The sequence below is a fragment of the Erwinia psidii genome (assembly GCF_003846135.1).
GTDB lineage: Bacteria > Pseudomonadota > Gammaproteobacteria > Enterobacterales > Enterobacteriaceae > Erwinia > Erwinia psidii.
Window position 1 is genome coordinate 1 of the sequence record NZ_RHHM01000007.1, and the last position, 115,343, is coordinate 115,343.

The following is a 115,343-nucleotide window of genomic DNA, read 5'->3' on the forward strand; positions in this document are numbered from 1 at the left end:
CTGTACTGTAATACTCATTTATGCAGATCCTGACAGGTAGGTTGATGGTTCTTCAAGTGGGCGCCAGTAAGCCCCGTCACTGAATATCAGCTGTGTTTTATAGGTGGAGCCGTTTGCACAAGACAACGCACGGCATAAACAAATTGTCCACCAGTTATCGGCGGCAGCGGGCAGGGAGTAATAATAAACGGGGACTTTCCAGCCACCGAAACGCATGTAAGGGAAATTGCAGACAGTGCCGTTAACACCCAGTTTTAAAACGTCCAGCGCCCCTATTACATCTGAAGCTGAATAAAGATAAAGCTGATTATTTTGCTCCGTCGGCAACAACTCCAGCTGATGATGTGCCCACTGTGCAGGTAGAAATGGCATCCTGTGTTGCGATTGTGCTGATATCAGAAACTGTGGACATATCCCAGCCCACGTAAGTTGGCACGCCTGTATCTTTGCGTAATAAACCATTTGTCTCCAGAAAAAAACCAACCCCCGAATATGCTGGTATTTTTACATAAAGATATGTATCCCTGTCATACGGTTGACTATAAACAACGTCTAAAATCGCACCATTGCGGGGAGAGTGCCACGTTACAGTTGATGACGTTGAACTCCTGTTCTGAATTGAGATAAGCGCATTCCCATCTATTCCAGCAAGTGTGGTGGGCGTGCTGTATCCCGTCCTGCCGATGACTCGTATATCCATAGTCTGCGCGAGAGTCGGAGGAAAAAAATGCCCTACGTAAATCCATATTTCCGCACCAGTAATATTTGAGATGTATTTCTGTGACGAATTAAACTCATAACGGATCGGAGCATTAAGATAAAGGCCGGGTCACCCCGCCTGCGTTCAGTGATTGCGATGTCCGAGACGCTGCCGCTAAGCGAAGGGTATATCTGATCTGAAGGGGAGTTTGCAGGAGAAACAGACAATCTCAGGCCACAAATCGATTAGTCAGACTGCCCGATATGACAGGAAAACCCAGCTATTCCCGTCGTGGGCAATCAAAAAAACGAATAGATATGCAACACAAAAAAACATCTTAGGAATGATGTTAGGCGGGCTTATTTCAGGCATAAAAAAACCGCCTTGCGGCGGCATCACATTGCTTTATAACTGCTTGTTTTTATATATTTTAATCTGTGGTGCCCGGGGCGGGACTTGAACCCGCACAGCCATAAAGCCGAGGGATTTTAAATCCCTTGTGTCTACCGATTTCACCACCCGGGCATAGGTGTAAAGTGGAGGCGCGTCCCGGAGTCGAACCGAGGTTCACGGATTTGCAATCCGCTGCATGGCCACTCTGCCAACGCGCCTTAGTATTACTGCTTCACCAGTACAGTTCTGATGAAAAAATCTGGAGCGGGAAACGAGACTCGAACTCGCGACCCCGACCTTGGCAAGGTCGTGCTCTACCAACTGAGCTATTCCCGCTTTAAGTCAGCAAACTCATCTGAAGATGCTGATTTTCTTTATCTTCTGGCAAACCAGTTGCTTTCGATGCGTTGCATTCTACTGACCTGAAAAAATGAGTCAACACAATTATCCTCACTTTCCATCTGTTTGCTGCTTTTTGAATCGTATTGATCATCGTTCAAACAGATCGCTGCGGGCCGCACTTAAATACTGAAACATTGACCAGAAAGTCAGCACGGCTGCGATATACAAAGCAATCACGCCAATGCCTTCCACGGCGCTGTCTGGTCGCCATAGCAGAGCAAACAAAGCCAGCATTTGCGAGGTGGTTTTTACCTTGCCAATCCAGGACACCGCCACACTACTGCGTTTTCCAATCTCTGCCATCCATTCACGTAAAGCAGAGATGATGATTTCACGGGCAATCATCGTGGCAGCCGGCAAGGTGATCCACCATGAGTGGAAATACTCAGCAACCAATACCAGTGCTGTCGCTACCATCACTTTGTCTGCGACAGGGTCGAGGAACGCCCCAAAACGAGTGGTCTGTTTCCAGCGGCGAGCCAGATACCCATCGAACCAATCAGTGACCGCGGCAAAAATAAAAATCAACGCACAAACTAGCGGGCCCCATTGAAATGGCAAGTAGAATGCCAGTACAAAGAACGGAATCAAAACAATACGAAACAGGGTAAGTAACGTTGGAATATTAAAATGCATAATTATGCTAACTGTCTGGGCAGAGTAGAATTTGTCCCTATGTTCCTATAATGCAGACGGTGTTGCAATGCTTAGTGTTTCAGCGAATAAAAGATTTTCTCCGCCAGAAATCTGGAGATCCCCGGAACTTTCGCTATCTCCTCAACAGAGGCATTGATAAGCGGTTGCAAACCTCCCATGTATTTAAGCAGCATCTGCCTGCGTTTGGGGCCAATTCCTTCAATCGCTTCGAGCGCACTGGTATTCTTCACTTTAGCCCGTTTATTACGATGCCCCGTTATTGCATGATTGTGAGAGTCATCACGGATATGCTGAATTACGTGCAGGGCTGGGGAATCCGGGGGAAGTGAAATCCCTTCGCCTTCCGGTTCGAAAAACAGAGTTTCCAGTCCGGCTTTCCGGTCCGTCCCTTTTGCCACACCTAACAGCACTGGCCGTTCTTTATCCCAGTTAACATCAAGATCGGCAAACACCTGCTTTGCCTGCCCTAGTTGCCCCTTTCCTCCATCAATCAGGATCACATCAGGGACCTTACTGTCGATCAGCTCCTTACCGTAACGTCGGCACAAAACCTGATGCATCGCCGCATAATCATCACCGGGAGTGATACCGGCAATGTTGTAGCGACGATATTCCGAACGCAGCGGACCGTTATGATCGAATACCACACAGGAAGCGACCGTCTGTTCGCCCATCGTGTGGCTGATATCAAAACATTCCATCCGGTTTATCGCGGGAAGATCCAGCAACTCCGCCAACGCCTGTAATCGCTGATGAATGGTGGACTGCTGCGACAAGCGACTGAGCAAGGCGGTACTGGCATTAGTACGGGCAAGTTTCAGATAACGGGCCCTGTCACCGCGCGGTTTGCTCTGGATAGAGACGCGGCGTCCCACCATTTCGGTGAGCGATTCTGCCAGCAAATCTTTTTCAGGCAGGATGAAATCAAGCAGGATATCACCGGGTAACGTTCGCGCCTGGCTACCCTGTAAATAGAACTGGCCAACGAAAGTCTGTACCACTTCCGACAATTCGGTGCCTCCGGGGACCTTGGGAAAATAACTGCGGCTGCCTAACACTTTGCCCTGGCGGATAAACAGAACGTGCAGGCAGGCTATACCCGCGTCGAAAGCCACGCCGATAACATCCAGATCGTCACCGTTGTTTGAAACAAACTGGCGTTCCGTTACCCTTCTGACGGCCTGAATCTGATCGCGAAGACGTGCTGCTTCTTCAAATTTTAATGACTGGCTGGCTGCTTCCATCCGGCTGACCAACTGCTTCAGGACCTGATCATCTTTACCTGAGAGAAACAGACGAACATATTCGATCTGCTGTGCATACTCTTCTTCACTCACCAACCCTTTTACGCACGGTCCAAGACAGCGGCCAATCTGATATTGCAGACAAGGCCGTGAGCGATTGCGATACACGCTGTTTTCACACTGACGTACCGGGAAAATTTTCTGCAACAAAGACAGGGTTTCCCGAACCGCATAGCCATTTGGAAATGGTCCGAAATAGTCACCCTTCGCATGTTTGGCACCGCGATGACTGGCAAGGCGAGGATGTTTATCAGCGCTGAGAAAAATATAAGGGTAGGATTTATCATCACGCAGCAGGACGTTGTAGCGAGGCTGGTACAGTTTTATGTAATTGTGTTCAAGCAGCAGAGCCTCTGTTTCAGAATGCGTTACCGTGACATCAATCTGACAAATACTTGCCACCAGCGCTTCAGTTTTACGGCTGCTGTGATTGCCACGAAAATAACTCGAAAGGCGCTTTTTAAGGTCTTTTGCTTTGCCTACGTAGATAACCGTGCCGTCGGCATCATACATACGATAAACGCCAGGCTGACTGGTTACAGATTTGAGAAAAGATTTGGCATCAAAAGCTTCATTCACTACTGATTAATGACTCCGCGTTGAACAGGCCATGTCGGATAGCAAGGTGCGTTAGCTCGACATCGCCACTGATATTAAGTTTGCTGAACATTCTGTAACGATAGCTGTTCACCGTTTTTGGGCTCAGATTAAGCTGTTCAGAAATATCCGCCACTTTCTGTCCCTTGGTAATCATCAGCATAATTTGCAATTCGCGTTCTGACAAACTGTCAAACGGTGAATCCGTTTTTTGCGGCTCAATCTGGCTCAGCGCCATCTGTTGTGCAATGTCAGAGGCTATATAACGCTGACCGGCATTAACCTGACGAATAGCGTTAACGACTTCCTGTGGTGCAGCACCTTTACTCAGATAGCCAGCCTGCATCACACGTGCCGGAAGAGGATTTTCAGTATGAATCGTTAACATAATGATTTTAATACCGGGATTGTAACGCACAATCTTGCGGGTTGCTTCGAGGCCGCCAATTCCCGGCATATTCATATCCATCAACACCACATTAACGGGGTTGGACCGGCACCATTTCACCGCCTCTTCGCCGCAGTTTGCTTCACCGACAACCTGAAAACCTTTGATGTCTTCCAGTATACGGCGAATACCTGCACGCACCAGTTCATGGTCATCAACAAGAAGAACGCTTATCAAACAGGTCTCTCCAAAAGGGTAATACCAGCGACGTTGATGATGGTATTTAGACAGGTGATCTTACCTCTTTTCCATCACTGTTAGAACTGAAAAAATTGCCATAATACCGTGATAAACCCCAGTTCAGCGCCCTCAGGATGTGCCATGGGTCGCAGAATGATATGTGATATACTGCCTGCCAAAATATATCTGCATTAACGATCAACGCAAACCAAGGGGAACAAATGAGTGATACTGATTTTTCTACCGGCAATGGAACTCAGGATTTGTCAGAAGAGATTGCCTGCATGAAGGCTCTGGTTACATTTATGCTTAAGGCAATGGGCCAGGCAGACGCAGGCAAGGTTATCATTAATATGGAACATTATATTGCCCAGCTGACCGATCGGCATCAGGCCGACGTTTTCGCCCGCACCATTGGTCAAATAAAGCAGGCCTATCGCCAGTAACTCTCTGTGCGCTGACCGCCCATCAGCCCGACGTTAGCATGACCTTATCATTTTATTGCTGAGTAATGGCAACGTCGGGCTTTCCATACAACAAGGTCATAAAGTCTCTCATGGTGCCGGAGAGTTGACCCGCTACGCTTTACCGTTCTGCGCTCAGCGCCCTCGTCCGTTCCAGGTGGAAGAAACCCCAAAAGTGGGCAATACTTCTTCAGGACTGAAACGGCGCACCCCCCGGAACCGGCTGGCAAGATGAGGTTGATTCGTCGGTATTTTGACCGCAAACAGATTTTCTTCTGACTGAATGATACCCGCCGTTAGCTGTTGATAATCGACAAGATGTTGAGTAAACATCTGTTCCAACATTGGCGTTGCTGCACTGTAAAGGAAGTCAATGCCTGATTGCCCTGCCAGTTGAACACTATGCCAGAGAATGCTCAGCGGTAACTCAGACTCAACATCAAGGCGGGCTGAAAAACGCGACATTTCCCAGGCCGCCCCCTGGGGCTCAACCACAGGGCGAGCTGTCACCTCACCCAGTCCATTCACCGACGGTGCTTCCCATGGCATCAGACGAGCACAACCGCAAATCCCTTTCAGTACATCCCAGGCAATCAGCCAGATAACATCAGAACGGTCAAAACGGTCATATTCTTGCCCGGGAGTACTTAAACGAGGCGGAACAGGCCATCCTTCGCCACGGGCAAAAACGCTGTAGCGATAGCTGCCCAATTCTGCCAGCAGAGAGGATGGCATGTCCTTAAGCTTGGTTTGGATAATTTTCATTATTATTTCTCTCCAGGGGGCATTCCTTTGATTCATTCGGGGTTATCTGCCCTGCCGCAAGGCAAACAACCGCTTGTCAATTTGAAAGCACTAAATCCGGTAGTTGTCACTTACCTAAAACAAACCGATTGCTACCGCATAAAAAACCACCTGCGTCCTGTTAAAAATACTAAAACTTTTGGTTGTACTATTGGGTGAAAATCTGTCGTATGTACTGGAAAAGAGCAGTTCAGCAATGTCTCAGAAAATATTCACCCCCAGCAGGCCATTTGAAAAATTTGGTTTCACGCTGGCTCAAATGCATATTAATCACCAACATGTAAATTTTTTCCAGAAGTCCTGACACCTCGTCAATAAGGTCCGAAAAATAGTGTAATTCAGGATGCCTTTCTGCATAAATAGCATATTGCCAACTGACATTACCTGGCACTACAGATAATACGCTAATGGTCCGGTTTTTCACTATCCCATAACACGAAAATCCATAGCGCACGCCGGACTTTTTACTGCGTATAGCCGGAAATCCTTTCCTGACAGCAGCATAATCCATCCACCATAGCCGTGCCGTAACGGGCACTGTTTGACAGACGGGGCACATGGAACCGATTACTTTTGCCAGGTGTTAACGGTTTTTTGCGAAGCATGGTCGTCAATAACTATTTGTAGCCGCTTAAAAGCTCAGAGGGCAGAAATACAAGCCCCCCTCTTCTGCTCACGAGGACCGTCTCTAACTAACTGAAAAAAAACACTTATCACATCAACTAAAATATATTCACAGTAAAAAGGACATCACGAAAAACAGGCACAGACAGTACTGAAGGTGAGATTTCTTTTTATCAAAAATGGCAGTATAAACTGGGTCCCTGCGATGTAATACAGTGGAAAACTGGGATTTACTTTATATATAATTCAATGCATTAGAGAAAAACTTCGCTGAGGGTATCCATGAAATTTAACATTGGCTTTCCTGTTAATCAGCCATTTAAAAGATGGGGGCCGACTGACCAAACATAAAATATTATTTTTCCTGATGTTAAATTTTTAATTTGTCTTTATATACATTAGTTAACATTAATGAATTAGCAACTGAGTTTTTAATTATCTCCAGGCTGGTCCGGCAGATGAACGTTACCGCAAATACCGCTCCAGACGGCGGTTTTGAGTGATTAGCGCCTGGTGACGGCGGTAATCAGTGAAACCCAGTAGCAGCAGGAGGTCTTGCCGGAAATAATCGCTATCCTTCCAGTGCAGCAGAGGATGATGCATGGCACTGCACATAATAAAACGGACGCCACATCTCACTGGTCAGTAGCATCAGCGACGTTTTACGATGCCCGTCCTGATGGTCTGACAACGCGCCAGCTATCTCTCCAAACGCTTCACATCGTCGAATGATGCAAAGCCCACCATTGTTGCGGCAGGTAAAACCCTCAGAGGCAATCTCAATGTTCACCTGTTTCTCCCCGGCATCCACGCTGTTCATAATGAGTCCGGTAACCGCCTTACCGAAGGAACCGGCCTGACTGTAAATGATGTGATGGCTAATTTGAGGGGCAGGTTCAAAAGGGCAGCGCACAGAAAGATCCGTTGTGGGGTTTACGGCGCTATTTTCAGGACGGGTGTGACGGGGTAAAAAAGAACGCTGACCGGTGATATGAAAGAATTAACAGAACAACTGGCACACAGAGCGGTGGCGCATGATAGCGCTCAAAGATAAAACCGCAAAATGACCCGTCAATGTGACGTGACGGCATACGTCCCCCAAATCGAAGACGCTGAAAAATACAAAGCCACTATTATAAAGCTAATAAAGTAAGCTATCCGATTAACCCACTACCAGAATGACCTGTTCTCAGAGGAGTCTGCTCTCACTGCAATTTTCTCCGCGGGTGATGATATATTCACCAGATTGCAGATTTAAAGTATGGTCAAAAACAGGATTGACAGCAGGATATTAAGCCCGGCCCGCTGGAAAAAATACCCCTTCTTTATTTTAAAAAACGGAGAAAACGCTATGGATTCGGCATTGCTGTCAATGATGCAGTCAAATAAAGCCTGGACAGAAACAATGGTCAATATGGAAGCACGCAGGCTGATAAATCTGGCCAATCAGCTTGCGTCCTTATCATCTGAATGACGGCCTGACGCGCATTAAATTTTGCCAGAAAATAAAAGAGGTTATGGATCAACAGATTGCGCCTACCCGCAAAGCCAAATCAGACGAGGAGTGTATCGCCTGCATCTCGGCGCTACAAGCAGAGCCGGATGCTGCGAATGAAAACAGCATAGCTTTACGCGAAGGTCGAATTTATCAAAGAAAACAACAAGATTGTTGGCTACGTTATCCCTGCCGTCCACATCGTGGCATCCAGGATTTCCGTTATCGGAGGTGCCCGATGACACCTCCAGGAATACTTGCAAGGGCTATTCTTGTTATTAATGGGGTTAATGGACTTTCAAAAGAAATGATTCCCCGTAGATATGGCGAAGAGAATAAGACCGGGGGGATCTTTGCTGATGGTGCGACAGAACTCGCGAAATTCATGGGCTTCACGCCTCAAGCAGGTTTAGCCTTTTATAATGTCATGACCTTAAGCGCCAGCGTTTACAGCATGTTTGGTCTTGCAACAAAACCGGGCGCATGGTGCTTATTCAAATGGTTGCCACGTGACTATTTTCGTAAGGTAGATACGATGAGCCGCCCTAAATTAACGATGAAAATAGTGGGTTATGGTGTGAAAGCAAAAGTCATATTTGATTTCCTGAATATGGAAACAATTTCAGACTAAACACGATTCATTTACCAGTATCTCCATGATTTTCATACCAATACTGGCGGTTGTATAAACGTTATAATCAAAATAGCAATGAATAATGACAGACCACCACCGACTATTTGGGTTCCGAAACAAACAAAAGAAGAAAGATAAAAACAAGCATGCATGCCGATGAAATCCAAATCAGAACCCTGAATTTGGTCGCCAGCTCTTGTATAGCTTCGTCCAGCGTTCCGCCGTAGCTATCAATATTGATTTTTATTTTGCCGGGGTCTTCCTGGCTAAAACCGGATTGCAGTAATCTCTCTTCACTGACGTTCATCTCTTTCATCCCTTAAAGTAATATCTGCAAAGATATGACAGAAATTTTGCAGTAAATCACCCCTAACAACATCACTTAACCAACGCATCCACCTCGATAAACCCCCTTTTATTCGTGGTAAAAACCCGCTTCTCGCGGGCGCTTTGCCGCCCGTACCCTGCGGGATTATCCAGCCAGCAAACCGCGCTACCTGAATAACTCACAGGCTAATAACACACTGCCCCACGGTCAGTTTTCTTCAGAACTCAGAGTATAACGGCGGTATCCGGCAGGCAGATATTCCACCCAATTCCGGTTCTCCCAGCCATCAGGTGTGGCCGATGACGACGAGCAAACTATCAGCGTTCTGTTTCCGCTGTCGATCAGATGCACCACAAAGCAGCTGCGGTGTCCCACTCCCTGCGGGTCGGCACCGGCTTTTCCAGACGACCGAGGATTTCTGTCTGAAGCCCTGCCAGCGACGCGCCGGCCAATCCTCTGCGGCGGTACGATAAAATAATGCCGGCTGGCGCATCGGGCAGTAACTGCGCAACAGAATAACGCTTTCCTGGTAATGCGGTGACCGACAGCAGCATGGTTTTCTGCTCATCGGTCAGCGTGTTGCCCGGCTGGAGAGCATACAGCGGGCCTGCCGGTGCATCAGTACTGAAAGAAAGCAGTGCCGGATGAGAACGGTATTTTGATAATGGCCGTCACCTGGTCCATTATCAGGAGCATATGCCTAAGAGACATTCTCACTAACGGACGCTGGTAATTTACTTCATCTGATACATAATCTGATTAACCAATGTCAGCGACAAATCCCCCCATCTCACCATTAGCTTATTATCCTGATAAGGAAAGCGTGATGTTAGACAGACTGGCGATACTGTTCATTTTACTGGGCATCTGCACCGCAATCATGATTGCAAAAGACCTCATTCAACACCCTCAGCCCATAAAGATTATGAATCTGGTGTGGCCGCTTACGGGATTGTATATGCCCTTTATTGGCTGGCTGGCATGGTGGTATCTGGGCCGTAAAAGCCGGGCTGTTCTCCCCCTGCATCCCCTGCCCAAAAACCGTACCCCTGGCTTTAAACAGCTTTTTTCTTCAACCAGTCATTGTGCGGCAGGTTGTGTACTTGGCGATATTATCGCGGTGCCGATTATTTCACTGACCAAATCGCTTTCTGTTCACGCAACTCTGGCGACACATGCCATTCTCTCCCTCGGATTATCATTAATCTTTGGCATATTATTTCAGTATCTCGCCGTAAGGCAGATGGCAGGAATGACTTTTTTTCGTGCCGTCTGGCAGGCCATTAAAAGCGATATTTTTTCTCTGATGATTTATCAGGCCGGCATGTTTTTATATATGGCACTGGCGTTGCATTTTATTCTTAACAATCAGATTGAGCCGCTGGTAATACATTTCTGGTTTATGATGCAGCTGGCGTTATTGACCGGCTTCGCCTTTGCATGGCCGGCGAATAAATTCCTGTTGCAGCGTGGAATTAAATTCACCTTTCAGCGTTAAATCCTGACGTCATAGATTCACAGATGGAAATAATTTGTCAGATCGCCGTTGTCGTGCAGTCCCCGTGAAAAACCAGCGTAACCAGGCAATCAGTCTACCTGAGACCAGATGTGTCCTCTCCATTCAATATGGCAAGCCCACGATTGTCCGGCCATAATCCGGCACATTACATTCACCGTGGCATGTCCAGCGCTATTTACCTTCAGCATGACGTTCAATTTTCGGCTGGCGTGGCTAATGCGTGTTAAAAATAAGGTTAACCGTAAAGCAGCCTGTGAAATTGCCAGCGGAATAATAAGCAATATAACAGTTACCTTCATTCATACCCGCATTGCGGATTTACCATGCCATTCATCAGATATGTGACAAAAAAAAAGAAAATTTAGTCTTATTTTTGCACAACTGATGCAGATATCGCCCACTCAGTTGAAAAAGCGTTGGCTGTTTAGCCTCTGTTTACACTATCTTATGCCTGCAAATTTTTGTTAAACGAGATTTTAAATAACAGCCTCCAGAGCTGACACAACATCATTTTAAGGACAAGAATCCCGCTATGGTTGACCAATCAAATAAAATTCCGCCTGTTAATGAAGCACCTGGCGAACTACGCCGTAACCTGCACAACCGACATATCCAGCTTATTGCCATAGGCGGTGCCATCGGCACAGGGCTGTTCATGGGGTCGGGTAAAACCATCAGTCTGGCAGGTCCTTCAATCATTTTTGTTTATATGATTATTGGTTTTATGCTGTTTTTTGTCATGCGGGCGATGGGCGAGTTGCTGCTGTCCAATCTTGAATACAAATCATTCAGTGACTTTGCCGCCGACCTGTTAGGTCCCTGGGCAGGCTATTTTACCGGCTGGACGTACTGGTTCTGCTGGGTGGTGACCGGTATTGCCGATGTGGTGGCAATTAGCTCCTATTTCCAGTTATGGTTCCCGGACTTTTCCATCTGGATGAGCGCCTTGCTCTGTATCGTGGTATTCCTGACGCTGAATGTTGCCACGGTTAAACTGTTTGGAGAGATGGAGTTCTGGTTTGCCATCATCAAAATCGTCGCTATTATCACGTTGATCGCAACAGGTATTGTGCTGATTGCCATGCACTACCCCTCAACCGGCGGCGGTGTGGCATCGGTCAGTAATATCTGGAGTCATGGCGGAATGTTTCCAAAAGGCCTGAGTGGTTTTTTTGCCGGATTCCAGATTGCGGTATTCGCCTTTGTCGGGATCGAGCTGGTTGGTACAACGGCAGCGGAAACCCACGATCCCCGAAAAGTTCTGCCGCGTGCCATTAACGCCATTCCACTGCGCATCATTATGTTTTATGTCTTCGCACTGTTGGTGATTATGGCGGTGACGCCGTGGGATCAGGTTGTGGCAGATCGCAGTCCGTTTGTGGAAATGTTTGTGTTGATAGGACTGCCTGCTGCTGCCAGCATCGTCAATTTTGTGGTGCTGACCTCGGCGGCATCTTCAGCCAACAGCGGGATTTTTTCCACCAGCCGAATGTTATATGGCATGGCACAGCAAGGTGTCGCTCATCGCCGTTTCGGCCTGCTTTCCCGTCGCGCTGTACCCACCACCGGCCTGTTTTTCTCCTGTTTTTGCCTGCTGGGCGGCGTCGCACTGATTTATCTCATCCCGAACGTGATGAAAGTGTTTACCCTGGTGACCACCGTTTCTGCAATCCTGTTTATGTTTGTCTGGACAATCATCGTCTGCTCTTATCTGGCCTACCGCAGGAAACATCCACAGTTGCATCAGGCGTCCCAGTATAAAATGCCGCTGGGTAAAGTGATGTGCTGGGTCTGCATCGCCTTCTTTGCCTTCGTGCTGGTCCTGCTCTCGCTTCAGGAGGATACCCGTCAGGCACTGATGGTCACCCCCTTGTGGTTTGTTATGCTGGGCATCGGCTGGTTTCTTCGCCAGCGAAAAGCCAACGGATAACTGCATTAACGGGCCTTGACGGCCCGTTTTTCTTCCGATGATTAATTGCGTACACGGATCCCCTCAATCACCATGCGCTCAACGTTTTCCACTGTCTGTTGAAAGAACGACGGGTCGCTGAGGGTCTGGCCGGTAATCGCTTCAACCTGGCTGGCAAAATCAGCATAGTGCTGGGTGGTGGCCCATAGCATAAAGATCAGATGGTGAGGTTCGACCGCTACCAGCTTTCCCCCGGCAATCCAGGCTTCAATAACGGCCGATTTCTCGTCAACCAGCTCACGAAGCCCACCTTCCAGTTCCCCTTTCAGCAACGGGGCACCTTGCAGCATTTCCATGCAGAACAATCTTGACGCCTGCGGATGATCGCGCGAGACCACAAGCTTAAGACGAATATAGTTGCGAATGGCTTCCAGCGGTTGCTGATCGCTACGTAGCGCCCGCAGAGGTGCCAGCCAGATATCCAGAATATCTTTAAGCACCGCAATATACAGCGCTTCTTTTGACGGAAAGTAATAAAGCAGGTTCGTTTTTGATACATCGGCCCCCTCGGCAACGTTATCAAGACGGGTGCCGTGAAAGCCGTAAAGGGAGAACAGCTCCAGCGCCGCAGTCAGAATGGCCGTTCTTTTCGCGGCAACCGCCTTTGAACGTCGGGTTGGCATTGTTGACGGGATCTTTGATGAATTCACCATGACTCCAGAGTCCATGTGGGACAGGCAATATATTGAACCTTGCGGGGTCGGCCTGTGCACTTTAATTGACCATGATTGCCTGCTTATTGTGCACAATTTTTTACCAAATGGTCCATTTTGGACCCTTTACTCAACAAAATTATAAACACAATAACTTAACAACCTGAATATTAATAACTTTATTCAGTCTGGCACAGGCCTTGCACAGGCAACAGTGAGCGCCGCCTCAAAGGAATAGCAGGATGCATCGCAGCGCGGGAAAGATAACCCTGACTTCCAATAAGGTCCTGATATGAAAATTGGCGTATTTATCCCGATTGGTAACAACGGCTGGCTGATTTCGACTCACGCGCCGCAATACCTGCCCACTTTTGAGCTGAACAAAGCTATTGTCATGAAGGCTGAGCACTATCATTTCGATTTTGCCCTTTCAATGATCAAGTTGCGTGGTTTTGGCGGCAAAACAGAATTCTGGGACCACAATCTGGAATCATTTACCCTGATGGCTGGTCTGGCCGCCGTCACCTCCCGCATTGAAATCTATGCCACAGCGGCCACCCTCACCCTGCCACCGGCCATCGTGGCGCGGATGGCCTCAACGGTGGATTCCATTTCCGGCGGTCGCTTTGGCGTCAATCTGGTGACAGGCTGGCAAAAACCGGAATACGATCAGATGGGTATGTGGCCCGGAGATGACTATTTTTCCCGTCGCTACGACTATCTGACCGAGTACGTTACCGTACTGCGCGATCTGTGGGGCAACGGCAAATCCGATCTGAAGGGTGAGTTCTTCACCATGAATGACTGCCGTCTTAGCCCCCAACCGCAAAAACCGATGAAAGTGATCTGCGCCGGACAGAGTGACGCAGGAATGGCTTTCTCAGCAAAACATGCCGATTACAACTTCTGTTTTGGCAAGGGCGTCAACACCCCAACCGCCTTCGCCCCAACCGCTGCACGCATGAAAAGCGCCGCTGAAAAGGTCGGACGTGACGTAGGTTCCTATGTCCTGTTTATGATCATCGCCGATGAAACGGACGAGGCCGCACGGGCCAAATGGGAGCACTACAAAGCCGGCGCAGATGAAGAAGCGCTGGCCTGGCTCACCACGCAAAGCCAACAGGATACCCGTTCCGGTAGCGACACCAATGTACGACAGATGGCCGATCCCACTTCGGCAGTCAATATCAACATGGGCACACTGGTTGGATCCTACGCCAGTGTGGCCCGGATGCTGGATGAGGTGGCCACGGTTGAAGGCACGCATGGCGTGTTACTGACCTTTGATGACTTCCTGCAGGGAATTGAGAATTTTGGCGAGCGTATCCAGCCACTGATGACATGCCGCATCAATATCATTGAAGCGGCAAAGGAGGTGGCCTGATGAGCAGTAAAACGCCTGTCGTGTGCACCACGGCTTCAGTTAAAAACAGTCTGCAACTGCCGGCACGACCGGAAGCGATCGCTTTTCCCCCCGATCAAACCGCGCTGATTGTGGTGGATATGCAAAACGCCTATGCCAGTATCGGAGGCTATCTTGATCTGGCGGGGTTTGATGTGTCAGCCACCCGGCCGGTGATCGATAAAATCAATATTGCCGTCAGGGCAGCACGGGAGGCGGGCATACAGATTATCTGGTTTCAGAATGGCTGGGACAGCCACTATGTTGAAGCCGGTGGCCCAGGCTCGCCCAACTGGCATAAATCAAACGCGCTGAAAACGATGCGTGCCAGACCAGAACTGCAGGGAAAACTGCTTTCCAAAGGCGGTTGGGATTACCACCTGGTGGACCAGCTACAGCCTGAGCCGGAGGATATTGTGCTACCAAAACCACGCTACAGTGGCTTCTTCAACACGCCGCTGGACAGCATGTTGCGTAGCCGTGGTATTCGCCATCTGATTTTTACCGGTATTGCCACCAACGTCTGCGTTGAATCCACCCTGCGTGATGGCTTTTTCCTCGAATATTTCGGCATCGTGCTGGAAGACGCAACCTACCAGGCCGGCCCACCTTTTGCCCAGCAGGCAGCGATTTTCAACATTGAAACCTTCTTTGGCTGGGTATCGGATGTGAATACTTTTTGCGCCACCCTGAAAAATAAAAGTCCGGCACAATGCCAGACAGCATAAATATTGCTTACTGACAGGAGATAACTCATGCCCAAGACGATCATTACCCCTCCGGGCTCCGGCGTTCCTATCGCGCCTTTCGTGCCCGGTACGCTGGCTGATGGCGTGGTTTATGTCTCCGGCACATTGCCGTTTGATAAAGACAATAACGTGGTACACGTAGGCGATGCCGCCGCACAGACACGTCACGTTTTGGAGACCATCAAACGCGTTATCGAAACCGCCGGTGGCACCATGGATGATGTGACCTTTAATTCGATTTTTATCACTGACTGGAGTCACTACGCCGCCATTAATGCGGTCTACGCCGACTATTTCCCCGGAGAGAAACCGGCCCGCTTTTGCATACAGTGCGGCCTGGTAAAACAGGATGCGCTGGTGGAAATTGCCACTGTCGCCCATATCGGCAAGTAACGGAGACGGGTATGCATATTGAACTGTCGGGTTTACAGCATCCCGGTGCCAGAACACTGGTCCTGTCCGCCGGACTGGGCGGCTCGGGCAATTTCTGGCTGCCCCAGCTGAATGCGTTACGCAGTCAGTATCGCGTGGTGGTGTATGACCATCGCGGAACAGGCGGTAATCCCGACCAGCTGCCGGAAGGCTACAGCATGACGGATATGGCTGCCGAGCTGGCAGCTGCCCTGGCAAGACATGACGTTGAACAGTATGAGGTGATTGGACATGCGCTGGGCGGCATGGTGGCTATGCAGATGGCGCTGGATTATCCACAACGGGTTACCCGGCTGGCTATCGTCAATGGCTGGTTACGTCTTAATCCGCACACCCGCCGCTGTTTTTCAGTCCGTCAGCAGCTGCTGATGAATGTCGGCGTTGAAGCCTGGGTACAGGCCCAACCGCTGTTCCTGTACCCGGCTGACTGGCTGGCGGAGAACCAGGAAAGGATTGAAGCAGAAGATGCCCTGCACACCGCCCACTTTCAGGGCGTGGAGAATCTGCTACACCGTCTTAACGCACTGATGAACTGTGATTTCACCGAAAAGGCAAAGCTCATCACCCAACCAGCGCTGGTGATCTGTTCGCAGGATGATTTACTGGTGCCCTGTACCTGCTCTGAAACCCTCTCTGCGGCCCTGCCCCGGTCAACTTTGCTGAAAATGGCCTGGGGCGGCCATGCAATGAGCGTGACTGACAGTGCTGGCTTTAACCGATTGTTACTCAACTGGCTGAACTCACCAGTGACCACCTCTTAACCTGCTGAACCGGAGCCATTATGGCTGAAGCACTGAATACACAAGCTCTTGAAACCTTGTTTACCGCCGCCCGTACTCACAATGGCTGGCAGGATCGTCCGGTGACTGACGAACAGATCCATGCACTCTACAATCTGGTGAAAATGGGACCAACGTCGGCCAATTGCAGCCCGGCACGTTTCTGTTTTGTGCGCAGTGTTGTGGGCAAAGAAAAACTGCAGCCCACCCTTTCCAGCGGCAATCTGGCGAAAACCCTCGCTGCTCCCGTTACAGCAATTGTGGCGTGGGACCCCGCGTTTTATGACCGGCTACCGGAGCTGTTCCCCCACGCGGATGCAAAAGACTGGTTTACCAGCAGCGCGGCGCTGGCAGAAGAGACCGCATTTCGTAACAGCTCAATGCAGGCGGCTTATCTTATCAGCGCCTGCCGGGCGATGGGACTGGACACCGGCCCGATGTCCGGTTTTGACCGCGCGGCGGTGGATACCGCTTTTTTTGCTGATAACGGATGGAAAAGTAATCTGCTGATAAACATCGGTTATGGCGATCATGACAAGGTATATGACCGTCTGCCGAGGCTGGAATTTACTGCGGCCTGCACACTTGTATAAGGAGAAAATAATGTCGCTGCCACTGCCGAAAGCCGCGGTTGTAAACTGCGTTGAAAAACAGGATTTTCGCCATGCCATGGCGCAACTGGCTGCCGCTGTCAATATCATTACCACCGACGGTCCGGCGGGGCGGGCAGGGTTCACCGCGTCGGCGGTGTGCAGCGTAACCGATACGCCACCCACGTTGTTGGTTTGTCTCAATCGCTCGGCTTCCGTCTGGGAAACGTTCAAAACCAATCAACAGTTGTGTGTCAATACGCTGGCAGCCGGCCATGAATCGCTCTCTGTCCTTTTTGGTGGCAAAACCCCCATGGCAGAGCGATTTATCGCCGCTGAATGGTCAACACTGTTAACCGGTTCTCCGGTACTTACCGGCGCGGTCGCCTCGTTTGACTGCAGCGTCAGCCAGGTAATGAGCGTCGGCAGTCACGATATTCTGGTTTGCGAAGTCCGGGCGCTCGTCAGTAACACTACCCGCCACGGTTTGATCTATTTCGATCGCGGCTATCACCATTTGATGCGGCAGGAAGCCAGATAACACCGCTGGCGGTCACTGCTTTATTTATTCTCCTGGGAGAAAACGATGGCAAATTCCTGGTTCCCACAATGGCGCAAACAGTCTGCAACGGCTCAGGGGCTGGTTGCCCCCGATGAAATGCTACCGCTGGGACAGACACTGATTATGGGGTTGCAACACGCGGTAGCGATGTTTGGTGCCACCGTGCTTATGCCGCTGCTAATGGGTCTGGATCCTAACCTGTCGATATTGATGTCCGGTATCGGCACCCTGCTGTTTTTCCTGATCACCGCAGGGCGGGTTCCCAGCTATCTCGGTTCCAGCGCCGCCTTTGTAGGGGTAGTGATTGCGGTAACCGGCTTTAACGGGCAAGGGCTGAACCCACATCTCGGTCTTGCACTGGGCGGCATTATCGCCTGCGGTCTGGTCTATACCCTGATTGGTTTTGTCGTCATGAAAGCAGGGACCCGCTGGATAGAGAAGCTGATGCCTCCGGTAGTCACCGGTGCCGTCGTGATGGCAATTGGCCTCAATCTTGCGCCAATTGCGGTACACAGCGTTTCCGGCTCGATGTTTGACAGCTGGATGGCAGTCATGACCGTTGTCTGTATCGGGCTGGTGGCCGTCTTCACCCGTGGCATGGTGCAGCGCCTGCTGATTCTCGTCGGTTTGATCGCGGCGTGGGCGATATATGCCCTGCTGACCAATGGTTTGGGTCTTGGCAGACCGGTGGATTTCAGCCAGCTTGCCAACGCCCGCTGGTTTGGCCTGCCGGGGATGACCACCCCAGTCTTCGACAGTCATGCGATGTTTATGATAGCCCCTGTGGCAGTGATTCTGGTGGCGGAAAACCTGGGACATATCAAGGCGGTGGCCGGTATGGCGGGAAAAAACCTTGACACCTGGATCGGACGGGCATTTGTCGGTGACGGCCTGGCGACCATGTTGTCAGGTGGAGTCGGCGGCAGCGGCGTCACCACCTATGCTGAAAATATTGGCGTAATGGCGGTAACAAGGGTCTATTCAACGCTGGTATTTGTCGCCGCCGCGGCCATCGCCATTCTGCTGGGATTCTCACCTAAATTTGGCGCACTGATCCATACCATTCCCGGTCCGGTGATCGGCGGGGCTTCTATTGTGGTATTTGGGCTGATTGCCGTTGCGGGTGCGCGTATCTGGGTCCAGAACAAAGTGGATTTAGGGCAGAACAGCAACCTGATCATGGTCGCCGTCACCCTTGTACTGGGCGCTGGCGACTTTGCGCTGAAAATTGGCAGTTTTACCCTGGGTGGTATCGGCACCGCCACTTTTGGCGCCATTATCCTCAACGCAATACTCAGCCACCGTAGAGTAGCGGCGGTTAATGAGAGCAATATCGCGCAGCAGGACAGTTAATCAATCCCTGCATCTGGCGAAGGTCTTTCCTTCGCTTTTTTCAGCTTGAGTTCGCTGACCAGTACGCCGGTAACGATCAGTGCCGCACCCGCCAGTGCCATGGCGGGTAAGCGTTCCCCGGCCATCCACCCAGCAATTCCCGCCCATACCGGCTCGCCCGCGTAAATTACCGTCGCCCTGGTGGGAGATACGCTACGCTGTGCCCAGTTCATCGTCACCTGGATCACCGCGCTGGCTACCGCCAGGCCGGCAATACTGAACAACAGATACGGTGAAAAAAATGGAACAGACTCTCCATTTGGCACCATCATGCCGAACGACAGCAGCGAAGCAACGCCAAGCTGCACCACTGTCACCCTTTTTACATCCACTTTCCCGGCGCTGACACTAATCAGTATGATCTCTGCCGCAATAGCGAGCGTGCTCAGTAATGTCGCCTTTTCACCCACGTCAAAAGCGAGTTGGCTCCCCGTCGGATCGGCTAACAGCATCAGGCCGGTAAAGGCAAGTGCAACCCCACTCCATGCCATTACTCCCGGAAGACGCCGTAGAAAAAGCCACTGGATCAGTGGCACCAGCGGGACATACATCGCGGTAATAAACGCTGATTTACTGCTGGTAATCGTCTGCATACCATAGGTTTGCAGACCATAGCCACATCCGATAGCGATACCAATAAATATACCCGCTTTGATTTCCGCACGGCTTATTTCACGCAGGGTACGCCATGAGAACGCCGCAAGGATTAATGCTGCCGTGGCAAATCTTGCGCCGACAAAGAAAAAGGGGCCACTTACGGTCATGGCATGGTGTACGGTCAGGAAGGTACAACCCCATACAACGGTGATAAGAATCAGCACCAGTTCCTGTCGCGTAAGAGAAAGTGTGTAGCGGGAGAGAAAGGTCGACATAGCCGTCTCAGAAAGAATTTAGCTGCCAGTTTGCAGAGTGTTAAGACGATGGTCAACCGGGAAACAGGACCGTCGGACCAGGCGGCGGGGCGGAGAGAAAAATGATGCTGTCGGGATTTAATCCCGATAGCCACAAGGACTACGCCCTCCTTTGCGGCTACGGAGCATTTTTTGCCATTCCCTTCACTTATTTTTCTCCGCCGTGGGCCATTTTTGATGCCCGGGACGCCATTTTCGGCTCTGTTCAGCAGACAGAAGTGGCCTCATCTATACTCAACTTTCGGGCGGTGAACAGCTGTTCGCAGCCATTCATCCTGCAGAGCAGGTAAACATCCAAACAGGGAGTGACAAATGGCGAAGATTTTAGTGCTTTATTATTCAATGTATGGACATGTTGAAACCATGGCCGAAGCGGTTGCCGAAGGGGCGCGCAAGGTCAGTGGTGCCAGTGTGACCATCAGACGCGTACCGGAAACGATGGATGCCGCCCGCTTTGCGGAAGTGGGCGGAAAAACGGCGCAAAAGGCAGCAGAAGCCACGCCGGAAGAACTGAAAGAGTACGACGCAATTTTGCTTGGCACCCCTACCCGCTTTGGCAATATGGCAGGTCAGATGCGTACCTTCCTTGACCGCACCGGAGGATTATGGGCATCAGGTGCTCTCTACGGCAAACTCGCCAGCGTTTTTTCTTCCACGGGCACCGGTGGTGGTCAGGAACAGACTATCACGTCAACCTGGACCACGCTGGCCCATCACGGCATGGTCATTGTTCCTGTCGGCTATGGCACAAAAGAGTTGTTTGATATTTCGAAGGTGCGTGGTGGCACTCCTTATGGCGCCACCACCATCGCAGGTGGCGACGGCTCGCGACAACCCAGCGAGGAGGAACTGAATATTGCCCGCTATCAGGGGGAATATGTCGCCGGGCTGGCGGTGCGTCTGAACGGATAATTGCACTGGAGATCATTATGGCAACACAACCGTCAAAAGCCCATCACGTCAAAGAATGGGCCAACCTTCGGGCAACATCTCCCGAGATCGCCGAAGCTATTTTCGAAGTGGCTGACTATGACGAAAGGCTGGCTGAAGAGATCTGGCGGCAACAGGGAAGTGACGAGGTACTGCTGCGCGCCTTCGATAAAACCCACGAGGATGTTCTGACCTGGGACAACAAGCGTGTTGAGCGGAAAAATGTCTGACGTATCAACACAAAATTGGGCGGACATTCCGCCCTTTTTTATGGTTTTCCGTCGGTAAATCATGCTGTTCCCACCCTGCTCCCCACTGGCAAACAGCCCATGGGTTAACTACGCTTAATCCACACTGAACAGCCTGTCCGTCAGGCACACAACGCCAGAAGGAAGCCCTATGTCTTATCAGACAATTAATCCCAACAATAATAAATTGCTTAAAAACTGGCCTGAACACAGTGAGGAGCAGATTGAACAGGCCCTGACTATTGCAGATGACCTTTATCATTCCGACTGGTCAAAAGGCCCAATTCAGTCACGCTTGCAGATCCTGAAAAAAATGGCCGACCTGATTGACAGCCGCGTGGATGAACTGGCAAAAGTTGCCAGTATTGAGATGGGCAAACTTATTGCTCAAAGCCGTGGCGAAGTGAAAACCTGCGCTCAGATTGCTCGCTATTATGCAGAAAACGCCGGGAGTTTTCTGGCTCCTGTCCGCTATCCAAGCGAGCTGGGCGAAGCCTGGATCGAAAATCATCCCATTGGCGTTCTGGTTGCGGTGGAACCCTGGAACTTTCCTTACTATCAGTTAATGCGTGTGTTGGCGCCAAACCTTGCCGTTGGCAATCCGGTCCTGGCGAAACATGCCGCTAATGTGCCACATTGCGCGACCCTGTTTGCCGAACTGGTCAGCGAGGCTGGCGCACCGCAGGGAGCCTGGACTAATCTGTTTATCAGCAATGAGCAGGTTGCAGCCCTGATTGCCGACGATCGGGTACAGGGGGCGGCACTGACCGGTTCAGAACGCGCGGGAAGCGCTGTGGCACAACAGGCGGGAAAATACCTGAAAAAGACCACCATGGAACTGGGGGGTAATGATGTGTTTGTGGTGCTGGACGACTGCGATCTCGACAAAGCCGTCAGCACCGGAGCGGGTGCCCGGTTGAGTAACTGCGGCCAGGTCTGCACCGCTGCAAAAAGGTTTATTGTCCATGAAAAAGTGGCCGATGTTTTTTTTGAAAAATTTATTCAGGCATTTCGGGAAGTGAAAATCGGCGATCCCCTCGATGAAAGCACCACGCTCGGCCCCCTGTCCTCCTCTTCGGCTCGTGATACGCTGGTAAAACAGGTTGATGACGCCGTGGCCAAAGGCGCGAAATTGCATCTTGGCGGTAAGGTGGTGGACGGTGACGGCTGCTTCTATCAGCCCACTATTTTATCCGGTATCACTCGTGATAATCCGGCTTACTTTGCGGAGTTTTTTGGTCCGGTCGCACAGGTTTACGTGGTCAAAAATGATGATGAGGTGATACAGCTCGCCAATGACTCCCATTATGGCCTTGGGGGAGCGATTTTCACGGGCGATATCGCCCGTGGCAAGAAGCTGGCTTATGCAATAGAAACGGGGATGGTGTTTATAAATTCCGCCACTAATACCTCAGCAGAACTGCCCTTCGGCGGCGTCAAACGTTCCGGGTATGGTCGCGAGCTGTCCGATCTGGGCATTAAGGAGTTCGTCAACCAGAAACTGGTTGTTGTCAGCAACAGCTGACACGCATTGATTCTGGCTTTTTATTGCTAACTGAAAAACCACGCCTTGTGGGACGTGGTTTTTCAGTGCGTGCTGGCACTGTCCTGTTTATCTGCGGATTTGGCAGCACCGGCAGAGGTACTTCTTATTTAAGCGTGACAGCGCTCCCACGACCAGCTGAAGCAACGCTGTCCCAGTAAGGCGGCTTTTCACCGCCATTTTTACAATCAGGATGCTTTATCAGCAGCGGGTTGTTGAGATGACGCCTTCTTTACAGGCTTATCGTTATCACCGTTTTTGCTTCTGGTGTCGCTCTCTTTTGCTGCCTTATCCGTCAGGTCCTTCTCTTTGCCAGCAGACGGTTTCGCCGGTTCCGCTTGCTTTGCCGCCGCCCGATCGCTAACCGCATCGCCAGCGCTCTGCTTAACGGCGACAGGGGCAGTTGTAAAAGCAGGTTGCTGAGGCTGTTCAGCCGCCACCGGCGTTCCCTGGAGGGCGTTGTTCAGCACCTGAGTGAACTGGTCCCAAGGGCAGAAACCGTTAACATCCGTTTTGCAGCCACTCATTTCAAGCGTCACCCTTTTAGGAGGGGTATCAAGCGTCAATGGCGTTGCGTTGCGTAACTGATCGCTGGTCTGGTAAACATATTCCACTTTAACCAGTTCCTGGTTGTTTTTCCGGTCGTGCCAACGCTGGAACTGGATCATCCCACCAATTGGCGTTCGTTCATTCTGTTCGGGCAGCGTGTACGGTTTGAAATTCAGTGCAGTCAACAGTGAAGCGATGTTCGAGTCATGACCGACCATGAGAGTTACTTTTGGTGCACTGGCTTTGTCTTCATCCACAAACACACTGCGAATGTAGTCAACCAACGGAGCGGCTACATTGCGCGCCACTTCCGGTGAAGTAAACAGCGTGTCCTGATAGGCGTTTTTGATTGCTGAAAGCTCTTTCCATTGCTCAGCGGTTTTGATCTGCCCCCAGGCTACCTGATCAAGCGGCATACCTTCGTAATACTGCAAAGTGAACGCATCAACCAGCGAGTTACCCACTTTCAGTGGACCAGTAACGCCGGGTTCTTTCCCCTTATCAGCAGAGAATTTATTTTGATTACCGCCGGAAAGATCGCACTGCTTTTTACCGTTACAGGCTTCAGCATTTTTATAGTCGGTTATTTTTTCCAGACGCTGAAAAGCAGGTTTCAGGGCAAGTTGACCCGCAGCGCTGTTCATCGCCGTCAGCGCCTGTTTCGAGAAAGCGTCACTGTCATCGGTGATCACCGGGTTAAACACTGGATCCATCGTGCCCATTTCATCCTGATGGGAAACCGGAATATCGCAGCCGGGAAATGCCCCGGTGATAAAAAATTGCGCGGTAGCAACGGTGCGTTGCAGACTGTTGGCGTATGCATAAACCTCATCACTGCCGGGGCATTGGCCGCCCTTTAATACCCCCTGCTGTACCAGCCATTCACGGGTATAGCGCCCCATGTAGACTTCAAGCACGCCACCTTTTGTTGTCAGTTGTCCACCGGGGACATCCCATTGAGGCCAGGCTTTTTTCGTAGATTGCGCCAGCACGCTACCGTTGTCGGCAAGCGGTGCGCGAAGATTATGGCGGCTCATCATTAAAACCTGTTCAAGCTGGAAATTGTCATCAGCCGCATAAGCTGAAATTCCGCTCACTGCTGAACAGACCGCCAACGCGCAAAGACTAAACTTTTTAATCATGTGTTTTATCCATTGATTCAGAGGGGAAATTACCCGACCAGCGTTAAAAGCAACCGTTGGCCAAAAATTCACGACAACGCGGATGATCTTTGCAACAGCGCAACAGAGAAAAGACCGGGTATCGGCACTCAGGGCCTGTATCACCGGGAACAGCTTATTGCAGTATGCCGGATGTTCAACAGCCCGGAGCCTACACGAAGTACACACGAATTTCGAGTGTTGGCTCAGGACAAAGTGGCAAATGAAACTAACCAGACTTCGGATCATTTATTCTGAGAATATAGCAAAGTATTGTCTTTACAGACCAGATACATCAACAGAGGTGGAAGAAACGCGATCTGTTCCGAACTGAGTCATTGGTGGCGGGGGCCGGTGGGGGAAACAAAACGGGCCAGCTTACGCTGACCCGTTAAATTTGATGGCGGAGGAGGAGAGATTCGAACTCTCGAACGGTTTCCCGTCGCCGGTTTTCAAGACCGGTGCCTTCAGCCACTCGGCCACCCCTCCGCACTTTTGTTTGTTATCCGAAAAGCAGAGAAAATTATCCCTCAACAAGTCTGAACAACCAACGGCGTGCATTATAGAGAACAGACCAGGGGTTGCCAAGAAAAACTTTCCCTATTTTGTTGAAATTATATGCTTTTGTCGATACGGTTTACCCCGCACGCAGGGCAAAATAACAGCAGGTTGCGCACGGAGATGAGTTTAAGTTGTATGATTTACCGGCATTGCTTCAGATACTGCAGAGTTTTCAGGCTCTGACAGAATTATATCAGACAAGCTGTAGACCGGTTCGCATGCGATAAAGTTCAGGAAACAATTCATGATTCAGCGTCGACCGCAGATAATCCACACCGCTGGTGCCACCACTTCCGGGACGATGACCAATAATACGTTCAACCGTAGCAATGTGTTGGAAACGCCAGTTTTTGAAGCCCTGAGAGATATCGACCAGCTTTTCTCCCAGCTGATAGAGCGACCAGTACGTATAGCGCTGCTGATAAATCTGTAGCCATGCCTGCTCCACGCCGTCTTTATTACTCAGAGGAGATGATATATGACGCTCTAACAGGCAGATAACCTCATCATTTAAAGAAGGCTCATCAAGACGGGTTCTCAGAGCATGAAGCGCCCCCAGATTGCCAGAATAGTCTTCCAACGTATTGGGGTTTTTATTGCCAAGCAAAAACTCAATTTCCCTGAATTGATGTGATTGTTTCCCTGAAGCGCTGCCCAGCACATCGCGCATAGCTAAAAAGTCTACCGGACTGAGTGTCGCCAGTACTTCCCAGGCATGAATAAGATGCAACATAATAGTATGGGCACGGTTCAAAGAACTTAAAGTGCGATCAACGTCATCCCTACGTATAAAGGATACCGCTTGCGTTAATTCATGGAGCAGTAGCTTCATCCAAAGTTCAGAAGTTTGATGCTGAATAATGAAAAGCATTTCTTCCGGTACATCGGATAACATTTTTTGACTACTGAGTATCCTGTCAAGCTGAAGATAGTCGCTGTAGTCCATCACGGCATTATCGTACAAAGTCGAATTTTTGGTCTGAGAAAATGGGCACTGCATCATGACATCCTGTAGCTAAGGAAAATAAAAATCATAAAATTACTGCAACTTATTAAGCAGCTGCCTTCGAAAACAGAATACGCGATTACTGACCGACACGGCTGTCGCGCTGAAATTGCCATGATGACTGCAATTTCAATCGTAACGGCGACAACCCCGGCGCTTTACGCGAACTGACCATTTTATCCGGCATTAGCGTGTAAAGCGCTTCAATACCAGCGCAAGTCCTTTATGCAATGTCTGAAGCTCCCCGTTGAGCTGCTCAGACCGTCAGGATCTTTTGCCTGCTTTTAAAGGGCCAGAGCGGTAATATAGCGGTTCACTTTACGTATAAACTCGATGATATCTTCGACTGCATCGCTGATTTCAGCTGATCCACTTACGGCATCAATGTTCGCTGACGTTGAGTGCACCAATCAATTAACGTCTGCTCTTCGGTCTGACACTGATGACCAGCGGCAGAGCAAAATCATAGTGGCCCCCCACCATCATTAATGAATGTGAAACCAATTTGAACGAGTCATTCGCAGGCGCTTTATCAGGGCGGTTAGTAATTACCTTCCTCACTAATACGACCGCCTGCACTTTGCGCAACAACAGATGGCACCGAAAGGGCGTAGTATTTTTTTACCACTGTAAGTGGAGCCACAGCATTATTTACGATGTTACTCATTTTTCGCCCATCATTACCAGGTAACTGCCCGGACGCATACAGCTCTTACAGACACTCACATTGAGTGCTCTGTGTATCGCGCTGCAGAAGAGCATATGTTCCCGCAAAATATCTTTATTAAAAATATTACGCACATTTGGCCAACAATCTGCAAAACCATCCGACATTATTAATGATGATATATCACATAACAGTGCATCAAATCAGACACCAGTGACATATTCCTGTACGCGTGGTAGCAAAATACCCCATGAGAGTCGGTATTATCATTCACTACCATCGCAATCTGCGCGGATATATTATTTGAAAACCATATAATTTCGGGTGTTATTTTTTTAATGCTAACAGATTATTATCAGCCATTTTCCTGTCTCTGTCTGATTAAAAAGAGATGTCTCAAGCACAAGGCTTAATGATGAACTAAAAAAAATAAATCACATGAATATAAAGCAAACCGACTTAAGATATATCTGAATTAGAATTCAGCTTCTGCCATGAAGAAATTAACAATCTAAAACAGATTAAGGTTATTTCTTTCATCAGGTCTTCCTGGTTACTTTCCCACTGCTTTGGAACCGATGGCATTATCCATGAATCAGGAAGTAAGTGAATACCTCAGCGTATTTTTTTTGAATTACGCATGAGGATTTTTTTATTTAATTAAAATAATTCATATAGTTACAGTTAGTTATTTTTTAGGGTGTTTTTGTTAATATCAAGAAAATATTATAATTTCACTCCAAACCGAACGCCAGTTAAAAACATAACCTGAGTATTACTGGTTAAAAATACATCAGCCGCCAAAAGGCGTGCCTGTGTCCTGATTAAGATACCGGCATTAAGCGCAACTGCGGTCAGACAGAAAACCGATGGGGAAAAGTTTTTACTGGAGAGATCCATAAAAATCTTTTTTGGCGAACACTACGGATTATTCAGTACATACAATGACATATTCATTATGAATACCCTGCACGCCCGGTATAATATTCAGGTAAATCATTAACTCACCTCCAGCCGTGCGCTTCAGAGTCAGGAGCCAAACACACCTCGAAAAGTACCCCGTTTTAGCTCCATACACTTTTTAAGTGTTCCGGCGTGATCATTGATCATCCGTCGTGCTTCCGGCGTAAAATTATTCAGGGACTGATGCGGGCGGTTCACGGTCAGCCATCTGCCCGTCAGGTAAACTCAGCGCCATTGTCCATCCTCACTCACTGCTGGCACAACAATATGATCCAGTCGCCAGGCTACCTACTGTGCCGGAATATTCAGGTCCATTCTGGTTCCGGCGCTTTACGATGAAGGTCATCCACAACGTTAACGGAGCGAGAAGGTCGACCAAAAGTCAGCACGTCATGCATAAAACTCATTGCCAGTGCCCGTGTAGCAGTCAGTGTTGAAGGAAGGCATGCCGGCAGGCGCTTGTTTCCCTTTGCGGCGAACATTCAGCATCTGCAGGCGGTAACCTTTATGATCATATACGTGGCCCTGACGGCGCTGTATCTGAAACAGCTTGCTGAAGCAGCAGTACGGGTATCATTCCGCGGCATGCCGAACCGGCCATCGTGCAATATGTCATGACGATAATGGTAAAAAATGTCTCATCTGACATCCCGCAGCATCTTTGAGCATAAGCCAGGTTCGGACCAAGTGCGGCAGGACACAGCACGAAAACCGGACCACCAATTTCTGGTGTCATCGTCCGTTTTATGAAGTATTTTTATGACTGGAATTTATGCTAAGTAAAATACAGGGCAAACAAAACGTAGGGTACAAAAAAAGCCCGCTTGCACGAGCTTATTTTTTCATGACAAACCAATGCGTTATTGATTTGCTAAAAGATGGCGGAGGAGGAGAGATTCGAACTCTCGAACGGTTTCCCGTCGCCGGTTTTCAAGACCGGTGCCTTCAGCCACTCGGCCACCCCTCCGCAATGACGCGCACTATAAACATCCTCCTGTGCAATGTAAAGCGTGTTTTAGTTCGGTTGCCTGGAAAACAGCCTTCTGAGTGATTTTCTGCCGCTATTTTCGCCAATTCTTCGCCGGGAAACAGCAGGTTATCGCGTAAAGATGGGTAAAACACCTTTCCACTCTGCACGTTGATCCTTATGCTCAAGGCCAGTTTAATGACCCTGGGAGGCATTATATGGATCGCACAGTAACAAACCCCCGTCAAAGCGCGTTGATATCCACTCATAAGGTTCTGCGTAATACCTATTTTCTCCTTGGATTAACGTTGGCCTTCTCTGCACTGACTGCAACGCTGAGTACCGCGTTTGCCCTGCCCGCTCCTGGTTTTATCCTGATGCTGGTTGGTTTTTACGGGCTGATGTTTCTGACTTACCGACTGGCTGACAGTCCGGCAGGTATTCTGGCAGCCTTTGCGTTCACCGGCTTCCTTGGCTATTGCCTTGGACCATTGCTGAGCAGCCTGCTTTCTGCCGGAATGGGCGATGTTATTGGACTTGCGCTTGGCGGCACCGCACTGGTGTTTTTCTGCTGTTCGGCCTACGTGCTGACAACCCGCAAGGATATGTCATTTCTCGGCGGTATGATGATGGCAGGCTTCGTGGTGCTTCTGGTTGCCGTGGTCGCCAATTTGTTCCTTCATATTCCCGCACTGCATATGGCTATCAGCGTTATGTTTGTGCTGTTTTCGTCAGGGGCAATCCTTTGGGAAACCAGTAACATCATTCATGGCGGTGAAACCAATTATATACGCGCCACGGTGAGCCTTTACGTCTCTGTTTATAATCTTTTTGTAAGCCTGCTTAGCCTCCTTGGGATGTCGCGTAGCAACTGACACCCCGACTCATCTAAATTAAGCTCCACATACGGAGCTTTTTTGTCTGAAGAAAAACAGCCAGTGTCTCTCCGGCCATAATCTTTGTTAAACTGCGTACCGCTAAAAAGAAAGAGGTAGCACAGTGTATTTTGATGGCAAAGAAATTGAGCGTGACGCACAGGGTTATCTGAAGTCCATTACCGACTGGAATGAGACAATAGCTCCCTTACTGGCCCAAGAGGAAGGTATCGTCCTGAGTGAAGCACACTGGGAAGTGGTATTTTTTGTGCGCGAATTTTATCTGGAGTTCAATACTTCGCCTGCTGTGCGCATGCTGGTTAAGGCAATGGCAAAAAAATATGGCGAGGAAAAAGGAAACAGCCGCTATTTATTCCGACTTTTCCCTAAAGGTCCCGCGAAACAGGCGACTAAAATAGCTGGTCTACCGAAACCGGTTAAATGCCTTTAAGCTCTCTTTCAAACCCTGTTGCGAAAATCAGCTGTTCCTGCCAGCAGCTTATCCGATGGTGAAATTTGCTGGCTGTTCCACTGGCTGGTAAGGCTCCGCCAGCACACGTTCGACTTTAGCACTGCGTGGCCCTCCTGCTTTTAACCAGTTAATCAGCGTTTCCACCGCACGTTCTTCACCAACAGCAAGTACCTCAACACTGCCATCAGCAAGGTTTCTCGCATAACCTTTGAGTTTGAGGGCTTTTGCCTCTGACTGTGTGTGATAACGAAACCCCACTCCCTGCACCAGGCCATAAGCCCAGGCCCGCATACCAATTGTTGCCATTCGAATCTCCCGTTGCACCACAGATTGCAATTTAATCTCTGACACCAGACAATAACGTCTGATTCTCTGACAGTAAGCATAGCAAATATGACGGTTCGTTTAATTCTTGCCAAAGGGCGTGAGAAGTCTTTACTTCGCCGCCATCCCTGGGTTTTCTCCGGTGCCATTGCCCGCATGGAAGGTAAAGCGCAGCAAGGGGAAACTATTCACGTCTGTGACAGCAATGGAAAATGGCTTGCCCATGCGGCATGGTCTCCTGACTCGCAAATTCGTGCCCGCGTCTGGAACTGGCAGCAGGATGAGCCGGTTGATATCACTTTTTTCGTGAAACGGCTTAACATCGCTCAGCAGCTTCGTGACTGGCTGGCTGTGCGGGATAATCTGGACAGCTACCGCCTGATTGCCGGTGAATCCGACGGTATGCCCGGAATTACTATCGATCGCTTCGGTAATTTTCTGGTTTTACAACTGCTTTCAGCCGGTGCTGAATACCAACGAGTATCGTTAATCAGTGCCCTGCAACAATGCTACCCAGAGTGTTCGATTTATGACCGTTCCGATGTGGCCGTCCGTAAGAAAGAGGGACTGGAGTTGGTTCAGGGAGTCGTTGTGGGAGAAACACCCCCTGCACTGTTGCCTGTCACCGAACATGGCATGAAACTGTTAGTGGATATCTGTACCGGGCATAAAACGGGTTATTATCTCGATCAACGTGACAGCCGTTTTGCTACCCGCCGCTACGCCGCGGGTGCTCGTGTGCTGAACTGTTTCTCTTACACTGGTGGTTTTGCTGTTTCGGCCCTGATGGGCAACTGTGCACAGGTAATCAGCGTTGATACTTCACAGTCGGCGCTGGATGTGGCACGACAAAATATTGCACTCAACGGACTGGATTTATCGAAAGCTGAATTTTTACGTGACGACGTATTTAAACTACTGCGCCGCTACCGTGACAGCGGAGAGAAATTTGATCTGATTGTGATGGATCCCCCGAAATTTGTTGAAAATAAAAATCAGCTCACCGGTGCCTGCCGTGGCTATAAAGATATCAATATGCTGGCAATGCAGTTACTGAATCCCGGCGGCATGTTGCTCACTTTCTCATGCTCCGGGCTGATGCCTACGGACCTGTTCCAGAAAATCATTGCGGATGCCGCGCTGGATGCAGGCAGGGATGTGCAATTTATCGAGCAGTTTCGCCAGGCAGCAGATCACCCGGTAATCGCATCCTACCCGGAAGGATTGTACCTTAAAGGATTTGCCTGTCGCGTCGTGTGACTTGAAAATACACCTCCGCATCCCCATCTTGTGAAAGGACAAGTTTTCAGGAGATGACAATGATTGCCAGTAAGTTTGGACTCGGTCAGCAAGTGCGACATACTTTGCTTGGTTTTCTTGGCGTGGTGGTGGATGTTGATCCGGTGTATTCACTGGATCAACAGGACACTGACAGCGCAACGGGCAGTGAATCGCTGCGTGCTGCACCCTGGTATCATGTGGTGATGGAAAATGAAAATGGTGACACGGTGCATACCTATCTGGCCGAAGCACAGCTTTCATGGGAGCAACCGGGCGAACACCCGGAACACTCTTCTATGGACGAGCTTGCCGCCTCCATCCGTCAGCAGCTTCAGGCCCCACGGTTGAGAAACTAGGCCAGACGCTCACCTAATTCATTCACTTTTTTTTGCAGCCCGAGACGAGGGATCTCAAGTTTCGGGCAGCGATCCATCACCACGTTTAATCCGCCCTGACTTGCCAGCTCTGCCGCCTGATGGTTAATCACCCCAAGTTGCAACCACAGTGATTTCGCGCCAATCGCAATCGCCTCCTGAGCCACATCAAAGGCAGCCTCCGCATTGCGAAAAACATCCACCATATCGACAGGGTTGGGTATATCACGCAGGCATGCGTAAACCTGCTGGCCCAGTAATGTCTGACCAGCCAGCTTCGGACTAACCGGTGTTACTTTATATCCCTGCGCCAGCAAGTAGGCCATAACGGCATAACTGGGACGAGTGATTTTTTCGCTGGCACCGACCAACGCAATGTGGCGGGTCGTGGTCAGAATATCGGCGATGATATTATCCTGCATGGACACCCCTCGTATCAGTCTGCTTCTTAATATTCAAATGCTAAATGGCGATACAGGAAACAGCATTGCCGCCAAAGACTTATTCTACAAATTTAGCACAAATAAATATGTAAAAATGTTAATATCCTGCCATACTGAAAGACTTTGATACATTCAGTCGTTCTGCTTTTTGTTTATCTGGAGAAAGAATGAAGTTGCGTCTGGTTATAGCTGGACTTTTCACTTTTCTGGTCACGGTAACCGCTTCGGCCACCACGCTGAAGCTGGCGCCTGAAATTGACCTGTTAGTGCTGGACGGGCGCAAAATATCCGGCTCGTTGTTAAAAGGTGCTGACGGGCTGGAACTTGAACGAGGCCAGCATCAGCTACTTTTTCGCATCGAAAAAAATCTGAAAGCTGGTGCGCACAGCGCCAGTCGCTGGGTTTCAAGCCCCCTGATAGTAACGTTCAATGCTCAGGTTCAGTCCATTACCATTACCCTGCCAGTGTTAACCACACTGCAACAGGGAATGACGTTTAATCAACGTCCTGAATTTCATCTTTACGATGAACACAGCAAACTGATGGAAAGCCAGCAGGACCGTCTTGTTACGGTCAGTGATGAAAACTTTGAGCAGGCCATGGTTGCTTACAATATGGAAGGAAAGATTGCTTCCGTCCCTCGCTTTGCTCAGCCGCCCACGCCCAGCAATTCATTGTATTTTGCCGGTCATCTGAATGAGGGAAGGACGCCACGCGATCGGGTATTACAGCTCTGGTATGATCAGGTAGACTCAGCCACCCGCCAGCGACTGGCAATGTTGCTGAGAGCGTTGCATGACAGTTGATATTTGTACTTATGCCCGTTAATTTTTTTCATCACGCGGTCGTATCCAGCGGATAACCGCGATGCCGTGACAACGCGACACCTCCGGTCGAATTCAGGAAAAGCAAACCTGGGGAACGGGTTCGTGCGATCCTGATATGAAGACACTCCGGCGTGACGCTTTACCGTGGCGACTCATCACCTGACCGCTGATTTTGTAATCCAGTCGCCGCTTTTTTACGATAACTGCAAATTGCTGTTCCCGACTATCCGGCGATTTTTGCGGAAACACTTCGGATAACCGTGGTCTGACAGCTTGTTCACGGCTTACGCAACGCCGGAACCCCCATTCGTTTAAACTCATCCACAAAAACAGAAGGTTCGGCGGGATCGTAAAGCATCCACACCTGTTTTCTGGCGCGGGTAATGGCAACATATGCCAGCCGCCGCTCCTCGGCATCCACAAAATCTTCCGGCTCAGGCAAAAGAACCTGCTCCATCACCGATTCACGAACGGCCGCTGGAAAACCATCATCTCCTGCTTTTAATCCCAATAACATTACATAGTCGGCCTGCTGTCCTTTACTGGCATGGATGGTTGTACAGTCAATCTTCAGCTTAGGCCAGCGCGTTCGGGCTTTTTCCAGTAACAGCGGACGCAGGTGATGATAACGGCAGAGCAGCAGGACCCGCTCATCGGGCGTCGCATAACCGCTGATTTTGTCGAGTAACGCTTCCATCTGATCCTCCGGCAACAGAGAGACCGATTTTTTATTGCCTTTACTTAAGCTGTTCAACGGTTTCTTAAGCTGATGTGGATTTCGTTGAATAAAGCTATTGGCAATTTCACCGATGCGATCGTTGAAACGGTAAGTTGTATCCAGCACATCGCAATCCCCTTCACCAAAGTGGTGATGGAACGCCGTGGTCAGGGCCATTTCTGCGCCGCTAAAACGATATATAGCCTGCCAGTCGTCACCTACTGCGAACAAAGATGTTTGCTTATTCTGCTTTCTTAAAGCGGCCAGTAACGCAGCACGCTGTGGTGATATATCCTGAAATTCGTCCACAAGAATGTGTTTCCAGGGTGTGATAAAGCGCCCCTTTTCCAGGATATTAATGGCCTGATGAATTAATCCTGAGAAGTCGACGGCCCCCTCCTCTTTCAGGGCATTTTTCCAGGCTTTCATTAATGGAGCCATCAGCTTCACCCGTTTGGCAAATAAATCCCGTATCGCCTCCGGTGCCGACTCAATCATAGCCGCCTGTGAGCCACCATGCATACGCATCAGGCCCAGCCAGCGTTCAAGACGGCTGGCCAACCGCTTCGCCAGCTGATCATCCTGCCAGTAATCATTTTCGTTCAGCTCCCATGCCAGTTCATCTTTTAGCCATTGCCGCCAACCATTCGCATGCGATTTTTTCTCACTGCACTGCTGACGCCATACATTTATCAGCAGTTGATGTCGGCGCGTACTGTCCGATTCCAACTCGCTGATGACAGGTGATTTTGTGCCAGCCTGCTGAATAATGTGCAAAGCAAGCGAATGAAAAGTCCTCGCCTGAATTCCATCAGTTTTAAGCCGGGTTACAATACGATCGTTCATCTCTTCAGCGGCCTGACGGCCAAAGGCCAGTAACAGGATTTGTTCCGGCATTGCCTGTTGACGCATCAACAACCAACCCGCACGCGCCACCAGCACAGAGGTTTTGCCGCTACCAGCTCCTGCAAGTACCAGTAAAGTGTCTTCACCATTAACCACCGCTTTTGCCTGCGAGGGATTAAGTGGCGATGTTTCGACAGTATTGAAGAAGTCAGCATAATCCTGCAGCATTTTCGCCGACCACTGCGCATTGCATTTCTGCCGGCGCTCATCAAGGTTTTCCAGCCACTGCTGAAGAAAGAGATAAGCTTCACGACAGTTAGCAAACTCTTCCATCCGTGCAGGGGGCAACGGCAGCGAAGATAACGCGAGCTGAATAGCCTGACGCCAGCCAGCCATTTCACTGCGCTTCAGCCACTTATCCAGCTGCTCTAATTGTCGGAATTTTGCTATCTGTTCATTCAGAACCTGAGCAGATACGATACTCATCTCGTCGCTCCAGCTCTGCCATGATTGGTTCAGATAATGAAAAAAACGTTGCGTTTCCTGCCATTCCGTACCATGAAGCCGAACGACTTTTTCATCAGGGAGGGTAAACTCCAGCTCTCCCCAAACAAGACCACGTTTGCACCTGATAGCAAGAAGCTGATTAAAAGGAATAAGATACTCATGTTTTTCACCACTGACCTCCACGCCAGCAGATAACAACCTCACACGGTTATAGGGATGTTGTGCAAGATGCTTACCAAGCGACGTAGCTTTGAGTTCCATGATCTTCCCGGGAGAGTGGTTATCTTGTTGGCAGTAGTTTAACTGGCGAGACTTTACCGCTCCAGCCTTAAAAAACGATATAATCAAGGTATTGAACTATCCTGTACATCGGGTCTGAAGGAACAAAACCAATGCGTGCTGTCTTAAATATTTTGAACTTCGTTCTGGGCGGCTTTCTCACCACCGCTTCCTGGCTGATTGCAACACTTATCAGCATTATTTTCATCTTCACTCTGCCGTTAACCCGTTCCTGCTGGGAAATTACCAGGTTATCCCTGCTACCCTATGGCAACGAGGCAGTGCATGTCGACGAACTCACCCCCGAGAAGAGAAACCTGTTAATGAACTCTGGTGGGACATTACTGAATATTTTGTGGTTTATTTTTTTCGGCTGGTGGCTTTGTCTGATGCATATCATGACCGGAATAACTCAGTGCATTACCCTGATTGGCATTCCAACTGGCATCGCTAACTTCAAGATAGCGGTCATTGCGCTATGGCCGGTCGGCCGTCGTGTTGTCAGCATTGAAGTCGCCAGGGCCGCGCGCGAAGCCAACGCACGCCGTCGGTTTAATTGAGTCTGCAATGCCCTTAACGCTGACACTCTATCTGAGACGCTATATCTGTAACAGCACACTGCTGTACAACCTGCGTATTCTGATTGCGCTTGCAGGAACCACAGGACTGCCCTGGTGGCTGGACCAAATCACCTGGACTATTCCATTAACGCTGGGTGTGGTGGCAGCGGCACTTACCGATTTGGATGACCGCCTGACCGGCAGACTGCGTAATCTACTGATAACGCTAGTCTGTTTCTGCGTGGCATCAGTCTCGGTTGAATTGCTTTCGCCCTATCCGTGGCTGTTTGTCATCGGTTTAGCGCTTTCAACCTGGGGTTTCATTCTGCTGGGCGCACTGGGGCAACGGTATGCCACCATCGCTTTTGGTGCTCTGCTTATCGCTATCTATACCTTGCTGGGAGTCGGGCTTTTTCCCCAATGGTATCTGCAACCTTCACTGCTACTAATCGGTGCCATCTGGTACAACCTGTTAACACTGACAGGCCACCTGATTTTTCCTATTCGACCATTGCAGGAAAATATTGCCCGAAGCTTTGAAGGTCTGGCAGTTTATCTGGAAGCAAAAGCAAGTCTCTTTGATCCCGATGCAATCGAAGAAAAGAATGACCGCTCGCTGATTGATGTGGCAATGGCCAACAGTCAACTGGTTGCCACGCTGAATGAAACCAAAATATCCATCCAGTCACGATTGCGCGGTGACCGGGGACAGCGAGGAACGCGTCGCACGCTGCACTACTATTTTGTTGCTCAGGATATTCACGAGCGCGCCAGCTCGTCTCATGTTCAGTATCACTTTTTACGCCAGGAGTATCGTTACAGCGACATTCTGTTCCGTTTTCAGCGTCTGCTATCCCTGCAGGGCAAAGCCTGCCAGCAACTGGCCCACTGTATTTTAATGCGTGAAATATACCAGCATGATGACTGCTTTGACCGCGCATTTGTGCATCTCAACGCTGCCCTGGAGCGCCTGAGAGCATCCAGACCGTCCAGCCGTGATATGCAGGCAATGACTTATCTGCTGCATAATCTGAAAGCTATCGATGCGCAGCTGGCAACCATCGAGTCAGAGCAGGATCCCGAGCAGGACCCTGCCAGCCACGATCAGAGCCTGTCGAATGAGGATCTGAACGGATGGACAGATATCCGGTTACGCATTAGCCGTCATCTCACACCACATTCGGCTCTGTTTCGCCATGCAGTACGTCTCTCTTTGCTACTTTGCAGCGGATATTCTTTTATTAAACTGACAGGAATGGAGCATGGCTACTGGATCCTGTTAACCAGCCTGTTTGTCTGCCAGCCGAATTATAATGCCACTAAACGCCGACTCGCTTTACGAATTGTTGGAACGGTAGGAGGTATTATCGTCGGCCTTCCACTGTTGTTACTGGTCCCTTCGGTTGAAGGCCAGTTAGTTCTGATCGTACTCAGTGGAGTACTGTTTTTTGCTTTTCGTCAGTCACGTTATGCTAATGCCACCCTGTTTATCACTCTGTTGGTACTGTGTTGTTTTAGTCTGCTGGGTGAAGGCTTTGACATTGCCCTGCCACGCATTATTGACACATTAATCGGTTGCGGTATTGCCTGGCTGGCCGTGGCTTTTATCTGGCCAGACTGGCGTTTTCGCAGACTTTCATCGGTAACAGAGCGTACAATGGAGACTAATTGTCGCTATCTGGATGCGATTCTCGTGCAGTATCATCAGGGCAAAGATAACCGACTGGATTACCGTATCGCGCGCCGGGATGCCCACAATAGCGATGCCGAACTGGCCTCTGTCGTGTCGAATATCTCTGCTGAAAAAAATACCAGCGCGACACTTCGGGAAAATGCTTTCCATCTGCTGTGCCTTAATCACTCTTTTTTAAGTTATATCTCGGCTCTGGGAGCGCACCGGGAGAAAATCACCAGTCAGCCAATGCTGCAACTCATGGATGACACTGTCTGCTATGTCGGTGACATTTTGCTGTCAGGTGTGGAGGATGAAGCGAAAGCGCAGCGACTTCTGAACAACCTGTCGCTGCGAATTGAAGCGATGCACGTCACCCCGGAAACAAAAGAACCTCTTGTACTGCAACAGGTTGGCTTATTGATTGCGTTACTCCCCGAAATTGCACAGTCAAAGAAGCAGATTATGAGCGGGTAGATGTTGGTTTCTCAGCAAAACGCTTCAGGCGTAAAGTCTCGCTGTACCAGTGCCGAAGTTCTGCTTTAAGCGCCGGTGGTAATGCCTCATGATGCTGCCCCAGAATCGCCCCTTCCAGAGCAAACAATACATTAATCCCTAAATTCTGATTAAGCGCATGCAATTTCAACCAACACCGCCGCGATCCCTGCTCTTTGAGCATTTTTACAGTACTTATGCCAACGTGACGTAGCAGCACTTCAAGGCGCATCGTCAGGTTAGGAAGATCTTTGAGTCGACGGTTGTGTCGGTTCCATGCACGCTGTTGTATCGCCCCTTGCAGGCAAAGCTTTGACAACGCTAATAATTGCTGTGGTTCGTCCCACAAAGGCTCATCCACCTGATAGTATTCAAGCGAGACGGGTATTCCGTGCTTGTTAATCGTTAAGGATTTCATCTTCCTTTTTATAATGTATGGTCTGGCCTTGTCACAGGCCCTCAGGTAGAGCTCTCCATTAGCAACTAATGCAAAAACAACACAATCCACTGAGAGGCTGTAACCACCAAACTGACTTCGGCAGGTTATATCCCCTAACTGAGCAAGTTTGTCTTTTGTAGTGGCGATCCTGTTTTTAGTGTCTTCCATAATATTTTTCCTTAACTGTTTCATTTACACATATTTCCTGAAAAGGAAAGTATGCAATAGCGGTTACAGGTTCAATTACTAATTGCTGTTGCGGTCTCTTACATTGCGATTTTGCGAGACGTTTTGAAAAAATAAGATTGATCTTTGCTTATGACAAATATACTGTACATCCATACAGCATCCATGAGAACAATGTCATTATGCAGACACATTTCATTCAATCTCAGCTCATTAACAACAGCTTTCGCGCGGCACCCTCCTGTTCAGCTCAGCCTTCGACCAACGCAACAGGTTTGATAAGCGAACTTATATATAGTGAGAACCAGTTAGATATGACCCAGCTACTGCTGGTGCCTCTGCTGCAACAACGGGGAGCAGAGTCACGTTGGCAACTCTGGCTTACCCCACGGCAAAGACTCAGCCGCACCTGGCTGATACAGTCTGGCTTACCTCTTGATAAAGTAATGCAGGTTCAATCTTCAGGGACGATTAACACCGTGGAGGCGATGATTACAGCGTTACAGACAGGTAACTACAGTGTGGTTTTAGGCTGGTTACCCAGTGATGTTTCCGTACGCGACCGTCGCAGACTCCAGAAAGCAGCCTCACATGGGCAGGCACTTGGACTAATTATGCGACCAGATACAGAGAATTTTGCTCAATCCAGACCTCTTAATGGATTAAAAATTCAGTCTGGATTGTATCATTAAGTAAAAATAAGAACATTCTCATAACGGTTTTCAGGTCCGCTGAGGATAACTTCATGATTATATTATGACTCGATGTGACAATGAGTTAGCTGTGTTTTTGCCGGATCGATTTCATACAGAACCTGCCGATAAATGTGTAGAAATGTGTCAGTAGCTCTGTTTTTTTACAGACGTGTGTCACATCATACTTGTAACTTTGCTTGTACGTTGTAGACTTTACGTCGCCAGGGTGCTCTATAATCTTCCTTTCTTGGATGAGACATAATCGAGCGTCTTAATACCCGGCGAAGGATTAATCAAAGAGCTAATTAAAGCTCATTGCCTATTTGGATGATAACGAGGCGCAAAAATGAAAAAGACAGCTATCGCAATTGCAGTGGCACTGGCTGGCTTCGCTACAGTAGCGCAGGCCGCCCCTAAAGATAACACTTGGTATACTGGTGCAAAACTGGGCTGGTCTCAGTATCACGACACTGGCTACTATGGTAACAGTTATACCAACAACGACGGCCCAACGCATGAAAGCCAACTCGGCGCAGGTGCATTTGGTGGCTATCAGGCTAACCAGTACCTCGGCTTCGAACTGGGCTATGACTGGTTAGGCCGTATGCCTTACAAAGGCAACAATGTCAATGGCGCTTTCAAAGCACAGGGCATTCAGCTGGCTGCTAAACTGAGCTACCCAATCATGGATGACCTGGACGTGTATACTCGTTTAGGCGGTATGGTATGGCGCGCTGATTCTACTCAGAACAACAACGGCATCCGCATTTCTGACCACGACACCGGCGTTTCTCCGCTGGCAGCCGTTGGTGTTGAGTACGCGCTGACCAAAAACTGGGCGACCCGTCTGGATTACCAGTGGGTTAACAACATCGGTGATGCAAACACCGTTGGTACCCGTCCAGACAATGGCATGCTGAGCCTTGGTGTATCCTACCGTTTCGGTCAGGATGATGTTGTTGCTCCGGCACCAGCTCCGGCTCCGGCTCCGGCTCCAGTTGTTGAAACCAAGCGTTTCACCCTGCGTTCCGACGTTCTGTTCAACTTCAATAAAGCTACGTTGAAGCCAGAAGGCCAGCAGGCTCTGGATCAGCTGTATACCCAGCTGAGCTCTCTGGATCCTAAAGATGGTTCTGTAATCGTTCTGGGCTATTCCGATCGCATCGGTTCAGAGCAATACAACCAGAAGCTGTCTGAGAAACGTGCTCAGTCTGTTGTTGACTATCTCGTTTCTAAAGGTATCCCTTCTAACAAAATCTCTGCACGTGGCATGGGCAAATCTAACCCAGTTACTGGAAACACCTGTGACAGCGTGAAAGGCCGTAAAGCCCTGATCGATTGCCTGGCTCCAGATCGTCGTGTAGAAATTCAGGTTAAAGGTATCAAAGACGTAGTAACACAGCCTCAGGGCTAATTACGTTGATACATAATAGCCCGCATGTTAAGGAATTTTATTCTTACAGCGGGCCGTTAAAAATACAGGCGCAGAGAATGTTTATCGCTTATCCAGTGAATAAACCTTTGTGCCTGTAGATTATTTGTCTTATCAGTAAATGTAATACCGTTTCATTTCCTCTGACTGCCATAGGTTATTCCTCATCCAGTCAGATATCGTATTGAGTCGGCCTTCTCAGCCAGCTATCTTTCCTGGTCTGGCTTCCCTAATATCGCTTTCAAATCCTGTTTCAAAGAATTCATCTGACTGGCGTACTTTTCTTTGTGTTCAGCATCTTCTATCAGCTGAACAATGGTTTCAGACAATGTGCTGTCCCGGCGCTGTGCCAGAGCCGCCAGTCGCTGCCACACCAGATACTCCAGATCGATAGACTTTTTTCGTGTGTGCTGATGTTCAGCATTAAAGTGGCGCTTACGTCTGGCACGAATGGTTTGTTTCATGCGATTTTGCAGGGCTGGATTTATATGACGTGCAATCCATCGCAGCACCTCGACGGGACGATTCTCCATGGCCAGTAATTCATCCACTGCCACCTGAGCAGCGCTAAACTCCAGGTAGCGCGTAATCATTTCACCCTCCCGGTGTTTTTTAACCAGATATTTCCATTTCCACCCACTTTCAAGATTTTCCAGCTGCTGATATTTCATCGGAATCTCATGTTATTAACTGACCTACCCAGAATAACAGCTTTTCTGACGCTGCCGCATTGAAAACCATCCTGCGCATGAAACGACAGGGAGTGCATGTCTGCGATGCTTAACAGAGCAAAATCCAGTATAATATCCGTTTTTACTCAATTCAGAAAAAATACGATAACTTTGACCAACAACCGACTGGAATGGCGCGCCTTACAGCCCGATACTGATGATATTCAGCCCCTTTTCTCGCAGGTACCTGACGACAACTCCAGTTGCTTTGCTTCAGTGCAACCACGTCTGTTCAACGGTCTGAATCTGCTACTGCAAACGACGGCGAAACTTCCACTCATGCTGATCAGATCGGCTGAAAATGCTGAATATTTTTCCCGGATAAAAGAAATCATGGAGGAAATTTCAGCAGAAGATGAGGCAGAACTGTTCGGTGGACACTATCAGATTGACGGTATGTCGGTAACCTGGCGTCCCGTTGCATCCGTACAGGACAATTTCGCCAGCGAGGGAGGCATTCACTATGCTGACTGGATTGAAGCTGAGCAGCTTTTTGGCTGTGTACGTCGGTATGAACAAACACTGACCTTACAACCGGGGTTGCTTCATCAGGCAAATGGCGGAACCCTGATGCTCTCTTTGCGTACTCTGCTGGCGCAACCGTTACTATGGCTAAGGCTTAGGAAAATTCTGCTAACACAACAGTATGACTGGTATTCTCCTGATGAAACCCGACCATTACCTGTCGCTATCCCCCCCATGCCCATGCAATTTCGTCTGGTATTGGCAGGTGAACGTGATGCTCTCGCCGATTTCCAGGAAATGGAGCCTGACCTTTCAATGCAGGCACTCTACTCAGAATTTGAAGAAAGCCTCCAGATCGGTGACGGAGAGGATTTCAGCCTGTGGGTGAAATGGGTACGGTTAGTGGCAATAAAGGAAGGAATATCTGCTATTGCCGATGACACATGGCCAGTGCTGATCTGCGAAGGAGCCAGATATACAGGCGATCAGGATATCTTGCCACTTTGTCCTGTATGGCTAAGTCACCAGCTACAGGAAGCGCTGATGTACAGCCCTGATGACAGCCTGAATGGCGAGCATATGCAAAATGCCCTGGAAACCCGCGAGTGGCGGGAAGGTTTCCTTGCTGATCGAGTACGTGACGAAATATTACTGGACCAGGTTCTTATCGAGACAGAAGGTGAAATGATTGGGCAAATCAATGCGCTTTCAGTTATTGAATTCCCCGGACATCCCCGCGCCTTCGGTGAACCCTCCCGTCTCAGCTGCGTAGTACATGTTGGTGATGGTGAATTTACCGATGTTGAGCGTAAAGCCGAACTGGGCGGCAATATTCATGCGAAAGGCATGATGATTATGCAGGCCTGGTTAATTGCCGAACTGGAGCTTGAACAGCAGCTTCCTTTTTCCGCTTCGCTGGTCTTTGAGCAATCTTATTCCGAACTGGATGGCGACAGTGCCTCACTGGCCGGGCTTTGCGCTTTAATCAGTGCTCTGGCATCTCAGCCTGTCAGCCAGCAAATTGCTGTGACGGGTTCGGTCGACCAGTTTGGTCGGGTACAGGCTGTAGGCGGCCTTAATGAGAAAATTGAAGGCTTTTTCCATATCTGTAACCAGCGCACTCTTAGCGGAAAGCAGGGTGTGATCATTCCACTCGCCAACGTGCGCCATCTCTCCCTGAATAAGGACGTGGTTAACGCAGTTCGCGAAGAAAAATTCCATATCTGGGCAGTCAGTAGTATTGATGAAGCGTTGCCTTTACTTACCGGTGTCGAGTGGGATAAAGAAAACGCGCCTTGCCTGCTCCGTTCTATTCAGGAGCGTATTGCGCAAATTACTCAGCAGGATCGGCATCAACATGCCTGGCCACTGCGCTGGCTTAACTGGTTCAACCAGAATTAACCTGACTTGTTCAGCTTACACCTGTAAGTTAGAATCCGTGCTTCATTAAATAAGGCTTATTGAAAACATGGTAGATAAACGCGACTCCTATACAAAAGAAGACCTGATTGCATCTGGTCAGGGTAAACTTTTCGGCGCTGAAGGCCCACCACTGCCAGCCGGAAACATGCTAATGATGGACCGTGTAATAAAAATGACCGAAGACGGTGGTAATTTCGGAAAAGGCTTTGTGGAAGCAGAACTGGATATCAATCCAGACCTGTGGTTTTTCAGCTGCCATTTTATTAACGATCCTGTAATGCCAGGCTGTCTTGGTCTTGATGCCATGTGGCAACTGGTCGGTTTCTATCTGGGCTGGTTGGGCGCGGTAGGTAAAGGCCGTGCGCTGGGCGTGGGCGAAGTGAAGTTCAGCGGCCAGATTCTGCCAGACGCGAAAAAAGTTTCATATCGCATTCATTTCAAGCGTGTGATTAACCGCAAGCTGGTGATGGGTGTGGCAGACGGCGAAGTGCTGGTTGATGGTAAAGTGATTTACACCGCCAGCGACCTGAAAGTCGGCCTGTTTAAAGATACCGCAGCTTTCTGAATCCCCTTCAGACGGAAACCTCCGCAATGCGGAGGTTCTTCCTTATACAACCTGATTTGTAGTTAAATGCTACAAATCAGGTCATTGATATGAACAATCGGATTACGTAGTAACCGTCCTGTCCTCCATGGCTTGTCGCCAGCCTCCCAACCAGTGAGACCTCGCGTCTATCATTTGATAGGGACACATCTCTTTGGAACGTCCGGTAATTCCGGCATGGTAGCCTCTGGAGTGTGCCCGTTCGAGTCGATCTCGTTTCTGTCTCTTCATCATGCCTGTAATCCCCTCTTCAGGTCAGGTGGAATCTGGTGGAAAGAAATCAGTGAATGCAATAATTGCAGACACGCATTAATTTTTAACGCCATCCGGCGTAAAAATCAATGCGCAAATTTCACGCCAATGTCACATTTTTCTGCGAAAATTGTCACCCTTTTGCCTAAAGATTGAGTATTCAATCAATAAGTGACGGTAAAAAACAAAAAAGCCCCTGACGGGGCAAAAAGGTGATCCAGTGATGAGCAAATGATTTTCTCGCTACGTTTATTTCCTGTCAGCACACATCTGGCAAACCCGGCGTGAGTGCTAAATATGCCCTGAAAAGGCAGCAAGTTTTTTAGGGAAGCAGGCCCCCCAAACCGCTTGTTGTTGACTCACTGGCTGGCGACGTTACGGATACCATCGGCCATCTGCTGCGCCTCCTGCTGCCAACCCTGAGCCAGCGCCCTCACCAGCGCATCATAACCATCTTCCTTTTGTGGGATCGTCAGTGCAAAGGAGCGCTTAAGGATCTGCCCCTGGTGTTCCAGAACCCAGTCACCGCTGATGACCGCATGACCATCATAACGGCCATGAAAACCACTAATATTAACATTCAGCGTATCGTGCTGTTGACCCAATGGCGAGCCTGATACCAGCCAACCGGGCAGCTGGCTGCTCAGATTGGCGATCAGCGTTTGTTGCAGTTGTTGATCGAGCGGGCTGGCCCAAAGGTTATTGCTGGCAATGACATATTTGACATCACTGCTCTGATAAACCAGACCATTGCCAGCCAGATAATCCGGCACGGCAACATGCTGGACAAACACCGCTGGCCGCAGTCCATTATTGCTGGTGGCGACAGTGCCTTTTTGCGCTGACGGTAGCTGATACCAGGTGGTTTCTGGCGTACTGCTACAGGCTGTGAGGATAAGAGCCAGCGCAACAGGGATCCATTTGATCATTTTTTGGCCTTCTTAGGTTGTGGATCTTGTCCGGGTTTCGCTTCAAACACCAGCGCATTACTTTTACTGTTCAGCGTTCTCAATACCGGTTGCAGTTCACGCAACACCTGATCAAGCCGCTGCATATCGCCAACCATGTTGCTGTAGGCAGGAGATCCAGGCTGGAATGCCTTCATACTACTGTTCAGCTCACGCAGCGTTTTTTGCATATCTTCCGGTAGCTGTTTCATCGAGGGATTGCTGGTGATCTGATTGATATTATCCAGCGTTTTCTGCAACTCCCGCAGCGTCGCTTTACTCTGTTTCAGCGCGCCAGTTGCCTCAGTAACCATCGGATCCAGTGGCAAACTGTTAATCTTATCAAGCGTAGCCACGAGTTTCTGCTGGATCTGCGCCAGGCCACCACTGGTGGTTGGGATCAGCTCATAACCGGCAAACAATGCCGGACCATGATAAGGTTTAACGTTGTCATAAAAGTCCAGATCGACATACAACGAGCCAGTGATCAGGTTGGCCGATTTTAGCGAAGCACGTAGTCCGGTTTTAATTCCATCTTTCAGATGCTGTTGCATATCGAAATCTTTGCCCAGCATACTGGCAAAACGATCGGGTTCAATGCGGACAAGCACCGGAATGCGGTATTCATTATTCAAGTCCTGCGCCACCTCTTTCGAACGATAAGGAACCGCAGCAACGGTGCCAAGGCGGATGCCCCGAAACTCTACCGGTGCCCCAGGTTGCAGGCCACGGACTGAATCACTGAAGAACATCAGGAAGTCTTTATGCACGGTGTACAATGAATCCTGAATACTGCGTTGATCGTCGAACAGCTTATATTCTGCCTGATTATCAGCCGCATGGCCGAGGTCCCACCCTTCCGGTACGTCAAAACTGACGCCACCGCTGAATAAGGTCGTCAACGATCCCATTTCCACCCTCATGCCTGAGGCAGACATATCTACGGCAATCCCGCTGTCTTTCCAGAAACGCACGTTGGTCGTCACCAGCCGATCATAGGGCGCACTGATAAACAACTGATAAGTCATCATGCGTTTATCGGGATCGAAATGACTGGTTTCCACCGACCCAACACGATAGCCACGAAACAATACCGGATCGCCAGCATTCAACTGTCCGGCTCTGGAACTGTCGAGAATAATATGGATGCCCTTCGCATCCAGTGGCGCAAGAGGGGGAGTATCCAGTAGCTTATATTTGTCTGGTTTATCGCCTTTATTACCGGGTTGCAGCTCAATGTAAGCCCCGGAGAGTAAAGTCCCCAGGCCGGTCACGCCTTCACGGCCAATAGCAGGCTTGACCACCCAGAAGGCGGTGTCGCTCTTTAGCAATTTTTCCATTCCGCCATTCAGGCGGGCCTTGATTTCCACATGGTGCAAGTCATCGGTCAGCACTGCACTTTGCACAATCCCAACGTCCACACTACGACTTTTGATGGTGGTTTTACCGCCCTCAATCCCCTCAGCATTAGTGGTGATCAGAGTGACTTCAGGTCCCTGATGGCTGAAGTGATAGAACAGGATCCATGCCCCAATCAGTACAGTGACAACAGGTATTATCCAGACTGGTGACCAGCGTTTGATTTGATCAACCGTCGCCACACCGTGATTATTTTCCTTCAATGCTCGGCTCCTCAGGGCTTTTTTCACTGACACGATCCCAGCTCAGGCGCGGATCGAATGTCATGGCAGCAAACATAGTCAGAATGACCACCATGGCAAACAACAAAGCCCCTATCGCGGGATAAATACTCATCAGCTGTCCCATACGCACCAGCGCAGACAGGATAGCAATGACAAAAACATCGATCATCGACCAGCGTCCAACGAACTCAACCACGTCATAAATTTTATGCATCTTATCGCTGTCCTGATGCATTTTTCCTTTGCCGCTGGCATCCCAGCACAACCAGCCAATTGCCAACATTTTCAGTGATGGCACCATAATACTGGCGATAAAGATCACCAGCGCAATCGGCCAGGAGCCTTCACTCCACAGCAGGATCACTCCAGCCATAATGGTTGAGGTTATTTTGTTACCCAGCGTCTCCGTAACCATAACCGGCATTAAATTAGCCGGGATATACAACAGGAAAGAAGTCACCAGCAGTGCCAGAGTGCATTGCAGGCTGTGCCTGTGACGGATATACCCGTTAGTGGTGCAACGTGGGCATGTGACCTGCCCGGCAACTAACACCGCGGTACAACAACGGCATGAACGCAGGCCCTGGTGCAGCCCACTCACTGCCGGGACAGGCGATACCGGCAATGCCGGCACCGGAGCGATACGCGCCCACAGAGAACGGCGATCGATGCACTGAAAAGCACGCACCTGTAACAGGCAAAAAAAGCACCACGGAATAAAACTGGTACCAATACCAATGTCGCCATAGGCCATCAGCTTGACAAAACTGACCAGCACGCCGGCGAGAAAAATTTCTGCCATTCCCCAGTTTTTAATGCAGAAAAGCATCTTTGCCATAACGCGTTTTATGGATAATGGCAGCCCAACCGGATTAACCAGTAACAGGATAGCCACCATACAGAGTACAGGCAGCGCCTGCACAAAGAGCATAAACAGTGTCGCCAGACTGCTGTAATTCTCCGACACCATCACCTGCGGGATGCGCATCAGCGTGATTTCACTGCTCAGCCCGGCCACGCGCATAGTGGCGAACGGGAACAGGTTAGCCAGCACCAGCATTAACAACGCCGCAAGCGCATACGCGGTGGGGCGCATCTGTGGTTCATGCCAGCTGGCAAGCAACATGGTTTCACAACGCGGACAGTTGGCCTTACTGCCGAGCTGAAGCTCTGGCAGCTGTACCATCAGGTCACACTGTGGGCAAAGCACCCAGCGATCGGCCTGCTGTGATGAGCACATAAATGACCCCTGCTTAATAACCCTGGTATTAACCGTTTTTCAGCGATTCCAGATATTCCCAACGTCCAAATGCCGCTTCCAGCTCCTGCTCTGCCTGCGACAGCGCATCCAGAACCGGTTGGGTAACCTCATGAGGCTGGCTGAAGAATGTCCCATCTGCCACTTCAGCCTGAAGTGACGTCAACTGAACTTCCAGCGCTTCCATTCTCTCCGGCAACTGTTCCAGCTCGCGTTGCAGGTTATAGCTCATTTTGCCAGCCTGACGCCTGACGGTGTCATTTTTTGGCATCTCCTGCACCGCTGACAAACCGCTGGTTTTTGTTACAGAGCGGCTCTGTTTCCAGGCGGCACGTTGCTGCTGTGCATCATGATAGCCCCCGACAAAAGCACCAATTTCGCCAGTTCCTTCGAAAATCCAGCACTCTGTCACCGTGTTATCGACAAACTGTCGATCGTGACTGACCAGCATCACCGTACCCTGATAGCCGTCAATCAACTCCTCCAACAGTTCCAGCGTTTCCACATCGAGGTCGTTGGTGGGTTCATCGAGAATTAACAGGTTGCTGGGTTTGAGAAACAAACGGGCCAGCAAAAGGCGGTTGCGTTCACCACCGGAAAGCGCGCGTACCGGGGTCATCGCGCGCTTGGGATGGAACAGGAAATCCTGCAAATAGCCCAGCACATGCCTGGGTTTACCGTTGACCATCACTTCCTGCTTGCCTTCGGCGAGGTTATCCATCACCGTGCGATCCGGGTCCAGATCGGCACGGTGCTGGTCAAAATAGGCCACCTCCAGCTTTGTGCCTGTATGCACGCGCCCACTGTCCGCCTTCAACTGGTCAAGCATCAGCTTTAACAACGTGGTTTTACCACAGCCGTTAGCACCAATCAGGGCAATCTTGTCGCCGCGCTGCACCTGAACACTAAAGTCACGCACCAACTGTCTGCCAACCACCGCGTAACTGACATTTTCCAGTTCAAAAACAATTTTGCCTGAACGACTGGCTTCCTCTACCTGCATATTAGCTTTGCCCATTACTTCACGACGTTCTGAGCGTTCACGCCGCAGGGCTTTCAGGGCCCGTACCCGACCTTCGTTACGGGTGCGGCGGGCTTTAATGCCCTGACGGATCCATACCTCTTCCTGAGCCAGCTTGCGATCGAACTCCGCGTTCTGCATCTCTTCCACACGCAGCGCTTCTTCCTTTCCCAACAGGTACTGATCGTAGTTACCCGGCCAGGAAACCAGCTTGCCGCGATCGAGATCGACAATTCGCGTCGCCATATTGCGAATAAATGAACGATCGTGAGAGATAAAAATAATGCTGCCCTGAAACGTCTTCAGGAAACTTTCCAACCAGTCGATGGTTTCAATATCCAGGTGGTTGGTAGGCTCATCAAGCATCAGCACGCGTGGATTACTCACCAGCGCCCTGCCCAACGCGGCTTTGCGCAACCAGCCGCCGGAAAGCGACGACAGCAATGTATCACCATCAAGGCCGATTTGCTTGAGCACATCCTGGATACGCGTCTCCAGTTGCCACAGGTTGTGATGGTCGAGAATACTCTGTAACCGCGCCATTTCGTTAAGGTTTTTATCGCAGGGATCGTCCATTACCTGGTGTGAAATAGCATGGTAGGCTTTCAGGTGTCCGGCCTGCTCTTCGACACCTTCGGCAACAAAGTCATACACCGAACCCGCGACGTTACGCGGAGGATCCTGTTGCAGGCGCGAGACCACCAGATCCTGCTCATAAATGATGCGGCCATCGTCCAGAGGCTGTTCACGGTTGATGATTTTCATCAGTGTGGATTTGCCCGCACCATTACGCCCCACCAGACAGACGCGCTCATTTTCTTCAATATGCAGCTCGGTGTTATCTAACAATGGCGCGTCACTGAACGACAGCCAGGCCCCATGAATACTGATCAATGACATAAAACTTATTCCTTACCCGGCGTGAGTAATCAGCCAGCAATTATGGATTTGACGGTTACGGGCAAAATCCTGCGACTGCGTGCTGGCAGTAATTTCCCGTGCGGAAAGATGCAGCCCGTTCAGGCCGTCATGGTCCATTTTGAAACCGCGTTTATTATTGGAAAACATAATAGTGCCGCCTTTACGCAGCAGTCTTTTCAAATTTTTCAACAGCAGCAGATGATCACGCTGTACGTCGAAGCTCTCTTCCATTCTTTTCGAGTTGGAGAACGTAGGCGGATCGATAAAGATCAGATCGTACTGCTCATCAGACTCACTCAACCAGCGCAGGCAGTCCGCCTGAATCAGTCGGTGCTGACGGCCAGTCAGCCCGTTCAGGCGCAGGTTTCGCTCCGCCCATTCGAGATAGGTGCGTGACATATCAACCGTTGTGGTACTGTTCGCCCCGCCAAGCCCGGCATGGACGCTGGCACTGCCGGTGTAAGCAAACAGATTGAGGAAATCTTTGCCACGGCTCATCTCGCCCAGCATTTTTCGGGCAATACGATGATCAAGGAACAGGCCGGTATCAAGATAATCGGTCAGATTGACCCACAGTTTTGCGTTGAATTCGCTGACCTCGAAAAAATCGCCTTTTTCACCGATCTTTTGATACTGGTTTTTGCCTTTCTGGCGCTCACGGGTTTTCAGTACCAGGCGGTTGGCCGGTAACTCAAGCACGCTGAGGGTCGCGGCGATCACATCAAACAAGCGCTGGCGGGCTTTGGCTGCATCAATGGTTTTTGGTGGAGCATACTCCTGAATCACCACCCAGTCGCCGTAGCGATCCACCGCAACATTATATTCCGGCAGGTCAGCATCATAGAGTCGATAGCACTCCACGCCTTGTTGAACGGCCCATTTTTCCAGCTTTCTCAGATTCTTGCGCAGACGATTAGCATAATCTTCTGCAATCTGACCGTTGCCGCCCGGCGTAGTGCTGGCCACCAGCTGATAGTTTTTCTGTACGCAGTCCAACGGGCCATTTTTCGCCTTAAACTGACGATCGGCACGCAGTTGCAGACAGCTAAGTAGTTCGGGAGAAGCGCTGAACAGCGACAGATTCCAGCCGGCGAAATGGTGTTTCATAATGCGTCCGATCTGGCTGTACAGCGCGATCAGGGCTGGTTCACTTTCCAACCGTTCACCGTAAGGTGGATTACTCAGCACCGTTCCGGTCGCACCTTCCGGCAGCGGATTATTCAGTTTCGACACGTCCTGAGCGGTAAATCCGATCAGATCGGCGAGGCCCGCTTTGCGGGCGTTAACGCGGGCGCGCTCAATGACTTTTTGATCATTATCAAAGCCATAAAAACGCGAGTCGGTTGCACGCAGTCCACGGCTGGCACGCGCCTGTGCTTCGCTTTTAAGCTCACGCCACAGTGCCGGGTTGAACCGGCTCCAGCCGTTGAAACCCCAGTGATTACGGTGCAGACCCGGTGCACGATCGCTGGCGATCATCGCGGCTTCAATCAGTAGCGTACCGGAACCACACATCGGATCGATCATGGCAGTACCCGGTTTCCAGCCAGAACGAAGTACGACAGCCGCCGCCAGATTCTCTTTCAGCGGCGCCTGTCCTGTCTGCTGACGATAACCGCGCTGATGCAGACCATCGCCGCTCAGGTCGAGGGCAATGCTGGCTTTGTCATTATGTAGCCAGACGTTAATACGGATATCAGGCTGCTCGCGATCGACATCGGGGCGCGGTAAATTTTTGCGGGTGAAGCTGTCGACGATGGCATCTTTTACCTTGAGTGCGCCATACTGGCTGTTACGAATAACCTCATTCAGGCCACTGAAGTGAACCGCGAAGGTTTTATCGCTGCCAAACATCGCTGGCCAGTCAACAGCCTGTACGCCAAGATAAAGATCCAGATCGCTGTAAACACCGCATTCGGTGAGCGGCAGCAGAATGCGCGACGCGAGACGGCTCCACAGCAGGCTCTGATACATCAGACGATCGTCACCCTCGTAATGTACGCCGCCCTGAACCACCTGGCAGTCGCTGGCACCCAGCGCTTCCAGCTCACTTTTCAACAGCTCTTCAAGCCCACGCGCCGTACTGGCAAACAGAGAATTCATAACGTCACTTATCGTATTCAGAAAATTGTCGCGCATTATAGCTAATCACAGGCGCATGTCATAAAGTTAGCTTCTTTTCATTGGTTCCGATGGTCGTTTTGCTGTGGCACGAATCGGTTATCTGCGCCAGCGATCTGTCGATCCACCAGGATCACCTGCTTATCCATTCGGTTAAAACGATGGCTACCCCGCTTATCTCATGCGATGACGTCGCTTACGGTGCGGTAGCTTCAGGCATAGCAGCCAGTGAAATAGGGGCAGAAGAAAAAGGTCCGAAGGAAAAAGCACCAGCAAATTCTGCCGCTGCCTTCAGAAATATAATATAACCGAATGCTTACTTATGCCGGGCACACATGTGCGGCAATGGTCAGGTCAGGAAAAGATGTGTGTAGTGAAAGAACACCACGGCTGAGGATGGCACCATCCTCAGCCGTGGCGGCATTCAGGCGAGCGACCTGTGGGGCGAAATTCAGACCGCTCTGGCGAAGGAAAGGTTCACCTGATCGGAATGAGGCTGCAGACGATCGTGCATAATTTTAATTGCGTCACCCAGCACCATGCCTTTCCCTGCCAGCGTCAGAGCAGGCTGTGCCAGCAGGCAAAGTGCCGCATTTTCACCGGCTTCAACCACCAGTAAAACGGCCTCTTCACCGTTTTCACACAGGCGTACCACCACCAGCTCACCTTCTGTCGGCTGCCAGCCACGCTGCTCATTTGCCTGAAAATACCAGCTTTTTGGCATCAGCGGTTTCAGAAAACGGCAGGCCACCAGCGCATTTAGCACCAGTTCGGCACGCTCATCTGCGCTCAGTTCACAGCGGCGACACTGCTCTTCAAAGCTAAAAAACATTGCCGCGTCGTCAACACAAAATCCTGACGTCTCAAAAGCGTCAGGTGTCAGCATCTTTCGGGAAAAACGTGAGCGAAACAGCATACCATCGGCCAGATCCAGCATCATGCGATCGTGTTCAGCATCAAAAAACCAGCGCCAGCTGTCGTCAGGTTTGATTCTCATGATGTGTCCTGTGGAGATAAAAGAAATCAGCTATTCAAAAGGTAATCAGGGAAATTTAAACCTCTGCCACCAGGCGAATACGAATATTGTTTAAACAGGACAAAATATAAACGAGCCAGAGGCGAAAATAAAGCCCCTGACCTGTTTATGTTAAGAAATGGCTTAAAGATAGGTCACAATTTCCTTTATCAGCGATGGACCTTTGTAGATAAAACCAGAATATATTTGTATCAGCGAAGCGCCCGCAGCAATCTTTTCCCGTGCGGATACCAGCGAATCTATTCCACCCACGCCTATAACAGGTAAACGACCATTAAGTTCCTGTGCCAGGCGGCGCGTTACTTCCGTACTCCGCAGCTGCAGCGGACGACCACTCAGCCCGCCTGCTTCTGTACTGTGCTTTAAGCCGGAAATCAGTGAACGGTCCAGGGTGGTATTTGTCGCAATCGCGCCATCAATATTATGTCGAACTAAACTGTCAGCAATCTGGATCAATTCTTCCTCTGAAAGATCCGGTGCGATCTTAACCGCCAGCGGAACATATTTATGATGAAGTGTTTCAAGGCTTTTCTGTTTTTGTTTTACCGCCAGCAGAAGATCATCCAGCGCTTCACCATATTGTAACAAGCGTAAGCCAGGCGTGTTCGGTGAGGAAATATTGATCGCGATGTAACCGGCATAGGGATAAACTTTATCCATGCAGGTCAAATAATCATCTTTACCCAACTCAACGGGCGTATCCTTATTTTTGCCAATATTGATCCCTAATACGCCATCAAAATGTGACTTTTTGACATTTTCAATCAAATTGTCGACGCCCAGATTATTAAATCCCATACGGTTGATAATGCCTTCCGCTTCACGGACACGAAACATTCTTGGCTTATCATTACCCGGCTGAGGACGTGGCGTCACGGTACCAATTTCAACAGAACCAAAGCCCATTGCCCCAAAGGCATCAATACACTCGCCGTTCTTGTCAAGACCCGCCGCCAGTCCTAACGCATTCTTAAAGGTAAGCCCCATGCAGGTTACCGGCTTGAAAGGAAGCGTCTGTCGAACGAAATGGATTAACGGCGTACCGGTCATTCTGTGTAGTTGCAAAAGAGTCAGTTCATGCGCACGTTCAGCATCAAGCTGAAACAGCGCATTTCGAACCAGGTTATACATGATCGCTCCTGAATACCCGAACACCCGGGTCTGAAAGAGTAATAGTGGCTGTTCGCAGACAGCCCCCTGAAAACGACGTTCTTCGTCAGAAAACGATCCTTCCCACTTTGTTATGCCGCTAAGTGATGTACGAAAGTAGCTGGCCAAATAAGCCGGTACGCTGGAAACGTTGTGACGATGCAGGCGCGGTGCAAAATGGTAAAGTCCTTTCACCGCAAAGTAAAACGTTTAAATATCAGCAAAACGCTCTCTGTAACGGTGCCTCTGCCGGCCCCTGTCTTTATCTGAAAACTGACTTAGTTCTGCCAGATAAATCATTTAAGCACCACCACTCACTCTGTCAGGATAGATCTGAACTCTCTCAAATAAGTTCAATCTATAACTTTTAGCTATAAGGAGTGGTTATGCGGGTTATTACACTGGCGGGGAGTCCCCGTTATCCTTCACGCTCCACCGCGCTACTTACCTTCTGCCAGCAGATGCTGGAACAGCATGGCGTTGATGTTATTCCGTGGAACCTGCACCGTTTTCAGGCAGAAGATCTGATTTATGCCCGCTTTGATTCCCCAGCTCTGTTGGCGTTAAAAGATGATATTAGCCGTGCTGACGGGCTGATTATTTCCACTCCCGTGTACAAAGCCTCTTTTTCCGGCGCGTTGAAAACCCTTCTGGATCTGCTTCCTGAACGTGCTCTTGAACACAAAGTTGTGCTGCCGTTGGCCACAGGTGGCACGCTGGCACATATGCTGGCGGTCGAATACGCCCTCAAGCCGGTGCTGAATGCGTTGAAAGCGCAGGAGGTGCTGCACGGCGTATTTGCCGAGGACCCACACATCACCGATCACGCCGGTCAGCCGCAATTTTCACCGTTGCTGATATCACGTGTTACTGAGTCGGTCGACACCCTCAGGCACGCGATCGTACGCCGCCGCCAGCCATTAGCCACTGCGGTTTAAGGGACATCACCATGAATCTGTTTTCACGTTTTGCCTCAGCGATGGTTATCACCAGCCTTATGGTGACCAGCGTAATGGCAGCCGCCCCCAAAACCGTCCGTATTGGCTATCAGAAAGGCTCGGTGAGTATGGTGCTGGCCCGTGCCCATCATTTGCTGGAGAAGCGTTTTCCCGACACACAAATTAAATGGGTGGAATTCCCGGCCGGTCCACAAATGCTGGAAGCACTGAATATTAACAGCATTGATTTGGGTAGCACGGGTGATATTCCCCCTATCTTTGCGCAGGCCGCCGGTGCAGATCTGCTGTACGTAGGCGCTGAACCGCCCAAACCCAAAGCCGAAGTGATTCTGGTGGCGACAAACAGCCCGATTAAAACCGTTGCCGATTTGAAAGGTCATAAAGTGGCTTTCCAGAAAGGTTCAAGCTCCCATAACCTGCTGCTACGCGCACTGGAGAAAGCTGGTCTGAAATTCAGCGATATTCAGCCTGCTTATCTGACGCCAGCGGATGCGCGTGCCGCTTTCCAGCAAGGTGACGTCGATGCATGGGCAATCTGGGACCCTTACTATTCAGCGGCGCTGTTACAGGGCGATGTCCGGGTGCTGACGGATGGCAGCCAACTGAATCAGACCGGTTCCTTCTATCTTGCGGCGCGGACTTTCACTGAAGCTAACGGTACATTTATCAGCCAGGTGCTGCAAACGTTCAGTCAGGCCGACGCGCTAACGATCAGCGATCGCAATAACAGTATTGATCTTCTCTCTCAGGCGATGGGATTGCCCAAACCGGTTATTGCCAGCTACCTCGATCATCGTCCTCCCACCACTATTGACCCGGTGAGCGATAAAACGCTCAAACTTCAACAGCAAACTGCTGACCTGTTTTATGCCAATCACCTGATGCCGGTAAAGATCGATGTCGCTAGCCGTATCTGGCATCCCACACAGTCCCAAGAAAAAGGAGTGAAATAATGAGCCTTTCTGTTTTCTGGTTTCTGCCCACCCACGGTGATGGCCACTATCTGGGAACCGACGAGGGAGCACGCCCGGTTGATCATGGTTATTTGCAACAGATTGCTCAGGCCGTCGACAGAATGGGATTCGGCGGCGTACTGATCCCAACCGGCCGTTCCTGCGAGGATGCCTGGCTGGTTGCCGCCTCGCTAATTCCGGTTACCCAGCGCCTGCGTTTTCTGGTGGCCCTGCGTCCCGGGGTGATTTCTCCCACTCAGGCAGCCAGACAGGCCGCCACGCTCGATCGCCTTTCCAATGGGCGGGCGCTGTTTAACCTGGTAACCGGCGGCGATGCAGAAGAGTTGGCAGGCGACGGGGTATTTCTCGATCACCAGCAGCGCTATGTCGAATCAGCGGAATTCACTCGCGTCTGGCGTCGGGTGCTGGAAGGTGAAACGGTGGATCATGAAGGCAAATACATCCAGGTTCGCGGAGCTCGCCTGATGTTTGAACCCGTTCAAAAGCCTCGTCCACCGCTATGGTTTGGCGGTTCGTCTGAGCCAGCTCAGGACCTGGCGGCAGAACAGGTGGATGTGTATCTGACCTGGGGGGAGCCGCCGGCGTTGGTGAAAGAAAAGATTGAGCAGGTGAGCGCCAAAGCAGCTGCTCAGGGACGTAAGGTTAAATTTGGCATCCGGTTGCATGTGATCGTGCGTGAAACCAATGAGGAGGCGTGGCGTGCCGCCGATCGTCTGATCTCTCATCTGGATGACGCCACTATTGCCAAAGCACAGTCAGCGCTGGCACAGACTGATTCAGTAGGTCAGCATCGTATGGCGGCGCTGCATGGCGGTCGCCGCGACAAACTGGAAGTCAGTCCGAATCTTTGGGCTGGCGTAGGGCTGGTGCGTGGCGGGGCAGGCACGGCACTGGTGGGTGACGGCAAAACGGTGGCGGCCAGAATGCAGGAGTATGCCGGCCTCGGCATTGAAACCTTTATTCTCTCTGGCTACCCGCATCTGGAAGAAGCGTACCGCGTCGGTGAACTGTTGTTCCCCCATCTTGACCTGGAGGTCCCGGAAATCCCCCAACACGTTGCTATCAGCGCCCACGGCGAAGCGGTCGCCCATGATTTCGCCCCTAAAAAAAGGGCACAGGGCCAGAGGTTATGATGAAAAAATATCTTAACCGTGCTGGCAGCAGACTGGTGCCGTGGGTATTGCCAGTGGTAATGGTGATCGTCTGGCAGATTGCCTCCCGGACGGGCTGGCTCTCCACCCGTATTCTGCCCTCTCCGGCAGCGGTAGTGTTGACCTTCTGGAATCTGTCCGCCAGTGGGGAACTGTGGCAGCATCTTGCCATCAGCAGCTGGCGTGCCGCTGTCGGTTTCAGCATAGGAGGTTCGGCAGGCCTGCTTCTGGGTCTGATCACCGGCATGTCACGCAGTGGTGAACGTTTACTCGATACTTCGGTGCAGATGCTGCGCAATGTGCCTCACCTCGCACTTATCCCGCTGGTGATCCTGTGGTTTGGCATTGACGAGTCAGCCAAGATATTTCTTGTGGCGTTAGGGACGCTTTTTCCCATTTACCTCAACACCTATCATGGTATCCGCAACATTGACCGCGGGCTGGTGGAGATGGCCCGCAGCTATGGTCTCACCGGCTGGGGCCTGTTTTTTCAGGTTATTTTGCCGGGGGCGCTGCCTGCGATTATGGTCGGCGTGCGTTTTGCGCTGGGTTTGATGTGGCTGACGTTAATCGTGGCAGAAACCATTTCAGCCAATGCCGGTATTGGCTATCTGGCGATGAATGCCCGCGAATTTTTGCAAACTGATGTAGTGGTGGTGGCCATCATTCTGTATGCGCTGCTCGGTAAGCTGGCCGATGTCAGCGCACATCTTCTGGAGCGCGTCTGGCTACGCTGGCATCCGGCTTATCAATTGAAAGAGGAAAACGCATGAGCGAATTAAATCCTTTACCTACGCGCCTCAATGCCGGTACACCGCTGGTGATCAATAATGTCAGCAAGCAATATCGCGGCCGAACGGTGCTGAAAAGTCTCGATCTGCATATCCCGTCTGGCCAGTTTGTGGCCGTTGTTGGTCGAAGTGGCTGTGGTAAAAGCACCCTTCTTCGCCTGCTGGCCGGACTTGAGAAGACCTCATCAGGTAAACTTCTGGCCGGTAACATTCCCCTGAGCGAGGCTCGAGGTGATACCCGGCTGATGTTTCAGGATGCGCGCCTGCTGCCGTGGAAAAGTGTTATTGATAACGTCGGGCTTGGGTTGAAAGGACGGGCATGGCAGCAATCGGCGCTGGATGCTCTCTCGGCAGTCGGGCTGGCAGAAAGAGCACGGGAGTGGCCGGCTGCCCTTTCTGGTGGACAAAAGCAACGGGTTGCATTAGCTCGTGCGCTGATCCATCGTCCTGGCCTGCTACTGCTTGATGAACCACTGGGCGCTCTGGATGCACTGACCCGCATTGAAATGCAGGGATTGATTGAAACATTATGGCAGCAACATCACTTTACCGTACTGCTGGTCACTCATGATGTCAGCGAAGCAGTAACTATGGCTGACAGGGTTCTGTTAATAGAAGAAGGTAATATCGGGCTGGATTTGATGGTGAATTTGCCACGTCCACGACGCAAAGGTTCGGTGCGGCTGGCTGAACTGGAAGCAGAAGTGCTGGACAGAGTAATGATGCGTTCGCCGGTTGAAGCCTGTAAGCGCACTGCGCTACGCTGACGAACCAGGCTGGCTATCGTTTTGAGGCATTGAACCAGCCTGGTTCCTAATGTTAATTAACATTAATGCTTTCGCATCGTCAGAGCAACCGCTTAAATAATGTGAAAGCTAATTATGGTTAGTTATTATTCCAGCTCGCTGTCACCGTATCGGCAATACTACGGATAACATTCACCTGGTCCTGAGTATATCCCATACCCCATAAAGTACCTGTCACATTTTCGACAATTGCATCGGTAATGTCCCCACCGCTTGCAAGTACTTTATACATATAATGGAGAACTTCAGGCAAAATTTGGGTGCGGGAATTTATGCCAGGCAGACCAGAATTAATGATCTGCTGATAAAGTCCATCACCGCCCACTGTGTAATTCCATTCCCAAAAGGCGCTGTTATCAGTCAGGTCAAATGATGGAATTGATGTTTCAGGCGTCTCGTTTGCCTGCTGATCGCCATTGTCAGGTAGCGAAATATCCCCCTGGCCGCCAGCCGGATTGTTCCAGCTCGTCGTCATAGTATCCGCGATGCTACGAATAACATCCATCTGGTCCTGAGTATATCCCATACCCCATAAAGTACCCGTCACATTTTCGACAATTGCATCGGTAATATCCCCACCGCTTGCAAGTACTTTATACATATAGTGGAGAATCTCAGGCAGCATTTGGGTGCGGGAATTTATACCCGGCAGACCAGAATTAACGATCTGCTGGTAAAATCCGTCACTACCCACGGTGTCATTCCACTCCCAAAAAGCGCTGCTATCAGTGAGGTCAAATGATGGAATTGATGTTTCAGCCGTTTCGTTTTCTTGCTGATCGTCACTGTCAGGTACGTTAGTATCATCATCGTTAATATCCATGCCACCGACAGAAATTTTACCATTACCTTTTTGGAGATCCTTAACAGACATATCTAACGTTGTGTTAGCCGCAACGATGCCCGACTCATTTTTTAGCACATCACTGCTAAGCTTAATGATATTACCGTCTAGCTGACCATTCTGATTATTAATTTCATCGGCTGTCAGCGTTAATGAATTTCCAACCGTCATATGGCCCATATTGTTATCAATGGTATTTGCCTTAATGATGGCTTCCTGAGCCGATACAGTCCCATTTACATTTATAAACGCACCAGCATCGATATTCACTCCATTTAGACTGTACACAGTTCCATTTTTATTATTAACTTCACCGGAAGAATCAATGGAAATGTTATTAGCAAATAAGGCACCTTGCTGATTATTTACACTATTACCGGAAAGCGTTAATTTTTCAGATGCGGTGAGCATCGCTTCACGGCTGTCGATCCCGCCGTCGCTGGCTTTCAGTGTGATATTACGGGCATAGGCTTCACCGCCTTTAAGCACCAGTTCAGAACCCTGTAACGTCATGTTGTCGCCCGCACTGTTTCTACCCTGTGCACTCAGCCTGCCGGAGGTATTTATTACCAGATTGCCATTTCCTGCGTTAATTGTACTGCCACTTGTACTGTCCATAGCAGAGGCCGTGATGCTGGTATTGTTATCAGAACTCAGAATACCGGTATTAGTAAGGGTATTGTTGGTGGTAAATACAGCATTACCGGCGGCTGCGATATAACCACTATTGCTGATATTTCCATCTGTGTTGAGTACCACATCCCCAGCTTCACTGAAAATCGAGCCGGAGTTATTAACCCCAACACCTTTTTCAGTGCCAATCATGATAATTTTCTGGGCATACATACCGCCCAAACTGGAGACATCCAGGGCCAGCGAATTACTGTCGGCATGATTATTATCCAGTCTGGTCACCTGTTGATTTGCAGCATCAACCAGATTGCGTCCTGTGGTGATTTTTAAATCATTCGCCTGGATATAACTATTCACCTTAACACTACGTGAAATAATATCGGTAAAGTCCTGGGATGATGTTTTCATGCCACTTCCCTGCACCACTATCTCTCCATCCTGCACTTTGTATCCAGTCAAAACACCATTTTCCATCTGGGCCTGCCCTGTTGTAAGGGTAGCGCGATTGGCATTGATGAACCCGCAACCATCACAGGTAATCCCCGAAGGATTAGCAATAATGACCTCTGCATTTTGTCCGGCAACTTCAATGTAGCCATTTAACTGGCTGGCATTGGGTGAATTTACTTCATTAAGTATGATCTTCGCTGCACCCTGCGCCAGTGAGGCATTCCCCTGAATCTCGCCTCCCAGCTGAGTCCACGTATTATTTTGCGAGTTATTAAGAATCACACCTTGTTGGCCGACATCAAATTGGCTGTATACATTGCGTGAAACGCCCCCAGCGCCTGGAGCCTGAATATCAACCACCGTAGAGCCATGAGGCGTATTGCTTATTCCAGGTTGCAATGCGGCAGATGCTGAAGCATCCGCCACCACATTAGCCTGCACAGTTTTGACCGCGCCCATCGACAGCAAAAGACCGAGACCAATCATACTGAGCTGTCCAATTTGCTTCACTGCACTTTTTTTTGCGTTGCCAGAAGAAGAATCTGCACGATGAGCACAGGAGAATTCGGCAACCGCGACAAACATGCCGTGAGTTTTACTGAAAACAAGCCTAAAAAGTTTACTGTTCATTACTATTTCCTTATGTATTGCGTTTTTTTTAATAACTCCAGGACATACTAAAACCCAGCGTTAATTTACTGGTTTCAAATGCATCTGGTTTGGAAAGAGGTGTCGCGGCGAACAAGTCGTAATTGACGTTAAATGCATTGCCACGTACGCCCAACTGGCTGCCAGCCAGATGTGTTCCCGTTAAATATTGGCTACCATTGCCACTGACTTTGCCGTAATCAAGCCCCAGATAAAGTTCCTGGCCAGGCAGAGGTGTCCGCCAGGCAAAGTCATTGCGCAAAAACCAGCCCTGGCTGGCATTTAAGGTTCGTTCTCCATCAAATCCCCTGACCGTCCAGCGGTTGCCCAGCGACAATTGCTCCTGAACAGTCAGAGGAGTGGTACTTGCCTGATGCAAATAACGGACGTTGTAGCGAAATTGCTGTGTCCGAAAATTAAAGGGAATGTTAAGCTGCATATCCGTTCGAACAAACTTACTAAGCGCAGTCGCAGAGCCGGAGTATTCTTCCGGTGCAGGAAGTGCGCCAAACCAACGAGTTCCCCGCTGATAACTGATATTGGCGTCAAAAGTGGCCTTACCGAAATAATGTCGGTGCTGCAACCCGAAACGCCAGGAAGAAGTGCGCCGACGCTGTATCTCTATCTCGGTGTCATAAAGATAATTGCGGGATTCACGCGCCTGCAAATCATAAGTCAGGGTCGTTTTTTGATTTCGGCCTCGATGCATAACCCGGCTGAGTTGCGCATTAATATTTTTTATTCTGCCACTGTACAGATAATCCCGGGAATATCCTGAAACAGTTTGGTGATATTTGTAATTCCAGGCAGTTATACCGAAAGCCCAGTAGCCCAACGGCAATGAGTAATGTGTCGTCAGATTTCGGTTCCCCTTGCCGCTACCCTTATACAAATCATGCGACCCGGAAATATAGAACAGATCGCTTAGTGAAAAAGGATTATCAAGCGACAGCGAGACTCCAGCCTGATAGCGGCCTATACTGCGGGTTGCGGAATCATCTAAAGTAATACCCGTACGCCAATTTTTATTTTTCTTCCGGCTGATTTCGATATCACTTTCTCCCGGCGTTTCACCAGGAATTATTTTTATACTCGCCTGAGTGCCCGGCAATCTTTGTAGATTCTCAAGGCCTTGCTCACTGTCCCGAAGATCAAATAAAGTGCCGGAATGAGCAGGGAAAACGGTGTAAAGAAAAATATCGTCATCTCCGGTAAGCTTAACGTTTCTGACATTACCGGGGATCACACGTAATTTCACCGTGCCGCTTTTCATATTTTGCTCCGGGGCCATAACGCGGGTAGTGATATATCCATGGCTTATAAGGCGATTTTGCAATCTCTTCATAAGCAAATTGATACCTTCGCCGCCCAGACATTTCCCCATGGCATCACTGGCAATCCGCTGTAAAGGCAGCCAGCCCGGAAGACGATCATCGCCTTCCAGCACAACCCTATGGACAACAAAACAGTTTTTTTCCTGTGGAAAGTGGCTCAGCCCGGTATCCACACCAGGGTCCGAAAAACGAACATCCTGCGTTGGCGGCTTTAAACGACTTTCAAGCACTTGCTGCCTTTGTTGCTGGTTAATCAATTGCTCATTAAAGGAATTATCCTGCGCCGTGACACACGCCGATTTAATTAAACAAATAAAGCAAAGAAAACTTTTTATTCTTAACAAATGCAATTGATGCATTTCAAACATTCCTTGTACGAGCAAAGTATGGCTGACATATGAAGTCACCCATGATTAACACAGTTAAGCCCTGTTAATAGGGCTTGTTATTTCATTAGTTTTATTCAGAAAAGCAATTAGCGTAATAGCGAATACAACCATCCCCAACCCGATTTTTTGCCGGAGCGGTCCACTAATTTCTCTACAATATTGTCAGTTGGTTCTGCGTACACCTCTGATGAGGCGTTTGTCTCTGTCTCGCTTGCGCTGTCGGCGGTGAATTCTTCTTCATCTACGTGCGATACGGGGTATGTCTCTGTCTCACTTTCGCTGTCGGCGGTGAATTCTTCTTCATCTATGTTCGATATGGGGTATGTCTCTGTCTCGCTTTCGCTATCGGCGGTGAATTCTTCTTCATCTACGTGCGATACGGGGTATGTCTCTGTTTCGCTTTCACTGTCGGCGGTGAATTCTTCTTCATCTACGTTCGATACATGAGTAGTGTTTTGCCGGATTACCTTCGTGACTGAATAACCTCTCCCGGCGCTCATTTTACTTTCAGGACGACTGTTAATATCAGCCGCAGTAATGATCAAATCCTGTTGCGAAGCAATAGTGCCTGTATTAATAAACCCGTCGTTACTGGTCAGGGCCATGTACTTCGCGCTATCTAAAATACCACTGTTAGTAAAATCACCTTTACTGGTTGCGATCAGAAGATCACTGCTGTAAATATCGCCACTGTTATCAATATTACCTCCTGAAAGGGTTATATAGCCGTTGTTGCTAATAATCTGGTTGCTATTATCCAGTAAGCCTGTAGCCTCTATCTCAATACTCCTGTACGCGTTCAGATAACCACTGTTAACAACATCACCTGAAGCAATAATCGCCGCATGAGTACTACTGGAGAGTTTTCCCGTATTGCTTACATTAGTGCCATTCAGGGTAACTGAACCCATAAAATTGGTGCCGATAAACCCGGAATTACTGATGTCTCCATCCGCCGTTATCCTGACGGCGCCCGCTGACGTCAGCAGCTCACCCGCATTTTTTACTCCCACGCCATGTTCAGTACCCACAAGGGTGATGGCACCTGCGTACATGCCGCCAAGACTTGTCACGTCCAGCGCCAGTTTGGGAGATATGGAGCTATCATCGCCAGCAAGCTTAGTTAGCTTCGTATTGGCAGCATTGACAGTGTTGCGTCCGGTAGTGATTGCTAAATTATTTCCCGCCCGCAATGCCGCATTCACTTTTACCGAACGGGCAATGATATTGGTAAAATCCGGGGCCTGACTGTTAAACCCATCGCCATCAATGGTAACATTTCCCGCCTCTACGAGATAACCTGTCAGTCCACCGCTACTGTCGATTTGAGCCGTTCCCGTCGTTAACGTCGCCCGCCCGGCATTAATAAAACCACAGCCATCGCAGGTTATGCCCGAAGCATTGGCAATAACCACCTCAGCCTTATCACCGGCAACCTCAATATAGCCATTTAACTGACTTGCATGACTGGAATTAACTTCATTGAGGATAATACTTGCAGTCCTGCCGGACAGCGAAGAATTACCGCCAATGGCACCCCCAAGAGAAGTATAAGCACCATTTTTTGAGTTATTCAGAATCACACCATTCTGATCAACGTCAAACTGGGAATAGGTATTACGCGAGACACCTGCGGCACCTGGCGTGGTGATATTAACCACGGTGGTGCCGTTAGCATTATTGATAATGTCAGGTTGCTGGCTGGAAATTGCACTGCTATCGGCTACTATTCCTGCTTTTGTCGGGTTCGCCGGTTTTTCTGCATCGTTATCACTGGACTCATCGTGTGCATCCGATGCGTCGCCTGCCTCTCCCTCATTTTCATCGGGGGCAGTGGGTTCCTGGTCTGCGTCCGGTACAGGAGTTGTATTTTGCCGGATTACCTTCGTGACCGAATAACCTCTCCCGGCGCTCATTTTACTTTCAGGACTACTGTTAATATCAGCCGCAGTAATGATGATATCCTGTTGCGAAGCAATAGTGCCTGTATTGGTAAACTCGTCGTTACTGGTCAGGCCCATATAACCCGCGCTGTTCAAACTACCACTGTTAGTAAAGTCACTTTTACTGGTGGCTATCAGGCTTTGATGGCTGTCAATCTCGCCACTGTTATCAATATTACTTCCGGTAAGGCTTATATCACTGCCAGCGCTGATAATCTGCCCGCTATTATCGACCAAACCCGCCGCATCAATATATACCCCCCTGGAAGCACCGACATAGCCACTGTTAACAACATCACCTGAACCAGTAATGTCCATGTTACTATTACTGGACAGCAATCCGGTGTTATGGACATTAACCCCATCTAAAACAACTGAACCAGCCATGCTGTTACTGATACGCCCGGAATTAGTAATGTCTCCATCCGCCGTTATCCTGACGGCGCCCGCTGACGTCAGCAGCTCACCCGCATTTTTTACTCCCACGCCATGTTCAGTACCCACAAGGGTGATGGCACCTGCGTACATGCCGCCAAGACTTGTCACGTCCAGCGCCAGTTTGGGAGATATGGAGCTATCATCGCCAGCAAGCTTAGTTAGCTTCGTATTGGCAGCATTGACAGTGTTGCGTCCGGTAGTGATTGCTAAATTATTTCCCGCCCGCAATGCCGCATTCACTTTTACCGAACGGGCAATGATATTGGTAAAATCCGGGGCCTGACTGTTAAACCCATCGCCATCAATGGTAACATTTCCCGCCTCTACGAGATAACCTGTCAGTCCACCGCTACTGTCGATTTGAGCCGTTCCCGTCGTTAACGTCGCCCGCCCGGCATTAATAAAACCACAGCCATCGCAGGTTATGCCCGAAGCATTGGCAATAACCACCTCAGCCTTATCACCGGCAACCTCAATATAGCCATTTAACTGACTTGCATGACTGGAATTAACTTCATTGAGGATAATACTTGCAGTCCTGCCGGACAGCGAAGAATTACCGCCAATGGCACCCCCAAGAGAAGTATAAGCACCATTTTTTGAGTTATTCAGAATCACACCATTCTGATCAACGTCAAACTGGGAATAGGTATTACGCGAGACACCTGCGGCACCTGGCGTGGTGATATTAACCACGGTGGTGCCGTTAGCATTATTGATAATGTCAGGTTGCTGGCTGGAAATTGCACTGCTATCGGCTACTATTCCTGCTTTTGCCTGATGCCCAAGCCCAAGGGACACCAGCACAGCAAAACTGACAGCACTTAATTTTCCCGGCTGTAGCATGGCATGACTATTCTTCGAACACCTGGACAAACTGACACGCCGAATAAAATGAGAATCAGACATGGAGGTGTGAAGAGTTTGCGTTTTATTGATAATTTCGCGGAGGTTATTTCTTTTCATATTCAATCACAAATCCTTATGTTATGTAAACCAATTTAAGAAAAAACACTTATCACTATAATCAACGAGGCAATACAACATCAGTTGAATAATAAAAACCCATTAGAATGTTAATAAGCACATTAAAAAATTACAAAATAGAAATAAATATAACACTGGAGAAAATTAAATAAAATAATTCATAAAAAGACAGTAAAAATATTATTGTTATGCAGCTCATAAGTCAATAACAAAAAGCAGCCAAACACACCATAATCATCGAAAAGACCTTAATTAAAATATTTTTACCAATCATAACCACAATATATTTTTGTTAATAAACACATCACATTACTTGCTAAAAAAATTAATAGGTGCGTTTAAGAAAAATAAAAATATATTTATTGTTATATATTAAAGTATATTTTTTCAGAGCTTAACGGATAATTAAATTTCGTATAATCAATCATCAAAAAAATTCAACACCCAACAGAACTTTCACACTTAAACTGGATTGTAATGATGAGTTTATTCTGTTGTTTGATGTAAATACATGTCATTTTTATAGTAAAAAGCGGGTGTTTTATACCCGCTTTTACTGAAACAATCAGCCTAAGCGTTTAACGCCTTGGTAATTTTCTCATATAAATCACCTGATAGTTTATCCAGATCCAATAGCCGTTCCAACGCAGCGCGCATTAATGCCTGACGCTCGCTGTCATAACGTTTAAACCGAATCAGCGGTTCAATTATTCTTGCGGCAACCTGCGGATTTCGGGTGTTCAGATCGGTTAAGATTTCCACCAGGAAATTATAACCACTGCCGTTTTGAGCATGGAACGCCGACGGGTTGAGCAAACCAAACGCACCGATCAGCGAGCGAATGCGGTTTGGGTTGCCTCTGTCAAAAGAGCGATGGCTGAGCAACGCACGAACGCGTTGCAGTACATCTGCTGACGGGCTGGTGGCCTGCAACACAAACCATTTATCCATCACCAGACCGTTCTGGTGCCAGCGCTGCTCGAACGCATGCAGTAATGTTTCCTGGCATGGCAACTGCGCCGCCACGGCAGCCGTCATCGCTGCCAGTACGTCGGTCATGTTATCAGCCTGTTGATACTGAGCTGTCACCCACTTTTCTGCCAGCGCCACCTCGCCAAAGGCCAGATAGTTCAGACAAACATTTTTCAACGCGCGCTTACCAATATCTACATGCTCCACCCGGTATACGGAAGTATGGTTGGCATGCCAGACCGCCAGCCATTCATCCGCCAGCTCGCTCGCCAGCATACGCACAAAGGCCTGGCGTACCGCGGAAATGGCCTGCGGATCAATGATATCAAACAGCTCAGCAATTTCATTTTCACCCGGTAGCGACAGGATACGCGCCATCAGCGCCGGATCGCCATTTTCCTCAAGCAACACTGCCCGGAATGCATCCGCTACATGAAGTGGTACAGAGAACGGCTGCCCCTGCTGATAACGGGCAACATTCAATTTGATGTGCGTGGTTAGCAGACTTTGTGCCGCGTCCCAACGGACAAAGTCGTTGCGGGCATGACGCATCAGAAAGGTTAACTGCGTATCGCTCCAGTTATAATCGAGTTTCACTGGCGCGGAAAATTCACGCAGCAACGATGGTACAGGCTGGCTGAGAACCTGATCGAATACAAAGCTCTGGGACTCATCGGTAACATTCAGCACGTGGTGGACAGGACGACCATTGTGCTGAAGTGGAATCACGTTCCCTTCATTGTCGTACAGTTCAATATCAAACGGGATATGCAGCGGACGTTTCTCTTTCTGATCCGCCGTTGGTGGGGTCATCTGCGTAACATGCAACGTATACAGCCCCAGCTCTGGATTATAATCGTCGCGCACAGTGAGTACCGGCGTCCCTGACTGGCTGTACCAGCGTCTGAACAGGGAAAGATCAACGTCTGAGGCATCTTCCATCGCCTGCACAAAATCATCACAGGTGGCCGCACTGCCGTCGTGGCGCTCGAAATAGAGTTGTATTCCCTTCTGGAAGCGGTGCTCACCCAGCAGCGTGTGCAACATGCGGATCACTTCGGCCCCCTTCTCATACACCGTCAGCGTATAGAAGTTGTTCATCTCAATAACCTGCTCAGGGCGAACAGGATGCGCCATCGGACTGGCATCCTCAGCAAACTGTAAGCCACGCATATTACGGACGTTATCGATTCGATTCACCGCACGGGAACCCAGGTCAGAGCTGAATTCCTGGTCACGAAATACCGTCAGACCCTCTTTCAGACTTAACTGGAACCAGTCACGGCAGGTTACGCGATTACCGGTCCAGTTGTGGAAATATTCATGACCGATCACCGCTTCAATACCGAGGTAATCTTTATCCGTGGCGGTTTCCGCTTTGGCCAGCACAAATTTCGAATTAAAGATATTAAGACCTTTATTTTCCATTGCGCCCATATTGAAAAAATCAACGGCGACAATCATGAAAATATCCAGATCGTACTCCAGGCCAAAACGCTCCTCGTCCCACTTCATACTGTTTTTCAGTGAGGTCATGGCCCAGTCGGCACGGTCAAGATTGCCGCGGTCAACAAAGATTTCCAGTGCCACATCACGCCCTGAACGGGTTTTAAAACTGTCACGCAGCACATCAAAATCCCCGGCCACCAGCGCAAACAAATAACAGGGTTTGGGGAAAGGATCATGCCACGTTATCCAGTGACGACCATCGTCCATCTGGCCACCGTCAACACGGTTACCGTTCGATAACAGAAAAGGATAAATGGACTTTTTGGCGATAATGGTTGTGGTAAAACGCGCCAGCACATCGGGGCGATCGGGATACCAGGTAATATGGCGAAAACCCTCGGCCTCACACTGCGTGCATAACGCCTCACCAGATTTATACAAACCTTCCAGCGCAGTATTTTTATCAGGATGAATATCGTTGACGATCTTCAATGTAAATGTCTGGGGCACTTGCCAGAGGATTAATGCCCCTTCCTCCAGTCGGTAATGCGGCCAGGGCTGGTCATCGATCTCAAGGGAGATTAAGGTTAAATCTTCGCCATCAAAACGCAACTCATCCCCTGCAGAACCGGAATGATGGATACGGCTTATGGCGGTCACTCTGGTGGTACTGGCATCCAGCACAAATGTAAGATCAATATCAGACAGGGTGTAATCGGGTGCCCGATAATCATGGCGGTTTTTAACCTGAGGGAGTTGCGTCATAAGTCACTCTTACGTCGATAATTAGTTAGCCCTGTCCAGTCTATTCCTGTTGGCACGATGTTGCCACGAAGAATAGTCGCCCAGGGCTGAGTGGCACTGAACACTACATTTCATTAACAACATCCCCTACCACCCTAGCCATAGTCTGTTGAATTATGCTGTGATGAGGTTCAATAAATGAGTATTCACGTTATACTCCAGCGACTTTTACATCATTTGAACCAGGGATAACGCTCTTCGCCAGAGGATGCTGAAACGCACCATGACACGACATGCTTCCCCGATACTAACCAGTTTGCTTGATACCGACGCTTACAAGCTGCACATGCAGCAGGCGGTGTTTCATCGCTATCAGACGGTTTCCGTCGTAGCGGAATTTCGTTGCCGAAGCGATGAGATGCTGGGGATATATGCTGATGAAGTTATTCAGCAGATTGCCATCATGCCATCGCTGGCACTCAGTGATGAAGAGATGAGCTATCTCTCTGGCCTGCCCTTCTTTACCCAGGATTACCTCGACTGGCTTCGTCAGTTCCGCTATGACCCGGCACAGGTTTGCGTGCGCAATAACCAGGGCAAACTGGATATTCACATTTCCGGTCCCTGGCGGGAGGTGATCATGTGGGAAGTGCCACTATTGGCACTGATCAGTGAAGTGGTGCACCGCCACCGTTCCCCTTTGCTTCAGCCGGAACATGTCGTCGAACATTTGCAGGGTAAACTGACAGCCTTCAGACAACAGACGGCGGATCTGGATATGTCGCGTTTTAAGCTGATGGACTTCGGTACGCGCCGCCGTTTTTCCCGCGATGTGCAGATGGCAATTGTCAGCACACTTAAGCAGGAGTTTCCCTGGCTGGTTGGTACCAGTAATTACGATATTGCCCGGCGTCTGCAGATTGCGCCGGTTGGCACTCAGGCCCATGAATGGTTTCAGGCCCATCAGCAAATCAGTCCGGTGCTGGCTAACAGCCAGCGGGCCGCCCTGCAAGCCTGGCTGGATGAATATCCGTACTGCCTCGGCATCGCCCTGACCGACTGTATTACCATGGATGCTTTTCTGCGTGACTTTGATGAGCATTTTGCCCATCGTTACCAGGGGCTACGCCATGATTCCGGCGATCCGCTGGAGTGGGGAGAGAAAGCTATCGCCCATTATCAAAAGTTGGATATCGATCCGCGCAGTAAAACGCTGGTCTTTTCCGATAATCTGGATCTGCATAAGGCGGTCGAGTTGTATCGCCATTTTGGCCAGCGTGCCGATGTTATTTTCGGTATCGGGACGCGGCTGACCTGCGATATTCCCCAGGTCAAACCCCTTAATATTGTGATTAAACTGGTGGAGTGTAACGGTAAGCCGGTCGCGAAGCTTTCTGACAGTCCGGGTAAAACCATTTGCCAGGACAAAGCCTTCGTGAGGGCATTGCGTAAAGCTTTCGCCTTGCCGTTGGTTAAAAAAGCCAGCTGATTACAGTAAAAAGGAGAGGTTCGCCCCTCTTATCTTTATTTTTCGTCCAGTTGCCAGCATTAATCTCCTGCCTTAGTACGAATTCTTCTTGTGTCTCGCTTCCCGGCAAGTAACATAGCAGATGGCCCAAATGGGCCATCCCTTTCAAAACTTGATGAAAAGAGAGACTTTTATGAGCGTTGTGCCTGTAGCGGATGTACTGCATGGCCGGGTCGCGGTTGACAGTGAAGTCACCGTACGCGGTTGGGTGCGTACACGAAGAGATTCAAAAGCCGGTATTTCCTTTATCGCCGTCTATGACGGTTCCTGCTTTAATCCCGTCCAGGCCGTCGTTAATAATTCACTGAATAATTATCAGAATGAGGTGTTGCGCCTGACCACCGGCTGTTCGGTCGTCGTTACGGGTAAGGTAGTGGAGTCACCCGGCGAGGGGCAAAGCTTTGAAATCCAGGCCAGCGCTGTCGAGGTGGTGGGCTGGGTTGACGATCCTGATACCTATCCAATGGCCGCCAAACGCCACAGTATTGAGTATCTGCGTGAAGTGGCTCACCTGCGTCCACGAACCAACCTGATCGGTGCGGTGGCGCGTGTACGCCACACTCTGGCCCAGGCGCTGCACCGCTTCTTTGATGAGCAGGGATTCTTCTGGGTCTCCACCCCGCTGATCACCGCCTCCGATACCGAAGGAGCCGGTGAGATGTTCCGTGTTTCAACGTTGGATCTGGAAAACCTGCCACGAACACCGGAAGGCAAGGTTAATTTTGAAGAAGATTTTTTTGGCAAAGAGGCGTTCCTGACCGTTTCAGGACAGTTAAACGGTGAAACTTACGCCAGCGCCGTCTCTAAAATTTATACCTTCGGGCCGACCTTTCGCGCTGAAAACTCCAATACCAGTCGTCATTTGGCGGAATTCTGGATGCTTGAACCTGAAGTGGCCTTTGCCGATCTGGAAGACAACGCCGCGCTGGCAGAGGCGATGCTGAAATATGTCTTTAAAGCAGTGCTCAACGAGCGGGCTGACGATATGGCATTCTTCGCCGAGCGCGTGGACAAAGATGCCATATCGCGCCTTGAACGATTTGTAACGACGGATTTTGCCCAGGTGGATTACACCGATGCGGTGGACATTCTGATTAACTGTGGCGAAAAATTCGAAAATGCCGTGTCGTGGGGAATCGATCTCTCTTCCGAACACGAGCGTTATCTGGCAGAAAAACATTTTAAAGCCCCGGTGGTGGTGAAGAATTACCCCAAAGACATTAAAGCTTTTTATATGCGCCTGAATGATGACGGCAAGACCGTCGCCGCGATGGATGTACTTGCGCCAGGCATCGGTGAAATTATCGGTGGTTCACAGCGTGAAGAACGCCTTGACGTGTTGGATATGCGCCTGAGCGAGATGGGGCTGAACAAAGAAGATTACTGGTGGTACCGTGATTTACGCCGCTACGGTACGGTACCGCACTCTGGTTTTGGCCTTGGTTTCGAAAGATTAATTGCCTATGTCACCGGCGTACAAAATGTAAGAGATGTTATCGCATTCCCACGCACTCCGCGTAACGCCAGCTTCTGATTTTCTGCATTATATATAAGAAATTCATATACATAAAAAGGGTCAGCTTATGCTGGCCCTTTTTATTGTTGTAAATCATGAGGTGGTTCACAAAGTTCCGTAAATATTACATTTAGATACATATATTTTCATTAAGAAACAAGAATAGGCTATTGGTAGCACTTTCGGGCTAGATTAACCGCGCCGTGAATGGAAAGATGCGTGCAGACACAGAATGACACCAAACTCGCTTCAGAGTTCTGTAAAGAATTATTGACGGCAGTGGCAGGTGTCCAAATAACGCCAATGAGGGTAATAAAAAATGATGAAGCGCAACATTCTGGCACTGGTGATCCCTGCCCTGTTAGCAGCAGGCGCCGCTAATGCCGCAGAAGTTTATAATAAAAATGGCAACAAGCTGGATATCTATGGCAAGGCTGTAGCTGATCACAAATTCTCCGACAATGATGGCAACAATGGTGATGCCAGCTATGTTCGTTTCGGTTTTAAAGGTGAAACTCAGATCAACGACCAGTTAACCGGTTACGGCCAGTGGGAATACAACTTCAATACCGCTAACTCTGAAGGCAATGATGCACAGAGCGGTAACAAAACCCGTCTGGGCTTTGCTGGTTTGAAAATCAAAGATTTCGGCTCACTTGATTATGGTCGTAATTATGCGGTGGGTTATGATGTTCTGGCATGGACAGATATGCTGCCTGAATACGGCGGTGACTTCAGCAACAATGACACCCTGACAGGCCGTACTACTGGTGTGGCTACTTACCGCAACAGCAACTTCTTTGGTCTGGTCGATGGTTGGGACTTCGCTGTGCAGTACCAGGGCAAAAATGATTCCAACAGTGCCAACGCTCGTACTGACGTTCAGCGCCAGAACGGTGATGGCTATGGTTTATCAACCTCTTACACTTCTCCTGTTGGCGTTGGTATTGTTGCTGCTTACAGCACCTATGACCGTACCGATTCACAGAATCTGGAGACCTTTGGTCGCGGTGACCGCGCTGAATTCTGGGGCACAGGCCTGAAGTACGACGCGAACAACGTCTACCTGGCAGCAACCTATTCAGAAGGCCGCAACGCCACGCCTATCTCTGATTCCAACAGTAACACTGGTTTTGCCAATAAGACTCAGGATATTGAACTGGTTGCTCAGTACCAGTTTGATTTCGGTCTGCGTCCTTCCATTGCCTACGTACAGACTAAAGGCAAAAACATCGAGAACTACGGTGACGTTGATTTAGTGAAATATGCTGAAGTGGGCGCAACCTACTACTTCAACAAAAACATGTCTACCTACGTTGACTATCAGATCAACCTGCTTAACAGCGACAACGCGCTGGGTCTGAACACCGATGACACTGTGGCTTTAGGTCTGGTTTACCAGTTCTAAGTTAGCCGCACGGGAGATCCTCTCCTGAACCGCGCTCAAACGGGACCTCTGGTCCCGTTTTTGTTTTTTTTATTTACGCCCTGTTTTACATCGTGGTTTTTAGCGCAAACGGTTGGCAATTTCTCCGTCCTGACGGTAACCTGAGTCCTCATTTCGCTTCAGTTTAAGTTAACGGACTTCGACTATGTTTGAACGTATTGCTGCTGCACCCGCAGATCCCATTCTTGGTTTAGCCGATCTCTTTCGCGCTGATGACCGTCCAAACAAGATCAACCTTGGTATCGGCGTATACAAAGATGAAACCGGCAAGACACCGGTCCTGACCAGCGTAAAAAAAGCTGAGCAATATCTGCTGGAAAATGAACAGACAAAAAACTACCTGAGTATTGATGGCCTGGCTGATTTTGCCCACTGCACGCAGGCGTTACTGTTCGGTGCAGATAACGCCATTATCAGTGCAAAACGTGCCCGTACAGCCCAAACGCCCGGCGGCACCGGAGCGCTGCGTGTCGCCGCTGATTTTATCGCCACGCAGACCAGCGCCAGACGTGTGTGGATCAGTAATCCAAGCTGGCCAAACCATAAAAATGTCTTCGAGTCTGCCGGTCTGGAAGTCTGTGAATACCAGTACTATGATGCGGCCAGCCATTCGCTGGACTTTGCGGGGATGCAGGAGGCGCTGTCCGCAGCCAGTGCGGGTGATATTGTGCTGTTTCATGGCTGCTGCCATAACCCAACCGGTATTGATCCTACCGCCGAACAGTGGTCCCGGCTGGCAGAAATGTCGCTACGTAATGGATGGCTGCCACTGTTTGATTTTGCCTATCAGGGGTTTGCCCGCGGTCTGGAAGAGGATGCCGAGGGCCTGCGCATTTTTGCTGCCAGCCATCAGGAACTGATTGTGGCCAGCTCTTACTCGAAGAATTTTGGCCTGTATAACGAGCGTGTTGGTGCATTAACGCTTGTCGCCAGTGCTTCTGCCGTTGCCGACACGGCCTTCAGTCAGGTTAAAGCCACTATTCGCGCCAATTACTCTAACCCTCCGGCTCATGGTGCTGCCGTGGTGGCAACCATCCTCGGTAACGAGGCACTGCGTGCTTTGTGGGAACAGGAGCTCACCGACATGCGTCAGCGCATTCATCGTATGCGTCAGCTGTTTGTCAATACCCTTCAGGAAAAGGGCGCTGAAGGTGACTTCAGCTTTATTATCAACCAGAATGGCATGTTTTCATTCAGTGGGCTGACGAAAGAACAGGTCGTGCGACTGCGGGAAGATTTCGGTGTTTATGCCGTGAATTCAGGTCGCGTTAACGTGGCAGGTATGACGCCAGACAACATGGCACCGCTGTGCGAAGCAATTGTTGCCGTATTGTAATGTACTGAACAGACAGGGCCTGCTGCTCCACTGCCAGGCCGCGCATTAAAAACTATCCCGGTACAGGCGCTGCGTTTTTGTTTTTTTACCGTTGGATGAAAAATTGCTGCATTAAAAAAGCCTGCGAATACGCAGGCTTTTTTTGCATAAGATAACGACTTCATCATTGCAGGAACGGATTAGCAATACGTTCATGCCCCAGAGTAGATACCGTGCCGTGACCGGGAAGAAAGGTCACATCATCACCCAGCGGCAGCAACTTAGCTTTAATCGACGCAATCAAATCACGGTGACTTCCCTGCGGAAAATCAGTGCGCCCCACGCCACCGTTGAAAATCACATCACCTGAAATCAGCAGGCGCTCTTTCCGGGCAAAAAAAACGATGTGGCCTGGCGTATGGCCGGGACAGTGCAGAATATCGAGGGTGATATTGCCCACCTGAACATTTTCGCCCTCTTCAAGCCAGCGATCGGGCGTAACAGGGGTACAGTCTGGCAGGCCAAACATCTGACTTTGCACCGGCAATGCCTCCAGCCAGAAAGCATCCGCGGGATGAGGACCGGTTACCGGAACCTGATAGTATGCGGCCACATCGCCAGCAACCCCCACATGGTCAAGATGACCGTGTGTCAACAGAACCTGGGTCACGGTTACGCCCTTTTGCGCCACCGCCGCCTGAATTTTTTCCATATCCCCGCCGGGATCAATCACCGCCGCCTCCAAAGTAGAGGGACACCAGATCAATGAGCAGTTCTGGTCAAAAGCAGTAACCGGAATAGTTTGATAGTTCATAACTCTCCATCACACCGACAGCAAGGCCAGTGGTTTTTCCATTACCAGTGGCGGACCGGCCCGGTATCTATATGCACAAAATTGCTGCGGGGGTAGTAGCCAACGCCCCCTGCCTTCATCGAAAGCGCGGCTTTACGAATATTGCTTAATGAAATCCCTTCAATATGGAAATCCATCGCCTGCCCCAGCGTGTGGTAGCTATGTTTCGCCACGCCGCTACTGCGTTCATGCATTAAATTATTGGTGGCCACAGAACGGTAGCCTGAAATCAACTGAACCGGCTTACGGGTATCCAGCATCGTTTGCAGGCGGTAGAGTTGATCGAAAAGATGAGGGTCAATATTGCGCGTTTTGTTTGCCCGATAATCCCGGAAAAAATGGTTAAGCCGCGTCAACTCATTTTTATCGTAACTTTTGCCGTTAAAAAACTCCGTTTTCAGGCTCTCCCCCGTGTTCAGGTTATTCAGCGTCAGAATGCGTGGGCGCGAAGTGGAAAGCGAAGCGAAAGATGCTCCGGGAAGCAACGTTAAACCTAACGCAGCACCACCGAGAGCCAGCAATTTACGGCGACGAGGGTTAAAATTATTCATCAATCTGTGTTACCCGGTATAAATTTTCAGGAAGGATGAAAAACAGTCACAGTCGGGAACCATAACCGGGTGAATTTGCTGAGTCAACCCTTGCGGTGTGACGGGGTGGGACAATTTATCCCTTTATTGTTCCACCCCATGTTTTGTCACTCAGGACCACGAAAAACTAAAGTATGAATTATCAGGCATTAAAGCAATAACTGGCTGGCAGCAGTAAGCGCCTGGGCACCGGACCGTGCCGTGAGATCATAATTGTAAATATCCGTGCGATACTGAGGTTTACCGTCGTCAGCCACCCAGGCGGTCAGATAGTAAAGATTCACCGGGATGCGGTGTCGAATCGGAATGTATTGTGTATTTCCCGTTTTCAACGTGCCGGAAATCCGCGTGCTGTTCCACCCGACATCCTGCAACAACAGGTCAGCCAGGTCTGAGGCTTTATTCACCCGTACACAGCCGGAACTCAATGCACGGATATCCTTCTGGAACAGATTATGATTTGGCGTATCGTGCAGATAAATCGCATCAGAACTGGGCATATTGAACTTATAAAGGCCCAGCGAATTGGTAGCGCCTGGCGCCTGGCGAACGCGATAAGGAAACGATGCCGCAGACACCATTTGCCAGTCAATCGTCGAGGGGTCAATGACCTGTGCGTCACTGCTCCAGCCGGATAGCAGGGTATAGTTGTGCTTGTAGAGATAGCCAGGGTCCTGCTTCACTTTAGGAATGATATCCTGACGCACCAGCGTAGTCGGCACATTCCAGGGGGGATTAAGCACCACGTTGTTCAGTGCGCTTCGCATCAATGGCGTTTTTCTGTCAGGTCTTCCAACAATCACCCGCGATGCGAGGATCTGATTACCATTGAGATAGTAAATCAGCGAATAGTTGGGAATATTAACCATAATGCCGTTGTGCATATCATCCGGCAGCAGGCGCAGACGCTGTATATTGAGAGCCAGCAGTAACGCCCGTCGTTGTGGTGAGGCATTCAGCCATTCACGGGTTCGTGCGCCTACCGCCGCGTCAGTTTCAAGCCCCTGCCAGTGTTGAAAGCGTTTTACCGCCTCAACCAAATCGTTGGAATAAAGGTGGGTGGGATCGGACGGTACCAACGTTCCCTGGCCCCCCCCCACCTGTTGCGGCGTATTGGCGCTGTTATTTTCTGACGGTGCCGCTGCGGAAGGACTGACCACCGCGTCTTCATCCACTGCCGCGGCCGGTACGTTGGTGGTGGGAATTACCTCGTCAACAGGCTGTTGAGTTTTGCTACCCGGCATCATCATTCCGGTGCGCGTAAGGATCTCACGCAGCGCCGGAACATCATCACTCAGCTGACCGGGCTTCAACGTTTTCGCACCTGTCAGTTGAGGCCATGGACGATTATCTGCCAGCAGGGTTTTCAGTGCCTGATGCATCAGGGCATATTGCGGGTGCTGAGGTGCCAGAGAATGAACGAAAGCAGTGATATTTCCCTGCTCTGTTGCACGCTGCCACTGATTAATCATCGCAACCGGTGGAAGGTCGAGCTTATAAGGTACATTGCTGTAAAGCCAGTTTTCTCCCTTAACCGGTACAGAAGAGACAAATTGCAGGTAACCAAGCATTGCATCAGACAACACAATATCACGGGCCATACCCGTGACTGCCGGATCGGTCAGCATTTTTACCCAGCTGCTGAATTGTGGCTGGACGCCAGAAATCGCCACCTCCGCCAGCTGTTGCTGAAACTGCTGCACCGCATCACGATCCTGCCATAACAACTGCATATTATGAGCAGCATATAACGGTGCCAGCGCGCTGAGGAAAACAGGCCGGAAGCCATTGTGAAAGGCCGAAAGCAGCTGATTATGCGCCTGCGAAATCGTGTACGCAGGGCTGACAGGTGCAGATACCGGAGGAATACCCGCCACGGCTGAAAATATCAGCCCGGGTACCAATATCAGGCAACCACCTGAAAATATGACTCTTTTAAAAAGTGATTTTGCCAGCAACTTCCCTTGCCCCCTGTAAAGTGCTTTAAGAAACGATGACCATCTGGTGATTAGCCATTGTTATAATTACAGAAAAAAGAAAACGGTGTTTATTGTAAATACCACAAACGCCATTTCTCAGATTAATGCGCTGACATCTTTTTTTCTATATCTGCCAGCGGATTATTTCCGTGGTGTTGTTCAGGAAGAAGCCTGCCGGTCTTCCGGTGCAACAGCAGAATTAGCCGCCGTTGGCTCAGCCGCAAAACCACGCAGGCCAACAACATGCACATGCTCGGTATTGTTTATCACCTTACGTACCAGCTTGTAAGTGGTGCCTTTTTCCGGGCTGATATTTTCCGGTGCCGCGATGATCAGCTGCATCTCCAGGCGATCGCACAGCTCGAACAGCGTGGCAATGGATTTGGCATCCAGACGGGCCGCTTCATCAAGAAACAGCAACCGGCACGGAGAGATATCTTTACCACGCAGACGGCGCGATTCTTCTTCCCAGCTCTGCACCACCATTACCAGAATCGACATGCCGGTACCAATCGCTTCACCGGTAGACAACGCCCCACTCTCCGCACGCAGCCAGCCATCAGAACCGCGGTTGACCTCGACTTCCATATCGAGATAATTGCGATAATCCAGTAATTCCTCGCCGATGGTCTGCGGCATCCTCTGGCCCATGTCGATCTGCGGGTTCAGACGTTGATAAAGTTTCGCCAGCGCCTCAGAGAAGGTCAGCCGCTGGCTGTTAAACAGATCCTGATGCTGTTCGTGCTGTTCAGACAACACATCCAGCAGCATGGCATGAGATTCTCGCACGTTGACGTTCAGACGCACGCTCTGTACCTGGCCAAAGCTGACGCTTTGCAGTCCCTGGTTCAGCTGGCGAATACGGTTCTGTTCGCGCTGAATGGTCTTACGGATAATATTTGCAACGCTACGTGAACTGATGGCCAGCATCTGTTCGCGGGCGGTCAGCTCCTCGGTGAGACGCCCAAGCTCAATTTCCATCTGCTCGATAGCTTCAACCGGGTCGTCGGTACGGATGATATCCTGGCGGATACGCTCACGCAGATGCTGGTACACCGCGATAAAGAACTGGATTTTGCGCTCAGGGCGTTTCGGATCTTCCGAAAGACGAAGAACATCACGCAGATGCTCGTTATCGGCTACCGCCAGACGTAGCGCACCCAGCGCTTTATCCGACATAGAGCGTAGCTCATCACCGCCCATATAGGCCAGCTCACGGCGGTGGAGACGACGCTCAACGCCATTGTCTTTTACCATCCGTAGCACCGCAACCCAGCCCGCTTTTGCACTCACCACCTGCTCACGGCTCTGATGATAATCCCGTTCAACGCGTTTCAGTTTTTTCTGCAACGCATCCATTTCAGCTTCACAGAAAGTTAGCTGTTTCTCAAGCTGATTGCGGCGGGCGCGATTATTGCTCAGCGCTGAATAAAGTTCATCACGACGCAGGCGAGACCGCTCCTCTGCACTGGCATCCGCCTGCACGCCAATATCCTGCATTTCCTGATGCAACTCTTTCAGCATATCCTGTTTGGCATCATAAGCGCTTTTCAGGGAGGCCAGCACCTGAGAATACTGGGTCAGCTGTGCCTGGTGGGCGCGCAACCGCTCCCTGGCACGGGCACGTTCAGATTCAGCCTGTTCAAGACGCTGCCGCAGTTTTTCGTTCAGATCGCTGTTGCCATCAAGCATTCCGGCAGAATCAACATAGCTGAAATGCGCACGACGTTGCACCACTTCGGTAACGGCGAAAGCCTGCTGGCGGGCGTCACGCTGGATTTGCTGCGCCTGCTGGTAGTCCTGTTTCAGCTGGTCGTGCTGCTCAGGATCGCTCTGTAATACTGCGACCAGCGGTTCCAGCTTCGCCAGATGGTTGCCGTGCTGTTGCAGGAATCGTGCGGCTTCCTGCGCTTCATCCAGCCGCTCAAGAATTTCCTCATAGCGATCCTGGAGCGTTTCATCCATCAACAGGCTCACGCGCGGCATTAACCGGTTGAGCTGAGCAACCCCCTCTTTCGCCTGTTCGAATTGCTGACGCTGCTGCTGGTTTTCGTTTTCATGTGCAGTCAGCTGTCTTTCCAGCTCACCACGACGACTGCTCAGCGTACGGATTTGTGCTTCAGGATCGGGCTCAAAAGCCACCCCAAGATGACTGCCAATAAAACGGCTGAAAGACTGATGCAGGCGCTGGGTTTTCTGTACATCGAACGAGAGCGTGGCATAACGTTCCGCGAGAGTTTCACGCTCGGCGTGCAGCAACTCAAGCTGGTTTTCACGGGCCGCACGACCAAAAAGTGGCACTTTGGGAAAACGGGAGTAACGCCACTGACGATCGCCCGCTTTAACCACCACCGCTTTTTGCAGCTCTTCCACGTTAAACACGCTGTCATCGAATGATTGCGGATCCCCCTCGATCAGATAAAGATCTTCCGGGCAATCTTCAAGGCCTTCCAGCAGGTCACGCACCAGCGACAGGTCAGGAACCACGATGCCATGGCGTGACGGACCGTACAGCGCCGAGAAATACGGTGCATCGTCAATGGTAACATCGTCATAAATTTCAGACAGCAGCACACCACCAAACCGTTCCGCAAGCGTGTTCAGTCGGGGATCTTCCGCGCCTCCCGGCTGGCTGAAGCGCTCGATTTGCTTCTCAACTTCACGTTTGCGGCTGGAGACTTCATCACGCTCAACGGTCGTTTCACGTTCGCGCTCAAGCAGCTGCTGCATAAATTCAGTGACCTGCTGGCTGCTTTCCAGCGACTGACCCGTTTGCTCACTGAGCTGAGTCAGAATGTCCTGTGCCGCCAGCCACTGCGGAGCCTGCCTGGTCAGGCGGGCAATTTGCTCACGAACCTGCTCCAGCTCCTGGCGCATTGTCATGCGCCGTTCACCGGCTTGCGATACGCTCTCAGAAAGCTGTTCTATCTGCGCTTCCAACTCATGTTGCAGCGCCTCCAGCTCCTGCGGATGATATTGCTGCCCGTGACGTTTGCTGAACTCATTTAACAGTCGTTCGGCATCCTGCTGTTCACGCAATCGCTGTTCCAGCTCTGCCAGCCGGCCACGCAGAGGTTGTAACTGCTCAGCATGGTAGCGCTGGTTGCTGGCGTCGCGAAGTAGCTCACGTCCGGTTTGCCAGGCATCGCTGCGGTTAACCGGTCCGGCGATGCGGGTAACTAAATCAAGGGCCAAATCAAACTGACTGTGTGCCGCCTCGGCTACGCTCATCTTCTGCTCAAGCATCAACAGCCTGTCGGTGGCTTCCTGCTCTTTTGCCCGAAAGGTTTCCTGCCAGCTTTCAGCATTATCCACGTTCAGATCGGGCGTCTGACAAACCTGTTGTGCACGTTGCAGAGCGGCAAGCGCCTGCTGATACTGGATAGCGCGTGTTTGCTGTACATCCAGCGCCTGCTGATAATCCGCCAGCTGACTTTTTAGTTCATCAACTTCGAGTTCTGCGGCCTCGGCACGCGCTTCATTCTCTTCCTGAACGTCCCGTGCTTCTTCCACCACGCTGTTCTGTTCTTCCAGACGATAAGCTAACTCATCGATATCGCCTTCATAGCGTTCAATTTTTTCCTGCTGACGCATTGCCGTCTGCACAAGGTTCAGGTGATCACTGGCGCTCTGATAATCCGTTTCCAGATCGCTTTCTGCCTCGTTATGCTCTCCCAGCTCACGCGCCATTTCGACATGGCGGTACTGTTCAGTCGCCAGCTGACGACGGCTGCCAAACAGTTCACCACGCTGTAGCATCGCCCCGTCAAGATGGACCCGCCGCTCATTGGCATGGCGCATATAGTCGGCGGCCACATAGCTGGTCGCTTCCGAGATCAAATGCTTAAACAAATCGCGGTCAGACTGCGTAACGCGGATGGCTTCCAGCGTCATACGGTTTTCACGTAGCGCCGCTTCCATATCCTGGAACGCTTTTCGTACGCCGCTGTTTTCCGGCAGCAGGTAGTCACGCAGTGAACGGGTAATGGCACTGGAGATCCCACCATAAAGTGAGGCTTCAATCAGGCGATAATATTTGCTGCGATCGGCGGCAGAACGAAGACGACGGGCCACAATGCCCAGGTCGAACATCAGCGAATGATAGTCGGTTATCGAACTGAACTGACGGAACTGAACGCTTTCCATCCCCTCAAACTTCTCTTTCAGTTCATTCAGCGGCAGCACGCGCGCCTGGCGGGCATTTACCGTCTCCGTCAGCACCTCAGTCGGATTGAGAGAGGTTGGCAGACCATGAATGCTGAAGGGTTTGATATCCACTTTACGATCGCGTCCGGCAACCTGCTGCAAACGGACACCGACAATGACACGCTGATGAACAGAATTGATCACATCCAGCGCCGCATAGCAGACGCCCGGACGCAGTTTACCGTGCAGCCCTTTATCACGGGAGCCTGATGTGGCACCAGCTTCGGTAGTGTTACGAAAATGCAACAATGTCAGATCGGGAATTAATGCGGTAATAAAGGCCGCCATAGTGGTGGACTTACCCGCACCATTCCCCCCGGACAGGGTGGTGACCAGCTCATCAAGATCAAACGTCCGGGCGAAAAAACCGTTCCAGTTAACCAGCGTCAGAGAGCGAAATTTACCGCGTTCAATCATTATCATTCTCCGCGTTATCGGACGTTGCACCGTCCTCATCGCTTTCATCGTTCAGGGCAAGCCCACCCTCTACCGGCATGGCTTCACCATCCCTGATCATTCTCAACTGCGCCTCGCGGGCATCATCACCACTACGCACATCCGCTCCAAAACGGAACACCGACTCAATAATGCGGAATTTGCTGCTGTCGTTCCCCATAAACCACACCATTCCCAGACGGCGCAAACGGTTTAACGAGGCGCGCATTTTTTCCTGCAGCTTCTGACGATCGAGATCGGAACCGGTAGAACGCTGATTGACCAGCTTCAACAATTTGCTTTCATCGGCCAGCGACAGCAGTTCATCGTACAGTTCCTGCTGGGTGAAAATTCCCTCATTGGCCAGCCTTTCCGGGCTGAGATAAAGATAACAGAGGATTTTTCCAACCATCATGTCCAGCTCGGAGAGCACCGAACGCGGGATCAGCGTGGTGGAACGGGGACGCAGATAAAAAAAACCTTCCGGCGCGCGGATCAGCTCAACGTTATAACGCGCATAGAACTCCTCCAGATACTCCTGGTAGTCCATCAGAAAGGCGTGATTGTCCAGTTCTTCAATGCCAATATGGCGACCGGCACGCAGCTGGCTGTCCAGCGCCGGAAAGAGCGAATTTGCCAGTGCCTGGGCCAGTTTTACCGGCATCACTTGTTCAATATTTATCGATGACATGCGCCTGTACCTTGGCTCCGTAATCATTAATGACCTGCCACTCAGCGGGCAGGCCGGAGAAATCGGCCTCGGCCACGCCTAAACGCACGGCCTGATCGACAACGATTCTTGCCACATCAAAATGACGGGCGCGGGGATACTGCGTCAGGTATTCGCGCATCACCTCGCCCAGATTGAGCGGCTTCTGCTGCACTTTGTAAAAAGCCAGCGCGTCTTCAATCATCGCTGCCAGTTGTTCACGAATTTCATTGAACTCTTCGTATTCCAGTTCGGAGGGCAGCTCACCGGTCACTTCCTCATCACGCAGCGTCAGTTCTTCATCACGCACGTCAAACAGACGATCCGCATTGGCATAGGTCAGTGCCCAGGGCGCGTCGAAATAGCTCTGCACTGACTGGCGAAGACGCTGGGCGAACACGCGGTTCTTATCCATATCGATGGCCGTGCGGATAAACTTGTGCACGTGGCGGTCATAGCCAATCCACAGATCGATCGCCTGTTGGCCCCAGCTGATAATACGGTCCAGTTTGCTTTGCAGGTCGAAGACCAGCTTATCGATAAAGCCCAGGTCCGGGCTGCTCAGGGTCGCATCCTGAATGCGCAACAGATTGGCCTGTAGCTTGTCCCCCGCGGCTTCCAGCGTATCCTGCAATTCGCGCAGCGTACCGGAAGTTTCACTGAGCAACCGCTCGCAGCTGGATATCGCCGCACGCCAGTCTTTATTCAATAACTGAGCGATATCGTCCTTAACCAGCTGCTGCTGCTCATCCATGATGCGTTGGGAGATATCGATACTGTCGAAAATTTCTGCCACAGAATATTTCAGCGGCGCGAACACATTGCGGTGCCAGTGAAAATCATCGCCATCCTCGTCAGCCGCATCGGCCGCACGTTTCAGCTCACCGGCAACAATCGACAACTGCATGGAAAGACGCAGGGTGGAAAATTCCCGCTGGCGAATATAATAATCAGTGATGCCTATCGCCAGCGGTGTCAGACGATAAATGGCATTACCTTCAACGTGTTCACTGGTAAAGCGATTAAGCAGACGCTGGCGCACCATATCATTAATGGCATTATTGGCACGAACCACGACAGTTTCACTGGACTGCTCAAATCCTTCACTGACGTGACGAAAGGCATCGGTCAGTTCGCCTTCGTTCATTTCGCCATCCATCCGTTCACCGTTAAGGGTGGCGATAGCCAGTAAAAAAGTCAGACGTTCGGTGGGCAACGTGACAGAAAAATCATTTTTTCGCGCCCAGGCAACCAGTTCCGGTACAGTCTGGGAAAATTCACTCATGGTTGTTCCTGTTTATGGGTTTCCGTGCTGTCACATGGATATAACGGCCCAGGCTTAAAAATGGCTCCTGGCGGCAGAAGCGTTTTTCCAGCGCCAGAATTTCCTCAAAGCGTTCAGTCTGTTTGTGCTTATCACGCATATAGTCGTGGAAAACGCGAATGCCGGTTTTATTTTCCACGCTAAATCCGGCCTCTTCCAGCCAGCGATAAACCTGTTCCGGTTCGCGTGGGTAATCCGGTGACAACGTTTTTCGCTTCCTTTTACGCAAATCTGCCTGCATATAGCCAAAATTGCCGAGGACCAGCGTCTGCATCATCAACCCATTGACGTTGTAGAACATTAACGACAGCACGCCGCCCGGATGCAGCACATCATATAAGGCGGCAAGAACCGCTTGCGGCTCTGCCACCCATTCAAGCACCGCGTGAAACAATACCAGATCGGCGGGCTTATCCAAATCCTGACCGACCTGTTGTGCGCTAATTTGTTTGAATTGCATGTTATCGCCCACCCCTTTTTCCAACGCAAAAGCGCGGGCGCGTTGCAACATCTCTTCAGACAAATCGCAAAGTAAAACCTGATGCCCCCTCGCGGCAAGTTGACAACTGGTTTGCCCTTCCCCTCCCCCCGCGTCGAGGATCTGCAATGGCCTGTCAGGCAACGTAGGCAGGATTTCATCCAGCTCCTGCCAGACAATGGCCTGGCGGATACGGCCTTTGGTGGTACCGTAGATATTCTGCGAAAATTTTTCCGCGATATCATCAAAGTTGCGATCCTGCATGGTCAGGCTCCGGGCTGTGCATTGGATGAATCTGCGGTCTATTTTGGCATACACTGGCAGATAATGAACCTTTCAGTCACCGCTTCGATTTCGGGTGATGTTTTTTCGGACAAACGGAGTCTGTTTTCATGCTTTTCGTACTTAAAAAAGTGATCGGCAGCCTGTTATTACCCCTACCTCTGCTGCTGATGCTCATGACGGCTGGGCTTTTGCTACTCTGGTTCAGCCGCTGGCAGAAAACAGGCAAAATTATCCTCTCATGCACCTGGCTGATATTGATATTGCTCAGCCTGCAACCGGTGGCCGACGGCCTGCTCAGGCCGACAGAAAACCGCTATCCCACCTGGCAACAACAGCAAAAAATAGATTATGTGGTGGTGCTTGGCGGCGGCTACACCTGGGATGCTAACTGGGCTCCCAGTGCCAATATGCTCAACAATAGTCTGCCGCGACTGACGGAGGGAATTCGTCTTTGGCGTGAGAATCCGGGGGCAAAGATGATTTTTACCGGGGCAAAGGCACAGCATAATCCGCTCAGCTCGGCAGAGGTGACGTCCCGCGTGGCGCAGTCACTGGGGGTGCCTGCCAGTGAAATTATTACGCTGGACAGGCCGCGCGATACCAGGCAGGAAGCGAATGAAGTGGCTAAAGTCGTTGGTCATCATCCTTTCCTGCTGGTGACGTCGGCTTCACATTTGCCCAGGGCAATGATCTTCTTCCGTCAACAGGGACTTAATCCCTTCCCTGCACCAGCCAATCAACTGGCTATCTCTTCGCCGTTAAATTTCTGGGAAAAAGCAATCCCATCGCCATTGTGGCTGAGTCACAGTGAGACCGCGATGTATGAGATGCTTGGCCGCCTCTGGCAGCGGATGACCTCTTCTGCCTCAGTGAAGCCAGAGGAGTAATGCGTGAGCGGCTCGCTCAACACGGTCGCGGTTAAATCTGCCGGTATGGATCAGCTGTTCCATTTCATCCCAAAGGGTATACAACCAGCGACGGGCGATAAAACCTTCGGCGACCGGGGCCTGCTTCAGATAGTGGAAAAACAGGGCTTCCGACGGTGCTTCCTCACCCAGCCGGAACAGTTCATATTCACGGGGAGCCCATAGTATGGGGGCTGGATTAATAAATGACAGCAGTTCATCGCGGCGGGGATGCCTGAGCATATTGCGTAGCCTAAGATCCCCGTGGATCATCACGCAGGGATCGCCAAAATCCTCAAACAACCGCGCCAGCTCCTGTCTGCTGCGAAACAATATCTGCCAGTTTTCCACACTCAGCGTTTGCGGTCGCATCAGACTCAACACCGACCACAGCGTCTCCACCCGCTGCGCATACCAGGCAGACCAGTGGTTTTCTTGTGTACTGTCGACGTTGCCTACCAGACCATGGCTGTCTATCCGGTGCCAGGCCAGCATCGCTTCGACAATCTGCCCCTGCAACTGAAGCCAGCGCTGTGGCGTGCGGGTGGGCGCTTCCGCCGACACGCCCCCCATTCGCTGCATCAGCAGCACCTCATGCTGGGGTTGCTGCTGGCTGACAACCAGTCCATAAACCGTCGGTATACGAACAACGCTTTCTCGCGCAAGCATCGACAGTTTATACGCTTCCTGAGTGGCTATTCCTTTGATATTAAAGTATTTTGCCACCAGAGGTAGCGAATGCCCCTGACCATCATAAAGCGACCAGAGGCTGTAGGGGGGGTGTTCACTGATGCATTCAAGGCGGCTTAACGTCTCTCCCAGCACCAGCGACAATTCTGAACGAAGTTGTTCCATCTGTGGCTCCTTAGTCAGACCGGACAGGACCGGCTCTGCTTTGTTATCCCCGGAGCAAATATAAAGAACAGACAGGGGCCAGAAAGGCCCCAAAGCATTACTGCATTTCAGCCCGGATGCGGGCCAGATCCTCCGGCGTATCAACGCCTACGCCTGGGATCGCTTTAGCAACATCCACATGAATTTTTTCGCCATACCACAACACGCGCAGCTGCTCCAACAGCTCGATGTGTTCCAACGGGCTGGGCTGCCAGCTGACATAGCGACGAATAAAGCCCGCCCGATAACCATAAATACCAATGTGGCGCAGGAAATGGTCGCCGATCGCCTCACGGGAAGTGGCAAAACGCTCCCGATCCCAGGGGATGGTTGCCCTGGAAAAATAGAGCGCATAACCTTGTGCATCCTTTACAACCTTAACCGCATTGGGGTTGAAGGCTTCTTCTGCTGACGTCACAGGCACCGCCAGCGTGGCCATACCGGCGGTACTTTTGGCCAGATTATCGGCCACCTGACGAATGATCACCGGGGGGATCATCGGCTCATCGCCCTGCACATTGACAATAATGGTGTCATCAGCAAACTGATAGTGGCCGATCACTTCGGCAAGCCGCTCAGTCCCGGACTGATGATCGGCGCGCGTCATACAAACCTCACCACCTGCCTGTTCCACTGCCCGCGCCACGTCCTGATTGTCTGTTGCTACAATCACTCTGTCAGCACCCGATTCGAGCGCACGTTCCATTACATGCACCACCATCGGTTTGCCATGAATATCGACCAGTGGCTTTCCGGGCAGCCGCGTGGACGCAAAACGGGCTGGTATAATGGCAATAAAACTCATGGATGGCTCTCTTCAAGGCGAAGTGAGCGCGCTTCGGTTTCCAACAGCACGGGAATACCGTCACGTACCGGATAAGCCAGACCATCCGGTTTGCAGATAAGTTCCTGTTGATCTTTGCTGTAGTACAGTTTGCCGTGACACACAGGACAGGCGACAATTTCAAGTAAACGATGATCCATGGTATCTCCCTTATGGAACCGGTCAGACAGGCGGTCAGAATATCACAGCTCGCCTGCGGAAAGTTACCCTCCCCGAACAACGGTTACACCATCCAGCTTTTTGGCCAGGCCTCCGCCATTTCATGCGGTAATTTTTCCAACCGCACGACTTCCGCACTCTGCCAACGGGCAAAACGCACAATGGCGAGTCGTACATCATCCAGCAGGCGCTGGCTAATCTTTACATCAGGTTGTAACCAGAACTGTTTGATTAACAGCGTTTTTTCTTTACGTAGCATTTTTGCGTCCAGTCGACCTTTCAGCGCACCACGGTGCAACACCGGCAGAACAAAATAGCCATACTGACGTTTTTCTTCCGGCGTGTAACATTCCAGCCGGTAATCAAAGCCAAACAGCTCCCGTGCACGCTTACGGTCCCAGACCAGCGGATCAAAAGGAGAAAGTAGCGTGGTATGGGTGGCATCTGGCATCACTTCAGGATCTGTCTGTCGCGGTTGATACAGATAACACTCGCCCAGTGTCTCCACGTTGACCGGCAAGATCTCCCCTGATGCCCGCCATCTGGCAACAGTATCCTTAACGGGCGCACCTTTTAACCGGTAGTAATCAGCAAGCCAGTTAGTGCGAAAAATGCCCAGACTCGCCGCGCTGTTACGCAGCATCTGCCGAACCGCCTGTTCCTCATCCAGGGTTTGCAGTGCATCATTCCACGCCGGCAGCACGTTTTGACGCAGATCGTACACGCGCTGAAAATTCCTTCTCTCCTTTACCATCAGCTCACCCGCACTGAACAGGTTTTCCAGGTGGCGCTTTTGCGGCTTCCATGCCCACCAGCCCGGTTTTTGCCCGGGTGGGCTGGCAAAATCTGCCGATCTCACCGGTCCATTTTTACTGATATGTTCCAGCAGTGCGCTGATTTCATGCTGCCAGGTTGCCACCCATTCACGGTTATATTTCCAGTCAGGATAACGGGGGGTAAGCATACGGTGACGAAAAAGGGCATAGTCCTCAATGGGGATAAAACAGGCTTCGTGCGCCCAATATTCAAACAGTCTGCCTGTCGATAAGGCCTCTTCCAGCCAGCACTGCGGGTATTCACCCAGTCGGCTGAACAGCACCAGATAAGGACTGCGGGCCACTACGTGGATGGTATCAATCTGCAACAGAGACATCTGGCGAATAGCGCTGATAAGATCATCAGAACAGGCTTTTCGGCCAGCAGGCCGAAGCAACCCCTGGGCAGCAAGTTGCAGGTGACGTGCCTGGCGTAGAGAAAGAGAGAGAACAGCCATAACGAACCTTCATCAAAAAGATCCGTTCAGTTTAGTAGCTTTATTCAGAACGGTTTAGTCTCAAGCGCGACAATGCTATCCAGTAACGCTTCACTTGCCGAAACGGGCAACTGAGCCTCCACAGGCAGATACCACCAGTTCGCTGCCGCGAAGGCGCGGGCCTTCACCGCATCTTTTTCCGTCATCAGCAGCACCTGATCTTCCGCTACCAGCGAAGCCAGCTGTATGTACGAGTAGTGCTGATGATCGGCAAACGGGACTTCCCTGATCGGAATCAGCCCCTGCTGACGCAGGGTGGAAAAAAAGCGGGGAGGATGCCCAATACCGGCCATTGCCACCACATTTTCCAGTGCGTTCAGCGTACAGATTTCACCTGTTCTCAGGTTCACCGCATCACCCGGCACCAGACGCATCGGCAGTTCACCCGCCAGCGCTTCACCACCGTTGGTAATAATCGCATCCACGCTTTTAAGCCGGGAGGCCCGTTCACGCATCGGCCCTGCGGGTAGCCACCAGCCATTTCCAAAACGCCGCTGTCCATCCACCACCACAATCTCAAGATCCCGCGCCAAAGCATAATGTTGCAGACCATCGTCGGTGATAATTACATCAATTTCACCGCCAGCCAGCAACGCCTGCACGGCTTCTTTTCTGCGTGGAGAAACAGCCACGGCAACACCGGTACGCTGATAAATCAGCACCGGTTCATCTCCGGCCTGAGCGGTGGTGGTACGGTCGTTTAACACCAGTGGATAACCTTCCGCCTTGCCGCCATAACCGCGCGAAACCACACCAGGGCGCAGACCACGCTGTTGCAACGCCTGAACCAGCCAGATTACCACCGGCGTTTTGCCATTGCCCCCCGCCGTGAGATTGCCCACCACCACCACCGGCACGGCCGCCCGCCAGGCCTTGCGCCAGCCCAGCAGGTAGCTGAAACGGATCAGAGTGGCAATCAGCCCGTACAGCCAACTCAGTGGCAGCAACAGCAGATATAGCGCTGAGCGGCCGCTCCACACCCGGTCAATCATTGCCAAACTGCATTTTGTGCAGCTGAGCATAAGCACCCTTATGCGCCAGCAGTTCAGCATGGCTACCGCGCTCAACGATATGGCCATCCTCTACCACCACAATCTCATCTGCTTTCTCAATGGTTGACAGGCGGTGAGCAATGACCAGTGAGGTGCGATTCTTTTGCAGTTCATCCAGTGCCGCCTGGATTGCCCGTTCTGATTCCGTATCCAGCGCGGAGGTTGCCTCATCAAGGATCAGGATTGGACAGTCACGCAGCAATGCGCGCGCAATGGCAATGCGCTGGCGCTGGCCGCCGGAGAGCAGCACACCGTTCTCACCAATAACCGTGTCGAGGCCGTTATCCATCTTGTTGATAAAGTCCATCGCATGAGCCATTACGGCTGCTTTCTCAATATCTTCACGGCTGTAATGCTCAGCGCGTGCATAGGCGATATTATTGGCAACGGTATCATTAAACAGATGGACATTTTGGGAGACCAGCGCAACCTGATTTCGCAGAGAGCGCAGAGTGTATTCCCGCAGATCGTGACCATCCATCAGAATTTCGCCCTGCTGGATATCATAAAAACGGGTCATCAGGCTGGCGATGGTCGATTTACCGGAGCCGGAACGCCCCACCAACGCCACCGTTTTTCCTTCAGGAATGGACAGGTTGATATTTTTCAGCGCCGGAATGTCACGACCGGGATAGGTAAAAGTGACATTGCGAAACTCCACATCGCCTTTTGCACGGTCAATGGTGCGACTGCCGCTGTCCGTTTCCTGCTCGCTGTCCAGAATGGAAAACAGCGTCTGACAGGCGGCCATGCCACGCTGAAATTGTGCATTAACGTTAGTCAGCGATTTCAGTGGGCGCATCAGAGCAATCATCGAGGAAAAAACAACCGTGATGGTACCGGCAGTCAACGTCTGCATTACCCCCGGAAAACTTGCTGCATACAGGATAAAGGCGAGGGCCAGTGAGGCAATGATCTGAATAATCGGATCGGAAATCGATGAGGCAGAAACCAGTTTCATCCCCTGCTGGCGCATGTGGTTACTGACACGATCAAACCGCTCGCTTTCAATTTCCTGTCCACCAAATATCAGCACTTCTTTGTGACCTTTTAACATCTGCTCTGCACTGGTCGTTACCTGACCCATGGTGTTTTGCATATTTTTACTGATGTTACGAAAGCGTTTTGACACATAGCGTATGGCAAATGAGACAACGGGGGCCAGAACAATCAGGATTATCGATAGCTGCCAACTGTAGTAAAACATCATGACAAACAGGCCGATAATTGAAGCGCCTTCACGCACCACGGTCACCAGCGCACTTGAAGAAGACGACGCAACCTGTTCAGAATCATAGGTAATGCGCGAAAGCAACGTTCCGGTAGACTGCTGGTCAAAAAAGGCAACCGGCATTCCCATCATATGGCTGAACAGACGGCGACGCATCGACATCACCACATTGCCCGAAACCCACGAAATAAAGTAACTTGAAATATAGCTGGTTACTCCGCGTACCAGCATCAGACCAATAACCGCCAGCGGCATCCAGAGCAATACAGAAGGATCTGCTTTACCAAAGCCATCATCAAGCAACGGTTTAAGCAATGACATCATCAATACATCTCCCGCCGCGTTAATCACCAGAGCCACGGAAGATACAAATATCCCTGTTTTGAATGGCTTGATCATCGGCCAGAGACGGCGGAATGTCTGCCAGGTGGAGAGATCTTTATCCAGATGCATTATTTAACCAGTTCAATTGAAATAGCCGCTCATTCTACCTGGAATAACGTGGTACGCCAAACCACTGATGATACCAACGGGGTAATATTTGCGCTCTCAACCCGGATACCTGCCAGTTTCTGGAGAAAAATTGTACGCTTATCTGTCCATCTTTGGCGGTATCTGACCAGCGATAGCGATAATCGGTGTAACGCTTGATAATGCGTTCTGCAGGCAGTTTCCAGGCGCTGTAGCGTGCGGCAGAAGCCAGGGCTACCTCTCCCGCCACGGCCCTCAACAGTGGCGGAGAAGATGAAGTCCTACTGCCATGATGAGGCACCTGCAGGACATCCGCTTTCAGACTGTGGCGATATCGACTGACCATTTTCAGCTCTGCGGGTGACTCGATATCCCCTGTCAGCAGTACCCGCCATTTTCCATCGCTTACCATGATAACGCAGGATTGATTGTTGCCAGATTGCATTTCGCCCCTGTCTGGCCACAGCACCTCAAAATGTAACGACTGCCATTGCCATTTTATGCCACTGTGGCAGGGCAAATGGCCGGCTCTGCCCGTTTCACTTCGTGACACCGCATGCGGAAACGCTTTCTGTAAGCTTTCCAGTCCGCCAGTGTGATCAAGATGATTGTGGCTGAGAATAATTTGCTCTACTTCAAGTCCCTGCCAGTTTAGCCAGGGCAAAATCTGTCCTGTTGCCGCATCCCCCCCTTCCCAACGATTACCCGTGTCATAGACCATCGCTTTACCATGACGGGAAATCACTACCGATAAACCATGTCCGATATCCAGCATGTCAACCCGCCATTCAGGTAGACGGACGGCAATACGCCAGCAAACACAGGCAATGCAAAGACTCAGAAGCGTGATGGGAGAACGACTCAACCATCCCAGACGCCACGTAAAAATCAGCATCAGGGTGAATGCGCTAAACCACAGGGCCGAATCACTTACCGGCAACCAACCCGCTGGCAACAAGGCCAGCGGGGTAAAAATCAACATGAGGGTTTTGTCGGCCAGCCACCACAGCCACTGACTGACCGGTGTTAGCGCATGACACATCACGGCACAGAGGATCAGCGGAACGGTAACAAGGGTGACTGACGGTACTGCCCACAGATTGGCTATCAGCGCACTGACGCTGATACCATGAAAAATCTGCATTTGTAACGGCATCAGCAGCAGAAATATACCCAGTTGCAGATGAAGCAGCTGTAGTGGCAACCAACGCCTTTTTACCGCGAAACGTCCGGGAAGGGGAAACCAGTGATACCAGCACAGTAAGCCTGCCACTGCCATGGCTGACAACCACAGACTGTCAGAGAGAATACTCAACGGATCAAAGAAGAGAATAGCCCCTATGCAAACACGCCATACCTGCCAATTGTTACAGCATCTACCGCGTAGCCGCAGAGTACTCCAGACACTTAGCGCCAGCATCGCGCGCACTGACGGCGGGTTGCCGCCAGAAAGCCAGGTGTAAACCATTGCCACAATCAGGCTTAAAATGAGTGGAAAACGATAGCCAATCAAGTGAGCAGGAAATATCAGCTGGATACAGCGCGCCAGTAACCAGCCAAAGCTGGCCGCCAGGCTGATGTGCATTCCTGAAATGGCCATCAGATGAGCCGTCCCGGTTTCCCTCAACAGCTGATTTATCTCAGGGCTGATATCGCCGCGTTCGCCAAATGCCAGTGCCGAAATAATCCCCTGCCAGGCAAGACTGTGATAGTAATTCTGGCTTTGGAGAATAATCCACTGACGCCAGCTACAGCCTTTTTTCAGTGGCTGTAAAGCCAGTATTTTACCGGTTAGTGGCACGCTGTTGGCTACAGCATATTTTTGGGAGTCAAACCCTCCCTCATTTAAGTTGGCGTGGACAGCTCTCAGCCGCAGTTTCATTTTCCAACGCTGACCAGCGCAAAATGACGGCGCGTTTTCTGGCAGGCTCACCATAGCATGGACAGGAGGGAATACCAGCTTCCCTGCTGCGCGAATTATGCGCAATTTCATCCGCTTTGAGTGCATCCGTTCAATCTGTACGGTCACCTCCTGCGGTCGTGCAGTGAGGGCGGTGGTTTGTTTCAGTAAGCTCCTTGCGGGTGACACTGCCCAAACCAACAGCAGCAGTATAATGGCTGGCTCCCTCAGGCACCTGACACGGCTCAGGCCCAGAATGAATGCAACCGCCATCAGTAGCGGATCATATTTATCTCCGGGTAACCGTGGAAGTATGTTGAGAGGCAACGTCGCAATAATTATCCACATCGCCAGTCTGCTGAGACTGTAAGGCATGGCAGACACTCCTGTTTTCTGTCATACGAAGTGTGCGCTACTTGCCACGCCTGGGCAGCCAAAGAAACTTATAATCCAGAGCGATACCGCAGTAAAGTCACCGCACCGTGCACTACAGACCCATTTTTTTCGGGCAAGCTCCCGAAGTTCCGTTCTCTCCGGCACGCTTTGGACATAGCTGACAGAGGAAATTCAGGTCATGTGAAAGGAGAAAATTGCGGTTGCGCCAAAAAAAAACCCCACAGAAGTGGGGTTTTCGACACGACGCTGGTTGATAACCAGCGTGTCATTTAGCGCGCTAATCCGAAAGCCTTAGCCGTAGATATTTGCGCGATCGCGTAGCTCTTTGCCCGGCTTGAAGTGAGGAACATACTTCCCTTCCAACTCCACTTTGTCACCCGTTTTTGGGTTACGGCCAGTGCGAGGCGCGCGATAGTGCAAAGAAAAACTGCCGAAACCCCGGATTTCAATGCGTTCGCCCTGCGCCAGTGTAGTGGCCATGTGCTCCAGCATTTCTTTAACCGCATCCTCAACGACTTTTGCCGGAATATGAGAGTGCTGGCCAGCAAGTCTTTCTATCAGTTCTGACTTGGTCATAAATCCTCCGGTTAATTCCATGAATGGAAAAGTTCTGACAGTAACGGCTATTTCAGGGCGACAGATGTTGTCACCCTGATGCAATCGCTATTACTCGCCTTTAGCTGCTTTGAATGCTTCAGCCATAGCGTTAGAGAAATTACCTTCTTCCTGTTTAGCATTAACAGTGTTGATGGCTTCTTTCTCGTCTGCCTGGTCTTTAGCACGTACAGACAGGCTGACAACGCGGTTTTTACGGTCAACACCGGTGAATTTGGCTTCAACATCGTCGCCAACATTCAGAACCAGCGTTGCGTCTTCTACGCGATCAACAGAAGCTTCTGAAGCGCGCAGGTAACCCTCAACGCCGTCAGCAAGTTCAACTGTAGCACCTTTAGCGTCAACAGCAGTTACTTTACCGTTAACAATAGCACCTTTCTTGTTCAGAGAGATGTAGTTGTTGAACGGATCTTCTGCCAGTTGCTTAACGCCAAGGGAGATACGCTCACGCTCTGCGTCAACCTGCAGAACCACGGCAGCGATTTCGTCGCCTTTCTTGTATTCACGAACGGCTTCTTCTCCGGTCGCGTTCCAGGAGATATCAGACAGGTGAACCAGACCGTCGATGCCGCCGTCCAGGCCGATGAAGATACCAAAGTCAGTGATAGACTTGATTTTGCCTTCAACGCGGTCGCCCTTGTTGTGAGTTTCTGCGAACTGCTGCCATGGGTTAGATTTGCACTGCTTCAGACCCAGAGAGATACGACGACGTTCTTCGTCGATATCCAGCACCATAACCTCAACAACATCGCCAACGTTAACCACTTTGGACGGATGAATGTTTTTGTTGGTCCAGTCCATTTCTGAAACGTGTACCAGACCTTCCACGCCTTCTTCGATTTCAACGAAGCAGCCGTAATCAGTCAGGTTAGTCACACGACCAGTCAGCCTGGTGCCTTCAGGATAACGCTTAGCGATAGCGACCCATGGATCTTCGCCCAGCTGTTTCAGTCCCAGAGATACACGGGTACGCTCGCGGTCGAACTTCAGCACTTTGACAGTGATTTCGTCGCCAACGTTGACAATCTCGCTTGGATGCTTAACGCGTTTCCATGCCATGTCAGTGATGTGCAGCAGGCCGTCAACGCCGCCCAGATCAACGAATGCACCGTAGTCAGTAAGGTTCTTAACGATACCTTTGACTTCCATGCCTTCCTGCAGATTTTCCAGCAGCTGATCGCGCTCTGCGCTGTTTTCAGATTCGATAACCGCACGGCGTGATACCACCACGTTGTTACGCTTCTGATCCAGCTTGATTACTTTAAATTCCAGCTCTTTGCCTTCAAGGTGCAGAGTATCGCGCACCGGACGCACATCAACCAGAGAACCTGGCAGGAACGCACGAATACCGTTCAGCTCAACAGTGAAGCCGCCCTTGACTTTGCCGTTGATAACACCGGTAACAGTTTCAGCCTCTTCGTAAGCTTTTTCCAGCGTGATCCAAGCTTCATGACGTTTAGCTTTCTCACGGGACAGCAGAGTTTCACCGAAGCCGTCTTCTACTGCATCCAGCGCTACGTCAACTTCGTCGCCAACCTGGATTTCCAGTTCGCCAGCTGCGTTCTTGAACTGCTCTGCCGGGATTGCAGATTCAGATTTCAGACCTGCATCAACAAGAACGACGTCTTTGTCGATAGCGACAACAACACCACGAACAATGGAACCCGGACGGGTTTCGATTTCTTTCAGGGACTCTTCAAAGAGTTGAGCAAAAGATTCAGTCATATTGATAATCTTATGATTCTTCAATTTAACGTCCACCTGACATCCTGCCGGGTGGGGTTGTTTCACATGCCCCATGACATCCATGTCACAGGGTTAAAAAAATCGGTATTTGCTATAACGCGCTAAGCTTTTTACGCGCATGATCGAGCACAGTTTCAATAACTTGCTCAATAGTCATGCTGGTAGAATCCAGCACCAGCGCATTAGCAGCAGGACGTAGCGGCGCAATTGCACGATTACGATCCCGCTCGTCACGTTCTTTTATCTCGGATAAAAGGCGATCAAAGTTAACACTAAAGCCTTTATCCTGCAACTGTAGCATACGCCGATGGGCACGCTCTTCCGGGCTGGCATCAAGGAAAATTTTCACCGGTGCATCCGGGAAAACGACGGTTCCCATATCCCGTCCGTCAGCAATCAGACCGGGTGCATCACGAAACGCTCTCTGACGACGCAGCAACGCTTCACGAACACGAGGAAATGCAGCCACTTTCGACGCGGTGTTGCTGACATCCTGAGTACGGATTTCACCCGATACATTTTCTCCTTCAAGGATCACTTCCATCTCACCATCAGTTGAGACAAATCGTACATCCAGGTGGGCTGCAATAGGTACCAGCGCCTCTTCTGAGGTGATATCAACCTGATGGTGCAAGGCTGCCAGCGCCAGCACGCGGTAAATTGCGCCAGAGTCCAACAGATGCCATTGCAACGCCTCGGCTATCGCTTTGCATAAAGTCCCTTTGCCAGCACCGCTAGGACCATCAATAGTGATCACCGGGACTAAAGCCGTCATGTCATTCTCCTGTCGGTGGGGTCTGATGAATCTGCTCAGACAAATATCGGGGCACATTATACGCTGCAACAGCCCCAATCGTTACCCCTTAAGTGTCGGCACAGTTAAATTAATCGGCTTTTCCAGTCGGGGTGGGTGATTTTTGGCGGTGCATAATCTGAATGACAAATCCACTGCATAACACGCAGTGGTTTGGCAGATTAGGCGGGCTGACTGAGGCGAGCCAGCTGTTCGAAGTAATCAGGGAAAGTCTTTGCCGTACATTTTGGATCGAGGATCGTTACCGGCGTTGAGGAAAGCGCGACAAGTGAGAAACACATTGCCATACGGTGATCGTTGTAGGTGCCTATCTCGGCGTGCTGGAGGCTGTCCGGTGGGGTAATACGTATATAATCATGTCCTTCTTCGACTTCAGCACCCACCTTGCGCAGTTCTGTCGCCATCGCGGCCAGACGGTCAGTTTCCTTAACCCGCCAGTTGTAAATATTACGCATTACCGTGGTGCCTTCAGCAAAAAGCGCGACGGTAGCAATTGTCATTGCCGCATCAGGAATATGATTCATATCCATATCGATGGCATAAAGCTCGCCACGCGTACAGGAAATATAGTCATCACCCCATTCTATGCGGGCTCCCATTTTTTCCAGTACGTCCGCAAAGCGAATATCTCCCTGCATACTGTTGCGTCCAATGCCCGTTACTTTAATCGTTCCGCCTCTGATCGCCGCTGCGGCGAGGAAATAAGAAGCAGAAGAAGCATCGCCCTCAACAAGGTACTCACCCGGTGCGATATACTGTTGATTAGCCGCAATATGGAATTCACGGTAATTGTCATTGTTTACCGCGACACCGAAGGTTTTCATCATATTAAGGGTGATATCAATGTAGGGCTTCGAAACAAGATCGCCCTTAATCACAATTTTCGTCTCTTTATTGGCCAGCGGAGCCATCATCAGTAACGCGGTCAGAAACTGGCTGGATACGCTGCCCTCAACAGAAACCTCGCCGCCGCTAAAGCCGCCGCGAATACGCAGTGGCGGGTAACCCTGCTGCTCAAGATAATCCACCGTTGCCCCGCCCTGGCACAACGCATCAACAAGGTGCCCAATAGGGCGCTCTTTCATTCTTGGCTCACCCGTGAGGACAATGTCATTATTTCCCAGGCATAGCGCAGCAGCGAGAGGACGCATTGCGGTTCCGGCATTACCCAAAAACAGTTCCAGTGCTTTATCCGTATGCAGCGCCCCCCCTCGCCCGATCACTTCGCATACCCTACGATCATCAGACAGCGTGTAATTAACACCCAACAGGTGAAGTGCATTGAGCATATGGCGAACATCATCGCTGTCGAGCAGATTTGTAAGGCGCGTGGTGCCTTTTGCCAGTGCAGCCAGCAGCAAGGCACGGTTAGAAACACTTTTGGAACCGGGCAAATTGATGGTGCCATCTGTAAGTGCTATGGGTTGTAACGTGAGGGATTCCTGCATGTGGTACATTTTCTCCAAATATAATGCAATGAAACCCCGCAACATCGCGAGGTTTCAGTTGTTTCCAGATTACGGCTTATTTTTAACCATGACGGCGTTCAAAGTCGACCATAAAATCGGTTAAAGCCTGAACACCTTCCAGTGGCATAGCATTGTAGATGGAGGCACGCATGCCACCCACAACGCGATGGCCTTTAAGCGCATGCAAACCTGCAGCGAGGGATTCCTTGAGGAAAACGTTATCCAGTGCTGAGTCGACCAGCTGGAAAGGCACATTCATCCGCGAACGGTTTGGACTGGCTACATCATTACGATAGAAATCGCTCTTATCAATGACACCATAGAGCAAGTCCGCTTTCGCCTGATTGCGTTGGTCCAGCGCCGTCACACCACCTTGCTGCTTAAGCCATTTAAACACCAGGCCAGAAAGGTACCATGCGAACGTCGGTGGGGTATTGAACATCGAATCGTTATCACTGAGCACCTGGTAGTCAAGGATGGAAGGTAACGCTTTATGGGCATTACCCAGTAAATCCTCACGCACCACAACCAGTGTTAAACCCGCCGGGCCAATGTTCTTCTGCGCCCCGGCATAAATTACGCCATAACGGTTAATATCAATCGGCTGGGAAAGTATTGTAGACGACAAATCAGCCACCACAACTCTGTCACCGAAGTCAGGCTCTTCATGAATAGCGATACCGTCAATGGTTTCGTTCGGACAATAGTGAACATAGGCGGCATCATCAGAAAGTGCCCAGTCACTCATTGGGGTGATAGCCCGCAAACCATTGCACGTCGTTTTAGCATCAATAACGTTTGGCGTGCAGTACCTGGCTGCCTCTTTGATGGCGCTGTGCGCCCAGTATCCACCATCAACATAGTCTGCCGAAGTATGATTTCCCAGCAGGTTCATGGGAACGGCAGCAAATTGCGCACGGGCCCCTCCGTGGCAAAATAATACTTTGTAATGCTGCGGAATATTTAGCAGATCGCGAAAATCTTTTTCGGCTTCTTCAGCAACCTGAATAAACTCTTTACTGCGGTGGCTGATCTCCATTACCGATGTCCCCAGCCCCTGCCAGTTACAGAGTTCCTGTTCAGCACGTTGCAATACTTCCACCGGCAACATTGCCGGGCCAGAGCTAAAATTGAAAACCTGACTCATTTCCCCTCACCACTCTCAGATCAATCGATTTCGATTCTGCTGTCGGTTTTATCACTGCCATGCCAGGGCTGCAATGTTTAATCAGGTAAGCCGACCAGTTATGCGCGCCTTTGCACAACAGTTTGTAAACTGAGTTGTATTGAAAGCGATATGTTGTGAAGCAGCTTGATTGATGCCTGATTATCACTTCTCAGAAAGCAGGTGACATCGACAGAATAGCCACGATGAATTTTTTGCCGGATAGCGCATCACGCCTAAACCCCGTATCATGGCGCGTTTTCGGTACAACGCAAACAAGTGGGCACTATGACGCAAACGTATATTCCAGGCAAAGACGCCGCGCTGGAAGATTCCATCGCACGCTTTCAGCAAAAATTACAGGATCTTGGTTTCAATATTGAAGAAGCCTCGTGGCTAAATCCGGTCCCTCATGTCTGGTCAGTGCATATCCGCGATCGTGACTGCCCGCTGTGTTTTACCAACGGCAAAGGTGCCAGCAAAAAAGCGGCACTTGCTTCAGCACTTGGTGAATATTTCGAACGTCTGTCCACCAACTATTTTTTCGCTGATTTCTGGCTGGGTAAATCCATTGCCAACGGGGATTTTGTTCACTATCCCAATGAAAAATGGTTCCCGCTCCCTGAGGACGACACGCTGCCTGAGGGTATCCTCGATCCACGGCTTAGAAAATTCTACGATCCTGAGCAGGAACTGAGCGCCAGCGATTTGATTGACCTGCAATCGGGTAACAGCGATCGTGGAGTTTGTGCTCTGCCATTCATTCGCCAGTCAGATCGGGAAACGGTTTATATTCCGATGAACATCATTGGCAATCTTTATGTATCCAACGGCATGTCTGCGGGTAACACCGCAAACGAAGCGCGCGTGCAGGGTTTGTCTGAAGTCTTTGAGCGCCACATTAAAAACCGCATCATTGCCGAATCCATCAGCCTGCCAGCTATCCCGGATGAAGTACTTAACCGCTATCCTGCCGTTGTTGAAGCCATAGCAAAACTTGAAGAAGAAGGTTTTCCTATCCTCTCCTATGACGCTTCACTCGGTGGTAAATATCCGGTGATTTGCGTGGTGCTGTTTAATCCGGCGAATGGGACCTGCTTTGCCTCTTTCGGTGCCCATCCTGATTTTGGTGTCGCGCTTGAGCGCACCGTAACTGAACTGTTGCAGGGACGCAGCCTGAAAGATCTGGATGTTTTCACCCCACCTACTTTTGATGATGAAGAAGTAGCTGAACATGCCAATCTGGAAACCCACTTTATTGATTCAAGCGGGTTAATATCCTGGGACATGTTTAAAGACGACGCTGACTATCCTTTTGCAGACTGGAGCTTTGCTGGCACCACTGAAGAAGAATTTGCCACGCTAATGGCGATTTTCAGTGATGAAGGCCAGGAGGTTTATATTGCGGATTACCAGCATCTCGACGTATACGCCTGTCGTATTATCGTGCCTGGCATGTCTGATATCTATCCCGCTGAAGACTTACTTCTCGCCAATAATAGTATGGGAGCCTACCTGCGCGGCACTCTGCTTTCCCTGCCAGAAAGTAACTGGAAGAAGGAGGACTACCTCGCGCTGATCGGGCAACTGGACGAAGATGGTCATGATGACTTTACCCGCGTTCGTGAACTGCTTGGGCTGGCTACCGGAAAGGATAATGGCTGGTACACTTTGCGCATTGGCGAACTAAAAGCCATGCTGGCTCTGGCCGGTGGTGATACTGACCAGGCATTGATCTGGACCGAATGGACGATGGAGTTCAACGCGTCCATCTTTACGCCAGACCGGGCTAACTACTATCGTTGCCTGCAAACATTACTATTGCTTAGTTTGGAAAATGAACGCGATCCTTTACAGTACCATCATGCTTTTGTGCGCATGTATGGCCTGGAAGCGGTAGAAGCCGCCTCGGCAGCTGTTAGCGGTGAATTCCCCTTCTATGGATTACAGCCGGTAGATGACAATTTACTGGCATTCCCTGCTCATCAGTCGTTACTGGAAGCTTACGAAAAACTCCAGAAGGCCAAACGCGACCACTGGAAATAATGATCTGTCTGGCGGCCAATTCAAAATAAAAAACGGCCGCCAGTGGTATCAGGACCACTATAAAATCACAATGGGAAAATAACCTTAATTAATAAAAACAAAAAAAGATCCACATATTAAAAAAATAACACTCAGCATATGTGCTATATCTAAACTTTCCATTAACATATTTTAAAATTATCGTCGCTCAACTTTCATTGATAAGATTAAAATATTTTTTATCTATACATATCAGAAAGTTAAACACAAAAACACAATAAAAACAGTGCCTTAAACAATGATTTACTGGCGTAATTTGATCTAAATCAATTTCTTTCCAATGCGCCTTTGCTAGTATTTCTTCGTTGATTAATTTTGGGAGTAGTTAGTGTGAAAGCTGGCAACCCGTTCGATTTGCTTTTACCTTCTGAAATGGCCAAGGTTGCTGAAGAAGCTGGCGTCTGTAAAGCAACAAAACATCCCTTCACTACTTTTTTCCTGGCGATCACAGCTGGGGTATTTATTTCCATCGCTTTTGTCTTCTATATCACTGCCACGACCGGGACAGGAGCCGTCCCTTATGGACTGGCCAGATTAGTTGGCGGGATTTGCTTCTCTCTGGGGTTGATGTTGGTGGTGGTATGTGGAGCCGATCTTTTCACCTCGACCGTGCTCACTATGGTTGCGAAGGCCAGTGGCCGCATCACCTGGGCACAGCTTGCCCGTAACTGGCTTAACGTTTATATCGGTAATTTTTTTGGCGCGATGTTCTTTGTCGGGCTGATCTGGTTTGCTGGCCAACATATGGTCGCAAATGGTGCATGGGGGTTAAATGTTCTGCAAACAGCCGATCACAAAATGCACCATACTTTTTTGGAAGCCGTATGCCTTGGTACGCTGGCTAATTTGATGGTGTGCATGGCGGTCTGGATGAGTTATTCCGGTCGCACACTGACAGATAAAATGTTGGCCATGGTGCTACCGGTAGCCATGTTTGTAGCTAGCGGGTTTGAGCACAGCATTGCTAATATGTTTCTTATTCCAATGGCTATCGTCATCAAAGATTTTGCCTCCCCGGAGTTCTGGCAAGCCGCAGGAACAACCGCTGACCACTTTTCGAGCCTGACCACCAGTAATTTCATCATGGATAATCTGATCCCCGTCACCATCGGCAATATTATCGGTGGAGGATTGTTAGTGGGTCTGACGTACTGGGTTATTTATCTGCGCGATGGCGATCATCACTGATTGCATAAAAAGGTTATGTATCCGTTGCCTCTGCTGGCATTGGTGACGAGTACGCAAGAATTCAACGTAATTAAGGTAGGTTCAAATGAGCGAGCACAATGAAAAACAAGCTGCTGCCTGGGATGGCTTCGTACAAGGCGAATGGCAGACCAGCGTTAACGTTCGTGACTTTATCCAGAAGAACTACACACCGTATGAAGGCGATGAAGCATTTCTGAGTGGAGCCACTGAAGCAACCACGGCGCTGTGGGATAAAGTGATGGAAGGCATTAAGCTTGAAAACCGCACCCACGCCCCCGTAGATTTTGATACCGATGTTGCAGCCACCATCACCTCTCATGACGCGGGCTACATCAATAAAAAACTGGAAACCATCGTCGGTCTACAAACAGAAGCACCGTTGAAACGCGCTCTTATTCCGTTTGGCGGCATCAAAATGGTAGAGGGTTCCTGTAAAGTTTACGGTCGTGAGTTAGATCCGGGCCTGAAAAAAATCTTCACGGAATACCGTAAAACTCATAATCAGGGCGTGTTCGACGTTTACACACCGGATATCCTGCGCTGCCGTAAATCTGGAGTGTTAACCGGTTTGCCAGATGCATACGGTCGTGGCCGCATTATCGGCGACTACCGTCGTGTCGCGCTGTACGGTATCGACTTTCTGATGAAAGACAAATTCGCCCAGTTTGCCTCTTTGCAGAGCGATATGGAAAATGGCGTCAACCTGGAAGCGACTATTCGCCTGCGTGAAGAAATTGCCGACCAGCATCACGCTCTACAGCAAATTAAAGCAATGGCAGCGAAATATGGCTGTGATATTTCTGCGCCTGCGGTTACCGCTCAGGAAGCCGTTCAGTGGACCTATTTCGGCTATCTGGCGGCGGTTAAATCGCAGAATGGTGCAGCGATGTCCTTTGGGCGTGTATCAACCTTCCTGGATGTGTACATTGAACGCGACCTGAAGGCAGGTAAAATTACCGAGCAGCAGGCACAGGAACTGATTGACCATCTGGTGATGAAACTCCGCATGGTCCGCTTCCTGCGTACACCGGAATACGATGAACTGTTCTCTGGCGATCCAATTTGGGCGACTGAATCACTGGCAGGAATGGGGGTGGATGGTCGCACACTGGTGACCAAAACCAGTTTCCGCTTCCTGAACACGCTCTACACTATGGGCCCTTCTCCTGAGCCAAACATGACTATTCTGTGGTCTGAAAAACTGCCACAGAACTTTAAGAAATATGCGGCAAAAGTTTCTATTGATACTTCTTCTGTCCAATATGAAAACGATGATCTGATGAGGCCAGACTTTAACAACGATGATTATGCCATCGCATGCTGCGTTAGCCCGATGATCGTTGGTAAACAGATGCAGTTCTTCGGTGCCCGTGCCAACCTGGCAAAAACCATGTTGTATGCCATCAATGGCGGCATCGACGAAAAACTGAAAATGCAGGTTGGCCCAAAAGACGCCCCAATGATGGACGACGTGCTGGACTATGACAAAGTCATGGAGCGCATGGATCACTTTATGGACTGGCTGGCAAAACAGTATGTCACCGCACTCAACATCATCCACTATATGCATGATAAATATAGCTACGAAGCTGCACTGATGGCACTTCACGATCGGGATGTCTACCGTACTATGGCCTGCGGGATCGCCGGACTTTCGGTAGCGGCTGACTCACTGTCGGCGATCAAATACGCGAAAGTATCCCCGGTCCGCGATGAAGATGGCCTGGCCATCGATTTTAAAATCGACGGTGAATATCCGCAGTTTGGTAATAACGATGCTCGCGTGGATGACATTGCCTGCGATCTGGTTGAACGTTTCATGAAGAAAATTCAGAAGCTTCAGACCTATCGTAATGCAATACCAACGCAGTCAGTGCTGACGATTACCTCCAATGTGGTGTACGGTAAGAAAACTGGCAACACGCCTGATGGTCGTCGCGCTGGCGCACCATTTGGACCCGGAGCGAACCCAATGCATGGCCGCGATCAGAAAGGGGCCGTCGCCTCACTGACTTCCGTTGCAAAACTGCCGTTTGCTTATGCCAAAGACGGTATATCTTATACCTTCTCAATCGTACCCAATGCGCTGGGTAAAGATGATGACGTGCGTAAAACCAACCTTGCCGGCCTGATGGATGGCTATTTCCATCACGAAGCCAGTATCGAAGGCGGTCAGCACCTGAACGTTAACGTAATGAACCGTGAGATGCTGTTGGATGCAATGGATAATCCTGAGAAATATCCTCAACTGACAATTCGTGTATCTGGCTACGCCGTTCGGTTTAATTCTTTGACCAAAGAACAGCAGAAGGATGTCATTACCCGCACCTTCACGCAGACAATGTGAATATTCTGCCCCCCCGAGATTTAAGGCCCCTTTCAGGGGCCTTTTTATCAGTCTTATTTGTCAGAAATCTCTTTGATTTCTTCAGGTTTCTGACAAAAAAGACTTAACGTAGCTAAAGACTGCGTATCTGCCAAAAGGCAGATTTTGATCGTGGAGAATACATCGCAATGTCAGTTAAAGGCCGTATCCATTCGTTTGAATCCTGCGGGACCGTTGATGGCCCCGGTATCCGCTTTATTACCTTCTTCCAGGGCTGCCTGATGCGTTGCCTCTACTGTCACAACCGCGACACCTGGGACACGCACGGTGGCAGAGAGGTCACCGTCGAAGAATTGATGAAAGATGTGGTGTCCTATCGCCACTTTATGAACGCTTCCGGTGGCGGTGTGACGGCATCAGGTGGCGAAGCCCTGTTACAGGCGGGTTTTGTCCGCGACTGGTTCCGTGCCTGCCATGCAGAAGGGATAGATACCTGTCTGGACACCAATGGCTTTGTGCGCCGTTACGATCCGGTCATTGATGAATTACTTGAGGTTACCGATCTGGTGATGCTGGATCTGAAACAGATGAACGACGATATTCATCAGATCCTTGTTGGTGTTTCCAACCACCGGACGCTTGAATTTGCCCGTTATCTTGCAAAGAAAAAAGTGCGGACATGGATCCGTTACGTGGTGGTTCCCGGCTACTCTGATGATGATAATTCCGCTCACCGTTTGGGTGAATTCACCCGTGATATGGGCAATGTGGAAAAAATTGAACTGCTACCGTACCACGAGCTGGGTAAACATAAATGGGTTGCGATGGGCTATGAATATAAACTGGATAATACCCATCCCCCCAGCACCGAAACAATGAATCGGATAAAAAACATCCTGGCAGGCTACGGCCACAAAGTAATGTACTGAAGGTAAAGAAAGACGCTGATATCGGCTCCCTGCAAGGCTAATCACACCGCGCCTTTTTAAGCATGTGCAATCGGGGTAACGTGATGATCGGCTTTACGCAGCAGCATAATCAGGTAAACCAACGATACTATGGCAATCATCACAAACAGCACACGGTCGGAATAATCCTGCATCAGTACCGAGGTCATTGCAGGCCCCGCAAGACTTCCAATAGTGTAACTCAGTAACAGCGCCTGATTCATCGCAACCAGTTGATGATGATTAACTTTCTCACAGGCCCATGACATTGCAACGGGATAAAGGGTAAAGCCCGCACCTCCAAGAACAAACAGTGCCGGTGCCATTGCTGCATTGCTCAGCATCGCGAGTGCACCGATGATAACCACAAAAACCTGTACCCGCAGTACCAGCAGACGACCATAACGGTCAGCCAGACGCCCAACCGGCCACTGACCGACGATGCCTGAACTGACCAACAACGCCATCCAGTAACCGACCGTAGCGTCACTCATTCCCTGATGAGAAAGATAGAGCGGCATCAAACCATATAGTGAACCCAGCAGAATGCCGGAAATGATACAGCCGTTGATTCCCAGCCGTGCGCTACGTAAGCGTAGCATTGGCCATATACGTCCCGGGGCGGCCTCTTCATCATTGTCTTTCGCAGTGACGTTGGTGAACACCAGCGGCAGGATCGCCACCACCACCAACGCTGTCACCCACGGAATGACCTGCATCAGTTCGGTGGAAACCTTGCTGACCAGCAGCTGTCCGCTTACCGTTCCGAGGTAGTAGACGATCATATAGGCAGCAAGCAACTGGCCACGGTTACGCAATGTGCCATTGCAAAGCAACGCACTTTCCACCACCACCCATATCAGCGCACAGCCAATACCGGCAATAAATCGCCACGCAGACCATGCCCATAATCCGCTTTCAAAACCCAGCGCCACGGTACCCAGTGCAAAAATAACCGAGGCAATATAATAACTACGGTTGAAACCAAAACGTTTGATAAATCCGCCAGCCAGTAATGTACCGACCAGGTTGCCGCTATACCATGAGGAGCTGACCATACCAACCTGCCAGGTTGGCAGTGAATTATGGGTAAGCCAGAGGGGCACCAGGGTGTTAAGCACGGCAATAGAGATTGTCAGCAGCAGCAGGCCGCACAGAAGCGCAATTACGGGTCGGGACCAGCTAGACATAACAGGAAACTACCAAGCGGCAGGAAGAGTGAGCGAATGATGCCAGTAAAGAAATTATTGTCAATGGGTGGTAAATCAGCCACCGCACGATTTGTCAGACAGCGATTTAATTTTTTTATCTGCAATCGCCAGACTGCGTGATATTACGCTGGCAAATAAAACATATGTTTTTGAAAAAAATATCTTTTTTATAATTTCGCCACGTTAATCGATTAGTTTTATAACTAATGATAGTTTCTGGTTAGCGGATTATTTTTGCCATATAACCACCGGTTTCCCCGGCGGAAAGACAAAACCTGCTGGTATATAACCAGCAGGTCTCAACAGACGATTAGCCGATAAATTCAAGGCCTTTCATATAGGGGCGCAGCACTTCCGGTACGGCGATCCGACCATCAGCCTGCTGATAGTTTTCCAGCACCGCAACCAGCGCACGTCCTACCGCCAGGCCTGAACCATTGAGCGTGTGGACCAGACGTGGCTTTTTCTCCGTTTTACTGCGGCAACGGGCCTGCATACGACGGGCCTGAAAATCTCCCATATTTGAGCAGGAAGAGATTTCGCGATAGGTATCCTGTGCCGGTAACCACACTTCCAGATCGTAAGTTTTGCTGGAACCAAAGCCCATATCTCCCGTGCACAGTAATACTTTGCGGTAAGGCAATTGCAGCAATTGCAGTACTTTTTCTGCATGACCCACCAACTCTTCCAGCGCCTGCATGGAGTCTTCAGGGCGGGTTATATGCACCATTTCAACTTTATCAAACTGGTGCATACGGATCAGACCACGGGTATCACGCCCATAGGCACCCGCTTCAGAGCGGAAGCAGGGCGTATGCGCCGTAAATTTTAACGGCAGAGATTCTTCTTCAAGAATTTCATCGCGGACCATATTGGTCAGCGGTACTTCCGACGTGGGTATCAGCGCATAATCACTGCTGGATGCTTGCTCTTCAAGAGGGCGGGTATGGAACAGATCTTCACCAAATTTAGGTAGCTGTCCGGTTCCATAAAGAGAGGCGTGATTAACCAGATAAGGCACGTAAGTTTCCAGATAGCCATGCTGCTCACTGTGCAGATCCAGCATAAACTGACTCAGTGCGCGGTGCATCAGGGCAATTTGTCCCTGCATAACCACAAACCGGGAGCCAGTCAGTTTGGCACCCATTGCGAAATCCAGCCCGCTGGCCATTTCACCCAGTTCAACATGATCACGTACAGGAAAATCAAATTTACGGGGTTCACCCCAGCGACTGACTTCAAGATTTTCACTGTCGTCTTTGCCCTGAGGTACTTCATCAGCAGGAATATTAGGGATCGCCAGTGCCACATCACGGATCTCGTTCTGCAACCTGTCCAGTTCCGTTTTAGCCGCTTCCAGACGTTCGCCCAGCGCGTTCACTTCCTGACGCAGCGGCTCGATATCTTCTCCACGCGCTTTGGCCTGACCGATAGTTTTGGAACGGGAATTACGTTCGGCCTGAAGGGTTTCCGTTTCAACCTGCAAAACCTTGCGACGTTCTTCCTGCAATCGCAACGTTTCAACATCCAGCTTAAAGCCCCGTCGTGCCAGTTTTTCAGCGACTGCGTCTGGCTCATTACGCAGCAGATTGGGATCGAGCATGCTTGTCCTGTGATTAATATATTGAAGTAATAAGAGGGTGCATACGGTATGCGAATGCGTTGAATTTATTGCTAACCTTACCGCAACGCTGTTATCTGCGATAGCGTTTTATCGGGCTATTATGATCCTGTTCCGCAAGCCAGGCCAGCTTTTCGCCAATCTTCCCTTCCAGCCCACGCGAGGTGGGTTGATAGTAACGCGTTTGCGCCATTGGTGACGGGAAATAATCTTCGCCTGCGGCGTACGCATTTGGCTCATCATGGGCATAGCGGTACTCTTCTCCCAGCCCCATTTCCTTCATCAGTGTGGTTGGCGCATTACGAAGATGTTCCGGTACATCATAATCCGGCTTGTCACGTGCATCGCGCATTGCTGCCTTGAAAGCGATATAGACCGCATTACTTTTCGGCGCACAGGCCAGATAAACAATTGCCTGTGCAATAGCCCTCTCACCTTCTGCGGGACCCACCCGGGTAAAACAATCCCACGCCGCGATAGCAACCTGCATAGCCCGCGGATCGGCATTGCCCACATCCTCTGAGGCAATAGCCAGTAGCCGACGTGCCACGTATAAGGGGTCACCGCCTGCGGTAATAATCCGGGCATACCAGTACAGAGCAGCATCAGGGGCTGAACCGCGGACAGACTTATGGAGTGCCGAAATCAAATCGTAATAACGATCGCCCTTATTATCGAATCTGGCACTGCGTTCTCCCGACACTTCATTTAGCAGTTGCAGCGTCAGCTCACGGCATCCATTGCTGTCCACTTCGGCCATGTCGGCCATCATTTCCAACGTGTTGAGCGCCCGGCGGCCGTCTCCATTGACCAGCCCGGCAAGCGCCCTGCGTGTTTCATCAGGCAACCGAATATTTTCATTGCCGTAGCCACGATCCACGTCTTTCATCGCCTGCACCAACACAGTTTCTATATCGTCGCTGGTCAACGATTTCAACAGGTAAACACGGGCACGGGATAGCAAGGCGGAGTTCAGCTCAAAGGACGGATTTTCAGTAGTGGCGCCAATAAACGTGACAGTGCCATCTTCAATATGTGGTAAAAATGCATCCTGCTGACTTTTGTTGAATCGGTGTACTTCATCAACAAACAGAATGGTTCGACGGCCTGCATGGCGGTTTTGCCTGGCTCGCTCAATGGCTTCACGGATCTCTTTCACACCGGATGTCACTGCCGAGAGCTTTTCCACATCGGCCTGACCATGGTGAGCAATGATCCCGGCCAGCGTGGTTTTTCCCGTACCCGGAGGTCCCCACAAAATCATCGAATGTAGCTGCCCAGCCTCTATCGCCCGTGGCAGGGGTTTACCGGCTGCCAGCAAATGCTGTTGCCCAACATACTCTGCCAGGGTACGTGGCCGCATCCTGGCGGCCAGCGGCTGAAAACTGTTGTGGGAGAAATCCAGTGACAGATTCACACACTAACCTCACTGACGTTGATCGTCCACCGTGACGCCTTTTGGCGGCGTAAACTGAAATTTATCGGCACTCACCGCACCATTTTGCTGACTCTTCAACGCATAGCTACTGCGCTGGCCGTCCTGCTCTACCGCGCTGAACTGATGGATGGTGCCGCTGGTTGACACATTAATGGTAAATTGTTTCAGATTGCCATCGGCCGATTTTGGCGTCAGTTCAAAACTGTCGCCCTGCTGCCGAATGTTGTACTGCTTCCAGTCACTGTTTTGATTACGGGCAATCAGCATAAATGGCGTATTGCTGGTGGCATCCTTCAGCCAGGTTGCGCTGGCCTGTTCAACAAACGGATTATAGAACCACAGCGTTTTACCATCGGATATCAGAATACTTTCATCCGGGGCTGTCATATGCCAGTTGAACAGGTCAGGACGCTTGACCCACAGTTCACCCTCACCTTCCTGTACCGACTGGCCACTGGCATCGGTCACTTTCTGAGTAAAGCTGGCGTGGAAGCTTTTCACTTTATCCAGACGCTGTTGCAGGTCGGAAGAGGCATCAGCCAGCACGCTGGTGGAAGTAAATGCCGCCAGCAGGCAGCAGGAGAGCATTATTTTTTTCATTACGGCATCCTTATTGAAAACTTTTATATCCCTGAGAGCAGGGAAGCTAACGTGGATAACTGTAGCCTGAACAGCACAATAGCAACAGGAGATTACCCTGAATGCAGCCAGCACCTCTGTTGAAATATGGCAGTTAAGCCGAAAAACTCAACGGGCCGGTCACCCCGGCCCGTTTTAACGGTCGAACGGCTTTGTCATTACATCTCGTGAGGCGGGGGGGAAAGCACTTCCCGGTTACCATTATGGCCCGGCGAAGAGACAATACCCTGCGCTTCCATTTGTTCAATAATGCGTGCCGCGCGGTTATAACCAATGCGGAACTGGCGTTGCACACCGGAAATTGACGCCCGACGCTTTTCAACAACGAAGGCCACCGCCTGATCGAACAAGGGATCAAGCTCTTCATCACCCTCAAGTCCCGCACCACCACCTTCACTCTCTTCACCGGCGGTAATGCTGTCAATGTACTGGGGACGTCCACGCGCCTTCCAGTCCTGCACCACGGCATGAACCTCTTGATCACGAACAAAGGCCCCATGGACGCGAACCGGCATTGAAGAGTTTGGCGGCATATAAAGCATATCGCCCATCCCTAATAAGGATTCCGCGCCGCCCTGATCGAGGATGGTACGGGAATCAATTTTACTCGATACGGTGAAGGCAATACGGGTGGGAATATTAGCCTTGATCAGGCCAGTAATCACATCCACTGACGGACGCTGAGTTGCCAGAACCAGATGAATACCTGCCGCCCTTGCTTTCTGTGCCAGACGGGCAATCAGCTCTTCCACTTTTTTACCAACCGCCATCATCAGATCGGCAAACTCATCAACCAGCACCACAATGTACGGCAGCTTTTCCAGCACAGGAGGTGTGCTGTCCATGCTGTCGCCAGGCTTCCAGAATGGATCGGGGATGGGCCGTCCCATTGCGTCCGCCTGAGCAATTTTTTCATTGTAGCCTGCAAGGTTACGAACACCGAGTGCGGACATCAGCTTATAGCGTCGCTCCATTTCGCCAACGCTCCAGCGCAGCGCATTGGCGGCGTCTTTCATGTCGGTAACTACTTCAGTAAGCAGGTGTGGAATGCCTTCATAAACTGACAGCTCAAGCATTTTTGGATCGATCATGATAAAACGCACATCTTCCGGCGTCGCTTTGTAGAGCATGCTGATGATCATTGCGTTCACGCCCACTGACTTACCGGAGCCAGTAGTACCCGCCACCAATAAATGCGGCATTTTTGCCAAATCAGCCACCACCGGCTGGCCAGCAATATCTTTACCAAGCACAACTGATAGTGGGGAAGGATTGTCGCGGAACTTGTCACACTCCAGCACTTCACGCATGTAGACGGTCTGACGATGTTTGTTAGGGAGTTCCAGTCCTACATAAGGCTTGCCGGGGATCACCTCAACAACACGAACCGCAACGGCAGAGAGTGAACGAGCCAGATCGCGGGACAGATTAGAAATACGCGCGGCCTTAACACCGGGAGCCAGATCCAGTTCGAAACGGGTAATAACCGGACCGGGAGAGATCCCTACCACCTCGGCTTTCACCCGATAATCAGCCAGCCGTGCTTCCACCAGACGTGCGGTTTGCTCCAGTGCAAACATATCCACCGGCTCGGCTTCTGCCGGAGGAGCACTCAGCAAATCAAGCGTAGGCAGCGGTGTGGTGGGTTTTTCCAGTGGCTGTTCATGGCGCACCAGGAAAGGATGGAACAGGCTATCGGCAACGGGCTGTGCAGGTTCTTCAGACCGCGGAGCGGAAACCGGGGACGGCGGCTGAACCGCCGGTATTTGCGGTGTTGGTACAGCAGGCTGGTGCTGCTGCCACGGAGCCTCTTGCAAGACGTCAGCATCAGATACTAACGATGGCGTAAACAGCGGCTCACCCGGGCCATCATCAACCAGATCGTCAATGGGGGAAAAATCAAAAGCCCCTGTTGTGTCCAGACGGAAAGTCGGGCCATCATCCTGGCTGTCAGCATGGTGATAACGCTGTTGCTGTTGTGTCGCAAACTGGCGAGCCAACTCCGCCTGCTCCAGCGCTTCGGCATCATCACTGGCTAAATCTTCACCGTAACGCACCTGTTGCTGAGCAAGAAATGCCTCGCGCAACTGCGACTGTTCCCGTGCCTCGGCGTCTTCATCGTCTGAGGTCACTGTGTGTG

At 50.3% G+C, this 115,343-nt stretch carries 93 protein-coding genes, 5 tRNA genes and 1 pseudogene (1 of these 99 running past the window's edge); 40 read left to right on the forward strand and 59 right to left on the reverse strand.

What is annotated here, in order from left to right:
- Window positions 1–18: 18 nt before the first annotated feature.
- From EB241_RS09895 to uvrY, 8 genes are all read right to left on the reverse strand, one after another.
- The gene (locus tag EB241_RS09895; RefSeq protein ID WP_124233024.1) at window positions 19–327 is read right to left on the reverse strand and encodes a hypothetical protein; all 309 of its coding nucleotides are present in this window, start codon (window positions 325–327) and stop codon (window positions 19–21) included.
- Complete coding sequence (locus EB241_RS09900; RefSeq protein WP_124233025.1) at window positions 308–700, reverse strand: hypothetical protein; 393 nt, start codon at window positions 698–700, stop codon at window positions 308–310. Before EB241_RS09900 ends, EB241_RS09895 begins: the two co-directional genes overlap by 20 nt.
- 438 nt (window positions 701–1,138) lie before the next feature.
- Window positions 1,139–1,225, reverse strand: a tRNA-Leu gene (locus EB241_RS09910).
- A 12-nt stretch (window positions 1,226–1,237) separates the two neighbouring features.
- A tRNA-Cys gene (locus EB241_RS09915) sits at window positions 1,238–1,311 on the reverse strand.
- A 42-nt stretch (window positions 1,312–1,353) separates the two neighbouring features.
- A tRNA-Gly gene (locus tag EB241_RS09920) sits at window positions 1,354–1,429 on the reverse strand.
- 153 nt (window positions 1,430–1,582) lie between these two features.
- On the reverse strand, window positions 1,583–2,131 hold the full coding sequence (pgsA, locus tag EB241_RS09925) for a CDP-diacylglycerol--glycerol-3-phosphate 3-phosphatidyltransferase (RefSeq protein WP_124233026.1): 549 nt from the start codon (window positions 2,129–2,131) through the stop codon (window positions 1,583–1,585).
- A 71-nt stretch (window positions 2,132–2,202) separates the two neighbouring features.
- Window positions 2,203–4,035, reverse strand: a complete 1,833-nt coding sequence (uvrC, locus tag EB241_RS09930; RefSeq protein ID WP_124233027.1) for an excinuclease ABC subunit UvrC — start codon at window positions 4,033–4,035, stop codon at window positions 2,203–2,205.
- A complete protein-coding gene (uvrY, locus tag EB241_RS09935) occupies window positions 4,028–4,678 on the reverse strand; it encodes a UvrY/SirA/GacA family response regulator transcription factor (protein WP_124233028.1) in 651 nt (216 codons plus the stop codon). Before uvrY ends, uvrC begins: the two co-directional genes overlap by 8 nt.
- 224 nt (window positions 4,679–4,902) lie before the next feature.
- Here uvrY and EB241_RS09940 point away from each other — a divergent pair, with 224 nt between their 5' ends.
- Complete coding sequence (locus EB241_RS09940) at window positions 4,903–5,127, forward strand: DUF2594 family protein (protein WP_124233029.1); 225 nt, start codon at window positions 4,903–4,905, stop codon at window positions 5,125–5,127.
- A gap of 153 nt (window positions 5,128–5,280) precedes the next feature.
- On the opposite strand, the gene EB241_RS09945 is transcribed toward EB241_RS09940, so the two are convergent.
- Both EB241_RS09945 and EB241_RS21970 read right to left on the reverse strand, forming a co-directional pair.
- Window positions 5,281–5,910 carry an autoinducer synthase gene (locus EB241_RS09945; RefSeq protein ID WP_124233030.1) on the reverse strand — a complete coding sequence of 210 codons (630 nt, stop codon included), beginning with the start codon at window positions 5,908–5,910 and terminating at the stop codon, window positions 5,281–5,283.
- A gap of 1,374 nt (window positions 5,911–7,284) precedes the next feature.
- Window positions 7,285–7,486, reverse strand: a pseudogene (locus EB241_RS21970) (hypothetical protein); the annotation flags it as partial.
- A 604-nt stretch (window positions 7,487–8,090) separates the two neighbouring features.
- Here EB241_RS21970 and EB241_RS09955 point away from each other — a divergent pair.
- Window positions 8,091–8,699 carry a DUF4225 domain-containing protein gene (locus EB241_RS09955; protein ID WP_407644266.1) on the forward strand — a complete coding sequence of 203 codons (609 nt, stop codon included), beginning with the start codon at window positions 8,091–8,093 and terminating at the stop codon, window positions 8,697–8,699.
- A gap of 103 nt (window positions 8,700–8,802) precedes the next feature.
- On the opposite strand, the gene EB241_RS09960 is transcribed toward EB241_RS09955, so the two are convergent.
- Window positions 8,803–9,009, reverse strand: coding sequence for a hypothetical protein (locus tag EB241_RS09960; protein ID WP_233592583.1), 207 nt, complete (start codon window positions 9,007–9,009; stop codon window positions 8,803–8,805).
- Window positions 9,010–9,371: 362 nt separating this feature from the next.
- Complete coding sequence (locus EB241_RS09965) at window positions 9,372–9,584, reverse strand: hypothetical protein (protein WP_124233031.1); 213 nt, start codon at window positions 9,582–9,584, stop codon at window positions 9,372–9,374.
- Window positions 9,585–9,856: 272 nt separating this feature from the next.
- Here EB241_RS09965 and EB241_RS09970 point away from each other — a divergent pair, with 272 nt between their 5' ends.
- Window positions 9,857–10,528 carry a DUF4396 domain-containing protein gene (locus tag EB241_RS09970; protein WP_124233032.1) on the forward strand — a complete coding sequence of 224 codons (672 nt, stop codon included), beginning with the start codon at window positions 9,857–9,859 and terminating at the stop codon, window positions 10,526–10,528.
- Window positions 10,529–11,081: 553 nt separating this feature from the next.
- Window positions 11,082–12,479: a D-serine/D-alanine/glycine transporter gene (gene cycA, locus EB241_RS09975; protein ID WP_124233033.1), complete on the forward strand. Its 1,398-nt coding sequence runs from the start codon at window positions 11,082–11,084 to the stop codon at window positions 12,477–12,479.
- Window positions 12,480–12,520: 41 nt separating this feature from the next.
- On the opposite strand, the gene rutR is transcribed toward cycA, so the two are convergent.
- Complete coding sequence (gene rutR / locus EB241_RS09980) at window positions 12,521–13,186, reverse strand: HTH-type transcriptional regulator RutR (RefSeq protein WP_124233034.1); 666 nt, start codon at window positions 13,184–13,186, stop codon at window positions 12,521–12,523.
- A 277-nt stretch (window positions 13,187–13,463) separates the two neighbouring features.
- Here rutR and rutA point away from each other — a divergent pair, with 277 nt between their 5' ends.
- From rutA to rutG, 7 genes are read left to right on the forward strand one after another with little or no spacing between them, the layout of a single operon-like run.
- Complete coding sequence (gene rutA / locus EB241_RS09985; RefSeq protein WP_124233035.1) at window positions 13,464–14,555, forward strand: pyrimidine utilization protein A; 1,092 nt, start codon at window positions 13,464–13,466, stop codon at window positions 14,553–14,555.
- Window positions 14,555–15,301: a pyrimidine utilization protein B gene (rutB, locus tag EB241_RS09990; RefSeq protein ID WP_124233036.1), complete on the forward strand. Its 747-nt coding sequence runs from the start codon at window positions 14,555–14,557 to the stop codon at window positions 15,299–15,301. The genes rutA and rutB overlap by 1 nt, the downstream gene beginning before the upstream one ends.
- Before the next feature lie 27 nt (window positions 15,302–15,328).
- On the forward strand, window positions 15,329–15,715 hold the full coding sequence (gene rutC, locus EB241_RS09995; protein ID WP_124233037.1) for a pyrimidine utilization protein C: 387 nt from the start codon (window positions 15,329–15,331) through the stop codon (window positions 15,713–15,715).
- A gap of 11 nt (window positions 15,716–15,726) precedes the next feature.
- Window positions 15,727–16,515, forward strand: coding sequence for a pyrimidine utilization protein D (gene rutD / locus EB241_RS10000; protein ID WP_124233038.1), 789 nt, complete (start codon window positions 15,727–15,729; stop codon window positions 16,513–16,515).
- Between the two features lie 20 nt (window positions 16,516–16,535).
- The gene (locus EB241_RS10005) at window positions 16,536–17,126 is read left to right on the forward strand and encodes a malonic semialdehyde reductase (RefSeq protein WP_124233039.1); all 591 of its coding nucleotides are present in this window, start codon (window positions 16,536–16,538) and stop codon (window positions 17,124–17,126) included.
- A gap of 10 nt (window positions 17,127–17,136) precedes the next feature.
- Complete coding sequence (gene rutF / locus EB241_RS10010; protein ID WP_124233040.1) at window positions 17,137–17,664, forward strand: NADH-dependent FMN reductase RutF; 528 nt, start codon at window positions 17,137–17,139, stop codon at window positions 17,662–17,664.
- A gap of 45 nt (window positions 17,665–17,709) precedes the next feature.
- Entirely contained in the window at window positions 17,710–19,038 is a 1,329-nt protein-coding gene (rutG, locus tag EB241_RS10015) for a pyrimidine utilization transport protein G (RefSeq protein WP_124233041.1), read from the forward strand.
- Here the strand turns inward: rutG and EB241_RS10020 are convergent.
- Window positions 19,035–19,949, reverse strand: a complete 915-nt coding sequence (locus EB241_RS10020; protein ID WP_124233042.1) for a DMT family transporter — start codon at window positions 19,947–19,949, stop codon at window positions 19,035–19,037. The genes rutG and EB241_RS10020 overlap by 4 nt on opposite strands.
- Before the next feature lie 101 nt (window positions 19,950–20,050).
- Between EB241_RS10020 and EB241_RS10025 the strand changes: the two genes are divergently transcribed.
- From EB241_RS10025 to EB241_RS10040, 4 genes are all read left to right on the forward strand, one after another.
- A complete protein-coding gene (locus EB241_RS10025; protein ID WP_124233043.1) occupies window positions 20,051–20,278 on the forward strand; it encodes a hypothetical protein in 228 nt (75 codons plus the stop codon).
- Between the two features lie 22 nt (window positions 20,279–20,300).
- A complete protein-coding gene (wrbA, locus tag EB241_RS10030; protein ID WP_124233044.1) occupies window positions 20,301–20,900 on the forward strand; it encodes an NAD(P)H:quinone oxidoreductase in 600 nt (199 codons plus the stop codon).
- Window positions 20,901–20,917: 17 nt separating this feature from the next.
- Window positions 20,918–21,148 (forward strand): YccJ family protein, encoded by a 231-nt coding sequence (locus tag EB241_RS10035; protein WP_124233045.1) that lies wholly within the window; start codon window positions 20,918–20,920, stop codon window positions 21,146–21,148.
- Between the two features lie 169 nt (window positions 21,149–21,317).
- Window positions 21,318–22,691: an NAD-dependent succinate-semialdehyde dehydrogenase gene (locus tag EB241_RS10040; protein WP_124233046.1), complete on the forward strand. Its 1,374-nt coding sequence runs from the start codon at window positions 21,318–21,320 to the stop codon at window positions 22,689–22,691.
- 206 nt (window positions 22,692–22,897) lie between these two features.
- Here the strand turns inward: EB241_RS10040 and agp are convergent, their stop codons facing one another.
- The 4 genes from agp to EB241_RS10060 form a co-directional block, all read right to left on the reverse strand.
- The gene (gene agp / locus EB241_RS10045) at window positions 22,898–24,400 is read right to left on the reverse strand and encodes a bifunctional glucose-1-phosphatase/inositol phosphatase (protein ID WP_124233047.1); all 1,503 of its coding nucleotides are present in this window, start codon (window positions 24,398–24,400) and stop codon (window positions 22,898–22,900) included.
- 419 nt (window positions 24,401–24,819) lie between these two features.
- A tRNA-Ser gene (locus tag EB241_RS10050) sits at window positions 24,820–24,907 on the reverse strand.
- A 265-nt stretch (window positions 24,908–25,172) separates the two neighbouring features.
- Window positions 25,173–25,979, reverse strand: coding sequence for a tryptophan 2,3-dioxygenase (locus EB241_RS10055; RefSeq protein ID WP_233592584.1), 807 nt, complete (start codon window positions 25,977–25,979; stop codon window positions 25,173–25,175).
- A 2,515-nt stretch (window positions 25,980–28,494) separates the two neighbouring features.
- Window positions 28,495–28,582: transfer RNA gene (locus EB241_RS10060), tRNA-Ser, on the reverse strand.
- A 218-nt stretch (window positions 28,583–28,800) separates the two neighbouring features.
- On the opposite strand from EB241_RS10060, the gene yccA reads away from it, so the two are divergent.
- Complete coding sequence (gene yccA / locus EB241_RS10065; RefSeq protein ID WP_124233049.1) at window positions 28,801–29,457, forward strand: FtsH protease modulator YccA; 657 nt, start codon at window positions 28,801–28,803, stop codon at window positions 29,455–29,457.
- Between the two features lie 124 nt (window positions 29,458–29,581).
- On the forward strand, window positions 29,582–29,908 hold the full coding sequence (gene tusE / locus EB241_RS10070; RefSeq protein ID WP_124233050.1) for a sulfurtransferase TusE: 327 nt from the start codon (window positions 29,582–29,584) through the stop codon (window positions 29,906–29,908).
- A 48-nt stretch (window positions 29,909–29,956) separates the two neighbouring features.
- On the opposite strand, the gene yccX is transcribed toward tusE, so the two are convergent.
- The gene (yccX, locus tag EB241_RS10075) at window positions 29,957–30,235 is read right to left on the reverse strand and encodes an acylphosphatase (protein WP_124233051.1); all 279 of its coding nucleotides are present in this window, start codon (window positions 30,233–30,235) and stop codon (window positions 29,957–29,959) included.
- Between the two features lie 87 nt (window positions 30,236–30,322).
- On the opposite strand from yccX, the gene rlmI reads away from it, so the two are divergent.
- Together rlmI and hspQ are read left to right on the forward strand one after the other, a co-directional pair.
- The gene (gene rlmI, locus EB241_RS10080; RefSeq protein ID WP_124233052.1) at window positions 30,323–31,513 is read left to right on the forward strand and encodes a 23S rRNA (cytosine(1962)-C(5))-methyltransferase RlmI; all 1,191 of its coding nucleotides are present in this window, start codon (window positions 30,323–30,325) and stop codon (window positions 31,511–31,513) included.
- A 59-nt stretch (window positions 31,514–31,572) separates the two neighbouring features.
- Window positions 31,573–31,890 (forward strand): heat shock protein HspQ, encoded by a 318-nt coding sequence (gene hspQ, locus EB241_RS10085; protein ID WP_124233053.1) that lies wholly within the window; start codon window positions 31,573–31,575, stop codon window positions 31,888–31,890.
- On the opposite strand, the gene EB241_RS10090 is transcribed toward hspQ, so the two are convergent.
- A complete protein-coding gene (locus EB241_RS10090; RefSeq protein ID WP_124233054.1) occupies window positions 31,887–32,330 on the reverse strand; it encodes a CoA-binding protein in 444 nt (147 codons plus the stop codon). The two genes, hspQ and EB241_RS10090, sit on opposite strands and share 4 nt — an antisense overlap.
- A 188-nt stretch (window positions 32,331–32,518) precedes the next feature.
- On the opposite strand from EB241_RS10090, the gene EB241_RS10095 reads away from it, so the two are divergent.
- Entirely contained in the window at window positions 32,519–33,157 is a 639-nt protein-coding gene (locus tag EB241_RS10095) for a YccT family protein (protein ID WP_124233055.1), read from the forward strand.
- A gap of 298 nt (window positions 33,158–33,455) precedes the next feature.
- On the opposite strand, the gene helD is transcribed toward EB241_RS10095, so the two are convergent.
- Window positions 33,456–35,510: a DNA helicase IV gene (helD, locus tag EB241_RS10100; protein WP_124233056.1), complete on the reverse strand. Its 2,055-nt coding sequence runs from the start codon at window positions 35,508–35,510 to the stop codon at window positions 33,456–33,458.
- A 131-nt stretch (window positions 35,511–35,641) separates the two neighbouring features.
- On the opposite strand from helD, the gene EB241_RS10105 reads away from it, so the two are divergent.
- Both EB241_RS10105 and yccS read left to right on the forward strand, forming a co-directional pair.
- Entirely contained in the window at window positions 35,642–36,088 is a 447-nt protein-coding gene (locus EB241_RS10105; RefSeq protein ID WP_124233057.1) for a YccF domain-containing protein, read from the forward strand.
- A 7-nt stretch (window positions 36,089–36,095) separates the two neighbouring features.
- The gene (yccS, locus tag EB241_RS10110; RefSeq protein WP_124233058.1) at window positions 36,096–38,237 is read left to right on the forward strand and encodes a YccS family putative transporter; all 2,142 of its coding nucleotides are present in this window, start codon (window positions 36,096–36,098) and stop codon (window positions 38,235–38,237) included.
- Here yccS and EB241_RS10115 read toward each other — a convergent pair.
- Window positions 38,224–38,862 carry a TfoX/Sxy family DNA transformation protein gene (locus EB241_RS10115; RefSeq protein ID WP_124233059.1) on the reverse strand — a complete coding sequence of 213 codons (639 nt, stop codon included), beginning with the start codon at window positions 38,860–38,862 and terminating at the stop codon, window positions 38,224–38,226. The genes yccS and EB241_RS10115 overlap by 14 nt on opposite strands.
- Window positions 38,863–39,062: 200 nt before the next feature.
- On the opposite strand from EB241_RS10115, the gene sulA reads away from it, so the two are divergent.
- Window positions 39,063–39,572 (forward strand): SOS-induced cell division inhibitor SulA, encoded by a 510-nt coding sequence (sulA, locus tag EB241_RS10120; RefSeq protein WP_124233232.1) that lies wholly within the window; start codon window positions 39,063–39,065, stop codon window positions 39,570–39,572.
- 349 nt (window positions 39,573–39,921) lie between these two features.
- Complete coding sequence (gene ompA / locus EB241_RS10125) at window positions 39,922–40,989, forward strand: porin OmpA (RefSeq protein WP_124233060.1); 1,068 nt, start codon at window positions 39,922–39,924, stop codon at window positions 40,987–40,989.
- A 224-nt stretch (window positions 40,990–41,213) separates the two neighbouring features.
- On the opposite strand, the gene matP is transcribed toward ompA, so the two are convergent.
- The gene (gene matP, locus EB241_RS10130; protein WP_124233061.1) at window positions 41,214–41,678 is read right to left on the reverse strand and encodes a macrodomain Ter protein MatP; all 465 of its coding nucleotides are present in this window, start codon (window positions 41,676–41,678) and stop codon (window positions 41,214–41,216) included.
- 96 nt (window positions 41,679–41,774) lie between these two features.
- Here matP and EB241_RS10135 point away from each other — a divergent pair, with 96 nt between their 5' ends.
- Both EB241_RS10135 and fabA read left to right on the forward strand, forming a co-directional pair.
- Window positions 41,775–43,604 carry an AAA family ATPase gene (locus EB241_RS10135; protein WP_124233062.1) on the forward strand — a complete coding sequence of 610 codons (1,830 nt, stop codon included), beginning with the start codon at window positions 41,775–41,777 and terminating at the stop codon, window positions 43,602–43,604.
- A gap of 67 nt (window positions 43,605–43,671) precedes the next feature.
- Window positions 43,672–44,190 carry a bifunctional 3-hydroxydecanoyl-ACP dehydratase/trans-2-decenoyl-ACP isomerase gene (gene fabA / locus EB241_RS10140; RefSeq protein ID WP_124233063.1) on the forward strand — a complete coding sequence of 173 codons (519 nt, stop codon included), beginning with the start codon at window positions 43,672–43,674 and terminating at the stop codon, window positions 44,188–44,190.
- A gap of 102 nt (window positions 44,191–44,292) precedes the next feature.
- Here fabA and rmf read toward each other — a convergent pair whose 3' ends face one another.
- The 8 genes from rmf to pyrD all read right to left on the reverse strand — a co-directional run bounded on the left by rmf (window position 44,293) and on the right by pyrD (window position 54,562).
- Window positions 44,293–44,460: a ribosome modulation factor gene (rmf, locus tag EB241_RS10145; protein ID WP_124233233.1), complete on the reverse strand. Its 168-nt coding sequence runs from the start codon at window positions 44,458–44,460 to the stop codon at window positions 44,293–44,295.
- A gap of 380 nt (window positions 44,461–44,840) precedes the next feature.
- The gene (gene pqiC / locus EB241_RS10150) at window positions 44,841–45,410 is read right to left on the reverse strand and encodes a membrane integrity-associated transporter subunit PqiC (protein ID WP_124233064.1); all 570 of its coding nucleotides are present in this window, start codon (window positions 45,408–45,410) and stop codon (window positions 44,841–44,843) included.
- A complete protein-coding gene (gene pqiB / locus EB241_RS10155; RefSeq protein WP_124233065.1) occupies window positions 45,407–47,050 on the reverse strand; it encodes an intermembrane transport protein PqiB in 1,644 nt (547 codons plus the stop codon). The genes pqiC and pqiB overlap by 4 nt, the downstream gene beginning before the upstream one ends.
- Window positions 47,037–48,311, reverse strand: a complete 1,275-nt coding sequence (gene pqiA / locus EB241_RS10160; RefSeq protein ID WP_124233066.1) for a membrane integrity-associated transporter subunit PqiA — start codon at window positions 48,309–48,311, stop codon at window positions 47,037–47,039. The genes pqiB and pqiA overlap by 14 nt, the downstream gene beginning before the upstream one ends.
- A gap of 28 nt (window positions 48,312–48,339) precedes the next feature.
- Window positions 48,340–50,250: an ABC transporter ATP-binding protein gene (locus tag EB241_RS10165; RefSeq protein WP_124233067.1), complete on the reverse strand. Its 1,911-nt coding sequence runs from the start codon at window positions 50,248–50,250 to the stop codon at window positions 48,340–48,342.
- Between the two features lie 12 nt (window positions 50,251–50,262).
- Window positions 50,263–52,374 (reverse strand): bifunctional 23S rRNA (guanine(2069)-N(7))-methyltransferase RlmK/23S rRNA (guanine(2445)-N(2))-methyltransferase RlmL, encoded by a 2,112-nt coding sequence (gene rlmKL, locus EB241_RS10170; RefSeq protein WP_124233068.1) that lies wholly within the window; start codon window positions 52,372–52,374, stop codon window positions 50,263–50,265.
- Between the two features lie 469 nt (window positions 52,375–52,843).
- Window positions 52,844–53,389, reverse strand: a complete 546-nt coding sequence (locus EB241_RS10175; protein ID WP_124233069.1) for a cell division protein ZapC — start codon at window positions 53,387–53,389, stop codon at window positions 52,844–52,846.
- 162 nt (window positions 53,390–53,551) lie between these two features.
- A complete protein-coding gene (gene pyrD, locus EB241_RS10180) occupies window positions 53,552–54,562 on the reverse strand; it encodes a quinone-dependent dihydroorotate dehydrogenase (protein WP_124233234.1) in 1,011 nt (336 codons plus the stop codon).
- 401 nt (window positions 54,563–54,963) lie between these two features.
- On the opposite strand from pyrD, the gene ssuE reads away from it, so the two are divergent.
- The 5 genes from ssuE to ssuB are packed head-to-tail and all read left to right on the forward strand — an operon-like array spanning window position 54,964 to window position 59,219.
- Window positions 54,964–55,515, forward strand: coding sequence for an NADPH-dependent FMN reductase (gene ssuE, locus EB241_RS10185; RefSeq protein ID WP_124233070.1), 552 nt, complete (start codon window positions 54,964–54,966; stop codon window positions 55,513–55,515).
- An 11-nt stretch (window positions 55,516–55,526) separates the two neighbouring features.
- Window positions 55,527–56,489 carry a sulfonate ABC transporter substrate-binding protein gene (locus EB241_RS10190; protein ID WP_124233071.1) on the forward strand — a complete coding sequence of 321 codons (963 nt, stop codon included), beginning with the start codon at window positions 55,527–55,529 and terminating at the stop codon, window positions 56,487–56,489.
- Window positions 56,489–57,643 carry an FMNH2-dependent alkanesulfonate monooxygenase gene (gene ssuD, locus EB241_RS10195; protein WP_124233072.1) on the forward strand — a complete coding sequence of 385 codons (1,155 nt, stop codon included), beginning with the start codon at window positions 56,489–56,491 and terminating at the stop codon, window positions 57,641–57,643. The genes EB241_RS10190 and ssuD overlap by 1 nt, the downstream gene beginning before the upstream one ends.
- Complete coding sequence (ssuC, locus tag EB241_RS10200; protein WP_124233235.1) at window positions 57,643–58,434, forward strand: aliphatic sulfonate ABC transporter permease SsuC; 792 nt, start codon at window positions 57,643–57,645, stop codon at window positions 58,432–58,434. The genes ssuD and ssuC overlap by 1 nt, the downstream gene beginning before the upstream one ends.
- Window positions 58,431–59,219 (forward strand): aliphatic sulfonates ABC transporter ATP-binding protein, encoded by a 789-nt coding sequence (gene ssuB / locus EB241_RS10205; RefSeq protein ID WP_124233073.1) that lies wholly within the window; start codon window positions 58,431–58,433, stop codon window positions 59,217–59,219. Before ssuC ends, ssuB begins: the two co-directional genes overlap by 4 nt.
- A gap of 118 nt (window positions 59,220–59,337) precedes the next feature.
- Here the strand turns inward: ssuB and EB241_RS10210 are convergent, their stop codons facing one another.
- The 4 genes from EB241_RS10210 to pepN form a co-directional block, all read right to left on the reverse strand.
- Window positions 59,338–61,815 (reverse strand): filamentous hemagglutinin N-terminal domain-containing protein, encoded by a 2,478-nt coding sequence (locus tag EB241_RS10210; RefSeq protein ID WP_124233074.1) that lies wholly within the window; start codon window positions 61,813–61,815, stop codon window positions 59,338–59,340.
- A gap of 28 nt (window positions 61,816–61,843) precedes the next feature.
- Entirely contained in the window at window positions 61,844–63,526 is a 1,683-nt protein-coding gene (locus EB241_RS10215; RefSeq protein ID WP_124233075.1) for a ShlB/FhaC/HecB family hemolysin secretion/activation protein, read from the reverse strand.
- A gap of 116 nt (window positions 63,527–63,642) precedes the next feature.
- The gene (locus EB241_RS10220) at window positions 63,643–66,903 is read right to left on the reverse strand and encodes a filamentous hemagglutinin N-terminal domain-containing protein (protein ID WP_124233076.1); all 3,261 of its coding nucleotides are present in this window, start codon (window positions 66,901–66,903) and stop codon (window positions 63,643–63,645) included.
- Between the two features lie 591 nt (window positions 66,904–67,494).
- On the reverse strand, window positions 67,495–70,110 hold the full coding sequence (gene pepN / locus EB241_RS10225) for an aminopeptidase N (protein ID WP_124233077.1): 2,616 nt from the start codon (window positions 70,108–70,110) through the stop codon (window positions 67,495–67,497).
- Between the two features lie 262 nt (window positions 70,111–70,372).
- Between pepN and pncB the strand changes: the two genes are divergently transcribed.
- The 4 genes from pncB (at window position 70,373) to EB241_RS10245 (ending at window position 75,916) form a co-directional block, all read left to right on the forward strand.
- Window positions 70,373–71,578, forward strand: a complete 1,206-nt coding sequence (gene pncB, locus EB241_RS10230) for a nicotinate phosphoribosyltransferase (protein WP_124233078.1) — start codon at window positions 70,373–70,375, stop codon at window positions 71,576–71,578.
- A 172-nt stretch (window positions 71,579–71,750) separates the two neighbouring features.
- Window positions 71,751–73,151: an asparagine--tRNA ligase gene (asnS, locus tag EB241_RS10235; RefSeq protein ID WP_124233079.1), complete on the forward strand. Its 1,401-nt coding sequence runs from the start codon at window positions 71,751–71,753 to the stop codon at window positions 73,149–73,151.
- Window positions 73,152–73,452: 301 nt separating this feature from the next.
- Window positions 73,453–74,541 (forward strand): porin OmpC, encoded by a 1,089-nt coding sequence (gene ompC, locus EB241_RS10240; RefSeq protein WP_324128994.1) that lies wholly within the window; start codon window positions 73,453–73,455, stop codon window positions 74,539–74,541.
- 184 nt (window positions 74,542–74,725) lie between these two features.
- Window positions 74,726–75,916, forward strand: a complete 1,191-nt coding sequence (locus tag EB241_RS10245; protein WP_124233080.1) for an amino acid aminotransferase — start codon at window positions 74,726–74,728, stop codon at window positions 75,914–75,916.
- A 163-nt stretch (window positions 75,917–76,079) separates the two neighbouring features.
- Here EB241_RS10245 and EB241_RS10250 read toward each other — a convergent pair whose 3' ends face one another.
- From EB241_RS10250 to cmoM, 7 genes are all read right to left on the reverse strand, one after another.
- Window positions 76,080–76,709: an MBL fold metallo-hydrolase gene (locus EB241_RS10250; protein ID WP_124233081.1), complete on the reverse strand. Its 630-nt coding sequence runs from the start codon at window positions 76,707–76,709 to the stop codon at window positions 76,080–76,082.
- Between the two features lie 41 nt (window positions 76,710–76,750).
- Window positions 76,751–77,299, reverse strand: coding sequence for a YcbK family protein (locus tag EB241_RS10255; RefSeq protein ID WP_124233082.1), 549 nt, complete (start codon window positions 77,297–77,299; stop codon window positions 76,751–76,753).
- Between the two features lie 188 nt (window positions 77,300–77,487).
- Window positions 77,488–79,146 (reverse strand): L,D-transpeptidase, encoded by a 1,659-nt coding sequence (gene ldtD / locus EB241_RS10260; protein ID WP_456073068.1) that lies wholly within the window; start codon window positions 79,144–79,146, stop codon window positions 77,488–77,490.
- A gap of 330 nt (window positions 79,147–79,476) precedes the next feature.
- Window positions 79,477–83,940, reverse strand: a complete 4,464-nt coding sequence (gene mukB, locus EB241_RS10265) for a chromosome partition protein MukB (protein ID WP_124233084.1) — start codon at window positions 83,938–83,940, stop codon at window positions 79,477–79,479.
- Window positions 83,933–84,649 (reverse strand): chromosome partition protein MukE, encoded by a 717-nt coding sequence (mukE, locus tag EB241_RS10270; RefSeq protein ID WP_124233085.1) that lies wholly within the window; start codon window positions 84,647–84,649, stop codon window positions 83,933–83,935. The genes mukB and mukE overlap by 8 nt, the downstream gene beginning before the upstream one ends.
- On the reverse strand, window positions 84,630–85,952 hold the full coding sequence (gene mukF / locus EB241_RS10275) for a chromosome partition protein MukF (RefSeq protein ID WP_124233086.1): 1,323 nt from the start codon (window positions 85,950–85,952) through the stop codon (window positions 84,630–84,632). Before mukF ends, mukE begins: the two co-directional genes overlap by 20 nt.
- Window positions 85,945–86,733, reverse strand: coding sequence for a tRNA uridine 5-oxyacetic acid(34) methyltransferase CmoM (gene cmoM, locus EB241_RS10280; RefSeq protein WP_124233087.1), 789 nt, complete (start codon window positions 86,731–86,733; stop codon window positions 85,945–85,947). Before cmoM ends, mukF begins: the two co-directional genes overlap by 8 nt.
- A gap of 128 nt (window positions 86,734–86,861) precedes the next feature.
- Here cmoM and elyC point away from each other — a divergent pair, with 128 nt between their 5' ends.
- Window positions 86,862–87,641, forward strand: a complete 780-nt coding sequence (elyC, locus tag EB241_RS10285) for an envelope biogenesis factor ElyC (RefSeq protein WP_124233088.1) — start codon at window positions 86,862–86,864, stop codon at window positions 87,639–87,641.
- Here the strand turns inward: elyC and EB241_RS10290 are convergent.
- The 12 genes from EB241_RS10290 to serC form a co-directional block, all read right to left on the reverse strand.
- Window positions 87,621–88,514, reverse strand: a complete 894-nt coding sequence (locus EB241_RS10290) for a YcbJ family phosphotransferase (RefSeq protein ID WP_124233089.1) — start codon at window positions 88,512–88,514, stop codon at window positions 87,621–87,623. The two genes, elyC and EB241_RS10290, sit on opposite strands and share 21 nt — an antisense overlap.
- 97 nt (window positions 88,515–88,611) lie before the next feature.
- The gene (gene kdsB / locus EB241_RS10295; RefSeq protein WP_124233090.1) at window positions 88,612–89,358 is read right to left on the reverse strand and encodes a 3-deoxy-manno-octulosonate cytidylyltransferase; all 747 of its coding nucleotides are present in this window, start codon (window positions 89,356–89,358) and stop codon (window positions 88,612–88,614) included.
- A complete protein-coding gene (locus tag EB241_RS10300; protein WP_124233091.1) occupies window positions 89,355–89,537 on the reverse strand; it encodes a Trm112 family protein in 183 nt (60 codons plus the stop codon). The genes kdsB and EB241_RS10300 overlap by 4 nt, the downstream gene beginning before the upstream one ends.
- Window positions 89,538–89,620: 83 nt before the next feature.
- Window positions 89,621–90,829, reverse strand: a complete 1,209-nt coding sequence (locus tag EB241_RS10305; RefSeq protein WP_124233092.1) for a winged helix-turn-helix domain-containing protein — start codon at window positions 90,827–90,829, stop codon at window positions 89,621–89,623.
- Window positions 90,830–90,873: 44 nt separating this feature from the next.
- Window positions 90,874–91,860 (reverse strand): tetraacyldisaccharide 4'-kinase, encoded by a 987-nt coding sequence (gene lpxK / locus EB241_RS10310; protein ID WP_124233093.1) that lies wholly within the window; start codon window positions 91,858–91,860, stop codon window positions 90,874–90,876.
- The gene (gene msbA, locus EB241_RS10315) at window positions 91,853–93,604 is read right to left on the reverse strand and encodes a lipid A ABC transporter ATP-binding protein/permease MsbA (RefSeq protein WP_124233094.1); all 1,752 of its coding nucleotides are present in this window, start codon (window positions 93,602–93,604) and stop codon (window positions 91,853–91,855) included. The genes lpxK and msbA overlap by 8 nt, the downstream gene beginning before the upstream one ends.
- 34 nt (window positions 93,605–93,638) lie before the next feature.
- Entirely contained in the window at window positions 93,639–95,897 is a 2,259-nt protein-coding gene (locus EB241_RS10320) for a ComEC family protein (RefSeq protein WP_124233095.1), read from the reverse strand.
- A gap of 312 nt (window positions 95,898–96,209) precedes the next feature.
- Window positions 96,210–96,494: an integration host factor subunit beta gene (ihfB, locus tag EB241_RS10325; protein ID WP_013201528.1), complete on the reverse strand. Its 285-nt coding sequence runs from the start codon at window positions 96,492–96,494 to the stop codon at window positions 96,210–96,212.
- Window positions 96,495–96,584: 90 nt separating this feature from the next.
- Entirely contained in the window at window positions 96,585–98,258 is a 1,674-nt protein-coding gene (gene rpsA, locus EB241_RS10330) for a 30S ribosomal protein S1 (protein ID WP_124233096.1), read from the reverse strand.
- A 112-nt stretch (window positions 98,259–98,370) separates the two neighbouring features.
- Window positions 98,371–99,054: a (d)CMP kinase gene (cmk, locus tag EB241_RS10335; protein WP_124233097.1), complete on the reverse strand. Its 684-nt coding sequence runs from the start codon at window positions 99,052–99,054 to the stop codon at window positions 98,371–98,373.
- Window positions 99,055–99,254: 200 nt separating this feature from the next.
- Window positions 99,255–100,541 (reverse strand): 3-phosphoshikimate 1-carboxyvinyltransferase, encoded by a 1,287-nt coding sequence (gene aroA / locus EB241_RS10340; RefSeq protein WP_124233098.1) that lies wholly within the window; start codon window positions 100,539–100,541, stop codon window positions 99,255–99,257.
- An 82-nt stretch (window positions 100,542–100,623) separates the two neighbouring features.
- Entirely contained in the window at window positions 100,624–101,709 is a 1,086-nt protein-coding gene (gene serC, locus EB241_RS10345; RefSeq protein WP_124233099.1) for a 3-phosphoserine/phosphohydroxythreonine transaminase, read from the reverse strand.
- A gap of 306 nt (window positions 101,710–102,015) precedes the next feature.
- Between serC and ycaO the strand changes: the two genes are divergently transcribed.
- From ycaO to pflA, 4 genes are all read left to right on the forward strand, one after another.
- On the forward strand, window positions 102,016–103,773 hold the full coding sequence (gene ycaO / locus EB241_RS10350) for a 30S ribosomal protein S12 methylthiotransferase accessory factor YcaO (RefSeq protein WP_124233100.1): 1,758 nt from the start codon (window positions 102,016–102,018) through the stop codon (window positions 103,771–103,773).
- Between the two features lie 369 nt (window positions 103,774–104,142).
- Window positions 104,143–105,000, forward strand: a complete 858-nt coding sequence (gene focA, locus EB241_RS10355; RefSeq protein ID WP_124233101.1) for a formate transporter FocA — start codon at window positions 104,143–104,145, stop codon at window positions 104,998–105,000.
- Between the two features lie 85 nt (window positions 105,001–105,085).
- A complete protein-coding gene (pflB, locus tag EB241_RS10360) occupies window positions 105,086–107,368 on the forward strand; it encodes a formate C-acetyltransferase (protein ID WP_124233102.1) in 2,283 nt (760 codons plus the stop codon).
- Window positions 107,369–107,535: 167 nt separating this feature from the next.
- Window positions 107,536–108,276, forward strand: coding sequence for a pyruvate formate lyase 1-activating protein (gene pflA, locus EB241_RS10365; protein WP_124233103.1), 741 nt, complete (start codon window positions 107,536–107,538; stop codon window positions 108,274–108,276).
- Between the two features lie 56 nt (window positions 108,277–108,332).
- On the opposite strand, the gene EB241_RS10370 is transcribed toward pflA, so the two are convergent.
- The 5 genes from EB241_RS10370 to EB241_RS10390 form a co-directional block, all read right to left on the reverse strand.
- Entirely contained in the window at window positions 108,333–109,484 is a 1,152-nt protein-coding gene (locus EB241_RS10370) for an MFS transporter (RefSeq protein WP_124233104.1), read from the reverse strand.
- Window positions 109,485–109,815: 331 nt separating this feature from the next.
- Window positions 109,816–111,108 (reverse strand): serine--tRNA ligase, encoded by a 1,293-nt coding sequence (serS, locus tag EB241_RS10375; RefSeq protein WP_124233105.1) that lies wholly within the window; start codon window positions 111,106–111,108, stop codon window positions 109,816–109,818.
- A 91-nt stretch (window positions 111,109–111,199) separates the two neighbouring features.
- A complete protein-coding gene (locus tag EB241_RS10380; RefSeq protein WP_124233237.1) occupies window positions 111,200–112,489 on the reverse strand; it encodes a replication-associated recombination protein A in 1,290 nt (429 codons plus the stop codon).
- Between the two features lie 63 nt (window positions 112,490–112,552).
- Window positions 112,553–113,164: an outer membrane lipoprotein chaperone LolA gene (lolA, locus tag EB241_RS10385; RefSeq protein ID WP_124233106.1), complete on the reverse strand. Its 612-nt coding sequence runs from the start codon at window positions 113,162–113,164 to the stop codon at window positions 112,553–112,555.
- A 197-nt stretch (window positions 113,165–113,361) separates the two neighbouring features.
- On the reverse strand, window positions 113,362–115,343 hold the 3' portion of the coding sequence (locus tag EB241_RS10390; protein WP_124233107.1) for a DNA translocase FtsK 4TM domain-containing protein. The gene runs 1,399 nt beyond the window's last position; the window shows 1,982 of its 3,381 coding nt (coding positions 1,400–3,381); its start codon lies off the right edge, out of view; the stop codon is at window positions 113,362–113,364.

Coding starts and splice junctions, on each gene's coding strand:
- EB241_RS09900 (WP_124233025.1), bottom strand. CDS start 700: ATGGATATACGAGTCATCGGCAGGACGGGATACAGCACGCCCACCACA.
- pgsA (WP_124233026.1), bottom strand. CDS start 2,131: ATGCATTTTAATATTCCAACGTTACTTACCCTGTTTCGTATTGTTTTG.
- EB241_RS09940 (WP_124233029.1), top strand. CDS start 4,903: ATGAGTGATACTGATTTTTCTACCGGCAATGGAACTCAGGATTTGTCA.
- EB241_RS09945 (WP_124233030.1), bottom strand. CDS start 5,910: ATGAAAATTATCCAAACCAAGCTTAAGGACATGCCATCCTCTCTGCTG.
- EB241_RS09955 (WP_407644266.1), top strand. CDS start 8,091: ATGGATCAACAGATTGCGCCTACCCGCAAAGCCAAATCAGACGAGGAG.
- EB241_RS09960 (WP_233592583.1), bottom strand. CDS start 9,009: ATGAACGTCAGTGAAGAGAGATTACTGCAATCCGGTTTTAGCCAGGAA.
- EB241_RS09965 (WP_124233031.1), bottom strand. CDS start 9,584: ATGCTGCTGTCGGTCACCGCATTACCAGGAAAGCGTTATTCTGTTGCG.
- EB241_RS09970 (WP_124233032.1), top strand. CDS start 9,857: ATGTTAGACAGACTGGCGATACTGTTCATTTTACTGGGCATCTGCACC.
- cycA (WP_124233033.1), top strand. CDS start 11,082: ATGGTTGACCAATCAAATAAAATTCCGCCTGTTAATGAAGCACCTGGC.
- rutR (WP_124233034.1), bottom strand. CDS start 13,186: ATGGACTCTGGAGTCATGGTGAATTCATCAAAGATCCCGTCAACAATG.
- rutA (WP_124233035.1), top strand. CDS start 13,464: ATGAAAATTGGCGTATTTATCCCGATTGGTAACAACGGCTGGCTGATT.
- rutB (WP_124233036.1), top strand. CDS start 14,555: ATGAGCAGTAAAACGCCTGTCGTGTGCACCACGGCTTCAGTTAAAAAC.
- rutC (WP_124233037.1), top strand. CDS start 15,329: ATGCCCAAGACGATCATTACCCCTCCGGGCTCCGGCGTTCCTATCGCG.
- rutD (WP_124233038.1), top strand. CDS start 15,727: ATGCATATTGAACTGTCGGGTTTACAGCATCCCGGTGCCAGAACACTG.
- EB241_RS10005 (WP_124233039.1), top strand. CDS start 16,536: ATGGCTGAAGCACTGAATACACAAGCTCTTGAAACCTTGTTTACCGCC.
- rutF (WP_124233040.1), top strand. CDS start 17,137: ATGTCGCTGCCACTGCCGAAAGCCGCGGTTGTAAACTGCGTTGAAAAA.
- rutG (WP_124233041.1), top strand. CDS start 17,710: ATGGCAAATTCCTGGTTCCCACAATGGCGCAAACAGTCTGCAACGGCT.
- EB241_RS10020 (WP_124233042.1), bottom strand. CDS start 19,949: ATGTCGACCTTTCTCTCCCGCTACACACTTTCTCTTACGCGACAGGAA.
- EB241_RS10025 (WP_124233043.1), top strand. CDS start 20,051: ATGATGCTGTCGGGATTTAATCCCGATAGCCACAAGGACTACGCCCTC.
- wrbA (WP_124233044.1), top strand. CDS start 20,301: ATGGCGAAGATTTTAGTGCTTTATTATTCAATGTATGGACATGTTGAA.
- EB241_RS10035 (WP_124233045.1), top strand. CDS start 20,918: ATGGCAACACAACCGTCAAAAGCCCATCACGTCAAAGAATGGGCCAAC.
- EB241_RS10040 (WP_124233046.1), top strand. CDS start 21,318: ATGTCTTATCAGACAATTAATCCCAACAATAATAAATTGCTTAAAAAC.
- agp (WP_124233047.1), bottom strand. CDS start 24,400: ATGATTAAAAAGTTTAGTCTTTGCGCGTTGGCGGTCTGTTCAGCAGTG.
- EB241_RS10055 (WP_233592584.1), bottom strand. CDS start 25,979: ATGCAGTGCCCATTTTCTCAGACCAAAAATTCGACTTTGTACGATAAT.
- yccA (WP_124233049.1), top strand. CDS start 28,801: ATGGATCGCACAGTAACAAACCCCCGTCAAAGCGCGTTGATATCCACT.
- yccX (WP_124233051.1), bottom strand. CDS start 30,235: ATGGCAACAATTGGTATGCGGGCCTGGGCTTATGGCCTGGTGCAGGGA.
- rlmI (WP_124233052.1), top strand. CDS start 30,323: ATGACGGTTCGTTTAATTCTTGCCAAAGGGCGTGAGAAGTCTTTACTT.
- hspQ (WP_124233053.1), top strand. CDS start 31,573: ATGATTGCCAGTAAGTTTGGACTCGGTCAGCAAGTGCGACATACTTTG.
- EB241_RS10090 (WP_124233054.1), bottom strand. CDS start 32,330: ATGCAGGATAATATCATCGCCGATATTCTGACCACGACCCGCCACATT.
- EB241_RS10095 (WP_124233055.1), top strand. CDS start 32,519: ATGAAGTTGCGTCTGGTTATAGCTGGACTTTTCACTTTTCTGGTCACG.
- helD (WP_124233056.1), bottom strand. CDS start 35,510: ATGGAACTCAAAGCTACGTCGCTTGGTAAGCATCTTGCACAACATCCC.
- EB241_RS10105 (WP_124233057.1), top strand. CDS start 35,642: ATGCGTGCTGTCTTAAATATTTTGAACTTCGTTCTGGGCGGCTTTCTC.
- yccS (WP_124233058.1), top strand. CDS start 36,096: ATGCCCTTAACGCTGACACTCTATCTGAGACGCTATATCTGTAACAGC.
- EB241_RS10115 (WP_124233059.1), bottom strand. CDS start 38,862: ATGGAAGACACTAAAAACAGGATCGCCACTACAAAAGACAAACTTGCT.
- sulA (WP_124233232.1), top strand. CDS start 39,063: ATGCAGACACATTTCATTCAATCTCAGCTCATTAACAACAGCTTTCGC.
- ompA (WP_124233060.1), top strand. CDS start 39,922: ATGAAAAAGACAGCTATCGCAATTGCAGTGGCACTGGCTGGCTTCGCT.
- matP (WP_124233061.1), bottom strand. CDS start 41,678: ATGAAATATCAGCAGCTGGAAAATCTTGAAAGTGGGTGGAAATGGAAA.
- EB241_RS10135 (WP_124233062.1), top strand. CDS start 41,775: ATGTCTGCGATGCTTAACAGAGCAAAATCCAGTATAATATCCGTTTTT.
- fabA (WP_124233063.1), top strand. CDS start 43,672: ATGGTAGATAAACGCGACTCCTATACAAAAGAAGACCTGATTGCATCT.
- rmf (WP_124233233.1), bottom strand. CDS start 44,460: ATGAAGAGACAGAAACGAGATCGACTCGAACGGGCACACTCCAGAGGC.
- pqiC (WP_124233064.1), bottom strand. CDS start 45,410: ATGATCAAATGGATCCCTGTTGCGCTGGCTCTTATCCTCACAGCCTGT.
- pqiA (WP_124233066.1), bottom strand. CDS start 48,311: ATGTGCTCATCACAGCAGGCCGATCGCTGGGTGCTTTGCCCACAGTGT.
- EB241_RS10165 (WP_124233067.1), bottom strand. CDS start 50,250: ATGTCATTGATCAGTATTCATGGGGCCTGGCTGTCGTTCAGTGACGCG.
- rlmKL (WP_124233068.1), bottom strand. CDS start 52,374: ATGAATTCTCTGTTTGCCAGTACGGCGCGTGGGCTTGAAGAGCTGTTG.
- EB241_RS10175 (WP_124233069.1), bottom strand. CDS start 53,389: ATGAGAATCAAACCTGACGACAGCTGGCGCTGGTTTTTTGATGCTGAA.
- ssuE (WP_124233070.1), top strand. CDS start 54,964: ATGCGGGTTATTACACTGGCGGGGAGTCCCCGTTATCCTTCACGCTCC.
- EB241_RS10190 (WP_124233071.1), top strand. CDS start 55,527: ATGAATCTGTTTTCACGTTTTGCCTCAGCGATGGTTATCACCAGCCTT.
- ssuD (WP_124233072.1), top strand. CDS start 56,489: ATGAGCCTTTCTGTTTTCTGGTTTCTGCCCACCCACGGTGATGGCCAC.
- ssuC (WP_124233235.1), top strand. CDS start 57,643: ATGAAAAAATATCTTAACCGTGCTGGCAGCAGACTGGTGCCGTGGGTA.
- ssuB (WP_124233073.1), top strand. CDS start 58,431: ATGAGCGAATTAAATCCTTTACCTACGCGCCTCAATGCCGGTACACCG.
- EB241_RS10210 (WP_124233074.1), bottom strand. CDS start 61,815: ATGAACAGTAAACTTTTTAGGCTTGTTTTCAGTAAAACTCACGGCATG.
- EB241_RS10215 (WP_124233075.1), bottom strand. CDS start 63,526: ATGCATCAATTGCATTTGTTAAGAATAAAAAGTTTTCTTTGCTTTATT.
- EB241_RS10220 (WP_124233076.1), bottom strand. CDS start 66,903: ATGAAAAGAAATAACCTCCGCGAAATTATCAATAAAACGCAAACTCTT.
- pepN (WP_124233077.1), bottom strand. CDS start 70,110: ATGACGCAACTCCCTCAGGTTAAAAACCGCCATGATTATCGGGCACCC.
- pncB (WP_124233078.1), top strand. CDS start 70,373: ATGACACGACATGCTTCCCCGATACTAACCAGTTTGCTTGATACCGAC.
- asnS (WP_124233079.1), top strand. CDS start 71,751: ATGAGCGTTGTGCCTGTAGCGGATGTACTGCATGGCCGGGTCGCGGTT.
- ompC (WP_324128994.1), top strand. CDS start 73,453: ATGATGAAGCGCAACATTCTGGCACTGGTGATCCCTGCCCTGTTAGCA.
- EB241_RS10245 (WP_124233080.1), top strand. CDS start 74,726: ATGTTTGAACGTATTGCTGCTGCACCCGCAGATCCCATTCTTGGTTTA.
- EB241_RS10250 (WP_124233081.1), bottom strand. CDS start 76,709: ATGAACTATCAAACTATTCCGGTTACTGCTTTTGACCAGAACTGCTCA.
- EB241_RS10255 (WP_124233082.1), bottom strand. CDS start 77,299: ATGAATAATTTTAACCCTCGTCGCCGTAAATTGCTGGCTCTCGGTGGT.
- mukB (WP_124233084.1), bottom strand. CDS start 83,940: ATGATTGAACGCGGTAAATTTCGCTCTCTGACGCTGGTTAACTGGAAC.
- mukE (WP_124233085.1), bottom strand. CDS start 84,649: ATGTCATCGATAAATATTGAACAAGTGATGCCGGTAAAACTGGCCCAG.
- mukF (WP_124233086.1), bottom strand. CDS start 85,952: ATGAGTGAATTTTCCCAGACTGTACCGGAACTGGTTGCCTGGGCGCGA.
- cmoM (WP_124233087.1), bottom strand. CDS start 86,733: ATGCAGGATCGCAACTTTGATGATATCGCGGAAAAATTTTCGCAGAAT.
- elyC (WP_124233088.1), top strand. CDS start 86,862: ATGCTTTTCGTACTTAAAAAAGTGATCGGCAGCCTGTTATTACCCCTA.
- EB241_RS10290 (WP_124233089.1), bottom strand. CDS start 88,514: ATGGAACAACTTCGTTCAGAATTGTCGCTGGTGCTGGGAGAGACGTTA.
- kdsB (WP_124233090.1), bottom strand. CDS start 89,358: ATGAGTTTTATTGCCATTATACCAGCCCGTTTTGCGTCCACGCGGCTG.
- EB241_RS10300 (WP_124233091.1), bottom strand. CDS start 89,537: ATGGATCATCGTTTACTTGAAATTGTCGCCTGTCCTGTGTGTCACGGC.
- EB241_RS10305 (WP_124233092.1), bottom strand. CDS start 90,829: ATGGCTGTTCTCTCTCTTTCTCTACGCCAGGCACGTCACCTGCAACTT.
- lpxK (WP_124233093.1), bottom strand. CDS start 91,860: ATGATTGACCGGGTGTGGAGCGGCCGCTCAGCGCTATATCTGCTGTTG.
- msbA (WP_124233094.1), bottom strand. CDS start 93,604: ATGCATCTGGATAAAGATCTCTCCACCTGGCAGACATTCCGCCGTCTC.
- EB241_RS10320 (WP_124233095.1), bottom strand. CDS start 95,897: ATGCCTTACAGTCTCAGCAGACTGGCGATGTGGATAATTATTGCGACG.
- ihfB (WP_013201528.1), bottom strand. CDS start 96,494: ATGACCAAGTCAGAACTGATAGAAAGACTTGCTGGCCAGCACTCTCAT.
- rpsA (WP_124233096.1), bottom strand. CDS start 98,258: ATGACTGAATCTTTTGCTCAACTCTTTGAAGAGTCCCTGAAAGAAATC.
- cmk (WP_124233097.1), bottom strand. CDS start 99,054: ATGACGGCTTTAGTCCCGGTGATCACTATTGATGGTCCTAGCGGTGCT.
- aroA (WP_124233098.1), bottom strand. CDS start 100,541: ATGCAGGAATCCCTCACGTTACAACCCATAGCACTTACAGATGGCACC.
- serC (WP_124233099.1), bottom strand. CDS start 101,709: ATGAGTCAGGTTTTCAATTTTAGCTCTGGCCCGGCAATGTTGCCGGTG.
- ycaO (WP_124233100.1), top strand. CDS start 102,016: ATGACGCAAACGTATATTCCAGGCAAAGACGCCGCGCTGGAAGATTCC.
- pflB (WP_124233102.1), top strand. CDS start 105,086: ATGAGCGAGCACAATGAAAAACAAGCTGCTGCCTGGGATGGCTTCGTA.
- pflA (WP_124233103.1), top strand. CDS start 107,536: ATGTCAGTTAAAGGCCGTATCCATTCGTTTGAATCCTGCGGGACCGTT.
- EB241_RS10370 (WP_124233104.1), bottom strand. CDS start 109,484: ATGTCTAGCTGGTCCCGACCCGTAATTGCGCTTCTGTGCGGCCTGCTG.
- serS (WP_124233105.1), bottom strand. CDS start 111,108: ATGCTCGATCCCAATCTGCTGCGTAATGAGCCAGACGCAGTCGCTGAA.
- EB241_RS10380 (WP_124233237.1), bottom strand. CDS start 112,489: ATGCGGCCACGTACCCTGGCAGAGTATGTTGGGCAACAGCATTTGCTG.
- lolA (WP_124233106.1), bottom strand. CDS start 113,164: ATGAAAAAAATAATGCTCTCCTGCTGCCTGCTGGCGGCATTTACTTCC.